This window comes from Microbacterium sp. Z11_20, assembly GCF_057197605.1.
In genome coordinates this window covers 226,654-339,934 of sequence record NZ_JBXVOQ010000005.1, presented here as the reverse complement: position 1 = coordinate 339,934, position 113,281 = coordinate 226,654, and the positions used below count along the sequence as shown (strand labels likewise).

Sequence of the window (113,281 nt, the reverse complement as noted above, 5' to 3'; positions counted from 1 at the left end):
ACGCCCGAGTGCGCAGACCACGATTCGGCGGAGGGTGTGGGATTCGAACCCACGGGACATTGCTGCCCACTGGTTTTCAAGACCAGGTCCATCGGCCGCTCGGACAACCCTCCCGACGACGCCTCGCGGCATCCGTCGACCGCGCCGAGTCTAGCCGAGGGGGCGCGCCACTTCCGCCCGTGACAGCCTCCAGCGCCGACGCGCTCGCGCAGCATCGCGCGGTCGAGCGCATCCTCCGCGTCAGAGTTCCCGCAGGATCGCCGCGACGCCGCCCTCGGTGACGGTGAGACCGACCTCGCCGGCTGCGGAGAGCACCTCCTGCGGTCCTTGCCCCATCGCGATGGCGCGGCCACCGTTGCGCAGCGCCCAATCGAACATCTCGAGATCGTTGCGCCCGTCGCCCATCACCAGCACGTTCGCCGGGTCGATGCCGAGCCATCCGCGCACCAGCTCCAGACCGGTCGACTTGTTCACGCCCTGCGGCGCGATGTCGAGCCACGCCGTCCAGCCGATGGCATACGACACCTGGGTGAGCCCGATCTTCGAGACGAGCTCGAGGAAGTCGGTGTCGGACTGGCCGGGCGAGACGACGACCACACGGCAGACGGGCTGGTGCGACAGCTCCTCGAACGACACGAGGTCAGCCCCGCGCAGGTTCCAGTCCTCCAGGTACTCGGTGTACAGCCGCGTGCCGTCGGGCAGCTCGACCAGATAGCGCGCATCCAAGAGGTGCTCGCGCAGGAGGGTGAGCACGTCGTGCGGATCGAAGGTCTCCACGTGCACGCGCTCGTACGCCGCGGCGGTGACCTTCGTCTCGGGGGGCGACGCGTCCTCGATGGCGCCCCGCCGAAGGTCACGGCGGCCCATCACGATGGCGCCGTTGGAGCACACCGCGTACTCGGGCCGTATCTCCAGCAGCTCCATGATGCGGTGCGTGCTGTCCCAGCTGCGACCGGTCGCGAGCATGACCTCGTGGCCGCGTTCCTGCGCGTGCGCGACGGCCTCCACCACGCCCGGACTGGGGCTCTCGTCCTCGAGGATGAGGGTGCCGTCCACGTCGAGCGCGATCAGAAGCCGCCCGGCCGACCCGTCATCGGCGACCTCCTCGACGACGGCCGCGGCATCCTCCGACGAAGCGACCTCGACGTGTCCGGCGTCCGGCAGCGGCGTCTCGCCGCGGGTCACGCGGCGGGCTCCATGACTTCCAGCCCGCCCAGGTACGGGCGCAGCACCTCGGGAACCAGCACCGAGCCGTCCGCCCGCTGGTGCGTCTCGAGCAGCGCCACGATCCAGCGCGTGGTGGCCAGCGTGCCGTTCAGGGTCGCGACGGGCTGCGTCTTGCCGCCCTCGGACCGGCTCCGGATGTTCAGCCGCCGGGCCTGGTAGGTCGTGCAGTTGGAGGTGCTCGTGAGCTCGCGGTACGACTGCTGCGTGGGCACCCAGGCCTCCACGTCGTACTTGCGCGCGGCGCTGGATCCCAGATCTCCGGCGGCGACGTCGATGACGCGGTAGGCCAGGCCCAGATCTTGCAGCATCCCTTCCTGCAGCTCGACGAGGCGGAGGTGCTCGGTCTCGGCAGCGTCGGGCTCGGTGTAGACGAACATCTCCAGCTTGTTGAACTGGTGCACACGGATGATGCCGCGCGTGTCCTTGCCGTAGGACCCGGCCTCGCGCCGATAGCACGTGGACCAGCCGGCGTAGCGCTTGGGGCCGCGGTCGAAGTCGAGGATCTCGTCCATGTGGTAGCCGGCGAGGGGAACCTCGCTCGTGCCGACCAGATAGAGGTCGTCCTCGGCCAGGTGGTAGACCTCGTCGGCGTGCTCGCCGAGGAACCCGGTGCCGCGCATCACCTCTGGCCGCACGAGCGTCGGAGGGATGATGGGGGTGAACCCCGCGGCCATCGCCCGGTCGAGCCCCAGGCTCATGAGCGCCAGCTCGAGGCGGGCGCCGATGCCGGTGAGGAAGTAGAAGCGGCTGCCGGAGACCTTCGTGCCCCGCTCCATGTCGATCGCGCCGAGCTTCTCGCCGAGGGCGAGGTGGTCGAGCGGCTCGAAGTCGAAGGCGGGGACGTCGCCGTGCGTGCGGAGCGTGACGAAATTCTCCTCGCCGCCGGCGGGAACCCCGTCCACGACGATGTTCTCGATGCGGGCGAGGGCGCCATCGGCCGCCGCCTCCGCGTCGGTCACGGCGTGCTGGGCAGCCTTGACGCGCTCGCTGAGGTCTTTCGCCGCGGCGACCAGGGCCGCCTTCTCGTCCTTCGGCGCCTGCGCCACGCGCTTGCCGTGGGCGTTCTGCTCCGCGCGCAGCTCTTCGAACGCGGTGATCGCGGCGCGGCGGTCGCGATCGGCGGCGAGCGCCGCATCCACGGTGTCCGGCGCCACGCCCCGGGCGATCTGCGAGGCCTTGACCCGATCGGGATCTTCTCGCAGCAGGGTCAGATCGATCACCGTTCAATCTTAGGCCCGGGCTTTTCCGTCCTCGCCCGGATAGGAGGCCTTGCACAGGTGACAGCGGCCCTAGGGTGGGAGCATGGCGGCCGAATCGGAAACGCGCGAGAGCGACGGCACGGCCGGCGCGTCACCGGAGCCTGACGAGGCGCAGCACGACGACGGGGAGAACGCCCCCGCCGGACCTCAGCCCGGCGACGCGTCGGGCGACGACGCGTCGTCCGACGGCGAGGCGGCCGGCGACGCGGCATCCGAAGACGCGGCGCCCGACGACCTGACCCCCGACAGCGAGGCGCCCGGAAGCGAGGGCTTGCCCGGCGCGGCCGAGCGCGCCGAGTTCCACGCCGACTCGCTGCGTGACGAGGCCGACCGCGAAGACAATGCGGGCGATCCAGGCGCCGCGCCCGGTGGAGCTGAGGATGCTCCCGGTCCGCGGGGCGCGAACACCGATGCGCCGCCCGCGCACGAAGCGGCAGCACCGGATCACGTCATCCGCGAACCCGACGACGTGGAGCCGGACACGACCGACGGCGAGGTCGGCGAGGCCGTGCAGGTCACCGCCGACGGCGAGCGGACCACGATGGACGCTCCGCCCACCGACCGTAAGCGGGCCGCCCTCGTCTACAACCCGACCAAGGTCGACCCCGATCAGTTGCGCACGCTCGTGTCACGCCTGGCGGAAGAAGCCGAGTGGGCGGAGCCCCTGTTCTTCGAGACCACGGTGGACGACCTCGGCGACGACGCGGCGCGGGCAGCACTCGAGGAAGGTGCCGACGCGATCCTCGTGGCCGGCGGCGACGGCACCGTGCGCGCGGTCTCCGAGGCGCTCACCGACACCGGCGTGCCGCTGACGATCGTTCCGAGCGGCACCGGCAACCTGCTCGCCCGGAACCTCAATCTTCCCCTGACCGATCCCGACGCCATGGTGCGCGCCACCTTCGAGGGCGATGTCATCGCCATCGACGCGGGCGTGGCGCGGCTCCGCCGCGAAGACGGCTCGACGGAGGAGCACGGATTCGTCGTCATGGCCGGGATGGGGCTGGATGCGGCGATGATCGCCAACACCAACCCGCAGCTGAAGAAGACGGTCGGGTGGGTCGCGTACGTCGACGGGGCGGCACGCTCCCTCGTGACCGCCAAGCCGTTCCGCATCGTGTACCAGCTGGATGACCAGCGCCTGCACTCCGCCCGGGTGCAGAGCATCCTCTTCGCCAACTGCGGGTCTCTGCCGGCCGGCATCGCCCTGATTCCCGAGGCCTCGATCGCCGACGGGCTGCTCGATGTTGCGGTCATCCAGCCCGCCGGCGCGTTCGGGTGGCTCGGGGTGTGGCGCAAGATCTGGTGGGACAATTCCTTCCTCCGCCGCTTCCGCGCGGGCCGTCGGGTGCTGGAGCGACGAGGTCGCGGTACGTCGGTGCACTTCCGCCGCGGCCACGGGATCGAGACGGCAACGAACCCCGCGCAGCCGGTGGAGCTGGACGGCGACGAGTTCGGCGAGGCGACGCGGATCTTCTGCCGCATCGTGCCGGGCGGCCTGCAGATCGCCGTCCCGCGCGGGCACGACACCTCTTCTCTGTAACCACCTCTCGGTAACCGCCGCGGCGGCCACCCGCGCTCCGCGCGCGCCGGACGGGTCGGTGACCGGGGCGTCAACCCCGGGCGCCCGCGCGCGGTGCTGCGTACCGTGGCGGGATGCCGAGCCCGTCGATCGTGTGGTTCCGCGACGATCTGCGGCTGGCCGACAACCCCGCGCTCTCCGCGGCCATCGAGCGTGGAGAGAGCGTGATCGGGCTGTATGTGCTCGAGGAGTCGGACGGTATCCGCCCGCTCGGGGGCGCGGCCCGCTGGTGGCTGCACGGATCACTGGCCTCCCTCGCCGAGAGCCTCGGCGAGCGCGGATCCCGCCTCGTCCTCCGCCGCGGCGATGCCGCCGAGGCCGTCTCCGCGCTCGTGGGCGAGACCGGCGCCGGCGCCGTGTTCTGGAATCGCCGCTACGGGGGTGCCGAGCGCGATATCGACGCGCGGATCAAGACCGCGCTCCGCGACGCCGGCATCGAGGCGGCATCCTTCTCCGGCTCGCTGCTGTTCGAACCGTGGACCGTTCGCACCGGGTCGGGCACCCCGTACGCCGTGTTCACCCCGTTCTGGCGCGCGTGCCGGAACCTGCCGGCCCCGCGGCTGCCGATTCCGGAGCCCGGGAGGATCCCCGCCTCGGCGACCACCGCGCCCTCCGACGACCTGGACTCCTGGGCGCTCCTCCCGACAGACCCCGACTGGGCGGGGGGCCTGCGAGAGCGGTGGCGACCGGGCGAGCCCACGGCCCACGCACGGCTCCGCGACTTCCTCGCGCACGACCTCGGCGACTACGACCGCGCACGTGACGAGCCGGCCCGCGACGCGACCTCTCTCCTGTCGCCGAGGCTGCGGTGGGGGGAGGTGAGCCCGCACCAGGTGTGGCACGCGACCGTGCAGCACCGCGAGGCCGGCGCTCACCCCGATGCCGCGTCCCGCTTCCTCTCCGAACTCGGATGGCGCGAATTCGCGTGGCACACGCTCTCCCACTTCCCCGAACTGGCGATGAAGAACTGGCGCGCCGAGTTCGACGCCTTCCCGTGGCCGCCGCTGGAGCGCGCCCACCGGTCGGCGTGGCAGCGGGGGCGCACCGGCGTCGCGCTCGTGGACGCCGGGATGCGGGAGCTGTGGCACACCGGACACATGCACAACCGCGTGCGCATGGTGACAGCATCCTTCCTCGTGAAGAACCTCCTCATCGACTGGCGGCGGGGCGAGGAGTGGTTCTGGGACACGCTCGTAGACGCGGATGCGGCCGCCAACGCCTTCAACTGGCAGTGGATCGCCGGTTCTGGAGCCGACGCCGCCCCGTACTTCCGCATCTTCAATCCCGAACGGCAGCGCGAGAAGTTCGACCCGCACGGCGAGTATGTGCGCCGGTGGGCGCCCGAGCATCTGGGGGACGACCCGCCGCAGCCGATCGTCGACCTCGCCGTCACCCGCCGACGGGCCCTCGACGCGTACGACACCGTCAGCCGTTCTCCCTAACCCCCCCCCCCCACCCCCGCCAGTCGACTCGCCACATAACGCGCGGTTCGGGTGCGAAACACGACATGTTGTGGCGAGTCGACGGGAATCGGGGTAGCCCCCTGTCGATGCCGAGCCCCGGTCCGTACGCTCGGACACACACGGCCACCGGAGGAGAACGCCATGTCGCAGCCGCAGTACCCCGCCCCCCAGCCCTACGGCGTCGTCCCCGCGGGGTTGAGCCCGAAGTCGTGGCTGGCGACCCTCCTCCTGTCGATCTTCCTCGGCGAGCTCGGAATCGACCGGTTCTACCTCGGCAAGATCGGCACCGGCATCCTCAAGCTCATCACCGTCGGCGGCTTCGGCATCTGGTGGCTCATCGACCTCATCCTCGTCATCGCGGGAGCGATGAAGGACAAGCAGGGGCTTCCCGTCAAGTACGTGCCCGGCCGCTGATCCCCCGCGCGACCGTCATTCCGCGACCGGGATCGCCTGCGCCTTCAGCGCAGCGATCGTCGCCTTCTGGGCGGAGCTGAGCGCCTCGAGCAAGGTGCCCCGTCCCGTGACAGCCCTCTGGAATCCGTCCGACACATCGGCGTAGGTCTGCGTCATGGTCGGTCCCCACAAGAAGTCGGGGTTCACCTGCCCCGCGGCGGCGGCGAACACGTCGTAGATCTTCTGGCCGCCGTAGAACTCCACGCCCTCTTGCAGGGAGGGCAGGCTCAGCCCGGCCGTCGTCGCCGGGTAGATGTTCGCCGACTGGTTCAGCGCGGTGAGCGCCTCTTCCGACGTGTTCAGCCAGAGCGCGAATTTCGTGGCTTCGTAAAGGTGCTCGCTTCCCTTGAACACGGCGACGGAGGAACCGCCCCAGTTACCCGCGCTCTGGCCGCCGGCCTCCCACTGCGGCGACGGGGCGACCGACCACAGACCGGCTGTGTCGGGCGCGCCGCTCGCAATGGAGTTGGCGCCCCACACGGCCGCGGTCCAGCTCCACACCTGGCCGGAGTTATACGCGTTGTTCCACTCCTCGGTCCACGCGGGATACGTGGCCACGAGATCCTCGTCGAGCAGCTCCTGCCAGTAATCCGCGACCTTGGTCGACTCCTCGCCGGTCAGATCGACCCGCCACTCATCCCCCTCGTCAGCGAACCAGCTTCCGTTGGCCTGCCACACGAATCCCGCGAACTGGTTGATGTCGGCGGTGGAGAAGTTCGTGATGTAGCCACCGGCTTCGCGGATCTGAACGGCGGCTTCCTTGTACTCCGCCCACGTCGTGGGGACCTCGATGCCATGCTCCGCGAAGAGGTCGGAACGGTAGAAGAGCGCCATAGGCCCGGAGTCCTGCGGGACGCCGTACACCCCGTCGGTGGAACCGAGCGTGACCTGTCCCCATGTCCACGGGATGAAATCCGACTCCGCATCCACGACGTCTTCACACAGCGCAAGGTTCTCCAGGCCGTCCTGCACCCGGAAGCTCGACAGTGCGTCGTACTCGATCTGACCGAGGTCGGGAGTGTTTCCCGCCGCAATCTGACTGAAGAAGCTCTGGTAGGTGCCGGAGTTGCCGTTCGGCCCGGTCTGGACGTCGACCTGGATCTCCGGGTTCTGTTCGTTCCAGATCTCGACGACGTCTTTCACGCCGGGGATCCACGACGTGAAGTCGAGCGTGACATTCCCCTCGGAGGGGGTGCAGGATGCGGCGGCCCCTCCCTCGGCTCCACCCCCGCATCCGGCGAGTCCGATCGCGGCGAGCACTACGACTCCGGTGGCGACCGCCCTCTTCGTGTATTGCATGATCTTCCTCACTGGATGGCGCGGGTGACCGCGGGAGCATGGGTCATTTCACGGAGCCGGTGCCCAGACCGTTGCGCCAGAAGCGCTGGAGCAGGAGGAACGCGATGATGAGGGGCACGATCGACAGGAACGAACCGACGAGGACATAGGTGCGCAGCTCGGGGATCTGGTTGAGCTGCGTATTCCAGGAGTAGAGGCCGAACGTCACGGGGAACAGTTCCTCGCTGCGGAGCATGACCAGCGGCAGGAAGAAGTTGTTCCAGATCGAGACGAACTGGAAGAGGAACACCGTCACCAGCGCGGGCATCATCAGGCGCGACGACACGGTGAAGAACGCGCGGACTTCCCCCGCGCCGTCGATCCGGGCAGCTTCGATGAGCTCATAGGGCACCGACGAGGCGGCGTAGATGCGACTGAGGTACACCCCGAACGGGCTCACGATGCTCGGCAGCAGCACCGCCCAGTAGGTGTTCGTCAGGTTGACCTGGCTGAACAGCAGGAAAAGGGGCAGGGCGAGAGCCGTCGCGGGCACCAGGACACCGCCGAGGACGATGTTGAAGAAGGCTTCGCGGCCCCGGAAGCGGTACTTCGCCAGGCCGTAACCGCACATCCCCGCGATGATCGTCGCCAAGAGGGCCCCGAGGCCTGCGTAGCCGAGGCTGTTGACGAGCCAGCGCAGGTAGACGCCGTCGCCGTAGGAGACGAGGTCACGGACGTTCTCGAAGAAGTTCCAGTCCGCGAACCACAGCGCCGGAGTGGTGAGCAGATCGCTGCGGTCCTTGGTGGAGGCGATGAAGAGCCACCAGATCGGCACCAGGAAGTACAGGGTGAAGACGGCCATGACGATCAGCGCCGCCGAGCGGGAGAGGATGCTCTCCCGGGGGCCGCGCGTGGGGGTCGGTTCGTCCGCGGTGGCGCCGCGGGTCCGGGCGAGGAGGCTCATGGGTTCGCCTTCCGCTGGGTGCCCCTGAGGAACGCGAACGAGAGCGCGAACGTCGCCAGGGCGAGCACCACCGAAAACGCCGCGGCGAGGTTGGTGTTGGGAATCGCGCTCGTGGCGTAGATCGTCATGTTCGGCGTGAAGGTCGACGACACGGCGGCGGTGAAGGATCGGAACACCTGCGGCTCGGCCAGCAGCTGAAGGGTGCCGATGATCGAGAACACGGCGGTGAGGATGATCGCGGGGGCGACCATCGGGATCTTCATCGACCACGCGATGCGAATCTGTCCGGCACCGTCCAGGCGTGCCGCTTCGTAGATCTCCGTGGGGATCGACAGCAGCGCGGAGTAGATGATGAGCATGTTGTAGCCGACGAAGACCCATGTCACGACGTTGGCGATCGACCACAGCACCAGCTCGGGAGAGAGGAAATCGATCACGCCCGTCACGTCGGTGAAGGGCGAGAGGTTGGGAGAATAGAGAAAGCCCCACATGATCGCCGCGATGACCCCGGGCACGGCGTACGGCGCGAAGAAGGCGAGCCGGAAGAACTTCTTACCCTTCAGCGCCGGCGAGTCCAGAAGCAAGGCGAACAGGAGCGCCAGTCCCAGCATCACGGGCACCTGGACCATGCCGAAGAGCAGCACCCGGCCGATGGACTCCCAGAACGGCCCGTTCTGGAACACCTGAACGTACTGGGCGAGGCCACCGAACACCTGCTGGGGAGCTCCGAATGTGCCCTCACGGTGCACGACGAAGAGGGACTGCCAGACCGCGTAGCCGATCGGGATCAGGTAGAAGAGCAGGAAGAGGATGCCGAAGGGTCCCGTGAAGATGGCGATCGCGCCCTTGTGCGGCGTCTTGCGGGAGCGCGGGGCGGGCGGTGGCTGGGAGCGCGTGCTGCTTCTCCTCGTGCGCTCCTGTGTGGCGGTCATCGGGCCGTCCCCTCTCTGATGCTTCGCGCGGAGCACCGCGCATGTCCACGTTCTGTGGACGTTTACAGACCCGGGCCCGATGTCAGCCGCATGCCTGCGAACGGCTGCACAGTACGAACGGGTCTGGTGGGTTGTCAACACCGGTGCGCAGGGGTCTGCTCTGTGCTGGGGCCCGCGAGCACGGGCCGCGTGAGGGGTCGTCGACGGGTCTTCGTGCACCCGCGTAGGGTGCCTGCGCTCCCACGAAAATCGAGGGGATCCCGCCGATCGAGGACCGGCTGCTGCATCCCGCTCCTCGATCTCCGGGATGTCCTCCAAAACCGCAGTGCCGCGCCGGGGCGGGCGGGGGGCGCGTGAGGCTTCCGCGCGCCACTCGAGGGGAATAGGAAGGGGACGGCGCCGGTTTGCAATCAGTAATGATCGCTCCCGTTCCCGCACTCTCCGTCCTCGACCTCGTCCCCGTCCAACACGGGCAGACGAGCGCGCAGGCCATCGCATCCTCCCTCGACACCGCCGCGCACGCCGACCGCCTCGGCTATCGCCGCTACTGGTTCGCCGAGCACCACAACATGCCCGCCGTCGCCTCAACGACCCCACCTGTGCTGATCGCTGCGGCGGCCGCGCGCACCGAGCGCATCCGCGTCGGGTCGGGAGGGGTGATGCTGCCCAACCACTCGCCGCTGATCGTGGCGGAGCAGTTCGCCGCGCTCGAGGCGATCGCGCCCGGGCGTATCGACCTCGGCCTGGGACGCGCTCCCGGCTCCGACCCGGTCATTACGCGGCTGCTCCACCGCTCGGGCACCACCAGCGACGTGGATCGGTTCCCTGAGAACATCGCCGACATCATCGCGCTGACCTCCCCCGAGGGCGCGACCGTGCGCTTCACCTCCGGAGGCGAGTACACGGTGCATGCCACCCCCGCCTCGACCGATGCCCCCGAGGTGTGGCTCCTGGGCTCGAGCGACTACTCCGCGCAGTTGGCCGCACGGTTGGGGCTCCCCTACGTCTTCGCGAACCACTTCTCCGGTGAGGGGCTCGAGCGGGCGCTCGACCTGTACCGCACGGGGTACCAGCCCAGCGCGCAGCAGCCCGAGCCGCGCACCTTCCTCACCGCCAACGCCGTCGTCGCGCCCACGGTCGACGAGGCCGAAGACCGCGCGCTGCCGCAGCTGCGCATGATGGCGCGGCTGCGCACCAACCGCCCCCTGGTGCCGCTGGAGACCGTGGAGCAGGCCAAGGCCGACCCGTGGGACGGCCTGGCACGGTCGTTCATGGATGCCGCGCGCGCGAAGTGGTTCGTCGGAACCGGCGAGCAGGTCACCGCCGAGCTGTCGGCCTTCGCCGACCGCCACGGCGTGGACGAGATCATGATCTCCCCCGTCGCCGGCGCCTACGACGGTGAGCCGAAGAACATCGCACCCGGCCGCATCCAGACCCTCGAGCTCCTCGCCGTCCCGGCCCGCGTCGGCTGATTCCCTCGGCTGCGCTGCGCCACAGCGCCTCGCCGCCACGATTTTCGAGGGAATCACGGAAATCGAGGAGCCCCTCCCCTTTCTCGACCCTCCATCTGCGAGATCTCCTCGATTTCCGCGCCGCCGAAGCGCTCAACTTCGGAGGAAGTCGCCGCGCGCAAACCTGGGCATCGGGGACGGCGGTGGCGTAATCTTCCTCGCGTGAGCGAAGCGACTGAGCCGGCAACGACCGTGTCTTCTTCTGCGGCGGGACCCACGCGCGCCCCTGTCAGCACCGCGCGCGCTGTCCTGAACACGATCAAAGGTTCCGCCGGGAATCTCGTCGAGTGGTACGACGTCTACGTCTACACCGTGTTCGCGACCTACTTCGAGGCGCAGTTCTTCGCCGAGGATGACCGGAACTCGACGTTCTACATCTACGCGATCTTCGCCGTCACGTTCATCATGCGTCCGATCGGATCGTGGTTCTTCGGCCGTTTCGCAGACCGCCGGGGCCGCAAGGCCGCACTCACCGTCAGCATCACGGTGATGTCGGCGTGCTCCTTCTTCGTCTCGGTGATGCCGACGAGGGAGGCCATCGGGGCATGGGCGGCCATCATCCTCATCGTCGCCCGGCTGATCCAGGGCTTCGCGACCGGCGGCGAGTACGGCACGTCCGCCACGTACATGTCGGAGGCGGCCACCGCCCGCCGGCGCGGGTTCTTCTCCTCGTTCCAGTACGTGACGCTCGTCGGCGGTCACGTCCTGGCCCAGCTGACCCTGCTCATCGTGCTCTCGGTCATGCCGGTCGAGGCGGTCGAAGACTGGGGCTGGCGGATCGGATTCTTCGTCGGCGGGATCGCAGCCTTGGTGGTGCTGTGGATGCGGCGGACGATGGACGAGTCGCTGAGCCAGGAGCACCTCGAGGCCGTACGCGCCGGCGCCGACCGCGACGCGGGTTCACTGAAGACCCTCCTCACGACGTACTGGCGGCCGCTGGTCTGGGTGTTCCTCGTCACCGCGGGAGGCACCATCGCGTTCTACACGTACAGCGTCAACGCTCCCGCCATGGTCAAGACGGCGTTCGGGGAAGACGGCGCGATGGCGGCGACCTGGACGAACCTGTTCGGCCTGATCTTCCTCATGCTGCTGCAGCCCCTCGGCGGGATGCTCAGCGACCGGGTCGGGCGGAAGCCGCTGCTGGTCTTCTTCGGCATCGGCGGTGTGCTCTACACGTGGGTGCTCATCACCTTCCTGCCGCAGACGCAGTCGCCGCTGGCCGCCTTCGCCCTCACGGCGGTCGGCTACATCATCCTCACCGGCTATACGTCCGTGAACGCGATCGTGAAGGCCGAGGTCTTCCCCGCGCAGGTGCGCGCACTGGGCGTCGGCCTCGGCTATGCGCTCGCCAACTCCGTCTTCGGCGGCACGGCCCCGGCGATCTACCAGGCGTTCCTCGCCGGCGGGAACGTGACCTGGTTCATCGTCTACGTCACGGCGGTGATCGCGGTGAGCCTCACGGTGTACATCTTCTTCATGCGCAACCGGGCGCCGACGGCGCTCGACCGCGAGCAGGGCAGCGCGTGGGCGGCCCCCGAGGCTGCCGCCCGGCGCTGACCTGTCCGCGCTCCCCCCGGCGCTGAGGTGTCCGCACGCCCCGGGGCTGACGCATCCGGGCGGCCCCGGCGTGACGCATCCGCACGCCCCCGGCGTGACGCATCCGGGCGCCCCCGGCGTGACGCATCCGGGATCGAGGAGATCCACCGGATCGAGGACTGAAGTGCCGTGCCGGCTCCTCGATACGCGAGACGTCCTCGATTTCCGCGGCAGAAGGTTCGGGTTAGAGGGTCTCCTCGGCCTCGCGGAGGAAAGTCTCCAGGTCGGTGAGCAGGGCGAGGAGTTGCTGCTGCTGGGACTCGTTCAGCGACCGGGCCGTCAGCGCCTCCAGCTCCGTCCACGCGGCTCCGACGTCTGCGCGCAGCGCCACGCTGGCATCCGTCGCCTCGACGAGGGTGACCCGCCGATCGGTGGGAGAGAGACCCCGCCGCACGAGGCCCGCCTTCTCCAGCCGCGCGATGCTGCGCGTCATCGACGGGGCGTCGGTGCCGAGCGTCTGCACGAGATCGGTCATGCGCTGAGGGCCGTGCTCCCACAGCGTCATGAGGACCAGCTCCTGCCCCGGCCGCAGTCCGCTCGGGCGGAGGAGCTTGGCCGCGAGGGACTTGTGGACACGGGCGACCCGGAAGATCGCCGAGCTCAGGGGACCGGTGGACAGCCGCATCGGCTCAGGCATCCCCACAGCGTAGATCACGCGCGAGGAGAGGGTCGGACAAGCCCGCGAGCGACCGCAGGGCCTCGGATCAGAGCTCGGGCTCGGGCTCGCCGCTGAGGAGGCCGCGCAACCAGTCTCGGGCTTCGACGAAGACATCGTCGGAGTAGCGCTGCGGGTAGCGGATGATCGCGCGGTCGGCGCGGGCGTAGGAGCCGAGGTAGATCACCTTCGGGCTGAAACGCCGGAGCCCCAGGAGCGCGTCGGCCATCCGCTCGTCTTCGATATGCCCGTCGGCGTCGATGACGAACCGGTACCGCCCGAGGGCGTCTCCGATGGGGCGCGAGGCGAGGAGGGAGAGGTTGATGCCCCGGGTGGCGAACTGCTCGAGCAGCTCGAGCAGGGCACCGGGGTGGTCTTCGGGCAGCTCGACGATGAGCGAGGTCTTGTCCGCCCCGGTCGGCGGCGCCGGCGCGACCGTGCGGCTGACCAGGACGAAGCGGGTGACGGCGTTGGGGTTGTCGCCGATCTCCTCGGCCAGCACCTCGAGGTCGTGGTGGGCGACGACCCCGGGCGCGGCGACCGCGGCGTCGGCATCCGAGGTGCCCTCGAGCACCCCCAGGGCACTGGCGATGTTGCTGGCGGCGGGGATGTGCGCGTGGGCGGGCAGCGTCCTGGTCAGCCACTGCAGGCACTGGGCGTAGGCGACGGGGTGAGCCGCGACGAGCGACACGTCCTCCAGGCGCATACCGGGCCGGCCGACCAGCACGAAGTTCACCGGCACGAGGTACTCCCCGACGATGCGCAGGCCCGGCATGGTGGCCAGAGCATCCTGCGCGGTGGAGACGCCGCCGTCGACGGAATTCTCGATCGCGATCATCGCCGCATCCGAGCGCCCCTCCACGACATCGGCGAGCGCTTCCCCCACGTTGCGCACCGAGCGCCAGACCTGGTCGCGGGCCTCGGGAACCTGCGCGAGCGCGGCCTCGGTGAAGGTGCCGGCGGGCCCGAGATAGCTGTACGTTCGGCGGGCGGGCGGATTCTCGTGCTCGGGCGTCACGGCGATCAGCCTAACCCCGCCCGCCCGTCCCACCCGCGCTCGTCCCACCTCCGCCCGCCGAGAAACGACGATCCGGACGGGAAACAGCGCGGCGCGGCATGTCTCGTCCGGATCGCCGTTTCTCGCTCAGCGTGTGCCGCGGCTGGCAGAACCGCGCGGATCGTGTCAAACCCGGTATCCCCGGTGCCGCGCGCGGGGCAGACTGGTTCCATGAGCAGTCGAGCAGGACTCCCCGCCGAAGCATCCGATCTCATCGACATCGACGAGCTGATCGCGGCGTACTACGACCGCAAGCCGGATGCGTCGGTGCCCGAGCAGCGTGTCGCCTTCGGCACGAGCGGGCACCGCGGCTCGTCCCTGTCCGCGAGCTTCAACGAAGACCACATCCTCGCCACCACTCAGGCGATCGTCGACTACCGCACGGCCCAGGGCATCAGCGGCCCGCTGTTCCTGGGCCGCGACACGCACGGCCTGTCGCTCCCGGCCGAGCGCACCGCCATCGAGGTGCTCGTGGCCAACGGCATCGACGTGCGCGTGGACGCGCGCGACTCGTGGGTGCCGACCCCGGCCCTCAGCCACGCGATCCTCACCTACAACCGCGGCCGTGCGCTGGATGACCCCGGCCGCTCGGACGGTATCGTCGTGACCCCGAGCCACAACCCGCCCCGGGACGGCGGGTTCAAGTACAACCCCCCGCACGGCGGACCCGCCGACACCGACGCCACGAGCTGGATCGCCGATCGCGCGAACCAGCTCATCACCGCCGGGCTGGAAGGGGTGCACCGCACGCGGTATGCCGACCTCGACGCCGGAACCCTCGCGGAGTACGACTTCCGCGACGCGTACGTCCGCGACCTGGCGACCATCATCGACATCGACGCCATCACGCGCGCCGGCGTGCGGATCGGCGCCGACCCGCTGGGCGGAGCATCCGTGGAGTACTGGGCGCTCATCGCCGAGGTGTACGGGCTCGACCTCACCGTCGTGAACCCCGATGTCGACCCCACGTGGCGCTTCATGACGTTGGACTGGGACGAGAAGATCCGCATGGACCCGTCGTCGCCGTCGGCGATGGCGGCCCTCGTCGCCCGCCGCGACGAGTACGACATCCTCACGGGCAACGACGCCGATGCCGACCGGCACGGGATCGTCACCCCCGACGCGGGGCTCATGAACCCCAACCACTACCTCGCGGTCGCGATCGACTACCTCTTCGCGCACCGGCCCGGCTGGCCGGCGGATGCTGCGGTGGGGAAGACCCTCGTGTCGTCGATGATCATCGACAAGGTCGCCGCCTCCCTGAACCGCCGCCTGCTCGAGGTGCCGGTCGGGTTCAAGTGGTTCGTGCCGGGGCTCCTCGACGGATCGGTCGCGTTCGGCGGCGAGGAGTCAGCCGGAGCGTCGTTCCTGCGCACCGACGGGTCGGTGTGGACGACGGACAAGGACGGAATCCTCCTGTGCCTGCTGGCGGCGGAGATCCTGGCCGTCACCGGCAAGACCCCGTCGCAGCGTTATGCCGAGCTGGAGGCCGAGTTCGGGTCATCCGCCTACCAGCGCGTGGACGCCCCGGCCACCCCGGCGCAGAAGGCGCTGCTGGGGAAGCTCTCGCCGGATGCGGTGACAGCGACCGAGCTGGCCGGCGAGCCCATCACCGCCAAGCTCTCGCACGCACCGGGCAACGGCGCCGCCATCGGCGGCCTCAAGGTGCAGACGGCGGACGCGTGGTTCGCCGCGCGCCCCTCCGGCACCGAGGACGTCTACAAGCTCTACGCCGAGAGCCTCCGCGGCGAGGAGCACCTCCGCGAGGTGCAGGCCGAGGCGCGCGCCGTGGTGTCCGCCGCTCTCGGCGACGCGTAACCGCCCCGAACGGCTTCGCGCCGAACGCACGGCCTTCCCACGCGGATAGGCCGTGCGTTCGGGCGTATCCCGTGCGCTCGGGGACGCGAGCGACCGTCAGGGCGCGAGCGCAGACGCGAGGCGGGCGCCGGCATCGCGCAGCCACCGGAGCGGATCGGTCATCGCGGCGGCGGATGATCCAGCCAGCTCCGTGAGCGAGACCGACGCGGCGAACGCCGAGGTATCGGTCGCGATCCGCCCGGCGGCAAGACCCACGCGCGCGTGCGGGGCGAGGCCCGCGACGAACGCCGGCACCTTGCCCACGGCCGACTGCTCGTCGTAGGAGCCTTCACCCGTCACGACCACGTCGGCGGATGCGGCGGCGGCGGGCAGTCCGATGAGTGCCGCGACCTCCCGGGCGCCGGGCACCAGGCGTGCACCCCACGCCGCGAGGGCCCAGCCCGCCCCGCCGGCCGCGCCCGCACCCGCAAGCGCCGGGTCGATCGACGGCACGAGGGCGGCGAGCCGCGCGAGGCCCGCGTCGGCGCGCGCGACACCGGCCGGGTCGAGACCCTTCTGCGGACCGAACACGGCAGCGGCGCCCCTCTCGCCCAGGAGCGGGTTCGTCACGTCGGTGAGCACGACCACACCCGCGGGGGGCAGGGGGCGGAGGCCCGACAGGTCGGCGGCGGCCACAACGTCCAGACCTGCGAGCCCGAGCGGGATCGGATCGCCCGCCGCATCCGCGAACCGCGCTCCCAGGGCAACGAGCAGCCCCACGCCGCCGTCGGTGGAGGCGCTCGAGCCGATGCCGAGCACGAGGCGCGACACCCCCGCGTCCAGGGCTGCGGCCACGGCCTGCCCGAAGCCGAGGGTCGACGCCGATTCGGGGAGGCGCCGCGCGCCCAGCAGCTCGATCCCCGAGGTGGAAGCCAATTCGACGACGCCCGTTCCCCCCGGCGCGTCGCGCGTGGGTGGGAGGAGGAGCCAGGAGGCGACGACCGCCGATCCGTCGGGACCGGTGACGGTCAGCGGGATGCGCTCGGCACCGCGGACCGCGGTGGCGATCGCGTCGAGCGTGCCCTCTCCCCCATCGGCCATCGGGCGCAGCACGAGGTCGTCGTCGGGACGGACGCGCCGCCACCCCTCGGCCAGAGTCCGCGCGGCCGTCGCCGCCGGCACGGTGCCCTTGAAGCTGTCCGGTGCCAGGACGACGCGAGTCACGCGCTCGATGCTACCGGCGTCGTGCGACGCTTCCCCGGCCCGGCGCCGGGCCGGAACTGGCCCGGGCGATCAGGTCGGTGGGAACCAGCATCCGGGTCTCCTCCGGCCCTTCCCCGTCGATCTCTGCGAGGAGGGCACGGATCGCTCCCTCACCCACGCGATCGAAGTGCTGGCGCACCGTGGTCAACGGCGGCCAGTAATTCGCCGCCTCGGGCATGTCGTCGTAGCCGACCACGCTGACCTCTGCCGGAACGCCCCGACCGGCCTCATGGAGGGCGCGCACCACACCGAGGGCCATCTGGTCGTTCGCGGCGAAGACGGCGGTGACAGCGGGGTCCTCGACGAGGCTCCGGCCGATGCGGTGGCCCGAGTCGGCGGTCCAGTCCCCGACGGCCACGTCGGGCACGGGGCATTCGCGGGCCTCGAGAGTGTCGCGCCAGGCCTCGCGGCGACGCTCCGCCGCGAAGGATTCGAGCGGACCCGACACGTGCCACACCGTCGCGTGCCCGAGATCGAGGAGGTGTTCCGTGGCCAGCCGCGCGCCCTGAGCCTGGTCGTTGTCCACCACGGGGTAGGGGTAGGCGGCACTGGAGTCGACGACCACGACCGGAAGCCCGGTGGGTAGCGCCAGCTCCGTCTCGCCGAGCCGGTGCCGTTCGATGAGGATGACGACGCCGTCCACGGCATGTTCGCGCAGCCGGAGGAAAGCGCCCGACACATCGGACTGGGTGGCCGTGTCCACGGTGATCAGGGTGATCGAGTAACCGGCCGCGGCGGCCATCGAGGCGACGGCATCGAGGGTCCGGCTGTTGCCGTACGACGACAGCGAGAACATGATCACCCCGATGCTGCGGAACCGACCCGACCGCAGCGCGCGGGCGGCGCTGTTCGGGCGATACCCCAGCCGCGCCATCGCCTCGAGCACGCGGACGCGCGTCGCGGGATCGACGTTGGTGCGCTCGTTGGCGACCCGGGAGACGGTCTGGCCCGAGACTCCGGCGGCGGCGGCCACGTCGGCCATCGATACCTCGCGGCGCCGACGGACGCCGCTGGCGGACATGGATGCAGCGGTGTCGCTCACGCGGTCCCCCCGGGATGTTGACGTTGACATGCTATCGGGCGACGACGTATGTTGACGTAAACATCTCCTTCCCGCCCGCGCGGATCACTCACAGAAGAGGCCGGACGATGACGACCACTGCGGCACCTCCACCGGTGATGCGCGCCCCCACCGCGAGCACGGCTCCCCGTCGCCGTAGTCGCGTGCGCGTGGACGACCGCGGCTGGATCTTCGTGGCCCCGTTCGCGATCGTGTTCGCTCTCGTGTTCCTCGCGCCGCTGGTCTATGCGCTGTATCTCAGCTTCTTCCGCGACCAGCTGATCGGCGGCAACGCCTTCGTCGGCTTCGACAACTACATCGCCGCGTTCTCGGATCCGAAGTTCTGGGACGGGTTCCTGCGCGTGGTCGGGTTCCTCATCATCCAGGTGCCCGTCATGCTCGCCCTCGCTCTCGCCGCGGCGCTCGCGATCGACAGCGCACGGCTGCACGCGTCCGGGTTCTACCGCATCGTGATCTTCCTGCCGTACGCGGTGCCGGCCGTGGTGGCGGTGCTCATGTGGGGGTACATCTACGGCGACCAGTTCGGTCTGACCGCCAACGTCAACCAGCTCCTCGGCGGAGACGTCCTGCGCCCCCTGTCCTCGTCGTGGATCCTCGTCTCGATCGGCAACATCGTCACGTGGCAGTTCGTGGGCTACAACATGCTCATCTTCTACTCGTCTTTGAAGACCATTCCGACCGAGCTGTACGAGGCCGCCGCGATCGACGGGGCGGGGGCATGGCGCACGATCTTCTCCATCAAGATCCCGGCGCTTCGCGGAGCGATCGTCATCGCGACGATCTTCTCCATCATCGGCAGCTTCCAGCTCTTCAACGAGCCGAACATCCTCAAGCCCCTCGCCCCGAACGCGATCTCGACGTTCTTCACGCCGAACATGTACGCGTACAACCTGTCCTTCGCCGGCCAGCAGTACAACTACGCGGCCACGATCGCGATCATCATGGGCGTCATCACCGCGGTCATCGCCTACGTGGTGCAGCTGCGCGGCTCCCGCCAGGAGGTGCGATGACCGCCCCGACCCTCGCTCGCACGTCGCCTGTGCGCGGGCGCCGTTCGACCGTCCTCACCCTGGTGATGGCGCTGTACCTCCTGTACACCCTCGTGCCGCTCGTGTGGCTCGTCATCAACGCGACCAAGACGCAGAGCGATCTGTTCAGCACCTTCGGGCTGTGGTTCGGGAACGGCTTCGCGCTCTGGGACAACATCGGACAGACCCTCACCTACCGTGACGGGATCTTCGTCCGGTGGCTGGGGAACACCCTCCTCTACGTCGTGGTGGGCGCCGGCGGCGCGACGATCCTCGCGACCATGGCGGGCTACGGGATGGCGAAGTACAACTTCCGCGGCCGCAAGGCGGTGTTCGCCGTGATCCTCGGCGCCATCGCCGTTCCAGGGACCGCGCTCGCCGTGCCGACCTTCCTGATGTTCAGCCAGCTGGGGCTGACGAACACCGCCTGGGCCATCATCATCCCGTCGTTGATCAGCCCGTTCGGCCTGTACCTCATCTGGGTGTTCGCGAGCGACGCGATCCCGACCGAGTTGCTGGAGGCGGCCCGCGTCGACGGCGCCGGCGAGCTTCGGACGTTCTTCGCCATCTCGCTCCGACTGCTCGCACCGGGGATCGTGACCGTGCTGCTGTTCGCGGTCGTGGCGACGTGGAACAACTACTTCCTGCCGCTCATCATGCTCAGCGACCCGGCGTGGTACCCCCTCACCGTCGGGCTCAACCAGTGGAACGCACAGGCCACGGGCGTGGCCGCGCAGCCCATCTACAACCTGGTGATCACCGGTTCTCTCCTCTCGATCATCCCGATCGTCGTCGCGTTCCTCCTTCTGCAGCGGTTCTGGCAGTCGGGGCTGAGCGCGGGAAGCGTCAAGCAGTGACGAGGGGGCTGCTGGGCGCCCCCTTCCCCTCGACCCCGGAGCGACCTGCCCCGGACCCACAACAAGCGAAGGACATCCCATGACATCCATGCGCAGGAACCCGGCGCTGCGGCGCGCCGCGTTCGTGGTGGCGGCGACCGCCATCGTCGGCGGCTCCTTGGCCGCGTGCTCGTCGGGCGGCTCTGCCTCCGGCGGAGGCAGCGGGAGCGCGGACGACCTCGAGGCGGCCTTGGAGGAGGGCGGCGAGATCACGTACTGGTCGTGGACACCGTCGGCCGAAGCGCAGGTGGCGGCGTTCGAGGAGGCCTACCCCAACGTCACCGTCAACCTGGTGAACGCCGGCACCAACACCGAGGAGTACACCAGGCTGCAGAACGCGATCATGGCAGGCTCGGGCGCCCCCGACGTCGTCCAGATCGAGTACTACGCCTTTCCGCAGTTCGCGCTGACCGATGCCCTGCTCGACCTGTCGCCCTACGGCTTCGGCGACCTCGAGGACGACTACACGCCATCCACGTGGGGCTCCATCGAATTCGACGGAGCCGTCTACGGCCTGCCGCAGGACTCTGGCCCGATGGCGATGTTCTACAACCAGGCGGTGTTCGACCAGTTCGGCCTCACCGTTCCCACGACCTGGGACGAGTACATCGCCACTGCTCAGCAGCTGACCGCAGCCGATCCGACCAAGCACATCACGTCTGACACCGGCGATGCCGGCTTCACCACGAGCATGATCTGGCAGGCCGGCGGGCAGCCGTTCGAGGTCGACGGCACCGACGTGACCATCGACCTCGCCGACGAGGGCTCGCAGCTGTGGGCCGACACGTGGAACCAGCTTGTGCAGGACGGCCTGCTCTCGGAGACAGCGGGCTGGACCGACGAGTGGTACCAGGGCCTGGGCGACGGCTCGATCGCGACACTGATCACCGGCGCGTGGATGCCGGGCGTCTTGGAGTCCTCGGTGCCGCAGGCCGCGGGCAATTGGCGTGTCGCGCCCATCCCGACCTACGACGGCACGGCGGTCACGGCCGAGAACGGCGGGGGCGGCCAGGCCGTGACGCAGCAGAGCGAGAACCCGGCACTGGCCGCGGCGTTCCTGGAGTGGCTGAACAACGACGAGGAGAGCCTGGAGATCTTCGCCGAGAGCGGCGGATTCCCCGCCACCGTCGCGCAGCTGGAATCCGAGGAGTTCCTCAACGTGGAGTCGGAGTACTTCGGGGGGCAGAGGATCAACGAGGTGCTCACCGCCGCCGCCGGCGAGGTGCGTGAGGGCTGGAGCTATCTGCCCTACCAGGTCTACGCGAACAGCGTCTACGGCGACACGGTCGGGCAGTCCTACGCCACCGGGGGCGACCTCAACGAGGGCATGTCCGCGTGGCAGGAGCAGCTCATCCAGTACGGCAACGACCAGGGATTCACCGTCGAGTGACCCCCGGTGCGGGGCGGCCCGGCAGCGGCCGGCCGTCCCGTACCCTGACCGAAGGACATCGTGAGCACCCTCACCCTCGGCCCGGACGAGTTCCTCCTCGACGGGTCCCCGCACCGCATCCTCTCCGGAGCGCTCCACTACTTCCGCATCCACCCTGACGCGTGGGCCGACCGCATCCACAAGGCGCGGCTGATGGGGCTCAACACCATCGAGACGTACGTGGCGTGGAACGCGCACGAGCCCGTACGCGGCCAATGGGACGCGACCGGCTGGAACGACCTCGGCCGCTTCCTCGATCTCGTCGCCGAGGAGGGGATGCACGCGATCGTGCGCCCCGGCCCATACATCTGCGCCGAGTGGCACAACGGCGGACTGCCCGTGTGGCTGACCGGCATGCCCGGCATCGGCCTGCGCCGCTCGGAACCGCGTTACCTCGACGAAGTTACGACGTACCTCCGGCGGGTGTACGACATCGTCGTGCCGCGGCAGATCGACCGGGGCGGCCCGGTGGCGCTCGTCCAGATCGAGAACGAGTACGGCGCGTACGGTAGCGACAAGGCGTACCTTCGAGCGCTCACCGATCTCACCCGCGCCAGCGGCATCACCGTGCCTTTGACGACGGTGGATCAGCCCGAACCCGGGATGCTCCGCGACGGAAGCCTGCCGGAGCTTCTGGTCACGGGATCGTTCGGCTCTCGCGCGCTCGAGCGTCTGGCCGCGCTGCGGGCGCACCAGCACACAGGGCCGCTCATGTGCTCGGAGTTCTGGGACGGCTGGTTCGACTGGTGGGGCGGGGTGCATCACACCACGGATGCGGCGGCGTCGGCCGCCGAACTCGACGCGCTACTGGAGGCCGGGGCCTCCGTGAACGTGTATATGGTGCACGGGGGCACGAACTTCGGTACCACCAACGGCGCGAACGACAAGGGCCGCTACGCGCCGACGGTCACCTCCTACGATTACGACGCCCCGTTCGATGAGGCGGGATATCCGACGGAGAAGTTCTTCGCGTTCCGCGAGGTGATCGCGAAGTACGCGCCGGTTCCCGACGAGCTGCCGCCGTCGCGCCCGGCGGCGCCCGTTCTGGCGGTGGCGCTGGAAGGCTCCGGCGACTGGGTGCCCGCGGCGTCCGCGGCGCCCGCGCATGACGTCCCGGCCTCCTTCGAGAGCCTCGGACAGCTCGGCCCCGTCGTCCGCTACGACGTCACTCTGCCCGACGGGGCGTTCGCCGGAGACCGCGCGACCCTCGCCATCGGCGAGGTGCGCGACCTGGCATGGGTCGCCGTGGACGGAGTGCCCGTCGGGCGGCTTTCTCGCGCCCTGCAGGAGCGGACGCTCGTCATCCCGCGCGGCCGGGAGCTCACCGTCGTCGTGGAAGACCAGGGCCGGGTGAACTACGGCCCGCGGCTCGGCGAGGGGAAGGGTCTCCACGGGGCGGTGACGCTCGACGGCATGCCGGTGGCGGGCTGGCGTTCCGCCCCGGTGGATCTCGCCGCCGCGGTGGAGCAGGTCGTGCACGCCGCACCCGGCGGAGGGATGGGTCGAGCGGGATGGCGCGGCACATTCAGCCTGGACGCATCCGCCGACCTGTTTCTCGACCCGGCGGCGTGGGGCAAGGGCTTCGCGTTCGTCAACGGGTTCTTCCTCGGCCGGTACTGGCGAAGCGGCCCGCAGCAGACCTTGTACGTCCCCGCCGCGGTCACGAACGCCGGTACCAACGAGATCGTCGTGCTGGAGCTGGAGGGCGTCGCTGAACCGGTGGCGCGCTTCGTCGCCGAGCCCCACCTGGGTCACCGCGAGGAGTAGGCCCGCGTCAGCGGGATTCGGAGCTCGCGCGCACGACCAGCCGCCCGGGCACCACCTGCGTGGTGGGCTCTGCGCCGTCCTCGATCATCGCGAGGAGCGCGGCGACGGCGCGCGCTCCGAGGGCGTCGAAGTCCTGGCGCACCGTCGACAGGGGCGGGCGGTACTGCGCCGCATCCACGACGTCGTCGAAGCCCACCACCGCGACGTCCTCCGGGATGCGGCGACCTGCGTCGGCGAAGGCGCGCAGCGCTCCGAGGGCCATCTGGTCGTTCGCCACGAACACGGCCGTCGCCTCGAGAAGCCCGGCTGCGGCGGCGTACCCCGACTGCGACGTCCAGTCACCGCGGACCACCGGCGGCACGCTCGCCCCGGCGGTCTCCAACGCCGCGCGCCATCCGCGCTCACGCTCGGCGGCCGCGAAGGATGCGGCGGGGCCGCCGAGGTGATGCACGGTCGCGTGACCCCCGGCGAGGAGGTGGTCCACCGCGGCCTCGGCGCCGCCGGCGTGATCGGTCTGGACGATCGCGAACCGGTCGTCGGGCGGAGAGTCGACGACGACCAGGGAGAGGCCGGCCGCGGGGTCGGATTCCCGGAGCAGCGTGGTGGCCTCGTTGAGCACGATCGCCCCGTCCGCCCCTTGATCGCGCAGCTGTGCGAACGCGTCGGCGACGCTGCGCGCGCCGGCGAGCGTCACGACGGTCAGGGCGTAGTCGCGCTGTGCCGCGACGTCGGCGATGGATTCCAGCATCCGCGAGTTGCCCACCGCGGCGAGGGATGCGGCGACGAGTCCGATCGTCCGGGTGCGACCGGTTCGCAGGGCGCGCGCCGCCCGGTGCATCCGGTACCCCAGTGTCGCCATCGAGGCCTCGACGCGGGCGCGGGTGGCGGGATCGACGCGCGGGCTGTCGTTGACGACCCGCGACACGGTCTGGGCCGACACTCCCGCGTGCGCGGCCACATCGGCCATGGAGATCGGCATCGCACCCCCTGTCACCTATCGACGATGGTGTGTTGACGATAACACGCGCGGCGGCTACCGTGTTATCGTGAACACACCACCCCCGGTGGAGGCCGTGCTCGGCGCCGGCGTCGTCAAGCGCCCCACCCGCGTGGCCGACGGCCGCGAGCTGATCTACTACGACGACCCCGGTACCGCCCTCCCGCCGGAGCGGTCGGTGGATGCGCGCACGCTCGACCCGCGCCCGGCCACCGCGACGATGCGCCAGGACGTACTGACCGGAGACTGGATCTCCATCGCCTCCGCGCGCCAGAACCGCGCTTTCCTCCCCCCGGCGAACCTCGATCCGCTCGCCCCGCAGACGCCGACGAATCCCTCCGAGATCCCCGACCGGTACGACGTCGCGGTCTTCGAGAACAAGTCCCCGTCCTTCGGGCCCGCCCTGGCGCACGCGACCGACGACGCGCCCGCAGGCGACGACGCCCCCGCCGGGCTCGACGACCTCGCGGCGCTGGGCCTCGGGCGCTCGCGCACCTCCGTCGGGCGGTGCGAGGTCGTGTGCTTCAGCCCGGAGCGCTCCGGCTCGTTCGGCACCCTGACCCGCACCCGCGCCCGCACGGTGATCGAGGCGTGGGCCGACCGCACGACCGCACTGTCCGCGCTTCCCGGGGTCGAGCAGGTCTTCCCGTTCGAGAACCGCGGCGAGGCGATCGGCGTCACGCTGCCGCATCCGCACGGCCAGATCTACGCGTACCCGTACATCACCCCGCGGACGCAGCGGATGCTGGATGCCGCGGCCCGCACGTCGACCGACCTGTTCGCCCGCATCCTCGAATCCGAACGCGACTCCGAGCGCGTCGTTCTGTCGGGCGAGCACTGGACCGCCTTCGTGCCGTTCGCCGCACGCTGGCCGATCGAGGTGCACCTCCTCCCCCACCGGCACGTGCCGGACTTCGCCGAGACGACCGAGGCCGAGCGCGACGAGCTCGCGCCCCTCTATCTGCGGCTGCTGCGCGGAATCGATGCGCTCTACGACTCCCCCACCCCGTACATCGCCGCGTGGCATCAAGCCCCGGTGCACACCGGCCGGGATGCGCTCCGCCTCCACCTGCAGCTGACCTCGCCGCGCCGCGCCGCGGACCGGCTCAAGTTCCTCGCCGGCTCGGAGTCGGCCATGGGCGCCTGGATCGCCGACGTGACCCCCGAGTCCCAGGCCGCGCGCCTGCGCGACGCGCTCGCCACCGTCCCGGAGAACATCGAATGACCGCCGCATCCGACCTGCTCGCCTCGATCACCGAACGCCCCCCGATCGGTGAGTGGTCAGCCCCCGGACGCGCCAATCTCATCGGCGAGCACACCGACTACAACGAGGGCTTCGTGCTGCCCTTCGCGATCGAGCACCGCACCTCCGCCGCCGTCGCCCTCCGCGACGACGACGTCGTGCGGGTGGTCAGCACATTCGCCGACGGTGCCGTGGCGGTGTCGCTGGCCGAGCTTGACCGGACGATCGCCGACGGAGGCCTGGACTGGGCCGCGTACCCGCTCGGAGTGGCATGGGCGCTGCGCGCCGCGGCACCCGATGCCGCGCCACGCGGTGTCGACATCGCGATCGCCTCCGACGTTCCCGTCGGCGCGGGGCTGTCGTCATCCGCCGCCATCGAGGGCGCCGTGGCCGGAGCGCTCAACGACGTGTGGGGCGCGGGGCTGGATCGGGTGGCCCTGGCGCGCGTGGGCCGCACCGCCGAGAACGACGCCGTGGGGGCGCCGACAGGGATCATGGACCAGATCGCCTCGATGCTGGGCCACGCCGACGCCGCGACGTTCCTGGACTGCCGGAGCCTGGAGACGCGCTCGGTCGACCTGGGGTTCGCCCGGGCGGGGCTGGAGATTCTCGTGATCGACACGCTCGTCACCCACGCGCACTCCTCGGGCGGTTACCGCGAGCGCCGCGAGTCGTGCGAAGCCGGCGCGCGCCTCATGGGCGTTCCCGCCCTCCGCGACGTGACGGTGGCCGACCTTCCCCACGCGCAGGAGCTCATGGACGACGTCACCTTCCGCCGGGTGCGGCACATCGTGACCGAGAACCAGCGGGTGCTCGACACGGTCGCGACCCTGGATGCTGACGGCCCTCGCGCGATCGGCGACCTGCTCACCGCATCCCACGCCTCGATGCGCGACGACTTCGAGATCTCGGTCCCCGAACTCGATCTCGCCGTGGAGACGGCTCTGGCCGCCGGGGCCCTGGGCGCGCGCATGACCGGGGGCGGTTTCGGCGGCGCCGCGATCGCACTGCTCGAGTCCGCCCGCGTGGGCCCCGCCGCATCCGCCGTGTCCGACGCCTTCGCCACCGCCGGCTTCGCGTCTCCCCGCACCTTCACGGTGCGCCCCTCCGAGGGCGCGCGCCGCGACGCCTGAGTCGAGAAACGACGATCCGGACGAGACGGCACGCCCCGCGCCCTTTCTCGTCCGGATCGTCGTTTCTCGCAGAGGGGCCACGCGCGGGATTGTCGGACGGGCATACTGGACGGCATGGATTACGTACGGCTGGGACGCAGCGGCCTGGAAGTGTCACCCCTCGCGGTCGGGTCGATGAGCTTCGGCGAGCCCGGTCGTGGGACGCACCCGTGGACGCTTCCGGAGGAACGCAGCCGGGAACTCATCGCGTACGCGCTCGAGCTCGGTCTGACCTTCTTCGACACCGCGAACGTGTACTCCGACGGCTCGGGCGAGGAGATCCTCGGGCGTGCCCTGCGCGACATGGCGAACCGCGACGAGATCGTGCTGGCGACGAAGGTGCACGGGGTGATGGGCACAGGCCCCAACCGCCGGGGGCTCTCGCGGAAGGCCATCGTGCAGGAGGTCGACGCGAGCCTGCGACGCCTCGGCACCGACCGGGTCGACCTGCTGCAGATCCACCGTTTCGATCCGGACGTGCCGCTGGAGGAGACGCTCGTCGCGCTGGATGACATCGTCCGTGCGGGCAAGGCGCTGTACCTGGGCGCGTCGTCGATGCGCGCGTGGCAGTTCGTCGAGGCCCGCGAGCGGCAGCGCGAGCTCGGCCTCGCGCCGTTCATCTCGATGCAGAACCAGTACAGCCTGATCTACCGCGAGGATGAGCGCGACCTGCTCCACTACTGCGCACACGCCGGCGTCGGGGTCGTGCCGTGGAGCCCTCTCGGCCGCGGCACCCTGACGCGGCCCTGGGGCACCGAGACCCGGCGAACCGAGACCGATCTCGTTGCGCAGAAGAACTACCGGCAGGCGGTGGATTCCGACCACGCCGTCGTCGACGTGGTGCAGGAGATCGCCGCCGAACGCGAGGTTCCGATGGCGCACGTGGCGCTCGCCTGGTTGCGCCAGCAGCCGGCGGTCACGGCACCGATCGTGGGGGCCACCGACGAGCGGCACCTTCGCGACGCCGTCGCTGCGCTGGAACTCACCCTCGACGACAGCGAGATCGCGCGCCTGTCCGCGCCGTACCGCCCGCGGCTTCCCGAGCAGTTCTGAGGCCGGCTGCGCCGCGCCCTACGCCGTGACGATCGGCGTGAGCTCTCGCCGGTCTCGGGACGCGGCGAGGGTGCCGGCCATCTCGCTGAGGGGGCGGATGCCGCCCACCAGCGCCTGGGGGTCGACGAGGCCGCCCGCCATCCACGGCAGGAAGCGGGCCATGTCGCGCGCCATGTCGAGCCGTCCGCTCTGCGAACTGCGCACGTCACGACCGCGGAGAGCCAGGTCGAACAGCGGGAACTCGACGGACGTGTCGCGCGTGACGTACGACGTCAACGTCACCACGCCTCCCAGCCGCGAGAGGGCGAACGCGTCGCGCACCGACTCGACCGTGCCGCCCGCGTCGAGCCCGTGGTCGGCGCCGCGCCCGCCGGTCGCGTCGCGCACCCGCTCGACGACGTCCCCGTCTGCAGGATCGAGAACGACGGTCGCCCCCAGCTGCGCGGCCAGCGCGCGCCGCTCGGCGAGGGGGTCGACCGCGATGATCTCCCCCGCCCCCGCGGCGTGCGCGGCCTGCACCATCCATAGGCCGACCTGACCGCATCCGACCACGACCACCGACTCGCCCGGTGCGACGCGCGCGACGTTGATCACGGCCCCCATGCCCGACACGACGCCGCACCCGAACATCGCCAGCCACGCGTCGGGCAGGTCGCTGTCGGTCGGAAACACCTGGATGTCACGGATCACGGTGCGCTCGGCGTAGGTGGCGGATGCTCCCGGGCCGCGGACCGCGCGGCCGTCGGCGAGCGTACCGATCGTGGGCGCGGGTGCGAAGAGTTCGGCGCACTGGTCGATGCGCCCCTGCGTGCACCAGAAGCACCGGCCGCACTCCGGCGTGGCGGTGATCAGCACGCGCGTCCCGGGTGTGGCCCGAGCATCCCGCCCCGCATCCACGACCGTTCCGACCGCGGCGTGCCCGAGGACGGCAGGGTAGAGGCCGCCCTCGCCCAGGCCCGTGTCACCCCGCAGGGCGATCCAGTCGCTGTAGCAGAAGGCGCTCGCCGCGATCTCGACGACGACATCCGCGGGGCCGGGGTCGCGCAGGTTCACCGTCTCCACGGTGAACTCCGTCGCACCCTCGTGCGCCACAGCGGCGATGGTGGAAATCGGCATGTCGGGCCTCCTTCGCGTCGGGCGGTCAGGGCAGGGGGTCGGGGGCGGGCGCCCGGAGCTGCGGGGCATCGGACCCCCGGGAACGGCGCGAGAGCGACCCCATCCCCGCCATCCCCACCGCGGCGACGGCGAGGGCCGCAGCGATCACGGATGCCGGGGTGAGTCCCACAGCATCCACGGGGGCGATCAGGTCCACGACGATCGATCCGATGGCCTGTCCCGCGGCGATGCAGAGCATGAGGCTGAGCACCCCGATCGCGCGGACGGCGAGCGCGGAGACCACGCCGATGACGGCGCCCAAGCCTCCGCCGAGCGGCGCCCACCACGGAATCGCGCCGAAATCGAGCGGCTCGAACGTCATCGAGACGAGCAGCGCCGCGCCGACGAACAGAGCCGAGACACCGAAGTTGATGACGGACATGACGGAGAATTCGCCCGTCGCGACGATGAGCCACGCGTTGGCCGCCTGCTGGATGGCGATGATCGCACCGGCGAGAACGACCACGACGATGACGAGGAGGTTGCCGACCTCGAACCGCCCGAACGCCCCGACCATCACCGCGACCACCGCGACGCCGATCCCGGCGAGACGGAAGACGCCCAGGGAGCGTTTCCCGCCGGGGCCGAGGCTCCACGAGTCCGCCGCGACCGATCCGGCGAGCTGGCCGAGCGTCACCGCGACGCCCACCGCCACGACGCCGACATCGGGAGTGACCGCGATGATCGCCAGGACCGCGCCGAAGCCCATCACGCCCCCGAAGAACCACCACCACCGCAGCCGCGTGCGCCCCGCGCGGAGGTTGCGGACGGCCCGCGGGAAAGCGCCCAGGGCGAGCGCGACGATCAGCGCGAGCGCGAGGCCGCTGCCGTGGTTCACCGCGGTGGCCAGTACGGGCGAGCCCACGAGGACGCTGGTGTGCCCGTTGATCGAGGTCTGGACCGACACCGCGGCGCCGGCTCCGACTGCCGCCGCGGTGGCGAGGAGCGCCCCGCGGCGGGTCACTGTGCTGCGCCGAGCATCTCCGCGAGCAGGCTCGGATCCGGCTGCAGTCCCTCGCGCTCGATGCGGTGCGCCAGGCGCACGACCGCGTCGTTGACGGGTGTCGCGATGCCCAGCCGCGCCCCCTCGGCAGCGACGTGGCCGTTGAGGTCGTCGACCTCCGAGTGGCGGCCCTTGGTCCAGTCCTGGAGGACCGTGGTGGTGGCACCGGGTACGACGAAGCCCGCGAAGAGCTTGTCGGTCATGATGTCGACGACCGTGGCGGGGTCGGCCACCTCGTCGGGAGTGAGCCCGAAGATGGGAAGAATCGGATGCCCGAGGGCCCGGCCCACGGCGAGGGCCTCGTTGCCGGCGGCGACCATCACGTCGCGATAGCCCGGGGTGTGGAGCGCGTCGAGCATCGGCAGGCCGAGGATGGCGGAGGTCACCAGAAGGGTCGAGTTGCTGACCAGCTTCATCCACTTGGCCGCCTCGATGTCCTCGACCATCGCCACCGTGCCGGCCGAGCGCAGCAGATCGGCGATCTCGCCGGCGCGGTCGGCGGGCCCGCCGGGGAGCGCACCGACGGCGAACCACGAACGCGAGACGGGGGTGTGGCGATGAACGATGCCGGGTTCGTTCATCGTCGCGGAGCACTCGATGACCGCACCCATCGTGCGATCGGCCCCGACCGCGTCTTCGACCGTGTGCGCCGTCATCCCGTTCTGCACACCCACCATCAGCCCGTCTTCGGCGAGGTAGGGCGCGAGCAGGCGTGCCGCCCACGGCGAGTCGTACGCCTTCACCAGCATCAGGACGACGTCGAACGGCTGGGTCAGCTCGGCCACCTCGCACAGGTGGATCACGTGAGGCCGGACGTGCAGGTCTCCGTCCGGAGACAGGACGTGCACGCCATCGGACCGCATGGCTTCGACGTGTGCGGGCCACTGTTCGACGAGGGTCACGTCGTGCCCGGCGGTGATCAGATCCGCCCCGACCGACGCGCCATTGGCGCCGGCCCCGAGCACGGCGATCCGTGGACGACTCATGCCGACTCCTTCCGACGCTGGACAGCGCCACTTTACAGCAGCCGCGCAGACGATTCCCCGCTACGCTGGATTCTGCTCCCCGATGTGCCCGCGAATGTACATCGGCGCTGAACACCTCGACGAGGAGAAGGGACAGGACGCCATGATCCTGCACATCGCCGCCTTCCGGTGGAAAGAAGAAGTCACCGAGGCCGACGTGTCGGCGCTCACGGAGGCCCTGAGCGCGATGGCGGCGGGGATCCCCCAGCTCCGCTCCTACGTCGCAGAGCCGAACCTGCACCTGCGCCCCGCGGGGTCCGACTACGGCGTCGCCGCGATCCTGGACGACCAGGAAGGTCTCGACGCCTACCTCGATCACCCCGATCACCTCGCCGTGTACGACAAGTTCATCGGGTGGATGATGGCCGAGCGGGCCGCCGTGCAGCTCCCGATCTCCGAGGGCTCATTCCGATGACCGACATGCAGGCTGCGGTCCTCCACGGGGTCGGCGACCTGCGGGTCGAGTCCAAGCCAATCCCCGCACCGGGGCCCGGCGAGGTGCTCGTGCGCATCAGCGCGTGCGGGGTGTGCGGGAGCGACGCGACCGAGTTCGGCCGCCACCTCGTCCTGGCCGAGCCGCCGGTCGCACTCGGACACGAGTTCGTCGGCACGGTCGAGACGCTCGGCGAGGGGGTCGGCTCCCTCACCATCGGTGCCACCGTGGTGTGCGGCGCGGGTATCGCGTGCGGCGAGTGCAAGCCGTGCCGCGCCGGGCGGACCAACCTCTGCCGCTCCTACAAGACGCTCGGTTTCGCCTATGACGGCGGCCTCGCCGGCTACGTGGTCGCGCCCGCGGGCATCCTCCTCGACGTCAGCGACACCGGTCTCAGCACCGACACCCTCGCACTGGCCCAGCCGCTCGCCATCGCCGTGCACGCGGTGCGCCGCAGTGGACTCCGCGCCGGGCAGGATGCCGTCATCGTCGGGGCAGGCGGCATCGGCACGTTCATCACGGTCGCCGCGGCGGCCACCGGTGCACGCGTGCTGGTGGTCGACCTGAACCAGGAGCGCCTGGACCTCGCGCAGCGCCTCGGCGCGACGGCGGGGCTTCTGTCGGGATCGATGAGCCTTGACGACAAGCTCGACGAGCTCGGCATGGACGTGGACGTCTTCTTCGAGGTGAGCGGCTCGGCCCCCGGTCTCGCCTCGGTCCTCGAGACGGCCAAGCCCGGCTCGACCATCGTCCCCGTCGGCATTCAGCGGGGCGAGCCCGCCCTGCCGCTGGGATCGTGGACCCTGCGCGAGTACACGATCATCGGCACCGTCGCGCACGTGTTCGCCGACGACTTCCCCGAGGCGGTGCGCCTGCTCGGCACGCGCGAGGACTGGTCTGACATCGCCGGCGAGGTCATCCCCCTCTCCGACGTCGCCGACCAGGCCCTGACGCCGCTGCTGGAGGGTCGGTCGACGCAGATCAAGTCGCTCGTGGACCCGTGGGCCACCGAGGCCCGTCCCGCCCGCCACGGACGGCGCTGACTCAGGTCAGTTCGTCCATCGCCCGCAGTACGTCGACCGCCGACGCCGGAGTACCCGGCTCGGCGGTCGCGTCTGTCGTACGCCCCGGAGCATCCGGCAGCGACCGGTTCTGCTGACGGCGGCCGACGACGAACCACACCCCGCGGGCCACGGCGCCGGAGCGGTTGGTGTACAGGTGCGGACGCACCGAGTCGAACTGCAGCGAGTCTCCCGCCCGCAGGACGTACGTCTCGAAGTCCAGGTGCAGCGTCAGCTCGCCGTCGAGCAGGTACGCGTATTCGATCCCCGCGTGGCGCATGAGCTTGCCTTCGACGGAGCTGCTCGCGCCCGGCTCGTAGGTCACCAGGAGCGCATCGGCCGGCCCGCCCGCGCCGGCGGCCAGCCGTTCCCACCGCACGCCGTTCTCCATCTCGATGACGGGGTTGTCCGCGGCCCGCTGCACATCGGGCAGCGGCGGACCGTCGTGCCCGAACATCTGCTGCGCCGGCGGCCGTGTCGACGGGATGCCGAGGAGGTCGTCGAGGGAGACCCCGAGGTGGCTCGCCAGCGCGTACAGCGTCGAGACGGATGGCTGCGTCTTCCCGATCTCCACCTGCGAGATGAGGCTGGCGGAGACGCCGAGCGACTGCGCCACGCTGCGCAGGCTCAACCCGCGTTCGGTGCGGGCCGCACGGATGCGTTGACCCAGGCTCTCCGGCATGGTGCCGCCTTCCGTCGTCGCGCGTCGCGCGCTGCCGACATTGTAGAGGCGCTCCTCCCGTCGCCCGTGTGAAGTGACAGCCGATGACCGGCGCCAGTGCATCAGGCCACCGGCAGCGACACCATCCCTGGGCGCGAGGAGGGGCCGGTGTTAAGCTGGACTTCACGCGCGTACAGCGCCACCGCGATCATCCGCGACGAAGGAGCAACTCGATGAAGAGCACGGGGACCACCGGAACCAACGGCGTCGACTGGGAGCAGCGGGTCGATTTCGACCGCCTCCGGGATGAGCGTCTGGCACGCCTGAAGGCGCAGCTGGATGCGTCCTCCCTCGGCGCGGTGCTGGCCTTCGACTTCTCCAACATCCGCTACATGAGCGCCACCCACATCGGCACATGGGCGATGGACAAGCTCATCCGCTTCTCGCTCCTCACGCGCAACACCGACCCCATCGTGTGGGACTTCGGTTCGGCCGCCAAGCACCACAAGCTCTACAACCCGTGGCTCGACACCACCACCGCCGAGATGGACGCGAACCCCAGCGCCCCGCACGAGGGCGCGAAGCGCCCGCGCATGGAGTCGGGAGCGCGCGCCGGCATCTCGACCCTCCGCGGCGCCTTCCCGCCCGACGCGGGGATCGCCGAGGGCGTGGCGAAGAAGATCAAGCGCGAGCTGGAGAAGTTCGGCCTCGCCGACCAGCCCCTGGGCGTCGACGTGATCGAGCTCCCGATCCTGTTCGCCCTCCAGAAGGAGGGCATCCAGGTCGTGGACGGCCAGCAGATCTTCATGGAGGCCCGCCGCGTCAAGACGCACGACGAGATCCGCCTCCTCACGCAGGCCGCGTCCATGGTGGATGCCGCCTACGAGGAGCTGTACCGGTTCCTCCGCCCGGGCGTCCGCGAGAACGAGGCGGTCGGGCTCGTCGCCAAGACGCTCTACGACCTCGGCTCCGAGTATGTCGAGGGCGTCAACGCGATCTCCGGTGAGCGCTGCTCCCCGCATCCGCATGTCTTCTCCGACCGCCTCATCCGCCCCGGCGACCCGGCGTTCTTCGACATCCTGCACAGCTGGAACGGCTACCGCACGTGCTACTACCGCACGTTCGCGGTGGGTTCGGCAAGCTCCGCCCAGCGCGACGCGTACACCCGCGCGCGGGAGTACATGGACCGCGCGATCGCGCTGGTGAAGCCCGGTGCCACCACGGCCGACATCGTCAAGGTGTGGCCCACGGCGCAGGAGTTCGGCTTCGCCGACGAGGAAGCCGCCTTCGCCCTGCAGTACGGCCACGGCGTCGGACTGTCGATCTGGGAGAAGCCGATCTTCTCGCGCCTCACCTCCCTCGACCACCCCGAGGTGCTGCAGGAGGGCAACGTGTTCGCGCTGGAGACGTACTGGCCGTCCGCCGACGGCTGGGGTGCCGCGCGCATCGAGGAAGAGGTCGTCGTGACCGCCGACGGGTGCGAGGTCATCACCAAGTTCCCGGCCGAGGAGCTCATCGTCGCCGGTCGCCGGTACTACACGATCGACGGTCCGCTGAACCTCGAGCGCGACGCGCAGTCGCACAAGAACACGGTGTGGGGGCGCGGAGAAGCGTGAGCACCGTCGGATTCCTCGGCCTCGGGTCGATGGGGCGCGGCATGGCCGCGCGGCTGGTGAACGCCGGGCATGACGTCGGCGTGTGGAACCGGTCCGAAGGCCCCGTCTCCGCCCTCGTCGAGCAGGGGGCTTCGGCAGCGAGCGTGGAGGAGGCTCTCGCCGCCGACGTGTCGTTCTCGATGCTCGCCAACGACGCGGCGGTGGAGAGCGTGCTGCATCCGGAAGCGCTGGCGGCAGCATCCGGCCGCACCCACGTCGTCATGGCCTCGATCTCGCCGTCGCTCGCCGACCGGCTCGAGCGCACCTTCGCCGACGCCGGCGTGGGCTACGTCGCAGCGCCCGTCCTCGGCCGCCCGGAGGTGGCCGCTGCCGGACAGCTCAACGTCCTGGCAGCCGGCGCTTCCGACGTGGTCGACTCGGTGATCCCGTACCTCGAGATCATGGGCAAGCGCGTGTGGCGGCTGGGTGAAACCCCCTCGGCGGCCAACGCCGTCAAGGCGGCGGTGAACTACAACATCATCCACGCGCTGCAGGCCATCGGCGAGACCGTCGCGATGACCGAGCGCGTGGGCGTGCCGCCCGAGGTCTTCACCGAGCTGCTGTCGAACACGCTGTTCGGCGGCATCGTCTACACCGGCTACGGCAAGATGATCGCGGACGAGAAGTACCACCCCGCCGGTTTCTCGATGAGCCTCGGCCGCAAGGACCTCGGACTCGCCGCGGAGGTGGCCGCGGCCGGCGGGGTAACGCCCGCGACCCTGCCCGCCCTCATCCAGGTGTTCGAGGCGGCCCTCGCCGATCCCGAGCTGAAGGATGCGGACTGGAGCGCCATCGCGGAGGTCTCCCGCCGCGACCTGCTCTGACCCTTTGCTGCACAGAAGCCCCTCGCCGTCCGCGGCGGGGGGCTTCTGCGTTGCGGCGCCGGAGCGTCAGGGTGCCGTGCCGCGCCCGCTCCACCCCGATGCGTTCAAAACTCAGGAGACACGCCGTGCGACCGCTGCCCGGTGGGCGCCGGAGGCCGGAATCTCCTGAGTTTTGAACGGAGAGAGGTGGCAGCCGCACGTCGCCCGCGGAAACGAGGACGCCCCCGCCGAAGCGGGGGCGTCCGGGGGATGCGGCGTCAGGCCCCGCGCTTGCGGAACGGCAGCGCGCGGCGGATGGCGCTGCCACGCTTGGCCGTGCGCTCCCAGCGCGAGAGACCGACGGCGGCGAGCAGCGCGACACCGTTGAACAGGTCGCTGACCCAGTTCTGCGCGCCCAGGAGCTGCAGCCCCTTGATGCCGACGGCGAGCACGTACACCGAGATGACCGTTCCCCACACGTTGAAACGGCCGCCCTTGAACTGCGTCGACCCGAGGAACACCGCGGTCAGCGCGGGCAGCAGCAGGCCGGGACCGACCGTGGGGTCACCGGCGTTGATCCGGGATGTCAGGAGCACACCGGCGAAGGCCGCGATGACGCCACCGGCGACGAGCGAGAGGATCTGCAGGCGCGACACGTTCACGCCCGACAGGCGCGCGCCGTCCGGGTTGTAACCGGCGGCGTACATGCGCCGACCGAAGGGCGTGCGCTCCAGGGCGTACCAGACGATCAGCGCGATGATCAGCATGATGAACACCGGGTTGGTGATCTTCAGGCTCGGGTTGTCGGGCGAGAGCGGCAGGCCGCCGGTGGCGAAGGCGCGGAAGCCCTCCTCCAGCCCGATGATCTGACGGCTCTCCGACATGAACGCCAGCCCCGCCAGGAGGATCGAGCTCATACCCAGGGTGGCGATGAAGCTGTCGATCTTGCCCTTGGTGATGATGAGGCCGGAGATCAGTCCGATGAGCGCTCCGGCGGCGATCGTCAGCGGGATCGCCATCCCCCACGGCACGCCGAACTTCACCTGGAGGACCGCGACGAGGATGACCGCGAAGCCGACCTCAGCGCCGATGGCCAGGTTGAAGACGCCGTTGACCAGCGGGATGAGTACGGCGATGGCCGCGAGCACCGTGATCGACTGCGCGTCCAGGAGTACGAGCCACGTGCCGGGAGTGAGGAACGTCCGCGGGGTGATGATCGCGAAGATCGCGAACAGCACGATGAAGATGTACAGCGCGCTGATGTTGCGGAAGGAGAGCATCCGCCACCAGCCTCCGCGCGTGACGGTGGCGTTCGACCCGGTGGCCTCGGCCACGGGAATCGTCTCGGTCTTGTTCACTTCTCTCCCTTGCCCACGAGCCCGTAGCCCTCCATGATCAGCGCCGTCTCGGTCAGCTGATCACCTGCCAATTCCGCCGCGACCTTGCCGCCGCGCAGCACCAGCACGCGGTTGCACAGCCGGACGAGCTCCTTGGCCTCGGAGGAGCAGACCAGAACGGCCGCTCCGCCCTCAGCCGCGGCGTCGATGGCGTCGTAGATCGCCTGCTTCGCGCCGATGTCCACGCCCTGCGTCGGCTCCTCCAGGAGCAGCACGACCGGGTTGTTGCGGAGCCATTTGGCGAACACGATCTTCTGCTGATTTCCGCCGCTGAACTGCGCAAAGATCTGCTCGCCGCGCGGCGGCTTCACGTCGTACTTCGCCATGAGCTCGGTCGTGTGTGCCCGCTCGCGGGCGCCGCTGATCGCTCCGAGCGGACCGGTGAGCGATTTGAGTTCGGGGAGCGTCACGTTCTCCCGCGCGGTCATGGGGCGCACCGACCCGAAGCGCGCCCGGTCGCCCGGCACGAAGCCCATCCCCCGCCGGATGCTCTCCTGCGGGTTGCGGTGCGGGTAGTTCTTGCCCTGCACGGCGAAGGTCTCGGCATCCGAGTCGATCGAACCGAACAGCATGGCCGGGAGCGCTTCGCGGCCGGAGCCGAGCACGCCGGCGACGCCGACGACCTCGCCGGCGTGGATCGTGATGTCGACCCCGTCCAGCGCCGCGCCGGTGAGGCCCCTCACGTCCAGCGCAACAGCGCCCAGGTCGCCACGGAACGGCTCACCCGTCTCGGCCTCGCCCACCGGCACGCCGGTGACGAAGGAGACGAGCCGGTCGTGGTCCATCGTGACCCGCGACTCATCGGCGACCTTCACCCCGTCGCGCAGGATGACCACGCGATCGGCGATCTCCAGCACCTCGTCGAGGCGGTGGGAGATGAAGATGACCCCGGCGCCGGCGGCAGCCAGCGACTTCACGGCCTCGAAGAGCACCTTCACTTCGCTCGCGTGCAGGGCCTCGGTGGGCTCGTCGAGGATGAGGATGTTGCGGGGGTGGGTCCAGCCGTCGAGCGCGCGAGCGATCCCGATGATCGAGCGCTGCGCCGGAGCGAGGCTGCCGATGGGCACATCGAGGTCGAACGGCTCACCGAAGCGGCCGATCAGCTCGCGGGCGTGCGCACGTTCGCGTTTGCTGTGGAATGGAGCGAGCGCCGAAATGCCCTTGTCCTTGGTGATCCCCAGGTTCTCCAGCCCCGTCAGTTCCTTCGCGAGACCGAGGTCCTGGTGGATGACGTAGAGGTTGGTCTGCTGTCCGTCCACCTCGGCCAGCTCGACGGTGCCGCCGTCGGAGGTGTACACGCCGTCGAGGATCTTCACGAGGGTCGATTTGCCCGACCCGTTGTGACCGACGACGGCGACGATCTCGCCGCTGGCGACATCGAGTGAGACCTCATCCAGCGCCCGGTTGCCCGGGAAGTCCTTGATGATGCCGTCGATACGGAGGAGCCGCGGGGCGGCCGAAGCCGCCCCGCGTCCGGATGAAACATCGGTCATCGAATTACTTTCCCCACAGGGTTTTGAACTCGTCCTCCATACCCGGGTACGCCACGTACCCGGTGCCGAGGGAGTCCTCGGCGTTGCGAATGGTCACGAAGTGGGAGAGCGTCTGGGCGGTGTTCACCCAGTCGCCGAGGTAGGGCACATCCATGCCCTGCATCCGGCGCAGGCCCTCATCGACCTGCAGCCACATGAACAGGCCGAAGTCCACCGCGTAGCCGGCGACCTGCTGGCCGTCGGCGATCTGCTGGAAGTTCGGCGGCAGCGACGACTGGCCGAGTCCGTAGGCGTTCTCGATGCCGGCGAGGGCCGCCTTATCCTGCAGCCCGATCTGGAACTGGTCGCCCATGCTGATGAAGAACTGCGTCTCGGGGTGCGCCTGCAGGTCCGACACGATCTTGTCGGCCGGGCTCGGGTCGGCGATGGAGATGTCGACGATACGCAGGGTGCACTCGGCGCAGAGCTCCTCGAGCTTCTCCGCGATGCGCACGTTCTGCAGCGCCGAGGAGGGGAGCTCCGGGATGCTGTAGGCCACGAACTCGGTCGCAGTGCCGCAGGTGAGCGTGACGGCTCCGGCCGCGAGCACGTCGCTGTTCACCGTGACACTGCCCAGCCCGCCCAGAGAATCGACGAGCCCGAACTCCTCGGCGTTGAGCTGACCGCCGTAAACCACCACGGCGCCCTGATCCTGCAGCTGCTTCAGCTGGTCCTGGAAGAAGATTGCGTCGACCGACTGATCGAAGACGATGTCCGGCTGCATCTCCACGACCGAGTTCATGGCCGAGTTGATGCTCTGAGCGTCCGAGCCGGTGTCGACGTTGACGAACGTGATCCCGGCCGCCGCGGACGCAGCCGCAAGGCTTTCCTGGAAGATCGCCGCCACCGGCGTGCCGTTGTTGAGGTAGACGGCCGTCGTGTCGGGTGACACCGGCTCCTCAAGCGGCTCGGTCGCGAGGATCGACGTCGCGGGCTCCTCGAACGGCGCGATGAATTCCTGCGCTGACTCGAAGTCGATGCCCTCGATGGGGTCGGTCGCGCAGGTTCCGTCGTCGGCCATGTAGGTGAGTTCGACCTCGGACTCGCCTCCTCCGCCGCCGCCCCCGGCGTCGCCGCCACCCCCGGAGCAGCCGGCGGCGAGAAGCGCCACCGTCACCAGGCTCGTGAATCCCAGGACGTTCTTGATGCGTCTTTGCATGGTGTTCGCTTTCTCTCCCCGACGGCCGCGTCTGCGCGGCTCGTTTTCAACGACCTCATCGTCCGAAGAAGGATTGTCCGACAATGAGCCAAGCATACAGAAAAGTTGCAAGATGTATATCTATATCAGGCAGGCTCACGCCGACTTCCGCTCGCTTCTTGCGGTGATTGCCCGGAAAAGGCGGTTTGACCACCACCCGCGCACGTGCGTACGGTCTGGCGACGGCGGCCCGATGGAGATCGCCGGAGAGTCCCGAGGAGCGCACGCCATGACATCCACCCGCCCGCCCGGCCCCGCCGCAGACGTCCGGTTCGCGATCGACGACCTCTACGTGGACTACCTGTGGGCACTCGACACGCAGGACCTCGAGCGTTATCTGGGCACGTTCTGGGATGACGCCGTTCTCGAGGAGACGCAGCTGGACGGGTCCATCGATGCGCGGCGCGGGGTCGGCTCGATCCGGGAGTTCGCCGCCAGCCATTTCGGGGGATACGCCGGGCACCAGCACCGCGAATCCAACCGGATGTATCTCCCCGACCCGGCGGGGTCACCCGACCGGTGGATCCTGCGCTCGTACTGGTTCACGAGCCACCGCGCGAACGGCGAGGTGTCGTTCCACTCCACCGGCCACTCGAAAGACATCGTGGAGCGGCGCGACGGGGAGTGGCGGTTCGTCTACCGGTGGCTGCAGCGGTGGCCCGGAGCGGTCACGCATCCCCTTTCCGAGCGCTGAGCGCGCCGTCGAACGCCTGCTCGATCGCCCGGTGCCGCGACGTGACGATGTCGCGCCACTCGAAATGGGTGAGCGCATAGAGGCTGTTCGCCTCGATCGCACGGATGGCGACCTCGGCGACCTCGTCGGGGTCCAGCCAGGGCAGGGTCCCACCCTCCTCGACGGTGAGGTCCTTGTCCCGAAGCGCGCCCCGGGAGTCGGCGGGGCGATTGCGGGAGCTCGAGCCCAGCCGGGTGCGCACCGGCCCCGGTGCCAGGAGCGTGACCCCCACGCCGTCGTCGGCGAGCTCGCGTGCCAGTACCTCGGTGTAGGCGGTCAGCGCCGACTTGGTCACGCCGTAACCGCCGGATCCCGTGTCTGCAGCCAGACCGGCCATCGATCCGGTGTTCAGCACGTGCCCCCGTTCGGCGCGGAGATCGGGCAGGAACGCCGCCACGCCGTGGATCGGGCCGAGGAGGTTCACTCCCAGCATCCACGCCCAGTCGGCGTCGGTCATCTCCGCCAACGGCGCGGTCGATGCCACACCGGCGTTGTTCACGAGGATGCCGGCGGTACCGAGATCCCGTCGGACATCCGCCGCCAGAGCGGCCACGCTGCCGGGGTCGCTCACGTCCACGGCATACCCCCTGCCACCGATCTCGCCCGCCACGCGCTCCGCCTGCTCCGCGTCGATGTCGGCCACCGCCACGGCGGCGCCACCCGCGGCGAGGCGATGCGCGATCGACCGCCCGATGCCGGAACCCGCCCCCGTCACGACGGCGACCCTTCCCTGGATACGCGTCATCTGTGCCCTCCTCCGGCGGATCCGCTGTCGAGCCGCCGTCACCACGTCATCACATGCCCGCGGCGAATACCATGCATCAGACCACCGATAAAGCGAGGAAGCACGACGGCTGCGCCGCGATGTGCCCCGCGGACCGACCGGGAGCATCGTGCCCAGCAACATCACGCTCAGACAGCTCGAGTACTTCCTCGCGATCGCCGATTCCCGCTCGATGTCGGAGGCTGCCGCGCTGCTGCACGCCTCACCCTCGGCCGTGGCGGGCGCGCTGACGACGCTGGAGCGCTCCCTCGGCGTGCGGCTGTGCGTGCGGCGCCGGGCGTACGGCGTCTCCCTCACCACGAGCGGCCGTGAGCTGCGTGACCGTGCCCGCGCCCTCGTGGCCGAGGCGGCGCTGCTCGAGCAGGACTTCACCGGCTCTGCGGCTCCCGTCTCCGGCGCCGTGCTGATCGGGGGGTCGGACGAGATGGCACCGACGATCCTGCCGCCCATCATCGATGCTCTCTCCCGGAAGCACCCCGGTCTCGTCCTCACCGCGGAGCTCGGGCTCGAGGAGTCGTTCTGGCCGCGCGTGAGCTCCGGGGAGGTCGACGTGGCCATCGCCCTCGACCATCGGCTGCCAGTCGACCTGGACTTCATCCGACTGCGCCCCATGCCCGTTCAGGTGGTACTTCCCGCCGGTCATCCCCTCGCCGAGCGCGAGCGGGTCGAGCTGGCCGACCTGGTCGATGAGAGCTGGATCATGCTGGATACCGAGCCGGGGGCCACTCACGCGGCATCGATGTTCCACACCGCCGGCCTGTCGCCGAAAGTGGCGTTCCGCTCCCCGAGCTCCGAGCTGGCGCGCTCGCTCGTCGGCCGCGGGCTCGGTTACACCATCCACATCCACCGCCCGTACGGAGACGTCAGCCACGAGGGCCGCGCCCTCGCCGTGCGCCCGCTGGAGACCGGACTCCCCGTCGAGCACGTGGCGCTGGCGTGGTCACGTCGGATGCGGCCGTCTCCGGCCACACGCGCCGTGATCGCCGCGGCCCGCGAGGTGTGGAAGACCGCGGATCAGCAGCAGACGGCGCCCGAGAGCGGGTGAGTCGTCCCGTCGCGCCAGATGGTCACGTGATGGTGCCGGATCACCCAGTTGCCCGCCTCCTCTTCGAGGCGGTCGCAGATCCACCCGCTGGCGGCGAGATCCACCTCGCCCGTCTGCGGCGAGCGCACGCTGGTGGACCAGTACGACCACACGGTGCAGGACCCATCGGCTCCCGGCACGAACAGGCTGTTCGTCACCCGGTGCTGCGAGCCGCCCGCGGACGAGGCGAGACGGGCGCGGAAGTCGGCGACCATCCCGTCTCGTCCTTCGATCCGGTGACGATCGTCGTCCGACTCGACCACGAAGTCGGCGTCCGGGGAGAAGACGCCCGCGAAGCGCTCGACGTCGCCGGTGTCCAGCGCCCAGTTGAGGTCGATGAGAAGATCCTGCACCGCGTGACGGGCCTCCACAGAGAGCGTTCCGGCCATCGTCATCGTCCTTCTGTCCCGGTCGGAACCTTCGGCAGGTCGAAGGCCGACTCCTGCACACCGAGGACGGTGGCACCGATCCCCTGCATCCACGCGCCGTACTGCGCGGCCGCGTGCGTGCGGTACATCTGCACGTCCCGCGAGTAGCGCTCCATCCGGCGACCCGGACGCGCCTCGGAAGACCCCGCCGACTGGACGAGCATCTCGGCCGCCTCAGCCGCCAGTCGCCCGGCCTCCAGACTCAGCCCGTTCAGGCGTGTGTCCATGCCGCGCGTGAGCGGCGCGGTACCTGCGGCGAAGTCTGCCGACCAGCGCTCGATCGTCTCCGCCACCTGGAGGAGCATCGCTTCGGCCGCATCCGCCTTGACCGTGGCTTCGCCGAGGATCCGCTGACTCGCCGGGTCGTGATCGCGGGGGACGAACGGCGGGAGGGGACTCATCCGCGTGCGGGACAGCTCCGTCCACTCGTCGATCGCGGCACGGGCGGTGCCCACCATGACGGCGGCAAGCTCGGCGCCGAGGAACGTCTGCACGCTGCCGATGTACATCGGGTTGCCGTGCACGCCGGCTCCGGTCTCCTCCGGCGGGGTCTGACCCGCCCACGTGGGCGGCACCATCCGGTCGGCGGGAACGAACACGTCGTCGAACGCGACGGAGTTCGACCCGCTCGCCCGCATCCCCAGGACTCGGCCGCCACCCCAATCGTCGAGCAGCCGGAACTGCTCCGCCGGGATGATGGCCTGCAGGGCCTGCGGAGCCACCTCTGCCCCCTCGGATGCCGGGTCCGCCACCCGCACCAGCACGATCGCATGTGTCGAGTACGGGGAGCCGGACTGGTACCGGGAGACACCCGTGAGCCGGTACCCGCCCTCGACGGGGACGGCGACGCCGGCCGGCGCGAGACTGTGGGACGCACGGAAGTAGCCCGCCGCGGTGCCGAAGAGGTCATCCTGGACGCGCTGGCCGAAGAGGGATGCGGCCTGGATGTTGTGCGAGTGCCCGAGGCAATAGCACCACCCGGTGCCCGGGTCTCCGGACGAGATCTCCACGACCGTGCGCAGCCAGGTCTTCAGCGACACCTCATATCCGCCATAACGCCGCGGAGTCAGCAGGTGGTAGAGACCGAGCTCGATCATGCGCTCGTGGACCGCTTCGGTGTAGTGGCCGCGCTCCTCCGCTGCATCCTGCTGATCGCGGATGAGTTCCTTCAGCGATCGCGCCCGCGCGACGACCTCGTCCGCGCTCAGAACCGCTTCGCGTGTCGTCGTCGACATCGTTCTCCTTTTCTGCTGCTTCTCACGTCACCACATCGCGGTCTCGCACCGCCACGTCCGCCACCACGCATTACCCGCGGAACCTCAGTGGGTCGCACGTCCTTGACCGCCGCCGCGCATCGTCAGCACACCGGTCAGGTGGGCGGGGAGGGCGAGCAGGTCGTAGACCTCGGCGGCGTCCTCCAGGCTGCGCTCGGCCGTGAGGATCGACCGGGCATCGAGGATCCCGTCCTCGAGCATCCGCTCCAGCCTCGGCACGAGGGACAATACGTCGCCGCCCCCGCACTGCGCGCCGGTGATGGTGCGCGAGCCGAGGGAGTACTGCAGGTTGTTGAGACTCACCCGGGCGACCTCGCTCTCGAGGCCCGTGGGCACCACGCGTCCGCCGTATCGGGTCATCTCGAACGACTGCTCCATCGCTGCGGTGGTGCCGGCCGCCTCGAGTCCGACGTCCACGCCACGGCCTTCCGTCAGGGCCCGCACGTGCTGCACCACGGCGTCACCGGGGTCGAGCACGTGAGTTGCTCCCATCCCGAGGGCGATGTCGCGGCGCGCGGGATCGGGGTCGATGGCGATGATGGTGCCGGCTCCGGCGGCTCGGGCCGCCTGGATCATCCACAGGCCGACGTGCCCGCATCCGGAGACCGCCACGGATTCTCCGGAGCGCACCTTCGCGACCTCGCTCACGGCACCCGCGCCCGAGGGGATGCCGCAGCCCAGCATCGCGAGGTGGCGCGGGTCGGCACCGCCGCGGATGGGCACCACGTTGGATTCGGGGAAGACCATGCGCTCGGCATGCGTGCCGATCCCGCCGTCGGAGAAGATCTCCTCCCCGTCCGCAGCGGTGCCGATCTCGCGGGTCATGTACTGGAAGATCTCGTCGCACGCCCCCGGTGCGCCATGGGTGCAGAAGAAGCATCGACCGCACTGGCGCGTGCCGGTGACGATCACGGGCTGTCCCGGACGCACCCGCTCCACGTCGCCGCCGACCGCGGACACGACGCCCACGGCAGCGTGCCCGAGGATCGTGGGCGGGCCGGGGGCTGCGTCCGGATCGGCACTCCGGCGATCGATCGTGAGCAGCTCGGTGCGGCATACCGCCGCGGCGATGATCTCGACCAGCACCTCCAGCTCCCCGGGCTCTTGCAGGTCGACGTCGGTCACGCGCGGACGGGATCCGTCGCCCCGGGCGACGAGGGCCCGCGTGCGGATCACGGGCGGGCCGCCGGGCCGCTGCGGGGCCAGATGCCCTGCTTGCCCGGCGCGAGGATGCCGCGAGGGTCCACGGCATCCTTCAGCGTCCGGGTGAACTCCCGCAGCGCGCTGTCGTTCCACGAGAACTGGTCGGCGACGAGGTCCATGAACTCCAGATGCGCGCGGTACTCGCCGTAGCCGTGCTCTGCGAGCATCGGGACGAGTTCGGCGAAGGCCTGCGCCACCTTTCGCGACTCCTCGACGTCGGCGGCGTCGAAGAAGATCATGAGCACGTTGACGGCATGGCGCTCGGTGGCAAGCCATCCGCCGATGTAGTCGAATCCGGCGGCCTCGATGTGCTGGCGCATGATGCGGGAGACCGCGGCCACGTGCGCTCCTGTCAGCGGCGACACGGGGCAGAGCCCGATGTGCGCGCCGGTGGGGCCGTTCGCCCGCCACCGGACTCCGTCGGCCAGGATCATGCCGGGGATGCCGGCGGCGAAGTGATCCAGCGGCGGGATGTCAGCGGCGGGGGTGTCACCCGCGTAGCGGTTCACCACGACGCTGCCGCCGGGAATGTCCTCGATGGCGGCACGCATCCGCGCCAACTTGAGATCGAGCATCGCCGCGGTCCCGTACACGGCGCACTTGATGTTCCAGCGGCCGAGCCCGAGGTCGCCCGCGATTACGTCCACGACGTCGTCGGGGACGATCCCGTCGCCGTCGTACCACCGCTCGCGCGGAGCCATCCCGGCGGCCACCCCGACCGCGTTGGCGGCATTGACGACGCCGTCGATGGTTCCGTCGAGCTTGAGCTCGCGGATGACATCCACGAGCTGCGGAAGCTGCTCCTCGCGCTCGATCGCGAGCCGGCACGCGGCGAACTCCTCCGGGCGCGGCATCAGCCACACGCCCATCTTCGTCACGATTCCGAGGTTGGACTGCAGGAACAGGCCCTCCAGGCCCGGGCCGAAGCCTCCGCGGTACAGCGCCCATGCCTCGGACCCCGGGAGGGCCCCCATACCCGTGCGGATGACCTCGCCGGTCGGCAGCACGACCTCCATGCCGCAGATGAACTGCTGGTGGTCACCGTGCGCCGTGTAGCCGTAGCCGCGCTCCAGGGCGTTGCCCACGACGCTCCCCCACCCGAGGTCGGGAACCGAGGCCCACAGCCGCGAGCCGCGTTCGCGGAGTGCGTCGTAGAGGTCGAAGAACCGCACACCGGGTTCGACGATCGCGTACGCGGTCTCGTCATCGACGTGCAGCACACGGTTCATGCGGGAGAGGTCGACCGTGACGCTGCCGGAGACGCGCGGCGCGGGCCCGCCGTACCCGAAGTTCTTGCCGCGGCCGAACGGCCAGAGCGCGACGCCGAGGTCATTCGCCTCGCGGACGATCGCCTGCACGTCCTCGGTGCTGGCGGGGCGCACCGCCCCCGCCGGCGCGAACTTCCCGGGGTCTCCCAGGGCATAGGTGTCCAGGTAGTCGTCCAGGTCGTCGCCGCGCGAGACGTGCTCGTTTCCGAGCAGCTGCGCCGCGAAGTCCAGGAGCGTTCCTGCTGGCATGTCCGGCATGCTCATGCCTTTCTCACAAATGAGCGAGGGGGCGCCGCGGGATCCGCGACGCCCCCTCGGATCGGGTTACTTGGTCACGCCCCACAGGGTCGTGAATTCCTCTTCCATACCCGGGAAGGCGACAAAGCCCTGCAGGTACTCCTCCGCGTTCGCCGGGGTGATCACGCGCGAGACGGAGCGGCCGACGGCCTCCCAGTCCTCGTACTCGGTGAACACGCCCTGCATCTTGCGGAAGCCTTCATCCAGCAGCATCCACATGAAGATGTTCAGGTCAACGCCGAACCCGGCGGTCTGCAGCCCGTCCGCGATCTGCTGCATGTTCGGCGGCAGCGAAGACTGTCCGATGCCATACGCGTTCTCCAGGCCCGCGAGCCCGGCCTTCTCCGCGAGCCCGACCTGGAACTGGTCGGCGGGCGTGACGAAGAACTGCGTCTCCGGGTGCGTCTGCAGGTCGCTGACGATCTTGTCCGCCGGGCTCGGGTCGGCGATCGAGATGTCGACGACGCGCAGGTTGCAGTCGGGGCAGATCGTCGCGAGTTCTTCCTGGGCCGCCTCGAGCTGGATCTGGGAGAAGCCCAGCTCGGGGATGTTGTAGAAGACGAACTCACTGCCCGTGCCGCATGTGAAGGCGACCGCCGCGTCGGCGAGAACCTTGCCGTTGACCAGGGAGACGTTGTAACCGCCGAGGCTGTCGTTCAGACCGAACTCCTCCGCGTTCGGCTGCGAGGCGTAGACGATGGCGACGTCGTTGTCCATCAGGGCCTGGAGCTGGTCCTGCCAGAAGACGGCGTCGTTGGCGACGGCGATGACGACGTCGGGGTTCATCTCCACGACGGAGTTGAGGGCGGAGTTGATGCTCTGCGCGTCGGTGCCGGTGCTGACGTTGATGAGCTCGACACCCGCACCCGCGGCCGCCTGCTCCATGAACGAGTACATGATTCCGGCGACGGCGGTGTCATTGTTGAGGAACGCGACCGTGGTGTCGGGGCTCACCGGCTCGGGCAGCGGTTCGGTGAAGAGCAGCTCTTCCACCGGCTCGCCGAACGACGCGATGTACTCCTGAGCGGCCTCGAACTCGACGCCGTCCGCGGGGCCGGCGGCACAGTTCCCTTCCTCGTCCATGTAGGTGAGCTCGACGTCGCCGGATCCCTCGGAAACGCCCGGCTCGGTCTCTCCGCCGCCACCCGCGCACCCTGCGAGCGCGACGATGGATAAGACCGTGCCGATTCCCAGAGCGCTCTTGATTCCTCTGCGCATGTGACTGTCTCCCTGACTTCGTTGTCATGGTCCGACCGCATTGTCGGACAGTGGGGCAATCTTACACAGGAGGTTTCAACGGGTATATATAAATTCCATCACGATCGGGTTGCTGCCCGCATGCGCGCCCGGAGGGCGGCCGTGGCCGGCTCGTCGACCGCGACGCCCTCGGGATCCTCGGCCGGGTCTCCCGTCACCACGACGCCGTAGAGGCGCGCAGCACCCTCGATGGTGACGTACTCGTCGCGGACGTCGACGCGCACCCGGTCGGGGTCGCGCTCGAGCGGGTCGCCCCACCCACCGGCGCCATTGGTGATGTAGCGGAGCACCGAGTTCGGGGTGCTGACGTTCGCCGACGAGAACGGGTAGTGATATCGGCCGTCGCGTGATGGCGCGTGCGTGTCCGGGTCCAGCACACCCGCCCACGGCGTGCCGTTGCGGAAGGAGTCGGGCCCGGTGGCCGGAGCGTCGCGCGCCCCGTCGCTCGTCGGCGGATAGATCCACACCCCACCGTTCACCCCGCTGCCGCCGCCGTAGACCCCGAAGCCCGTGACCGACTTGTGCCGCAGTTCGATGATGGAGTGCGCCGCATCGGTCAGCCACAGCGTGTCGCGGAGCATCGCGTTGCCGCCCCGGTGGAACCCCGGCCCCGCGGTGTCGGGGACGGGCTCGTGACGGAGCATCACGACCGGACTGTCCTTCTCCACGGCTTCGACCGACGGGGCCACGCCGTTGGCCAGGTACGACATGCACTGCGTGTCGGCGTCGCCGTGGCGGTTCGCGCCGAACGGTCCGATCTCGCCGCCGCACTGCATGGCCGACACCCACGGGGTGCCGTTCGGCCACGCACCGAACGCCGTGTGCAGGTTCGTGCCGGCGCGGTCACCGGCGATCGCCCGGTCGCCCATCGCCTTCTCCAGCGCCATGAGCGCGGTCGCAAGAATGACCTGGCTCTGCTCGAAGTAGAGGAACACCGCCCCATCCGGCGGCAGCGCCGAGACGACGCTGCCCTCCGGGATAACGATGTCGATGTTGCGGAACAGGCCGGAGTTGAAGCGGCCGCGCGGGTCGAAGTTGTACTTCAGGGCGACCCCGATGGCGGTCTTGACCTCCCACACGGTGGCGTTGATCGACGTGCGCGCCTGGCGGTGCGTGCCCGACAGGTCGACCTCGATGCGGTCGCCGCGCTTGCGGATGGCCACGTGCACGGGGTACGACTCGGTGTCGTCGATGCCATCGCAGTCCACCCCGTGCTCGGCCTCCCAGTCGCCGTCGGGAAGCTCCGCCATCCCCACGGCCATCCGCTCGGCGGCGACGTCGGTCGCGTACCGCATGGCGCCGTGGAACGCCGGCAGTCCGTAGCGGTCGATGGACTCGTTCACGAGCGTCTCGCCGAGCTCCAGGCTCGAGCACACCGTCAGCATGTCGGGGTAGAGCACCTCGGCCATGCGCACGTTGTCGAAGATGACGCTCCAGTTCTCGGGCACGTTGACGCCCTCGCTCACCAGCAGCCGAGGCGACAGGACGAGACCGTTCTCGAAGACGTTCTGTTTGGTCGCGCTGAACCCGCCGGGGACGGTGCCGCCCATGTCGAGCTGGTGCGCATTGAGCGTCACGAACGCGACGATGCGGCCCTCGCGGAACACGGGGCGGGTGAACACGAGGTCGTTGTTGTGGTTACCCGTGCGGTACGGGTCGTTGGCGATGAGCACGTCGCCCGGCCGCAGCCGGCCGACACCGAACTCTCCGACCATGTTCGGCACGGCGTCGATCGTCGTGCCGGCCATCAGCACGATGCCGTTGCTGGCGGCGGGGACCGGATAGTCGAGCTCGGGCGGGCCGGCGATCGTGCACGCGAGGTCGTAGAAGTCGCGCAGCACCGGCGAGAAGGCGCCGGTCAGCAGGCGCGCACTCATGTGCTCCACGAGGTAGTCGAAGCGGTTGCCGAGCACCGTCGCGGTGTAGCGGTCGCAGTCGTAGCGGTCGCGGAACGCCGCGACGTCGAGGTCGCGGAGGAGCGTGCGCCTCTGCGGTGCGGTGTCGATGGTGCTCACGCGGTCCTCCCCGAGGTGATGACGATTTCTCCGCAGCGGCCGATGACAGCCGTCTGGCCCGGCATGAGGAACGTGGTGCTGAGCTCCTCTCGGATGACGGCGGGTCCGGTGACGGTCGCCCCCACCTCGAGAGCTTCGCGTCGGTACCACTCGGCCTGGATGGGCTGCTCGGTGAGGTACTCGAGGGTCACCGTGCCCTCGGGTGTCGCCGGGAACGACTCGCGTGCGGCAGCGGGCGTGTACTCGACCTTCTCGGCCGGCACGACGATCTCCACGCGGTAGGTCACCCCCTCCACGGGGAATCCGTCGAAGCGGTTGCCGTTGCGGGATTCGTACGTGTCGTGGAAGCCGGCGACCACGTCGAGGATCGACTCCGCGCTGATGGGCCCGTCGGGGATGCCCACGAACGGGGTCTCCCAGCTCTGCCCGACCAGGCGCCCGTCGAAGCTCCGGCGCACGGGCAGACCCTCGGCCGCGTCGCCGAGGCGGCCGCGCAGCCGGGCCTCCATCGCGTCGTACACGGCGGCGATCTGATCGGCCGAGTCGGGCGAGAAGACGACGTACGCGCTCTCGGATTCGTGGAACACCTGGTCGGTGGAGAGGAGCCCGAGGGCGGAGAACAGCCCCGGATGCGGCGGAATCACGATTTCGCGGAGCGGAAGGAGGTCCAGCGCCGCGGGCAGCAGCATCCCACCGGCGGCGCCGTACGCCATGAGCGAGAAGTCGCGCACGTCCACGCCGTGGCGGACCGCGACGTTGAGGATCTCCTCGGCCATGTGTGCCACGGCGAGCCGGTAGGCCGTGCTGACGCGCTCGGCGAAGGGGATCGGGGTGTCCAGCGCATCGAAAGCGCGGCGGGCGGCGGCGAAGTCGAGTGTGAGCTCGCCCCCCGCGAACCCGTCGGGGTCGAGGATGCCGATGAGCAACGCGGCGTCCGTCACCGTCGGTTGCGCGCCGCCGCGGCCGTAGCAGGCGGGCCCGGGCTCGGCGCCCGCACTGCCCGGACCGACAAGGATGCCGCCGGCCGACGACACGGTGACCAGGCTTCCCCCGCCCGCGCCGACGCTGGAGACCTCGGTCGACAGCGCGTTGATGATGAGGTCATGCTCGATCTCGAAGGTGTTCTGCACGAACGGCTTGTCGTCGATGATGATCGACACGTCGGTGGACGTGCCGCCGACGTCGGCGCACAGGATGTTCGAGCGGCCGATCGCCCGGCCGAGATGCCCGCTGGAGACCGTGCCCGCTGCCGGGCCGGCGAAGAGGATGCGGAAGGGCCGCTGCAGCGCCTCCTCCCACGGCAGGAGGTTGGCCGCGCAGTCGGCGAAGTTCAGCTGGCCACCGAATCCGAGGCCGGAGAGGTCGTCGTTCAGTCGCGTGGCGTAGTCGCCGAACAGCAGCTTCATGATGACGTCCACCACGGTGGTGGAGGATCGCTCGTACTCCTTGGCGAGCGGCGAGGTGGCCGAGGAGATCGACACCTCGATGTCGTCGCCGAGCACCTCGCGGGTGAGTTCGCGCAGTCGCTGCTCGTGCGCGGGGTTCACGTACGCGTTGATCAGGCAGATCGCGACGCCCTCGACGTGGCATTTCGCGAGGATCTCCAGCTCGTGCCGGGCCTGCGCCTCGTCGAGCTCGAAGAGCACCTCACCCTGCGCGGTCATCCGCTCGCGCACACCACGGCGGAGGTAGCGCGGGATGAGCGGCCGCGCCGCGTCACCGAACGTGCGGCGCCACGACGGGTCGGTCTGCGCATCCAGCGGCCGGTGCACGGAGCCGCGGTCGAGGAGGTCCCGGAAGCCGTCGGTCGTCAGGAGCCCCACCTTCGGCAGGCGGCGCTCGAGCACCGCGTTCAGGCCCATCGTGCTGGCGTGGTTGAACACCGCGCTCCGATCGACCCCCAGTCGCCGGGCGCCTTCGATGACCGATCCGGCCGGGTCGGTACGTCCGCTCGGAACCTTGGTCACCTCCACCCGGCCGTCGCGGATGGACACCACGTCGGTGAAGGTGCCGCCGACGTCGACCCCGATCATCGGGTTCCTCCCGACAGGCCCTCGACGGTCGTCCCCAGCGGCACGAAGCTGCCGAGCGCCGGCGCCTTGGTGCGCTCGACGGAGTGGAGGCAGTCCTGGCACTTCACCGCATCCCACCAGCCGCCCTCGCTCAGCACCCGGTAGCGGCGCAGATCGCCGCTCCCGCACGCGGGGCATTCACCGGCTATGGCGACGCGCTCGACGGAAAGCGTCGCCGTCTGAGGACGGCGGAAAGTGTGCATTCGAATTCTCCCTCGAAGTCGAACGGAGCGCCCGCGCTCGGGATTTCGGCCGGGTGCGCTCACCAAGTGGGATTATCGTACGACAATCAGACATCGACGCAAGGGGGAGTTCGAGGATGAACGACGAGACGGTCGCAGACCGCGCGGAATGGCCGGGCGCGCGACGATTCGAGGGGCGTGTGGCCGCCGTCACGGGCGCGGCTCAGGGCATCGGGCACGCCGTCGCTGATCGCCTGCGCGCCGAGGGCGCGGTGGTGTACGCCCTGGATCGCTCGGCCGACACCCTCGAACGTGCCTGGGGCGGGGCATCCGGAGTCATCCCCCTCGCCACGGACGTCGGCGACAGCGGGGCGGTGAATGCCGCCTTCGCCCGCATCGAGGCCGACCACGGGCGGCTCGACGCGCTCGTGACCGCCGCCGGCATCGCGGATGCCCCGTGGCGGCTGACGGAGCGCGGCGGCGACCCCGATCCGTCCACGATCGACGACGAGGCGTGGGACCTCGTCATCCGCGTCAATCTCACCGGCACGTTCTACTGCGTGCGCGCGGCACTGCCGCTGATCCGCCGGGCCGGGGAGCGGGGCGGTGCGATCGTCACGATCTCCAGCGTCGGCGCGCTCGCGCCCTACCCCCTCCAGGCCGCGTACCCGGCGTCGAAGGCAGGGGTGCTGGGGATGACGCGGGCCATCGCCGCGCTCGTGGGACGCGAGAACATCCGCGTCAACGCGGTGGCCCCCGCAGCCACCCGCACCGCGATGCTGCCGCAGGACGAAGAGCTGCTGGACTCGCTCGTACAGCTGCAGCCCATCCCGCGGGTCGTGCCCCCGTCGGAGATGGCAGCCACCATCGTCTACCTGTGCTCGGACGAGGCGCAGTTCATCACGGGTCAGACCATCAACGTCAACGGCGGCATGGTGATGTGACGTACGCCGCCGCGCGGGCGGCCGGACACGTCAGGATGCGGCGGCGGCGCGGCTGCGGTTGCGGTTTACACCCTGGTGCACCTTCGTGCGTGCTAGCGTTTCTCGCCCGGAGGCCCTCCGGTACCCCCCCCCCCCCCCCCGGGTCTGTGAGGTTCTTCGTGTCTGAATCTGTATCTCTTCCTGTCACCGACGGCCGCCTAGGGAGCCGCAGCGTTGCCCGCATCGGGTACGGCAGCATGCGACTGGAAGCTTTCCGCGGCCGCCCGGCCGCAGGTGCTGCCGTTCTCCGGCGGGTGCTCGAGCTCGGGGTCGATCACATCGACACGGCTTACTTCTATGGTGAGGGGTTCGTCAACAACCTGATCCGCGAGGAAGTGGTGCCGCAAGAGCGGGCCGTGATCGCGACGAAGGTCGGAGCTGTACCCGACCCTCAGGCGGCGCCGATCCCGTTGCGTCCGGCACAGAAGCCAGCCGAACTGCGCCAGGGCGTTGAGGACAATCTTCGGAGCCTGGGAGTGGATCGGCTGGACCTCGTCAACCTCCGCCGGCTCGACGTCGCACCCGGTATCACCGCAGCGGGAGACCAGGTGGTGGACCTGGACGACCAGCTGGCCGTACTGACAGAGATGAGAGACGAGGGGAAGATCGATGGCATCGGGCTCAGCGGGGTGACCGCGGAAACGGTCCGGCGCGCTTTGCCCGTCGGGATCGCCTGCGTCCAGAACTCCTACAGCGTCGTCAATCGTCAGTTCGAAGACGTCCTTCAGGTCTGCCTCGAGAACGAAATCGCGTGGGTGCCGTTCTTCCCTCTTGGCGGCGGCTTGCCGGGAGCCGGAAACGTGGTGCACCACCCGGCCGTCCTCGCCGCCGCTGAGCACCTTGGCGCCACCCCCGGTCAGGTTGGCCTGGCATGGCTGCTGCACCATGCGCCGAACACGCTCCTCATCCCCGGCACGACCACAGTCGGTCACCTGGAAGAGAACGTCGCCGCCGGCGACCTCATCATCCCGCCGGCGACCATGGTTGAACTCGACGCCATCTGACGGGGCAGCTGCAGCGCGCTGCCCCCTCAGCCCAGCCGCGGCCGGATTCAGGAAGATGCCCGGATCAGGCGGGATTCTGCTGGAACGGGCCTGATCCGGGCACTTGTCCTGACGTCAGCGCGGGCGCTGCGCCAGGACGCGCGGGGGCTGCGTCAGGATGCGGCGGCCGCGCGGCTCTCCTGCGGGCGGCGGGCGTGGGTGGCAAGGGTCTCGAGGACCTTCGCGACATCGCCGGACTCGTAGCCCGCCACGATCGCCGAGTGGTCATCGAGAAGCTTGGACGTGGCCTTCGTCGACTGGCGGATGGTGCGCAGCTCGAGCGACGGGAGGCGAAGGCCCTTGTAGGTCTCGGTCAGGATGACGCTGCCGGCGAGCGTCACGATGTACTCGTGGAAGGCCGCGTTGGAGCGGATCCAGCCTTCGGGGTCGGTGAACTCGTCGTCGTTCACGTACTCGAGCGTGGCCTCCATGAGACGGCGCAGCTCCGCGAGTTGGTCCTCCGCGAGCCGCCCGACCGTCTGCGAGGCGGCGCCGACCTCGATCGCCAGCTTGGCGGCGTAGTAGTCGAAGATCACCTGGTCGGGCACGGGCTCGACCTCGAAGCTCGCTCCCGAGCGGCGGACGAGGCCCTCGTCCACGAGGGCGACCAGCGCGCGGAACGCCCGCCCGATCTCGATCTCGAGCGTCTCGGCGATGACCTCAGCATCCAGCGGGACCGACTCGTCGGTGACGGTGTTGACCACGTAGTCGCGCACGGCGCGCAGCGCCGCGGAGTCGGGCGCGGTCTCCATCGTCCCGAATGACCCGCGGAAGTATGCCAACGGGTTGCCGGGGTGGGACGTGACGCGCACGACACGGGCGAGGAAGACCAGGTGCGTTCCGCCTCGGACGGAGTCCTCGACGACGCACTCGAACTGCGCGATCGAGCCCGCCAGCAGCGGGGCGCCGCCGTGACCGCGCTCGAAGGCCACCGACTGGAACTTGTCGTCGCCCTTGCTCGCGAACCTCTGCGCGATGGGGGCGGAGTCTTCGGCGAGGACGTTCACGGCGAAGGTTCCCGTGCGGGTGATGGCCTGGGCGGTGGAGGAGGTGACGTTCAGGCAGATGAGGATCATCGGCGGTTCGTCGGAGAGGGAGCTGACGGCGCTGGCGGCGGCACCGAAATCGACGTCGTCCTCGCGCGTGGTGATGACCGTCACGCCACTGGCGAACCGGCCCATGACGTCGCGGAACTCCCACTTCGACGGCGGCTCGATCAGGGTGTCGGGGGTGTTCATCGTCACGCTCCTTCGCGTCTTCGATCGCGACCGCATGGCCACGTTAGCGATGATAGCTATTGGTTACACCACATACAACTATCTTGCCCTGACGGTATAGTACTGTCTGACAATTTGGACGAAGAGGTTCGAAGAAAGGGCACTCCGATGCGACTCATCCCCGGCAGATCAGGATCGGCCTCCGGCCGCGCGAGCGGCACATTCACCGGCGAGGTGTGGATGGACGGCGTCATCACCGACCAGCCCGAGGTGAAGATCAACAACGTGATCTTCACTCCCTGCGCGCGCACCTACTGGCACCACCACTCGCAGGGCCAGATCCTGCAGGTGTTCCGCGGCAAGGGCCTCGTGTGCGGAGCCGACGGCCAGCCGCGCGTGATCACCGAGGGCGACACCGTGTGGATAGAGCCCGGCGAACGCCACTGGCACGGCGGCACGGCCGACTCCCTCATGGGGCACACCGCCATCACGCTCGGCGACACCGTGTGGCTCGAAGAAGTGTCCGAGGCCGACTACGACGCGGCACAGCAGGTGGAAGGAACGCGATGACGGATCGGTTCGCGCCCGCCGCCCCGGAGCTTTCCGGCGAGGCGCGGGACGAACTCATCGCGGTCGTCGGAGCGGAGAATACCCTCTTCACCGAGGAGGAGCGCGACACCTACCGCGACCCGTACTGGTTCCAGGAGGACCGCACGTACGACTCGTGCGGCGCGGTCTTCCCCGCGAACGTCGACGAGCTGCAGGAGATCGTCCGCATCGCCGGGCGCCACGGCATCCCGGTGTGGACGTCGTCCCAGGGCCGCAACAACGGCTACGGCGGCCCGTCGCCCCGGGTGAGCGGGTCGCTCCTCATCGGGCTGCGCCGGATGAACCGCATCCTGCATATCGACACGGAGCTGGCGTACGCCGTCGTGGAGCCGGGCGTCCGCTGGCTCGACCTGCACGCGGCGCTGCACGAGCTCGGCGACGAGCTCATGCTCTCCGTGCCGGATATCGGGTGGGGGTCGATCATCGGCAACTCGCTCGACAACGGCATGACCTACCTGCCGCTCGGGAGCGACTACCAGGCGCCCACCGGCATGGAGGTCGTGCTCGCCGACGGGTCGCTGATGCGCACCGGGATGGGCGCGATCCCCGACAGCAAGTCGTGGCACCTGTTCAAGCGCGGCCTCGGCCCGACGCTGGACCCGCTGTTCACCCAGTCGAACTACGGCATCGTCACGCGCATGGGCGTGTGGCTGCAGCGGCGCCCGCGGTACTACATGCCGCTGTACCTGTCGGTGCCGCGCGATGCGCAGCTCGGCCAGGTGGTCGACATCATCCGCGAACTGCGCCTGGACGGCGTCATCCGCGGTGTGCCGAACCTGCAGAACCTCATCACGATGGGTACGCAGTTCCCCGAGCACATGGGCATGTTCCCCGGTGCCGATCCGACCTGGTCCGAGGAGCGCCTGGACGACCTCGCGGATGCCACCGGCATCGGCCGCTGGGGCGTGCGCACCGCGCTGTGGGGCGACGAGCCGGTGGTCGAGCACCACCTCTCCCGCATCCGCGAGGCCTGGTCGGCCGTCGAGGGCGCGCGGGTCGACGTGCTCGGCCGGTTCACTCCGGAGAACTGGGGCGAGATCTCCACGTTCATGCAGCGGATCTCCGCCGGCATCCCGTCGATGGACATGATGGAGCAGATGCCCGACTGGGTCGGTCACGTCGGTTTCTCGCCCGTCGTGCCGCTGCAGGGCGACGAGGTCGTGCGTGTGATCGACCGGATCAAGGAGCGCGTCGTGGCGCGGACGGGCGCGAACTTCGTGTGCGCGATCTTCCCCACCAACGACCGCAGCGCCATGATCGTCAGCGCCATGAGCTTCGATCGCCGGGATGAAGCGCAGGTGCGGGCGACCTTCGACACCGTGCGCGAGCTCATCGCCGAAATCGGCGAGATGGGCTACGGGGAGTACCGCGCGCATCTGGACTTCATGGACGCCGCCAGCGAGCAGTACTCGTTCGGCGACCACGCCTACCGCCGGTTCGCCGAGGCGATCAAGGACGCCGTCGACCCCCAGGGGATCCTCTCCCCCGGCCGGCACGGCATCTGGCCCGCTCAGTATCGCGCCTGACCCGGAGGCGCGTCGGCCGTCGGCTCGCCGGCGTCGGCCGCTGGCGCCGTTCAAAACTCAGGAGATTCGGCACTCCCGGCGCCGCAGAGCGCCCTCCGCCCGGCGTGTCTCCTGAGTTTTGAACGGCAGAAGCGGGTCAGTGGTCGAAGACGATGACTCCGCAGACGTCCTCGAGCGACCCGGAGCGGTCGCGCGCCGAGTCGAGCTCGGACAGCGGGTAGGTGCGGGTGAGGATGGGCGCGGGGTCCAGCCGCCCGCGCTCGAGGAGGCCGGCGTAGCGCTGCAGGTCGCTGCGCATGTGCAGCTGCCCGTTCTGCGAACTCAGGATGCGGCGGCTCTGCAGCGCGGTCTCCACCTGCGGGAGGGTGAGCTGCGCGCCGCCGAGCTCGAATCCGGTGAGCACGGTGCGTCCACCCCGGCGGGTCGCCTCGACGGCGAGACGCTGGGATGCGGTCGGCCCGGCCGCCTCGAGTCCCACATCAACACCCCGGCCGCCCGTGAGATCGCGGATAGCGGCCACGGCGTCGACGTCCAACGGGTCGATGACGTGGTCGGCGCCCATGTCGGCCGCGAGCAGACGCCGACCCTCATGCGGCTCGACGACGACGACCGTTCCGGCTCCGGCGAGGCGTGCAGCCTGCAGCATCCAAAGGCCCAGGTGCCCGGCGCCGACGATCGCGACGGACTCGCCGGGGGCCAGCTGCGCCACGTTCTCGACCGAGCCGACGCCCGTGCTGACGCCGCATCCGAGGAGCGAGAGAACCTCGGAGGACAGGTCGGACTCGACGGGGAAGACCTGGTTGCCGGAGATCGACATGTACTCGGCGTAGCCGCCGACGCATCCCGCGCAGGAGATGAGCGCGCCGTCGGCGCCGCGGGCGATGTCGGGGTAGATGCCGCCGAGGTCGAAGAGTTCGGAGCACTGCCACGGCTCCCCGATGGAGCAGTAGTAGCAGCGGCCGCACTCCGGGGTGCCCGGCACGACGACGCGCTGGCCGACGGAGGCACCGCGCACGTCGGCGCCGACCTCCACGACCTCGCCGATGGAGGCGTGACCGAGGATGGTCGGCGGGATCTTGTAGAGCTGGCCCTTCCAGTTCTTGACATCCGTCGAGCAGAACGGGCTCGCGTGGGTCTTCACCAGGACGCGGTTGGCGTCCAGCGGCAGCATCTCGACCTGTTCGATCGAGAACGGCTCGCCGATCTGCCGCAGGACTCCGGCCGCACCGAAAACGCTCATCACTCCTCCACGGGGTACTTCTCGAACGCCGCACGGATCGCCTGCTGGCGTCCGTCGACGATGTGCCACCAGTCGGGGTGGGTCACGGCGTACAGGTCGTCGTTGCGGATGGCGCGGGTCACGATCCGACCGGCATCGATCGGGTCGATCCACCGCAGGTCGCCGGCCGGCCCCTCGGAGATGTCGACGTCGGCGAGTGCGCCGCCCTGCCCGCCGGGGCGGTTGCGCAGGCTCGCCTTGATGTTGGTGCGCACCGTGCCGGGCGCGAGAAGCGTGACGTGCACGTTCGCGTCGTCCTCGGCGAGCTCGAGGGCGAGAGCCTCGGTGAGCGCGGCGACCCCGTACTTGGTCACGGCGTAGGCGCCGGCCCGCGACATCGGGGAGAACGACGCCATCGATCCCGTGTTGACGATGTGCCCGCCATCCGGATTCGCCAGCAGCCGCGGCAGGAACGTCGAGACGCCGTGGATGACACCCCACAGGTTCACGTCGACGAGGAAACGCCAGTCGTCCAGCGTCATCTCGGCCATGCGCGCGAGGGGTCCGACGCCGGCGTTGTTCACGACGATCCCCACCGAACCGAACCGCTCGACCACCTCGTCGGCCAGTGCCTCCACGCTGGCGGGGTCGCTGACGTCGACGCGGATGCCGGTGGCCCCGATCTCCGCTGCCGTCGTCTCCAGCGCCCCGCGCTCGACGTCGGCGATCACCACCGTCGCGCCTTCGGCGATCAACTGCTCGGCGATGCCCCGACCGATGCCCGAGGCGCCGCCGGTGACGACGGCGACGCGACCCTGGATGCTGGTCATCTCAGTTCCCGTGTTCGAAGATGCCGACCGGGTCGTGCTCGCGGCGGATGTCGCGCAGCCGCAGGGCGTTCTCCTTCGACCACAACCGGTTCTGGAAGATCTCGGCGGTGGGATGCCCCGCCCAGTTGTAGTTCACTTCGGCGCCGCTGTACGTGGTCAGGCGGTCGCGGATGGCGTAGCCGGCGGCCTCGACGACCTCCCACGGTGCGATGCCGTCGATGGGCACGCCCAGGACGAGCAGCGTGAACGGCTCCTTGCGGCCGCCGATGGCGCTCGGATACTCGGGGTCACGCGCGAGTGCGCCACCGTGGTAGCGCACCTCGACCGTGGCCAGCGGGGAGGCGACGCCGCCGCCGGCGTTCTCCACGAGCACGTCGATCAGCGCGTGGTCGACGGTTCCGAGGAAGTCGCCCCACTCCCACAGCGGAAGCGGGTCGGTGGGCTCGGAGTGGATCTCGGCGATCCGGTCGCTGGGGAGGATGCCCACGGTGTCGACGACGCCGGGTCCCGCGATCTCCCGCCACGACGCGAAGATCGCCTCGCCCCGCTCGGCGAGCTCGTCGTTCGTAGCGCCCACCTCGACGTAGGCGAAACGAACGTGGAAGACCGTCGCGCCGCCCAGCGGTGCGGGCAGGGTCGGCGGAAGCCGCAGGATCGCGAACGACGTGTTGGCCGAGTCCGGGAGACCCGGCACCCAGTCCAGCCACGCGTGGGCGAGGCGCTCGATGTCCTCCTCGGCGTAGAAGATCCCGCCGCCGTACACGAACGGCATCCGCGGGGCTTCGACGGTCATCTCGGTGACGACGCCGAGTCCGACCTTGCCGCCGCGGAGCGCCCAGAACAGGTCGTCGTTCTCGGTGGGGGTGGCCACGAGCACGTCGCCGTTGCCGTCGACTACGCGGAAGCCGCGCACCCAGTCGCCCGCCATGCCCAGCGTCCGCCCGAGCGGGCCGATGCCGCCTCCGAGAACAAGGCCGACGGCGCCGACGGTCTTGGCCGACCCCGTCACCGCGCCGAGGCCTGCGGCGTGAAGGTGCGGCACGATGTCCTGCCACGTCAGACCGGCACCGAGGGCGAATCGTGCATTCTCGGCGTCGACGACGAGGCTGTCCAGGCGGCTGGTCTTCAGCATCACCCCGGAGTCGAGCTGGCGGTACGCGCCGTGCCCCGTGGCCTGAGGATGAACGGTCGTCCCCTGCGCGCGCGCCCACCGCACGACGGTCTGGACCTCTGCCTCGTCGGCGGGGGTCACCACCAGGTCGGGGTTGTTGGGTGAGAGCAGGTTGAATCCGCCGATCTCGACGGCGAATCCCTCTTCGCCGCGGAGGTAGACCGTGCCGGAGATCGCGGCGCGGAGTTCGTCGACGGCGCTGTCGAGTGGGGCTCCCATGTCAGTCCTTTCGTCTGTTCGCCGGCCAGATGCCGTGCCGGCCCGGTGAGAGGATGCCGCGCGGGTCGACGGCGTCCTTGATGCGCTCCACGAACCGTCGGTACGCGAAGTCGTTGAATGAGTACTGCTCGGCGGCGAGGTCCATGAAGTCCAGGTGCGCGCGGTACTCGCCGTAGCCGAGCTTCCCGGCCTCCCGCACCATGGTCTTCACCGTCGAGTAGGCGGTGCGGGACTGCTCTTCATCGGATGCGTCGAAGGCCAGGCCGCTCACCACGATCGCGCTACGCTCGCTGGACACGCAGATGCCGACGACGAAGTTCACGCCCGCCTCGCGCACGACGATGTCTTCGAGGAGATCGACGACCTTGCGGATGGCGGCGCCCTGCAGCGGTACGGCCGGGGAGAACCCCACGTGCCCGACGTTGTCGGGCATCGCCTCGAGCATGTCCAGGCTCGGGATGCCGCCCTGCACCTTGTCGACGAAGTGCTCGATCTGGTCCCACTCGTCGTGGCCGTAGGTGCGGGCGTGGTCCACCCGCGAGCCTTCGATCGCGGACCACGCCTGTTCGATCATCTCGACATGGCGGGCCACGACCGCCGCATCCCCCCACACCGCCGTGCGCATGCCCCACCGGCCGACCCCGGTGAGATCGGCGATCTCATCGAGCTTGTCGGAGCTGAGGGTCTTGTCCGCGCCCTGCATCTTGCCCAGGAGCTCGGGGAAGTGCGAGGCGAGGGTCACGGTGTTCTGCATGACCGGAACGCCCCGGATGACCCCGGCCAGCCGCAGCTCGCGGAGGATGTCGATGGCCTGCTCCAGCTGCGAATCCCGCGGCACGGTCAGGAAGAGGGGCGCGTACGCGTCGGGCTTGCGCATGAGCCAGTAGCCCATGCGGGTGACGATGCCGAAGTTGGACTGCACGAACAGGGGGTCCAGCACCGGGCCGAGCCCCCGCTTGTACACGTGCCACGCCGGGGAGTCGGGGATGGCGCCCATGCCGGTGCGCAGGAGCGACCCGTCGGCGAGCACCACCTCCATGCCGGTGGGCGCCTGCCAGTCCATGCCGAGCGGCAGGTAGGTGACGCCGCTGTCCATCGTGTTGCCGATGACCGATCCCCACCCGAGATCGGGCACGGAGACGAGCAGGTCGTACCCGGCCTCCTCGATGGCGGCGTGCAGCTCGATCCACGTCACGCCGGGCTCGACCACCGCGTAGGCGAGTTCGTCGTTGATCTCCAGCACCCGGTTCATCCGGCGAAGGCTCACCAGAACGGAGCCCTTCACCCGTGGCGAGGGCCCGCCGTAGCCGTTGTTGCGCCCCTGCGACGACGTCCACAGCGGCACGCCGAGGTCGTTCGCGATGCGGACGACGGCCTGCACCTCCTCCGTGGAGGACGGATACAGCACAGCGGAGGAGTCGTACGTGCGATCTTCGGCCAGCCAGTACGGATCGCGGTACTCGTCGCGGCCCGCTTCATCGACCACGACGGCGTCGTCGCCGAGCGCGTCGCGGAAACACTGCTCGGCTTCGGCGCTCAGGGTGTAGCCGTCTTCGCGGGCCGCGATGCTCATCGCCCGGCTTCCTCGGCGAGGATGGGGGCGGCCTCCAGCACGCCGTGGATGCCGAGGGTCGCGGCGATCTCCATGACCTCGATGAGCTCCTGTGCGGTCGCGCCATAGCCCACCGCGTTCTGCAGGTGGAGCTTCAGCCCCGACGTGTACAGGTGCGTCGCGGCGGTGTCGAAGGCGATGTAGATGAACTCCTTGACCTTCGGCTCGAGCGGGCCACTCACCCACGGCACGGAGGAGAACTCGGTGTACGCGTCGAAGAACTCCGGCGCGAGCTCGAGGATCTCGTTCCAGAAGTCGTGCCAGTAGCCGCGCTTCTCGGTGAAGTCGGCCTTGAGCTTCTCCTGGTACTCCGTCAGCGGGGCCGAGTCGGTACGGATGCCGGCCTCCTCGAGCACCTCGACGAGGATGGGCACGCCGATGTTCATGGCGTGGATGCCCAGCGTCGCGCAGCACTCGAGCACCTCCATGATCTCGGCCGGCGTCGCGCCGGCCTCGAGCGCGCGGCGGATGTGGCCGCGCACCGGCGGGAGGTAGAGGTGGGTGGAGTTGGCCGCGACGGCCAGGCGGATGAAGTGACGCACCTTCTCGGGGAGCGCCCCGGTGCGGTCGGGGACCCCCGCGAGCCGCCCGTAGGCGGCGAGGAACTCCGCGTCGAGGTCGAGCACGGCCTGCAGCCGTCCGTCCCATCCGCCGAGGGTCTCTTCGACCTCGCTGCGGATCTGCTGGCGGCGTTCGGCGTCGGTCATTCCTGGACTCCTTCGTCCGTCGGGGAGGCCTTCGCGGCGCGCAGCCAGCGGGCGACCTCGGTGTGGTCGGCACGGGGGCCGAGATCTTCGGATGCGGTGGCCCAGCGCGCCACGGCGGCATCGCTCAGTTCGTGCGGCACGCCCAGACGCTCGGCGAGCCCCGTGGCGATCTTCATGTCTTTGAGCATCAGGCTGAGACCGAACCCGGAGTTGTAGCCCTCCCCCACGATGAAGTTCGGCCACTTGTGCTCGGTGGACCCGCTCCGCCCGCTCGAGCGGTTGATCGCCTCGAGCATGACGTTCGGGTCGAGGCCGAACGCCATTCCCGTGAGCATCGCCTCGCTCGTCACCCACAGGTGGGCGGCGGACATGAGGTTGTTGATGGCCTTGAGCGCGTGACCCGCGCCGATGGCGCCGACGTGCGCGGGCCGGCCGAGCACGTCGAACACGGGCGTGGCCTCGGCGACGTCGGTGGCGTCCCCGCCGACCATGATCGTGAGCGTGCCCTTCTCGGCGCCGCCGACACCCCCCGAGACGGGGGCGTCGATGAGACGGGCACCGCCGGCGGCCACGGCCTCGGCGAGGGCGCGCGTGCGCAGCGGCTCCGACGAACTCATGTCGACGAAGAGGGTGCCGGCGGGGGCGGCGGCGAGGAGTCCGTCCGGGCCGAGCACCGCGGCATCCACGATGTCGGAATTGGGCAGCATCAGGATGACGATCTGGGCGTCGCGGACGACGTCGGTCGCCTGCTCCACGGCCTCGCCGCCCGCGGCGGAGAAGCGTTCGCGTGCTGACTCGGCGATGTCGAAGCCGACCACGCGGTGCCCGGCCTCGACCAGCCGACGGGCCATGGGCGTTCCCATGTTCCCAAGGCCGACGAAACCGACCGTGGAGGCGCTCACAGTTCGCCCGCCGCCTTCATCTCCTCGAGCTTCGCCTCCGCGATGCGGAAGGACTCCAGCGACGCCGGCACGCCGACGTAGATGGCGACCTGCATGAGCGCTTCCTGGATCTCCTCGGGGGTGACGCCGTTGCGGATCGCGCCGCGGACGTGCACGCCGAGCTCGTGACCCCGGTTGAGCGCCGACAGCATCGCGAGGTTCAGCAGGCTCCGCGTTCGGCGGTCCAGCCCCGGGCGGGTCCACACCGCGCCCCAGCAGTACTCGGTGACGAGCTCCTGGATGGGGCGGGAGAACTCCGTGACCTGACCCAGCGAACGGTCCACGTGCGCGGTGCCGAGCACCTCGCGACGCACCTGGAGGCCCGCCTCGTAGGTCTCGCGTCGGGTGGGGTCTTCGTTATCGGTCATGTCGCTGATATTTCCTGTTCTGGAGGGAGTCGAGGTGGGGAGCGGGAGCTCTCACGCGGGGTCGGTCAGGCGGACGCGTCCCGAGACGTCGCCGATCGCGTCGACGACGCGGTTGCTGATCTCGTCGGCGTAGCCCAGCGCGTTGGCCAGGCCGAAGGCGGCGAGAGGGGCGGCGGAGTTGAGCGAAGCAACGCCGAGCTCGTGGAGGTGATCCACGTACAGCACCACGTCCTTGGTCATGAGCGCGTTGGTGAGCCCGCCCTTGAGGTAGTCGCCGTGGATGATCTTGGGGAAGCGGTTGAGGGTGGCGAAGTTCACTCCCGAGCTGGAGTTGAGCACTTCGAGCACGGTCTCCAGGTCCAGCCCGGCCTTCTTGGCGGCGACCATGACCTCGGCCGTGGCCGACAGGCTGATCGCGTTGAGGAAGTTGTTCAGCAGCTTCATGCTGTGACCGGTTCCCGACGCGCCCATGTGGTGGATGCCGGTGGCGAAGTGCGCCAGGACGGGACGTGCCCGTTCGAGCGCCTCGGCCGACCCGCCGACCATCAGGGTGAGCGTGCCCTTCTCCGCGGCGGCGGCACCGCCGGAGATCCCCGCATCGACGTAGGCGACGCCACGCTCCTCCAGCTGCTCGGAGATGCGGATGGTGGAGCTCGGGGCGGCGGTGCTGAGGTCGACGACCACGGTGCCCTCGCGAAGGGCCGGGATGAACGACTCGTCACCCAGGATGACCCGCTCGACGACCTTGCTGTCGGGGAGGGACAGGAAGACGATGTCGGATGCGGCGGCGACCTCGACCGCGCTTCCGGCCGGTTCGGCACCGGCCGCGGTCACGGCGTCGCGCACCATATCGAAGCCGAGAACGGGGACACCGCCGTCCACGATCCGGCGCGTCATACGGCCTCCCATGTTGCCCAGGCCGATGAATCCGACGCGATCGGTCATGCTGTTCCCTTTCGTGATCCGGCGCTGCCGATGGTCGCTGCGACCCCGGCGAGCGGTCCCGACTCCACCGTGCGGAATCGGTTCAGTGTGTCGGGGTCGTGACCCGACACGAGGTGCTGAACGCCGTCACTCATCAGCGAGCGCACCCGGTCGAAACCGGCGTACATCCGTGGCAGGTCGGCGACGAAGGCGAACGGCAGGTCGTCCTCGTACTCCTCGTAGTAGTGGACGGCGTCCGACGCGAGCAGCGCGTCACCCTCCGACGTGCGCACCCGCACGGCGGACTGGCCGGGAGTGTGCCCCCCGAGCTCGAGCAGTTCCACGCCGGGGGCGATTTCCAGTCGGTCGCGGAACGTGCGCACGCGACCATCCGCGTGGGCAGCGCGCAGCGCGTCGATCTCGGCGTCCTCCGTCGAGTAGCGGAACTGGGTGCGGCGACCCATGGCGCCCGTCCAGAAGTCGTACTCCGACTCCGCGATGACGATCTGGGCACGGGGGAACAGGCCGAGGTTGCCGATGTGGTCGTAGTGGGCGTGGGTGACCACGATCGTCTGCTCGGCCTCGGTGTCGATCCCGAGCGCCGCGTAGATCTCCGGCAGTTCGCGGACGAAGGTGCGGTTGCGGTTGCGCCCGCCCTCCTCGGAGAATCCCGTGTCGACCAGGATGGTGCGCTCCTCGTTGCGCAGCACCCACACGAAGTAGTCCATGCCGATCGGGCCGTCGTCCTGACCGTAGATGTGGTAGTTCAGGAAGACCTCGGATCGGTGCCCGCGTCGCGTGCCGTACTGGACGATGACGACCTCGTACTCGTCGCTCATCCGGACACCCCCTGAGGTGCCGTCGGCCAGCTCGACCGGCGCTCGATCATGAGGTCGCGGAGGTTCCTCGGCGTGCGGCCCGTGAAGCGCTCGACGACGTCGGTGACCTTCGCCATGCTGCCCATGCGCACCATCTGCCCGAACGACACCATGCCGTCGCTGCACCACGGCACGGGAGAGTTCGAGAAGTCGCCGGTGGCCTCGCGCGGGACGCCGAGCGCATCCCACATGGCGTACATCTCGTCGTCGGTGAGGTCGACGATGCGGATGTCGGCACCGCTGAGTTCGGTGATCATCTCGCCGACCTCGCGGTACGTGAACATCTCGGGGCCGGTGACGTCGTACCCCGTGTTCGGCTCGCCGGCGCCCTTGAGGACCTCGGCGGCCACGGCGGCGACATCGTCGCGGGCCACGAAGGCGACCTGGCCGTCGGCGGTGTTGCCGATGCTCTGGCCGCTGGTGATGGCGATGACGGCCTGGTTCTCGGCCATGGCGTCGGCGTACTGGTTGTTGCGCAGCATGTTCCAGGTCATGCCGCTGTCCCTGATGAGCTTCTCGGTGAATTTGTGATCGGCCACCTCGTGCGACATCACATCCGGGCGCTCGGTGCCGATGAACGACGTGTAGACGATGTGCTGGATGCCTGCGGCCTGCGCCGCCTCGACGGCGTTACGGTGCTGGCGCTGACGGTTGGGGCCGGCCTCCATCGCCGAGACCATGAACAGGCGCTCACCCCCGGCGAAGGCCTCGCGCAGGGCGTCGGCGTCTTCGTAGTCGGCCCGGCGCGCGGACACACCACGCTCGGCCCAGCTCGCGAGCACCTCCGGATTGCGGCTCGTCACGATGACCTGGTCCGGGGGCACGGTCGCGAGGAGGTTCTCCGCGACGGCGTTGCCCACGTACCCGCTGACCCCGGTGATCACGTACATGGCGGCTTCTCCCTTGAAACAGCGCGGATGAGTCGTCCCTCATCCTGTCCAACACTTTGTCTGATGTAAATACCGTATGACAATCTACGGGCGGTCGCCGAAAAGGGCGTGCAGGTCCGCGTCGACCGGCGCGGTGTCCCACAGCCCGGCGCCGCCCCCGTAGCGGTTGGTGTTCTGCACGCTCGCGCCGCCGTCCACGGACAGGACCGCGCCGGTGATGTAGGAGCTGTCCTCGCTGAGGAGGAAGGCCACCGCGGCAGCCACCTCGTCGGGCGTGCCGGCGCGACGCAGGGGCGAGGTGGCCGCGCGGCGGTTCATGTCCTCGATGCCGGCCGCGCCGAAGATCGGCGTCGGGACGATGCCCGGCGCCACGGCGTTGATGCGCACGCCGGCCGGACCGGCGTAGACCGCGGCGCCGTGCACGAGCCCGATGACGCCGTGCTTGGAGGTCGTGTAAGCGAGGAGGTCGGCGGCACCGCGCAGGCTCGCGATCGACGCGGTGACGACGATCGACCCGGTGGTGCCGGTGGTGGCGTAGTGGCGGAGAGCCTCGCGGATGCCGAGGTAGGGGCCGCGCAGGTTCACACCCATCACCGCATCCCACTCCGACACGGTGGTGTCGGGCACCTGGAGCCCCGGCGTCCCGGCGATGCCCGCGTTGAGGTGGTGGAGGTCGGCGGAGCCGAACTCGTCCAGTGCCGCCTGCAGGTACGTGCGCACGCCCTCCTCGGTCGACACGTCGGCACCCACGCCGATCGCCTCACCCTCGACCGCGTCGGCGGCCGCCTTCGCGCGCTGGGCGTCGATGTCGACGACGACGAGCCTGGCGCCCGCCTCGGACAGGCGCGTCACAACCGCAGCGCCGATGCCGCCTGCGCCTCCGGTGACGATGGCCACCTTTCCCTGCAGACCCGCGTACGTCATCGTCCCGCCTCTCCGCGCCGCCGTCGGCGCCTGCCATCCCCCGGGCGATCCCAGCGGATTGTCTGACGATAATATAGGGCACGACTGCCGCCCGCTTTGCATGATGGACGGACGATGCGCACCCCCCGGCGGTATGATCGGCCTCACCGCCCGCGAGTGAGGATCACCCCCATGTCGACAACCAACACCGTCCCCGCGTGGTCGGGATCGCCTGTCGACCGGGTCGCCGCGCCGCTTCGCGAACAGGTCATCTCGGCCTTGCGCGCAGCCATCCTGGACTTCCAGCTGCGGCCGGGGCAGCGCCTCGTCGAACGCGAACTCATCGAGCAGCTCGGGGTCTCGCGCACCACCGTACGCGAGGCGCTTCGTGAACTCACCAGCGAAGGCCTCGTCACCGTGGTGCCCCAGCGCGGCGCCGTCGTGAGCGCCCCCTCCCTGGCCGAGGCCGAGGACATGTACGACATCCGCGCCGTGCTGGAATCGGTCCTCGTGGAGCGCTTCGTCGAACGCGCCACGGACGCCCAGCTGGACCGGCTGGATCAGAGCGTCGAAGACTTCGCCCGCCACACGGCGGGAACCGACGACATCCGCATCGTGCTGGATGCGAAGGACAAGATCTACGAGGTGCTGGTCGAGGGCGCCGGCAGCGCGTCGCTGCAGAGCATCATCGAAGGGCTTCAGGCGCGCGTGCGACTGCTGCGCGCCACGTCGATGAGCGAACCCGGCCGCGCCGAGGTAGCCGCGGAGGAGCTGCGCGCGGTGGTGGTGGCCGCCCGCAAGCGCGACGCCAAGGGGGCGGCGGAGCTGTGCGCGACCCACGTGCGCAACGCCGCGAAGACGGCCCTCAAGCACCTGCGCGCCACCGAGAACGCCGACCAGTAGCGCGACCACCCCCGTGGCGTATCCTCGACAAGCCCGGTTGGTTATAACTGTTATATTGACCTGACGCGCTAGTCGCAATATTGTCAGACAAAAGGCGGCGTGCCAGAGTGCGCCGTTTCTCAATGGAGAGGAATCGCATGTCTTCCACGCGCACACAGCGCCGATCCCGGCTGTTGACGGCCACCGGCGTCCTGCTTGCGGGCGTGCTCGCCCTCACAGCCTGCACCTCCGACTCGGGCACCACGGGCTCCGCCCCCGATGTCACCGGTGACCCGACGACGCCCGAGGTCACCGATGTGACGCTCACCGGCATCCGCGGACCCGGCACCATCCCGCTGCAGCTCGCCGCCGACGAGCACGGCACCGAGTACGGCCTGACCATCACCCCGTCGTTCGTCGACAACAGCGGCATCGCCGTCACCTCGGTCATCTCCGGAGACGCCGCCTCTGCCAACACGAGCTACTTCGGCGTGATCGACGCGATCAACCAGGGCCTGCCGCTCGTGGTCATCGCCGAAGGCTGGGCCAGCACGCCCGACACCGGCTCGCTGGAGACGCTTCCGGATTCGGGCATCGAAGGCCTCGAAGACCTCGCCGGCAAGACCGTCAACGTCATCTCCCTCACCAGCAGCCACGCCATCAAGCTCCGCGACGCGATGCTCCAGGCCGACCTCGACCCCGACGAGGTCAACTGGGTCGAGCTGCCCTATGGCGAAGTCGCCGCGGCCCTCGAGCAGGGCACGGTCGATGCATCCAGCGCCGTCGGCCCGACCCTCGCAGCGGTACGCGGCATGGGAAGCGTCACGGTGTTCGACTACGGCGCGGGCGAGTACGAGGGCATGGCCGAGTCGGGCTGGGTCGCCTCCCGCGAGTTCGTCGAGGAGAACCCCAACACCGTCGCCGCGATCCAGTGCGCGATCTTCCAGGCGCAGGGCGCACTGGTGGATGACCGCGCGCTCTTCGAGGAGCAGTTCTCCGCCTTCCTGGGCGCACCCGCCGAGGTCGCTGCCAACGAGGTGATGCTCACCTACCAGACGGAGAACCGTCTCGAGGAGATCCAGCGCAACGCGGACATCTACTTCGCCAGCGGTCGCCTCACCGAGGAGTTCGACTTCTCCTCGCACGTCCTCCCGGCCCCGTCCAACTGCTGACCGACCGTGCGGCGGAGCGGCACGTCCCGCTCCGCCGCACGACCCCGACAGAAGGAAACGCTCCGTGACCAGTCCGACCACCACGGCGGCACCCCCCGGTGTCGCCCGCTCCGCGGGCGCGCGCGCGGCCTCGCGCCGGCGCACGATCGCCATCCTGCGGGGGGTCGCGGGCGTGGCGGGCCTCGCCGTGCTGCTGGAGATCATCTCCCGTTCGGGATTGGTCAGCACGACTTATCTGCCGCCCTTCTCCCAGGTCGTCGTCGAAGCGATCACCCTGTGGGGTGACCCCGTCTTCCGGGCCGATGTCGGCTCCACTCTCCTCACCTACGTCCTCGGGATGCTGATCGCCTGCGTGATCGCGATCCCGGTGGGCGTCGCCTTCGGCATCTACCAGCCCGCCTACCGTGGCGCGCGCGCCATCGTCGAGCTCATGCGACCCATTCCGCCGGTCGCGCTGGTGCCCCTGGCACTCCTCGTCCTGGGCGCGGGGCTGGAGATGAAGCTGTTCATCGTGGTCTTCGCCGCCATCTGGCCCATCATCTTCAACACCCTCTACGGGGTGCACGACGTCGACCCGTATGCCAAGGACATGGCACGCACCTTCGGCATCGGCCGCTGGGGAATCGTCCGGCGCATCGTCGTCCCCTCCGCAGCTCCCTTCGTGATGACCGGCATCCGCATCGCGTCCTCCATCGCACTGATCGTCGTGATCACCGTGGAGCTCATCGCGGGCGGCGCCGAGGGCATCGGAGCCTTCATCTCCCGCGAGCGTGCCTATGGCGACGCCGGCGCGTACCTCGCCGTTCTCGCCGCGACGGTGACCGCCGGCGTGCTCGGCCTCATCATCAACCTCGCGATCGGCTGGGTGGAACGCCGCTTCTTCGGCTGGGAAGCAACGACCCGGGCGGAGGGGCGATGACCCAGATCCAGGCAGCGCCGCATTCGCTGCTCACCCACGGCATCCCCACGACGCGCCGGCCCCGCCGCGGTCGCCGGTTCCTCGTGGGCCTCGCCTACTTCCTCGTGCCGCTGATCGCGGTCGTCGCCGTGTGGCAGCTGGCGACCACCCTCGCCCCGTCACCGTTCTTCCCGCCTCCCCTGGCCATCGCCGCGAACCTGTGGAAGCTGCTGTTCGGGGGCCCGGCGGTGTTCACACCGGTCTTCTTCGGCGACTTCCTCACCACCGTCGGGCGCATGCTGGTCGGGTTCGCCATCGGCGCGGTCTGGGGCATCGTCGTCGGCACGGCGATGGGTCTCAACCGGGCGGCGCGGGAGACGGTCACCCCGATCGTGGAGTTCCTGCGCTCGATCCCGGCCACCGCGACGCTTCCGCTCTTCATCATCCTGCTCGGCGGCGGCGACGACATGCGCATCGCGTTCATCGCCTACGGCGTCTCGTGGTTCGTCCTGATCAACACCGCCTCCGGGGTCGGATCGATCGCCAGCACGATGCTCGACATGGGCCGGGTCTTCAAGATCTCTCCCGCGCGGCGCCTGTTCTCGATCATCCTCCCCGGCGCGATGCCCAAGATCTTCGCGGGCCTGCGCATCGCCAGCACGGCTGCGCTGCTGCTGGCCATCGTGTCGGAGTTCATGCTCGCCACCAACGGCGTGGGCTTCCTCCTCATCCAGGCCCAGGGGCGGTTCCAGCTCCTGGACATGTGGTCGTGGATGCTGGCCCTGGCCATCCTCGGACTGATCATCAACTCCCTGCTCGACGCCGTGGAGCGCCGCACCCTCGCGTGGCACCGGCTCTCCCGCTCGCGAACCTGAAAGACGACAGCCATGACTGACACCACCCCCCGCACCTCCGGTTCCTCTCCCGCCGAATCCGACGCGATGGTCGTGGTCGACTCCGTGTCGCACGTCTACGGCGCGGGCCCGACCGCCCACCACGCCATCCAGGGCCTCGCCTTCTCGGTGCGCCCCCGCGAGTTCGTCTCGATCGTGGGACCCTCCGGAGCAGGCAAGACCACACTCCTGCGGACCCTCGCGGGGCTGCTGACTCCCACCGAAGGCGCGGTGTGGGTGGGGGGCAAGAAGAACACGGGCGTCCCCGCCGGCATGGCGATGGTCTTCCAGGACTACAGCCGCTCGCTCCTGCCCTGGCTCACGATCGAGAAGAACGTCGCATTCCCCCTGCACGGGTCGGCCATGTCCAAGACCGAGCGCGCGGCACTGGTCACCGATTCGCTGGATGCGGTGGGCCTGACGGGGATGTCCAAGCGATACCCGTGGCAGCTGTCGGGAGGCATGCAGCAGCGCGTCGCGATCGCGCGGGCCCTGGCATACCGGCCGAAGCTCCTGCTCATGGACGAGCCGTTCGCGTCGGTGGACGCGCAGACCCGTGAGGGCCTGGAAGACCTCGTGCTGCAGATCCGCGACCGGTACGACATGACGATCCTCTTCGTCACGCACGACATCGACGAGAGCGTGTACCTCGCCAACCGCGTGCTGGTGCTCTCCCGCCCGCCGGCGCACATCGTCGAGGACATCCGGGTCGACCTCCCGGAACCGCGCAATCAGATCACCACGCGCGAGAACCCCGACTTCATCCACCTCCGCGGACACGTCGCCCGCCTCATCCACGGCGACGACCGCGCGCACTGACATGCGTGCCCGCGCAGCCGTGCTGACGGCGTTCGCCTCGCCGTTCGAGGTCCGCTCGATCGAGCTGCGCGAACCGGGCCCGCAGCAGGTCGTCGTCCGCACCACGGCCGCCCCGTTCTGCTCGACCGACTGGATGGGGTGGCGGGCGATGCGCCGCAAGCAGCCCCCCGTCATCCTCGGTCACACCGCGGTCGGTGTCGTCGAGACGGTGGGTTCCGAGGTCGCCGACCTGCGGAGAGGCCAGCGCGTGATCGTGGCCGCCACGCCGCACTGCGGCGTGTGCTTCTACTGCGTGGCGGGCCGCCCCGATCAGTGCTCGGTGCTGATGGACGGTTCCGACCCCGTGGTCGCCGACCTCCCCGACGGGCGCGAGGTGCGTGCCGCCGGCCGCGTAGGCGCGTATGCCGAGCTCGTGCGCGCCGACCGCATCCAGGTGCATCCGCTCTCGGACGCCCTCCCGGACGAGGTGGCCTGCCTGCTGGGATGCGGGGTCAGCACGGCGCTGGGCTCCGTGTTCACGATCGCGCAGGTGCAGCCCGGTCAGTCCGTCGCGGTCGTGGGCCTCGGACACGTCGGGCTGTGGGCCGTACAGGGAGCACGAGCAGCCGGCGCCGAACGGATCATCGCCCTCGATCCCGACCCGCGCCGCCGTGCGGTGGCCCGGCGGTTGGGCGCGACGGACGAGGTCGATTCCGCGAGCACCGACCCGGTGGCCGCTGTTCGGGCCCTCACCGAGGGACGGGGCGCCGACGCCGTCATCGAGGCCGCCGGTCCTGCCCGTGCCACGCGCCAGGCCGTGCTGATGGCCCGCCGCGCGGGCACGGTCGTCCTCACCGGGGTCGACCACGCCGATACGGACGTCGTGCTGCCGCAACTGGATCTGACGGTCTACGGCAAGAAGGTGATCGGCTGTCAGAACGGCCAGATCGTTCCCGGGACGGACCTCGCGCGCTGGGCCGGGATGCTGGAACGGGGAGAGCTCGACGCCGGGCCGATCGTGACGCGCACCTACGGACTCGAGGACATGGACCTCGTGGTGCGCAACTCCCTGACGGCGGACGACATCACCGGCGTGCTGGTCGGATTCTGAGCGCTCTCAGCGCTCGGACGGACGTCGCCCACGGCGCTCGAGACCGTCGGCGATCTCGGCGATGACCTCTGCCGCCACCGCCAGGCGCTCGTCGTCCTCGGGGGCGACCGGCTCGAGGTGCTCGGCCCAGACGGAGCGGTACTTCAGGAGGTTCTCGCGCGCGAGGTCGGTTGCGAAGACGCGGACCTCTCGCCCGTCCGCCTCCGCCGACGCCTTCCGGGCCAGCCCTTTCTCCACGAGAGCGGCCACCCGCGTGCTCGTGTTGCTCTTGTGCTGGCCGAAGGCGCGCGCGATCTCGGTCACCGTCGTCCCCGGGGACTCCATGAGGATGCGCATGATGTCGGCTTCGGAGCGGGTCACGTGGATGAGACCCTCGCGGGGCACGGTCACCTGGCCTTGCAGGGCCCGGAAGACCTCGATGATGCGGTCGCCCAACTCGCCGAGCAGCTCGTCGCGCGTAGGGGGTTGCGGCATGCCCCGAGTTTATCGACCGCGGGGCGAATCCCTTGCGTCCCCCTCCGCACCTCGGTATTGTTATAGTGCTTATACACATTGCGCACCGCTGCGCAATGGAGCGAACGGAGATCCCACATGACGATGGTCGAGGAACGCGACGCGACCGAGCAGCCGACGGCGGACGAACTCATCGCCCGCGCCCGCGCGCTGCGCGAACGCCTGCGCGAGCTGCAGCCGGAGCACGCGCAGCTCGGGACCTACTCGCCGGAGATCCACGAGGCCTTCCGCGACGCCCGGCTGTACGACCTGCTCCGTCCGCGACGCTACGGCGGCTTCGAGACCGACCTCGAGACGTTCTTCCGCGTCGCGATCGAGATCTCGCGCGGCGACCCCGGCGTGGGCTGGTCGTGGGAGCTCGGCGCCAGCCACGCCTACCAGTTCGCCTCCCACTTCCCCGCGCAGTCTCAGGACGAGGTGTTCGGATCGGCGCATCCCTTCATCTCCCCCTCCCGTGCCTTCCCGCAGCGCGCCGTGGTCACCGCCGTGGACGGCGGCTATCGCCTCACCGGCCGATGGGATTACAACTCGGGATGCACGTACGGCACGCACTTCATGCCGGTCGCGCCGATCACGCAGGAGGACGGCAGCAAGGCGCTGTACATGTTCATCCTGCCGCGCGAGGACTTCACCATCCTGGACGACTGGGGCTTCGGGAAGACCATCGGACTTCACGCGTCCAGCTCCAACTCGATCGAGATCGACGACGCGTTCGTCCCCTCCTACAACGTCGTGCCGTTCAACTTCAAAGACATCGTGTGGGGCGAGAAAGGCACGCCCGGCTACCAGCTGCACGGGAACCCGCTGTACCTGGGTCGCACGTCGGCGTTCTTCATCGCCGGCCTCACCCAGACCCAGGTGGGCGCGGCGCTGGCCTGCATGGACGAATACGAGACTCTGATGCAGCGCGGCTCGAGCTTCCCGCCCCGCGTCCCGCGCTCGCAGTCGCCGGAGTACCAGCTCTGGTACGGCAAGGTCACCTCCCTCGCGGAGGCCTCGCAGACGCTGCTGCTGGGCGCCATCCGCGAGTTCGAGCAGCTCAATCGCGCGTGGAGCGAAGGCGGTGCGGAGTTCACCACCGCCGACGACGTCCGCATCCGCGGCCAGATCGTGCAGGCGGCGCGCCTCGCACAGGAGGCCATCGAGGTCGCCTTCACCACCGCCGGCAGCACGTCGGCGGGGCTCGCGGGCACCCGGATGGGCAAGTACTACCAGGATGCGGCGATGTACCGCACCCACATCGGCGCGCAGCACGACGTGCTGCTCGCCTCACAAGGCCGCGTGATGCTGGGTCAGCCTCTCACGATGTAACAGGGCGCATGAATGAGGGGGTGGGGCGCTCGTGCGCCCCACCCCCTCCTCTTATACAGAGGTGTCAGTCGATGCGGGCGATCCAGTCCAGGATCGGGCCGATGGAGGCGTCGGAGTTGGCCTCGAGCATCATGGCGTGGCCGTTTCCGGGAACGCCGGCTTCGCCGAGGTTCAGGAACTCGGCGTCGGAGCCGGCTGCCCGCAGGAACTCGACGACCTGCGGCTCCCAGTCGGTGAACGGCGAGGTCTCTCCCACCACCACGACGACGGGGATGCCGTCGAGGAACGGCAGACGGTACGTTCCCGGTTCCGCAGCCTCGAGCTCTGCGGGATCGCTCACCGCCGGTTCCCATGACACCGGCGACGCGGTGAGGCCCCAGTCCAGGCGGGAGCCCGGACCGAACTCGAAGAACGGCGGGCCCATCGGCTCGATGGCCACGATCGCCCGCACGGCGTCCGGACGCGCGTCGGCGGCGAGCCATCCGCTCGGTCCGCCCGCGGAGTGCGTCACGACGATCGCCGGCCCGGTGCGATCCAGCAGCCGCGCGATGCGGTCCTGGTCCATGCGGTGCGACTCGGCCAGATCGGCCGGCAGGAACCCCATCCCGGCGATCAGCTGGTCCAGCATCGGGTCGCCGATGCCTCCGCTCCACGTCGACTGGTCGTGCCCGGGGATCGGGGTGTCGAACAGCCCCATCGCCATCTCGTAGCTGAACTGCGCCCCCGGCTCGCCGAGCACATCGGGGTGCGCCCACGAGCGACCATGACCGGGACGATCCACGCGGTACACGAGGTACCCCGCATCCACGAACAGGTCCGACCAGCCCGGCCGCCCGTCGGGGGTCCCCGTCCAGTCGGTGATCTGTCCGCCGCCGCCGTGCACGAGGATCAGCGGGTACGGCCGCGTGATCTCCGCCGGCGCCTCCCACTCGACGAACATCGGGGCGCGCTGAACGGTGCCGCGCTCGCTCTGGACCCGCTCGCCGGGAATCCAGAAGTGCCCGCGGCGGACGGTTCGCAGGGGGTACTCGGCGAACGCCTCGGGAAGCTGCGCGGGCACGTCAGGCCCCCTTCAGAGCGTCGAGGGCGACCATCTTGAACGCGACGTCGCGCAGCTGCGGGTTGCGGTGGCCGGCTGCCTGCGCCATGTCGCGGAAGATCTGCTCGAACCGCTCGCCCTTCTTCGAGGCGGAGGCACCGATGGTGCGGTACATGTCCTTCTCCACGACCTCCCACGCCTGCAGCATCACCTCGCGGCCGATGCCGCCCAGGAGGTTGTCGAGGCTCCCGGTGAACTGCTCGACCCCGGCGACGTTGTCGCTGGCGGCCTTCTCCCACCGCTCGAGGGCGTGGAAGACCGCCGCCTCTGCGGTGGCCAGCTTGATGATCGCGCCACCGTAGTAGCGCTGGAAGTCCTGGTCCTCGGCGCGCAGGTGGAAGGGCGGAATCGTGATCTTGCGCGAGGTCATCAGCGCGGCATACTCGTCCAGCGCTCCCAGGGCGCCTCCCACGCACAGCACGCCCAGCGCGAGGGCGAACGAGCTGCCGTGACGCGCCGAGTACATGCTGTTGCCGTAGGCCGCCGAGCCCGGGCTGTCGCCGTTGAAGGCGTAGTCCATGAGGTCGGCGTCCTCGACCATGAAGCGGGCGGGCAGGAAGGCCTTGTCGAAGCGGATGCTGTTGGAGCCCGACGAGTTCAGGCCCATCATGTTGCCCCAGTCATCCAGGATCTCGTAGGAGCCGGCCGGGGCGATGTACAGACCCACGCGCGGCGTGCCGTCCTCACCCTTGGGGAGCCGCGCCTGGCCGAGGAAGAACGTGCTCCACGGGATGCCCGAGCAGTAATTGACGACGCCGTCGATCTCGTAGCCGCCGTCGACCGGTGTGGCCGTCACGGTCGGGGCGTACATCGATGCGGCGCGGAAGTTGCCACCGTCGTAGACCTCCGCGTGGATCTGCTCCGGGAACCAGTTGGCGAGCATCAGCGCGTGGTTGGACGAGAGGCAGAAGCACCACGCGATCCCCATATCCGCGCGGGCGATCTCCATCACGACCCGGAAGAACGTCGTGGGCGTCACCTCGAGGCCGCCGTGCGCCTTCGGGATGTACATGCGGTAGAAGCCCACCTCCTCGAAGCGGCGGTGCAGCCCCTCGGGGATGTGAGTGGCGCCCTGGGCCTCGGCGGAGTAGGAGATGATCTCCTCTCGCATCGCGCGGGCCGCCTGCACGAGCGCCTCCTCCGGATCCAGCGCGGCATCGACCTCGGAGATAGCGTTCACGGAGATGTCGGTCATCGACGATTCCTTTCATCATTGGAAGGCGCGACCGGTGCCGGGTGACAATCCTGTGCGTCTAGCGTCGGTTCATCATACAATCTGGTTATAGACTCCACAACGAGTCTCTGACCGGGTAGCCACCCCACCAAGTGACACTGGACAACCCTGTTCAGCAGTGCTTAATTTGACTCAAGTCGACCCGCACGACGCAAGTCAAGCGACGGCGCGCCGTCGCGCCGCCCGGGCGGGGCCACCCGACGGCAATCAAGGAGGATGAACGTCTATGACCGGTACCCCGGCACCGCAACCCGGCCAGCCCATCGTGATCCGCAACGCCATCGTGCTCACGATGGATGATGCACACACCGTGATCCCCGAAGGCGACGTCCTCGTCGTCGACGGCAAGATCGCCGAGGTCGGCGTCGACCTCGCCGCCCCCGAAGGCGCTTTCGAGATCGACGGCAAGGGCGGCATCCTGCTCCCCGGCATGATCGACACCCACCGCCACATGTGGCAGACGGCCATGCGCGCGTACGGCGGCGACTGGACGCTGACGCAGTACTTCGTCTGGTACTACCTCGAGCACGGCATGAAGTTCCGCCCGCAGGACATCGCCTCCGGCAACCTGCTGTCGGCGCTCGACGCGGTCGAGTCCGGCGTGACGACGAGCGTGGACTGGTCGCACGGCCTGCGCACGCCCGATCACGGCGAGGCCGCGCTCGAAGCCCTCGCCTCCTCTCCCGGTCGCTACGTCCTCGCCTATGGCAACATCCACGCCGCTCCGTGGGAGTGGGCGCAGGATCCGGCGGTTCGCCGCGTGATCGAGCGCGCCCGCGACGACTCGCGCATGTTCGGCGCCCAGATGGCCTTCGACGTTCCCGGCGACGAGAACTTCCCCGAGGCGGCAGCATTCAAGGCCGCTCGTGACCTCGGCGTCTCCATCACGACCCACGCGGGCGTGTGGGGTGCGACCAACGACAACGGCATCCGCCTCATGTACGAAAACAACGTCATGCTGCCGGGCCAGGTGTACGTGCACGCGGCCACGCTCAGCGACGACTCGTACATGAAGATCGCCGCCACCGGCGGCACCGTGTCGCTGTCGACCGAGAGCGAGCAGACGTGCGGTCAGGGCTACCCGCCCGCCCACGCCCTGCGTCGTCACGGCATCGAAGCGTCGCTGTCGGTCGACACGAGCGTGTGGTTCAGCGCCGACATGTTCTCCGCCATGCGCACGACGATCGGCGCCGACCGTTCGCTCGAGCACTACATCGCCCACCAGACCGACCAGACCATCACGCACGCGACCATCCGCGTCGAGGAGGTCGTGGACTGGGCCACCCGCGGTGGCGCCAAGGCCCTGGGCAAGTGGGACCAGGTCGGAAGCCTCGAGGCCGGCAAGCTCGCCGACATCGTGCTGATCAAGAACGACAACTCGCCCACGATGTTCCCGATCCTCAACCCCTACTCGCACGTGGTGTACCAGGCGCAGCGCGGCGACGTGCACACCGTGCTGGTGGGCGGCGAGCCGGTCAAGTTCGACGGCAAGCTCGTCTCCGGCGACCTGCAGGGTGTCCGCGCGAAGATCGAGGACACCGTGGAGTACCTGCGGTCGGAGCTCGGTGAGGACACCTGGAAGTCGGGGATGAACCCGGAGATCCCCGAGAAGGAGATCCTCTCCAACCCGTACCAGTACCGTCGTGAGACCGAGTCGTCGCACTGACGCCTGCTCCCACGAAACGGCCCGTCCCTCCGGGGGCGGGCCGTTTCGCGTATCCGACGGTCAGGGCGCGAAGGCGCGGGCCCGCCCCCTCCGTCGACTCGCCACAAAACGTCCGGATTCGGCCGAAAATCGAACGGATCGTGGCGACTCGACGGGAGGGGCGGAGGGCCTGGGAGAATGCGGGGATGACCGCCGCCGAAGGTCCCGTCGTCCGCACCCGCAAGGGGTCGGTGCGCGGCCTCGCGCGCGAGGGGTCGGCGGCGTTCCTCGGCATCCCGTTCGCCCAGGCGCCGGTGGGCGCGCTGCGGTTCGCCGCCCCCGTGCCGCCGGAGCCGTGGGAGGGGATCCGCGATGCCACCGCCTATGGCCCCACACCCCAACGCGGAGACACCGGGGTCACGCTCATCCCCGAGCCGAGCATCCCGGGCGAGGCGACACTGAACGTCAACGTCTTCACGCCGCGGCCGGGGGATGAGGATGCGGCGCTCCCCGTGCTCGTCTACATCCACGGCGGCGCCTACGTCTCGGGGTCGCCGGCGAGCCCGTGGTACGACGGCGCGGCGTTCGCGCGCGACGGCGTCGTGACCGTGACACTCTCGTACCGCCTGGGCTTCGACGGGTTCGGCGTCATCGACGGGGCGCCCGCCAACCGCGCCGTGCGGGACTGGCTGGCCGCGCTCGCATGGGTGCAGGACGAGATCCGCGTCTTCGGGGGCGATCCGGCGAAGGTCACGCTGATGGGGCAGAGCGCCGGGGGCGGAGCGGTCCTCACCCTGGTCTCCCTGCCGGCGGCGCGCGGGCTCTTCCGCTCGGCCCTCGCGATCTCCCCCACGCTCAGCGATATCGACCGCGAGCGCGCCGGCGCCGCGGCCGGGCGCCTCGCCGCCGCAGCCGGGGTGCCCGCGACGCGGGCGGGTTTCGCGAGCCTCCCCGAGGAACGGCTACGAGAGTTGCAGGACAAGGCCGGAGAACCTGAGACCCGCAATCGCCTCGACGTGCTCACCTCGCTCCTGTCCGAAGGCCTGCCGTGGGGGCCGGTGGTCGACGGTGACCTGATACCCGCGCCCGTCGTGGAGGCGCTCGCCCGCGGCGAGGGCAGCGGCATCCCGCTCGTCCTCGGCTCGACCGATGATGAGTTCACCATGGCGACCCACGGGGCCCGTCGGCTGCTGAGGCTCCTCCCCCTCGGACTCGTGCTGGCACGGCTCGGCCTCCGCGGGGCCGCCCAGCGCGCGTACCTGCGGGCCAACCGCGCCCAGCGGCGGAAGGGCAGCGCGGCACTCCTCGGGCGTTACGCCACCGACCGGGTCTTCCGCGCCGACATCCCCCGCGTCGCGTCGGCCCGCGGGGACGCCCCGACGTGGGTGTACCGGTTCGCGTGGCCCTCTCCGGTGATCGGATGGGCGTGCCACTGCCTGGACGTGCCGTTCTGGTTCGACTGCCTGGATGCCCCGGGGGTGGCCGACATCGCCGGCGACGCACCGCCGCGCGGCCTGGCGGATGCGCTGCACTCCAGCGCCGTCGCATTCGTCCGAGAGGGGATGCCGGGATGGGGCGCGTGGTCGGCCGACCAGGGGACGACGCGTGTCTTCGGCGGGCCGGCATCCGCACCCGCGGTGGTGCGCGACGGTTATGCCTCGGTGACCGCGCTGCGCTGAGGTTCTCGGCGCGCGCCCCGGCGCGCGTCCGCCTGCGCGCTTTTCGGGCGCTGCCGGGTCGGCCGACGCACCGCGCGCCCGCGTCAAGGCCCCTCCCAGCAGGCGCGCCTCAGGCGAGGATCGAAATCGCCGACGCCAATCCGGGCGCACCAATCGGAAGGCAGGACACGCACATGACGGAAGCATTCGACGGCAAGGTGGCTCTCATCACCGGAGCCGCCTCGGGGATCGGCCGGGCCGTCGCGCTCGACCTCGCCGGCCTCGGCGCGAAGGTCGTCGCGGTCGACCTCCAGGAGGATGGGGCGCAGAAGGTGGTCGACGAGATCGTCGCCGCCGGCGGCGAGGCGCGCCCGGTGGCCGCCGACGTCTCCGACCCCCGGCAGGTGAAGGCGGCGGTGGACAGCGCGGTGGAGGCCTTCGGCGGCCTGCACCTCGCGTTCAACAACGCCGGCATCGGCGGACCGCAGGGCCTCCTCGGCGACTACGACGACAGCGACGACTTCGCGGCATACCAGCGACTCATCGACATCAACCTCAACTCCGTGTTCTACGGCATGCGGTACGAGATCCCGGCGATGATCGCCGCAGGCGGCGGCGCGATCGTCAACACGTCCTCCATCCTCGGTCTGGTCGGCGCGGAGACGGCCGCGCCGTATTCGGCGGCGAAGCACGCCGTGGCGGGCATGACCAAGTCGGCCGGTGCCGCCTATGCCGCCCAGGGGGTGCGCATCAACTCGGTGCATCCGGGGTACATCGCCACCCCCCTGATCGACGGGTTGCCACCGGAGGCCTACGACGCCCTCGTGCAGAAGCACCCGATCGGACGCCTCGGCACCGCCGAGGAGGTGTCGCACCTCGTCGTCTTCCTCCTCAGCGACCGCGCCTCGTTCATCAACGGCTCCCAGCACGCGGTCGACGGCGGCTACACGGCCATCTGAGCGGGCGGGCGATGTCGGGAGCCGGCGGTATCGTCCTCGCATGAACGACGACGAGGTCATCGCGTGGCTGCGCGGCGCCGACCCCAGTCTCCGCTGGCAGGTCGAGCGCGACCTGGACCACGCCCCCGACGCGGTGTGGCAGCGGACCCGGGAGCGGGTCATGACGGAGGGTCACGGCGCGGCGCTGCTGACGAAGCAGGCGGATGACGGCCTGTGGGCGGGGGGCGCGTACTTCCCCACCGACGCGAGTCGCGATGAGCCGGGGCAGCCGTGGACGGCCACGACCTGGTCGCTCAACTCCCTGCGGGAGTGGGGCGTCCCCCCGGACGCGCTGCGCCCCGACACCGCGGGCCTGCTCGCACGCAACGCCCGGTGGGAGTACGACGACCTTCCGTACTGGGGAGGCGAAGTCGACGCGTGCATCAACGGCTATACGCTCGCCAACGGCGCGTGGCTCGGCGCCGACGTGACCTCAATCGCGACGTGGTTCGTCCAGCACCGTATGAGCGACGGCGGCTGGAACTGCGACTGGGTCGACGGCGCCACCCGCTCGTCGTTCCACTCGACGCTGAACGCCCTCATCGGAATCCTCGAGTACGAACAACGGGCCGGCGGTACGCCGGAGCTGGCGGCGGCACGCCGGGCGGCGGCGGAGTACCTCCTCGAACGCGGCCTCATGCGGCGACTGTCCACCGGCGAGGTCCACGCCCCGTGGGCGACGCACTTCGCCTATCCGTATCGGTGGACCTACAGCGTGCTGAAGGCCGTCGACTACTTCCGCGCGGCGTCGCTCCACGACGGCACGCCCCCCGACGAGCGGATGTCCGACGCGATCGCGCTCGTGCGCCACGCCCGCGGTGCCGACGGAACGTGGCATCAGCAGCTCCGCCACGAGGGACGAACCTGGTTCGACGTGGACGCCCCGCCGGGCGAACCCTCGCGCTGGCTCACGTTCCACGCCCTACGCGTTCTCGACTGGTGGGATGCGGCGCACCGGCCCGTTTCCGTCGCCTGACGTGCAACCCTGGATCATGCGCATCGCACTGACCGGCTCGTCCGGAAAACTAGGCACCGTCGTCGAACGCGAGCTCCGGGCCGCCGGGCACGACGTGATCGCACTGGATGCGGTGGGCACGCGCCGGCAGGGGTTCGTGCAGATCGACCTCACCGACTACGGCCAGGTGATCGACGCCCTCGGCGGTGCGGGCGATGACCGGGGCGAACTCGACGCCGTCGTGCACCTCGCGGCGATCCCCGCACCGGGGCTGCGGGCGGACGTGGCGACGTTCCACAACAACATGACCGCGACGTTCAACGTGTTCTGGGCCGCCGTCCGCTCGGGCGTGCGACGCATCGTGTACGCCTCGAGCGAGACCGTTCTCGGTCTGCCGTTCGACGTGCCGCCGCCCTACATCCCCGTCGATGAGGAGTATGCGGCCCGCCCCGAGTCGGTGTACTCACTCGTCAAGCACCTCGAGGAGCAGCTCGCGATCGAGCTCGTGCGGTGGCATCCCGACCTGTCGATCACGGCGCTGCGATTCTCCAACGTCATGGTGCCTGAGGACTACTCCGAGTTCCCCTCCTTCGACGCGGACGCCCGCGCACGCAAATGGAACCTGTGGGGCTACATCGATGCGCGTGACGGCGCCCAGGCCATACAGCGCGCGCTGGAGGTGGCCCCCGCGGGGTTCGACCGCTTCATCATCGCCGCCGCCGACACCGTCATGACCCGCCCCAACGCCGAGCTGGTGGCCGAGGTCTTCCCCGGCGTCCCCGTGCACGGCGACCTCGGCGAGCACGACACCCTCCTGTCGATCGACAAGGCGCGGCGCCTGCTCGGGTACGACCCGCAGCACTCCTGGCGCGACTCCTGATCCGGTGAGTGTCCATGCCGTGCGGGCAGCGACGCCGCCGCATCCGCGCGTCGTGGACACCCACGGAGGGCCGGCAGCGACGCCGCCGCATCCGCGCGTCGTGGACACCCGCGGAGGGCCGCGCCGGGGTCAGCCGAGCTGAGGAACCACCTCGCGCTCGAACAGCTCGATGCCCGAGCGGTCGTACGCCGCCTCGGGGAAATAGTGGATGGCGTAACCGAGACCGCGGGCCGCGCGCTCGGCGAGACGCTCCGCGATCTGCTCCGGCGTTCCCACCCCGGGAGAAGCCCGGTACTCGCGCTCGATGACGTCGGCGCGCTCCGGTCCGACGAAGGGGGCCAGGCGAGCGATGACAGCGGTCAGTCGCTCTTCGACCTCTGCCTCGCTGGAGGCGATAATCGTGTTGAAGTTCGACGAGCGCGTGATCGCACCGAAGTCGCGCCCGAGGGCGTCGCAGTGGCCTCGGAGCACGTCCGACTTGTGGTCGAACTCCTCGATCGAGCCGGCGAAGTTCGTGTACGAGGCGTACTGCGCGGCGATCTTGAGCGTCACCTTCTCGCCGCCGCCGGCGATCCACAGCGGGATACCCCCGTCTTGCAACGGCAACGGCCGGACGATGGCGCCGTCGACCGTGTAGTACGTGCCGTCGAGCGTCGCCGACCCGGTCGTCCAGGCCTGGTGCATGATCTCGACGCCCTCGCGCAGGCGCCCGAGGCGCTCGCCGACGGGCGGGAAACCATAGCCGTACGCGCGCCACTCGTGCTCGTACCATCCGCCGCCGATGCCCATCTCGGTGCGTCCACCGGACACGATGTCGACGGTCGCGGCCACCTTCGCCAGGTACGCGGGGTTGCGGTAGCTCATGCACGTACACATCTGCCCGAGGCGGATGCGGTCGGTGGAGGCGGCGAACGCCGACATCAGCGTCCACGCCTCGTGGGTCGCCTCCTCGCTGGCGACCGGCGTGGTGTGGAAGTGGTCGTAGACCCACAGCGACTCCCACGGCCCGGCATCGGCACTCTGGGCGAGGTCACGCATGGTGGCCCAGTGAAGGGCCGGGTCGATGCCGACGAGGTCGAAGCGCCAGCCTTGGGGAATGAAGAGTCCGAATCTCATGCCCTCACCCTAGAGATTCCTGACAATCTGGCCGCTGGGCTGGACATGACGCAGATGATGTCTTACTTCTGCAGCTTCTGGGGCTCGGAAACCGGCAGAAGTGGGACATCACGAGGGGGGATGAGCGTGGCGTGCGGCATGCGCGCCCGCATCACCGCGACGGCCTCCGGATTGTCGTCCACCAGCACCGCGTCGCGTCCGAGGGCGCTCGCCACTGCGCCGGTCGTCCCGCTGCCGGCGAAGAGGTCGAGCACCCGGTCGCCGGGGCGGCTGGAGGCCTGGATGATGCGGCGGAGGATACCCTCGGGCTTCTGCGTCGGGTAGCCGGTCTTCTCCCGCCCCGACGTCGGCACGATCGTGTGCCACCACACGTCGGTGGGAAGCTTCCCCCGCGCGGCCTTCTCCGGTGTGACGAGACCCGGGGCCATGTACGGCTCGCGGTCCACCGCATCCGAATCGAACCAGTACCGTTGCGGATCCTTGACGTACACGAGGATCGTGTCGTGCTTCGTGGGCCAGCGGCGACGCGACTTGGCCCCGTAGTCGTATGCCCACACGATCTCGTTGAGGAACTTCTCGCGGCCGAACAGGGCGTCCAGCAGCACCTTGGCGTAATGGGCCTCGCGATAGTCGAGGTGCAGGTAGAGCGTGCCGTCGGGGGCGAGGAGCCGCCACGCTTCGAGGAGGCGCGGCTCGAGGAATCCCCAGTAGTCGTCGAACCGGTCGTCATACGCGCGGAGGTCGCCGCGAAGCTTCTCGTACTCGTTTCCGCGGAATCCGAACCTCGCCCCCATCGGGGTCAATGCCTCCGCGTGCACCGAGGCCGTGCTCGGGCCGGACGCCGCCGCCTCGACCTCGGCCTCCGCCTCCGCCTCGGGCAACGCCTCCGCCTCGCGCAACGCCTCCGCCTCCGCCTCGGGCAACGCCGCCGCCTCGGGCCGAACCGTACTCAGTCTGGATGCTGTTCCCTCGGCCTCGATCCCGCGTGTTTCTGCGGAGGCGGCAGACCCAGGGGCGGTCTCAGACTGAGTACGGTCCAGGGGGAGCATCGTCTCGACCGCACGGGCCCGCGACCGGCCGGTGTTGAACGGCGGATCGAGGTAGATCAGCGTGAAGCTCGCATCGGGCCACGCGCGGGCGGCGGAGAGGTTGTCGCACGCGTGGATGCGGACCGACCCGGCGGGCGCGTCCGGCCGGCCGGGGACCGGGCTCATGGAACCCGCTGCAGCCACGCGTCGGTGGCGAACTTCGACGCCACGAGCGCCTCCGCCTCGGCGTATTCCTCTTCGGTGATATGCCCCGGAACGGCGCCGTACAACTGGGTGAACGTGCTGATGAACCGCTCGATGATCGCCTCGCGGGAGAGTCCCGTCTGGCTCCGGAGCGGGTCGACCCGTTTCGCGGCCGACACCGTGCCCTTGTCGCTGAGCTTCTCCCGCCCAATGCGCAGCACGTCGGTGAGTACCTGGCCGTCCATGTCGTAGCTGAGCGTGGCGTGGTGCAGCACACCGCCGTTGGCGAGGCGCTTCTGCGCGGCCCCGCCGATCTTGCCGTGAGGGCCGGCGATGTCGTTCAGCGGCTGGTACGTCGCGTCGATGCCGATGGAGCGCAGCGCCTGCAGCACCCAGTCGTCGAGGAAGGCGTACGAGTCGGCGAAGGTCATGCCTGCGACGAGGGATGCGGGCACGTAGAGGGAGTACGTGACGATCGAGTTCGCTGCCATCAGCATTGCGCCGCCGCCGGAGATTCGGCGCACGACGTCGAATCCGTGCCGCTCGGCGGCCTCGGGGTCGACCTCGTTGCGCACCGACTGGAACGAGCCGATGACGACGGCGTTCTCGTTCCACTCCCACAGCCGGAGAGTCGGGTTGCGACGACCATCGCCGACCCGCGTGGTGAGCACTTCGTCCAGCGCGAGGTTCATCTGCGGCGAGACCGGACCGTCATGGACGACCTCCCACGAGAAGTCGCGCCATCCCGGTGCCTTGATGAGCGCACGGCGCACGGCCGTGCCCACCGACTCAGGCGTGAAGCCCAGGAGTTGAGCACCCGCGGGCAGGGCGGCGCGGATGGCCGCCGCGATCGTGGCGACGTCGGATTCGACGGGCAGGCCGTTGACGGCCGCGTCGATGTCGCCGAGCGCCGAGTCGGGCTCGAGGAAGAAGTCTCCGGCCAGGTGGAAGCCGTCGATGCGGCCGTCGCGGTCTTCCAGGTCGACGACCACGAGCTTGCCCCCGGGCACTTTGTATTCGCCGTGCATGCCCTCAGCCTACGGCGGCGGGCGCCGCACCCCGCGAGAAACGACGATCCGGACGAGACGGCACGCGGCGCGCTGTGTTTCGTCCGGATCGTTGTTTCTCGGCGCAGGTCGCGGCGAGACGCGGCGCGTCGCGGCGCTCAGGCGCGGGAGGGGAAGCGGGGGGCGAGCCAGGCGAGCAGGTCGGCGCGGACGTCGGCCTGGATGACCTCGTTGAAGATCTCGTGGCGCGCGCCGGGGTAGGTCAGCGTCGTGACGTCGGTGAACGTCGAGCGGGTGCGGTACGCGTCGGCCAGCCGGGCGACGCTGCGCGGTCCGCCGACCGTGTCGTCCTGCCCGACCATCAGCAGCACCGGGGTGTCGCGTCCGGGGTCGCGCCGCGGTCGGCCGAACAGCCGCGCCGCGTCCGCCGGACCGAACAGGCGCAGGAGCGGCACGGACGTGGTGAGCGGGTCGTCGACGAACGCGGCTCCGACCGAGTCGTCGGAGGACAGCCACTGCATCCCGTGGCCTTTCGCGCCCTTCCACGGCCTGTTGAGGTCGCCGGCGTTGAGCCAGCCGGGCATGCGCAGCGCCGATCCGCTCAGTACGAGCGCGTCGTAGGCGTCGGGATGCCGGTCGAGGAGGATCTGCGCGAGGAACGAGCCCCAGGAGTGCCCGAGCAGGATGAGAGGCAGATCGGGATGCTGCGCCCTGATGCGCTGCGTCAGCATCCACACCGCCGCCACGGCCGCGCGATGCCCCCCAGGACCCAGCCGCCCGAGCCGTCGGGCGTCGCCGCCGTGCTGACGCATGCCCGTACGGCCGTGCCCGCGGTGATCGTCGGCGTAGACCGTGTAACCGGCCTCGGTGAGCGCGGCGATGAGTGCGCCGTACCGGCCGGCGTGCTCCCCCACCCCGTGCAGGAGCTGCACGACGGCGCGCGGGTGCGCGGCCTCGGCGACGTCGTAGACGATCGCGACCCCGTGCGCATCGACGAACTCGGGCATGCGCCGAGTCTAGGTGTCGGCGCCGGGTCGCCCGGACGGTGGCTCGGATTTTACTTAGCAAGACTAATGAGCTAGGCTAAGCATCGGTATGACCGAGTCGATTTCACCCCCCACCGACCTCAGCGCTGCAGCATCCGACGTGCGGATGGCGATCTTCCGGCTCGCCCGCCGCCTTCGCGCCGAACGTGCCATCGACTCCATGAGCGATGGGCAGTTCGCGGTGCTCGCCGCCCTGAAGGTCTACGGTCCGCACACCCTCGGCGAGCTCGCCGAGCGCGAGCGCGTGACTGCTCCCTCGATGAACCGCACGGTCAACGGCCTGCAGGAGGCGGGCTACGTGACCCGCACGCCGGTGGACGAGGACCGCCGCAAGGTGCTCGTTGACCTCACGGAGCCCGGGCGCGACGTCGTCGAGGAGACCGTGCGGCGACGGGATGCGTGGCTGGAGTCGGCGCTGGACGAGCTCAGCGACGCCGACCGGGCACTCCTGGCCGGGGCGGCCGAGATCCTGCGGAAGCTGGCCGAGCGATGACCACGACACCTTCACGCACCGCCCGCTCCTCGCGGCGGCGAGCCCCCGAGCGCGGAACTTCCCCGATGTTCCGCTCGTTCGCGGTCTTCAATTACCGCGTGTGGTTCATCGGCGCCCTGGTGTCGAACATCGGCGCGTGGATGCAGTCCACCGCGCAGAGCTGGGTCGTCCTCACCGAGCTGACCAACAACGACGCCGGCGCCATGGGCATCACGATGGCGCTGCAGTTCGCCCCGCCGCTCCTGCTCGTGAGCGTCACCGGGTGGGTGGCCGACCGGTTCGACCGGCGAAAGCTGATCATGCTCACCCAGACGCTGATGCTGCTGCTGGCCATCGCGCTCGGCGTGCTCGTCCTCACGGGCGTCATGACGCTGCCGCTGATGTACTGCTTCGCTTTCGCGCTCGGCATCATCACGGCGTTCGACAATCCCGCCCGCCAGGCCTTCGTGTCCGATCTCGTCGCGCGCGAGAAGGCCTCCAACGCCGTCGCCCTCAACGCCGCGTCCTTCAACACCGCCCGCCTTATCGGCCCCGCCGCGGCCGGCATCATGATCGTCCTGATCGGCAGCGGATGGGTGTTCCTCGTCAACGCCACGACCTTCACCGCGATGATCATCGCCCTCGCGCTCATCCGCGTGCACGAGCTCATCCCGCGGGCCACCGGGACCGGCCGCTCGCGCCTCGCCGACGGGTTCCGCTACGTCGGAAAGCGCCCCGACCTCCTCGTCATCTTCTCGATGGTGTTCCTCCTCGGGGCCTTCGGCATGAACTTCCCGATCTTCGCCTCCACGATGGCGCTCGAGTTCGGCCAGGGCGCCGACGGCTTCGGCCTCCTGAGTTCGATCCTCGCGATCGGCTCTCTCGCCGGAGCCCTGCTGGCCGCGCGGCGCGACAAGGCTCGGATGCGGGTGGTCATCATGGCCGCCGGCGGATTCGGGCTGGCGATGATCGCGTCGTCCTTCGCGCCGACCTATCTGACCTACGCGATCACGCTGGTGTTCACCGGCTTCGCGGTGGTCACGATGCTCACCACCGCGAACGGCTACGTGCAGACCACCACCGATCCCGTGCTCCGCGGGCGCGTGCTGGCGCTGTACATGGCAATCCTCCTGGGCGGAACGCCCATCGGCGCCCCGATCGTCGGATGGATGGTCGACCAGTACGGCACGCGCGTGGCGATCTTCGTCGCCGCGATCATGGCCCTGATCGCGTGCGGGATCGGGGTGGCGTGGACCCTCGCGTCCGGTCGCGTCCACCGCCACGAGAACCGCCGCTTCCGCCTGACCGTGGATGAGACCCGACCGATCGGCACCATCCCCGCCACCGTCCCGGAGGACTTCAGCGACGAGGTGGCCGGCACGACCCCGATCCCGCTTTCCCACCCCGGGGGATCACCGCGCAATGCCCGCGGGGCGACCGTCACCACTCGGCGCCGCCGGTAGCCGGGCCGGCTCAGCGCCCCAGCGCAGCCGATCCGATGGCCGCCTACGCCGCATCCGGATACCAGGAGCGCATCGAAGCCGAACGCGTCGCGGAACCCAGGCAGGCTGGGGGGCGTGAAGGACCGCTTCTCCCCCTCACCTCTGACCCGAAGGATTTCCGAATGACGAACCCGACCGCCGCCGAGCTCATCGCGCGGAGCAACCGCCTGGGCGCCGACCCGAAGAACACCAACTACGCGGGAGGAAACACCTCCGCCAAGGGCACCGAGACCGATCCGGTCACCGGTGAGCCCGTCGAGCTGCTGTGGGTGAAAGGCTCGGGCGGTGACCTCGGGACGCTCACGGAGAAGGGCCTCGCGGTGCTGCGCCTGGACCGCATGCGCGCGCTCGTCGACGTCTACCCCGGCATCGAACGCGAGGACGAGATGGTCGCCGCGTTCGACTACTGCCTCCACGGCAAGGGCGGAGCGGCGCCCTCGATCGACACCGCGATGCACGGCCTGGTGGATGCGGCGCACGTCGACCACCTGCATCCTGATTCGGGCATCGCGATCGCGACCGCGGCCGACGGCGAGGCGCTCACCGCGACCATCTTCGGCGAGAAGGTCGTGTGGGTGCCGTGGCGCCGGCCCGGGTTCCAGCTCGGCCTGGACATCGCCGAGATCAAGCGGCAGAACCCGCAGGCGATCGGCTGCATCCTCGGCGGCCACGGCATCACCGCGTGGGGCGACACGTCGGATGAGGCGGAGGCGAACTCGCTGTGGATCATTCGGACGGCGGAGGCCTACATCACCGAGCACGGCCGGCCCGATCCGTTCGGCGAGGTGCGCGCCGGCTTCGAGGCGCTCCCCGAGGCCGAACGTCGCGCGAAGGCTGCGGCCCTGGCCCCGACCATCCGCGGCCTGGCGTCGACCGACAAGCCGATGGTCGGGCACTTCACCGACTCCGCCGACGTACTGGACTTTCTCGCCGCGGAGAAGGCGCCCGCTCTCGCCGAGCTGGGCACGAGCTGCCCCGACCATTTCCTCCGCACCAAGGTCAAGCCGATGCTGCTCGACCTCCCCGCCGACGCGTCCGTCGAGGACTCCATCGCGCGCCTGAAGGAGCTGCACGAGCAGTACCGCGCCGATTACCAGGCGTACTACGACGCGCACGCGGAGCCTTCGACCGGCTCGGGCACCGGCAGCCCGGCCATGCGCGGAGCCGACCCGCTCATCGTCCTGATCCCCGGTGTCGGGATGTTCTCGTACGGCGCGAACAAGCAGACCGCACGTGTGGCGGGCGAGTTCTACGTCAACGCCATCCACGTGATGCGCGGCGCCGAGGCGCTGTCGACCTACACGCCGATCTCGGACGCGGAGAAGTTCCGCATCGAGTACTGGGCGCTGGAGGAGGCGAAACTGCAGCGGATGCCGAAACCGAAGTCGCACCAGGGCCGCATCGCGTTCGTCACCGGCGCCGCATCCGGAATCGGCAAGGCCATCGCCACCCGCCTGGCGGCCGAAGGCGCGTGCGTCGTCGTCGCCGACCTGGACCTCGAGAAGGCACAGGCCACCGCGGCCGAACTCGGGAACGCGGATGTCGCGATCGGCATTGCGGCGAACGTGGCCGATGCCGGCGCCGTGCAGGCGGCGATCGACGCGACGCTGCTGGCGTTCGGCGGCATCGACCTCGTCGTGAACAACGCGGGACTCTCGCTGTCCAAGCCGCTGATGGAGACGACCGAGAAGGACTGGGACCTCCAGCACGACGTCATGGCCAAGGGCTCGTTCTTCGTGTCGAAGGCCGCGGCGAAGGCGCTCATCGAGCAGGCCATGGGCGGTGACATCATCTACATCTCCTCGAAGAACTCCGTCTTCGCCGGCCCCAACAACATCGCGTACTCCGCGACGAAGGCCGACCAGGCTCACCAGGTGCGTCTGCTGGCGGTCGAGCTCGGGGAGTACGGCGTGCGCGTGAACGGCATCAACCCCGACGGCGTGGTGCGCGGCTCGGGCATCTTCGCCTCCGGCTGGGGCGCCAACCGCGCCGCGACGTACGGCGTCAAGGAAGAAGACCTCGGCCAGTACTACGCGAACCGCACGATCCTCAAGCGCGAGGTCGTGCCCGAGAACGTCGCCGACGCCGTTTACGTGCTCACCGGCCCGGAGCTGTCGCGCACCACGGGCCTCCACGTGCCGGTCGACTCCGGCGTCGCGGCGGCCTTCCTCCGATGAGCACCCCCGGCCCGGGAGCGCCCCCTGACGCAGAGGCAGTCCCTGACGCAGGGGGCGGTCCCTGACACAGGAGCGGTCCCTGAGCCTGTCGAAGGGCCGCGGGCGCCCGCCCAAGCTCCGCGACCGGCACGGGGACGCGGCCCGGCACGGGGTGGCCGCGTGGTCGGGGCATCCGGCGGCGCCGTCGCGGCGGTCACCCTCGGGCCACGAGCGGGCGCGTCATGATCGGGCGCGCGCCCCGGAGTGTTGTCCCTCGAGCCCCAGGCGCGGTGACCGGCTTCATTCGGGCCTTCGAGCGTCGCGCAAATCGCGGAGATCTCGCGGATCGAGGAGCGCAATATCCGGCGGCGTCCTCGATCCGCGAGATCTCCTCTGTTCGCTGAGCTCCGCCCGCCAGGGCGGGGTCTCGGACCGGCACTTTCGGCTCGCGCCCCACCGAGCGCCTGGCCACCGTGCGCGAGCACCGGCGGGCGTCAGATCGGAACGCGGCAGGAATCGCGTTCGACGAGCGTGACCTCCACCATCGCCGGGGACGGCGCGGACCCGGGCGAGGACAGCCGCTGCAGGACGCGCTCGGCGGCGAGCCGCCCCATCCGCTCGGGACTCTGGTCGATCACGGTGATCGCCGGGCGAAGCAGATCGGCGAGCGGGAAATCACCGAACCCGACCAGCGGCATCGGGTCGTCCCGGAGGGCGCGGGCCAGCGCCATCGTCGTGCGCGCATTCGACGAGAAGATCGCCGTCGCCGGGTCGGTGCCCGTCCGCGTGCGGGCGACGGCACGCTCGGCCGCGGCCGCGGTGGACACGTCCGCGTGGATGAGGTCGTCGTCCACGGCGGCACCCGCCTCACGGAGCGCTCGCTGCCACCCCGCGAGCCGGGCACGCTCGGTGGAGCGGTCGAGTTCGTCACCCAGGTAGGCGATCCGGCGGTGCCCGTGCTCGAGAAGATGCTCGGTCGCGGCGTACGCGCCCCCCTCGTCGTCGGCGGTGAACGTGTCGGTCTTCAGGCCGGTGGCGCCGCGGTCCACGCACACGATCGGCGTGGATTCCTGCCACCGCTCGAGGTACCCCTGGTCCTCGCCGATGGGCGCGATGATCAGACCGGAGAGCTTGCGTCCGAGAAGCGACTCCAGCGTCTCCTGCTCATCTGCGGGGTCTTCCCCCAGGCTCGTCACCAGCGTGGACATCCCCGCCCCGCGGGCCACCGCATCCACCGCCCGGGCGATCGCGGCGAAGAACGGGTCGACGATGTCGGGGACCGCGACGCCGATCACCGACGAGCGACCGGCACGGAAGGTCGTCGCCAGGACGTTGGGGACGTAGTTGAGCTCGCGCATCACCTGCTGCACGCGCTCGCGCGTGTGAGGCAGCACGTGCGGGTCGTCGTTGAAAACCCGCGACACGGTCTTGGCGCTGACACCGGCCCGCGCGGCCACGTCTCGCATCGTCGTCACGTCGCCATCCTTCCACCCGCGCGCCACGCCTCGCGCCGCGGCGACGGGGACTGTGGAGTCAGCGGTCGTCGACGGCGCCTGTGAGTTCGCGCAGGCGCACCAGCGCGCGGGTGGTGAGAAGCTCTTCCCGGGTCTCCCCGGCGAACGACAGGCTGTCCTTCCACAGGGATCGACCGGCCATCGCGCCGGCGGCGCCGCCGGCCATCGCCGTACGGACCTGCCCGATGAAGGTCTCGTGGTCCACCCCCGCCGAGAGCACCGCCCACGGCACGCCCTGGGCCGCCGCGGTGACTGCAGCGCAGGCCTCAGGGCTTCCGGGGTACTGCAGCTTCAGCACCTTCGCGCCGCACGCGACGGCGAGGGCCGCACCATCGGCGACAAGCGTCGCGAAGGCCGCGGCGTACTCCTCGTCGCTCTCGCCCTCGAGCGGGTAGGTGAGGAGCTCCACGATCAGCAGCAGCCCCTCGGCTTCGCACGCGGCCACGAGGTCGCGGATCTCCTGCGCCACGCGGGAATCGATGTCCTGCCGGTCGGGGCGGATGTACCAGAGCATCTTGGCGACGTCGCCGCCGAGGGCGTGCACGGTCGCAGGCGTCACACCGCCGACGTAGTTCGTGAAGCGGAGGCCGTCGACCACGTCGAAGCCGGATGCGTCCAGGCCGACCACCAGCGCGGTGTCGCGGGAGAGCACGCCATCGTCCACGATCGAGGGAAGGGCGACCTCGGGGTCGAGGAGGATTGCGGGGGCGTGGTTGGCGAGGTGACGGACGAGGTCGGCCTTGACCTCGGCCAGCTCCGCCTTCGTGATCGCCGACGAGCCGTTGGGGGCATCCGGGATCGCCGCCTTCATCCCGTTGCGCTGGTCGGCTGCGACGATCAGCATGTTCCCGCGGGGCGTGGAGATGCGCTGCATGCCGCGTCGTTCGGGTGTGGTCAGCGGGTTCATGAGTGCGTCCTCTTCGATTCGCTTGAGGGGAGAAACCCCGGAAATTCAACCATGACACCGGTGACTTGCTCCCCCTCCATGGTGCCCTCTGGATGGCCGGGTGTCAATGCCGGGCGCGGGGGCGACGACACGGGGCGAGCCGCACACGCGTGATCGGGTGGCCGAGACCGACCACCCGATCGCGCCCAGGCGCCCAGGCGCCCAGGCGCCCAGGCGCTCAGGCGCTTAGGCGCTCAGGGCGACCGAGGGCGCGGTCCTCGCTGCCCGGACCGCGGGGTAGAGTCCGGCGACCGCTCCGATCGAGATCGTGGCAACGAGCCCCCCGAACAGGACCCACACCGGTACGACGGGGATCCAGCCGTTGGCCGTGGCGATGACAGCGGTCACCGCGCTGCCGATCCCCGCCCCCGCCAGCCCTCCGAGCGCTGACAGCAGGACGGCCTCGGTGAGGAACTGCACGCGGATATGTCGGCGCGTGGCACCGATCGCGCGGCGGAGCCCGATCTCCCTGCGTCGTTCGAGAACCGAGATGATCATCGTGTTGGCCACTCCGATACCGCCGACGACCAGCGCGATCGAACCGAGGGCCAAGAGAAGACCGGTGAACGCCTGGTCCACCGCGCTGGTGGCTGCGAGCGCGTCCGAGGGCCGCGAGACGGCGACGTCTCCCGGGGACTGCGGTTGGAGCGACGGCGCGATGAGCGCGCGCGTGGAGATGACCGCGTCATCCGCCGATCGCTCGTACAGCCGCGTCGGTGCCCCGGAGTGCTCATACTGTGCGAGGGCCATCGGGATGCCGACGAGCGCTGCGAGATCGAGCTCGGGGGCGAGGGGCACCGGGTCGAGCACGCCGATCACCGTCGCGCTCTGACCATCGATCCACACCTCGGAGCCCGGGCCGTCCACGCCCAATCGCGCGGCCGCCGTCGCGCCCAGCACGGTGGTGGGGAGGGTCGCGGTCGCCGCGTTGAACCATCGCCCCGTGCCGACCCGCGCTCCCACGACGTCCAGCAGATCGACTTCGGCCGCTGTGACCGTCAGCCCGCCCGACCGGTTCGGGTCAACGAGCCTGTTGCGGTACACCTTCACGTCGAGATCGGCGGCGGTCGTCGCATTCCCGACTCCCGCCAGCCGTTCCACGCGAGCCGCAGCGTCCGCCGGAAGGGGGAGCGGCGCGACGGGTCCGCGCGCCTCGGCCACCGTCGCCGTGAGCAGATTGGTCCCCAACGACGACAGCTGCTCGTCCAGGCGCGCGCGGCTGGAGGCGGAGCTGCCGACGACGGCCACCATCGCCGCGATCCCGATCGCGATCCCCAGCGCCGACAGCACCGCCCGCAACGGGCGGGCGCGCAGGCCGGACGAGCCGACGTACACCAGGTCGCTCGGCCGCAGTCTCGACCGCGGGAATCGCTCCTCCTCCCCCGGCCCTGGCCGGTCCCGGCCGGTCGGTGAGGTCTGCGCAGACGTATCCGTCACTCGGTGCTCCCTTTCCTGGGGCCGGCCGCCTCCGCCGTGACGCCGGCACGCGCCGTACGTTCGGGGGCGGGGCCACTGTCGAAGATCACGGCACCGTCGGAGATTGCGACGCGACGGGGCAGCCGCTCGGCGAGGGCGGAATCGTGCGTGATGACCACGACGGTCGTGCCCTCGTCGTTGAGGTCGTGGAGCAGCTGCACGATCCCTCTGCCCGACTCGGAGTCGAGGTTGCCCGTCGGCTCGTCGGCCAGGATCAGCGGAGGCTCTCCTGCGACGGCTCGCGCGATCGCGACCCGCTGGCGTTCGCCACCCGAGAGCTGCCCGGGCAGGTGATCCATCCGATGACCGAGCCCCACGCGCTCCAGGGCGCGATGGGCCAGCACCCGTCGCCGCCGCCGGGGCATCCCCGTATACAGCAGGCCGTCCGCGACGTTGTCGAGCGCGTCCACTCCTTCGCGGAGGTGGAACTGCTGGAACACGAAGCCGATCCGGTGGGCCCGTAGGGCCGACAGTGCCGCATCGTTCATCGTGCCGATGTCATGACCGTCGATGAACGCCGCGCCGGATGTCGGGCGGTCGAGGGTTCCGATCACGTTCAGGAGGGTCGATTTCCCCGAGCCGCTCGGGCCGACGATCGCGACGAACTCCCCTGCCCGCACGGTGAGGGTGACGCCGGCCAGAGCCCGCACCGGCGGCGATCCGTACGTACGGGTGACCTGCTCGAGGCGGATGAAGGAACTCATGAGGACGGCACCACGACGGGGGTCCCGTCCTCGATCCCCGGACCGGACACCGCGACCCGGCCGGAGGAGAACGCGCCCAGGGTCACCGGCACCCGCTCGGTGGCGCTCTCCGAGGCATCGGTGAGCACCTCGAGGGCGAAGGAGTCGGCGTCGATGGCGACCAGCGCCTCCACCGGGGCGGTCAGCACATCCGCGCCCAGGGTGGTGGAGAACCGCGCCGTGACGCTCGCCCGGGCGAACTGCGCGGCAGCCTCCGGAGCATCGAGGGTGATCGACACGGGCACGACGAACGTCGACGTGGCCTCCCCCGGGCCGCCGGCCTCTTGCACCTGCTCGGTCGGCTGACCGACGGCCGCGATCACGCCCGGCGTCTCAGAGCCGTCGGGCAGCGCGATGGCGATCGGGGCACCCACCACCGCGAGCTGCTGGTCGGCCAGTCGCAGCGCGAGATCGACCACCTTCACCGTCGACGTCACCTGGTACAGCTCGGCCCCCGGGCCCACGTCCGCTCCGAGAGTCGCGGTGAGCTGGGCGACCCGGATGTCTCCGGGGGCGAAATGCACGGCCGAACGATCCAGACGGCCGGTCTGCTCGACCCCCGCGGCCTTCTGCCACGCCTTCACGGATGCGGCGGTCTCCCGGGTGAACCTCCCGTCCGGCGCGGAGGGGAACAGCCCGAACGCGGCGAGGTTCTGTTCGAGTTGACGCACGTCATCGCCGTCGGTCATCCCGCTCTCGAACGAGCGCCAGGCGGGGAGGTCGCCGCGCAGCAGCAGGACGGGCGCGTTGTTCACCCGGTAGAGCTGACCGCCCGGCGCGATCACCGTCCCGGGCGCCGGAAGCATGGTCAGCACGCCGGCCGGGCCCGCGAACAGGCGCCCGTCCGCCGCGTAATGGAGCGTGCCCTGCACGTTCGTCGTCGCGATCAGGTCGCCCGAGGTGACCGGTGTGGTCGTCGGCGGCTCGGCCGTGCCGGATGCCGCAGACGATGCGGGGATCGATTCCCGCCCGATCAGCACGCCGGCGAGGATCGCGCCGACGATGAGGACGACACCGGTGGCTGCGAGCAGCAGCTTTCCTCGTGGACGCGGGCTGTGCACGTCCACCTCGTCCTCCGCGGCGCGGTCATCCGACGCCGTGTCCCGTCGATTCGTCATGTCTGTTCTCCGAACGTGAGCGGCGGGAGGGGTCAGTCGGTCCGGCAGGCTTCGAAGTCCTCGTCGGTCACTTCCGCCGGGACGAAGCCGGGATCCTCCAGGGTGGGTTCGACGATGTCGTAGCCCTTCTCCCGGAGGCACTCGGCGCGCTCGAGGTTCTGTTCCAGGGCTTCGACACGCTCGTCCTGGCTGACCTCCTGGACGGGCGGGTCACCGATCTCGGCAGCGCACGTGGCGAAGGCGGCCTGGAGGTCGGGCCTGCTCGTGTCGAGGAACCCGTCGGCCGGCGGGTCGGCGACGTCGAGGCCCTGATCGCGGAAACACTGCGCGAGTTGCAGTTCGTACTCGTGGTACGCCGCCGTGTACGCGTCTCCCGTGAGCCCGGAAGAGGTCGACGACGCCGACGGAGCGGGATTCGCCGCGGGCGCGGTGCAGGCGGTGAGAGCCGACAGCAGGGTGGTCGCCCCCAGCAGGAGGGCGAGCGTGGTGCGGCGGGAACGGAGTGAGGTGGGCATCGCGGATCCTTCGGCCTGGCGGAAGCGCCGCAGCGGATGCTGCAACGATGACTCCCACTCCACCCGGAACCCCGTTACGGAGGCGTCTGCGCGTTTGGATACGGTCCCCATACGCCGACCACGCCGACGCACGGGAGACTCGCGCGTCGCGCGGCGCCGTCAGCGCGTGGCGGCGGGCTCGGACAGGCGCGTCGCCGGATCGGGCGCCACGGTCACGACCGGCTCGGGGGCGCCGTCCAGGCTCGGCAGGATCGTGCTGTCCTGCGCGACCGCGTGCGCCCCCCAGGAGGCAGCGCTCCCCGCGGCGGAGGCCAGCGCGTCGGGGCCCCCTTCTCCCAGGCCGACGAGGAACCCGGCCAGGGAGGCATCCCCCGCGCCGGCGGTGTTGCCCAGGCGCACGGCGCGCGCGTGCGCGTGCACGACCCGGTCCGCCGAGACGGCCAGTGCGCCGTCGGCGCCCATGCTGACGTAGGCCAGCTTCAGACCGCGCGCCAGCAGGTCCCGCACGGCGGCGGTGACGTCGCCGATGGTCGACAGCGCCCGGCCGGTGAGTTCGGCGAGCTCGGCGGTGTTGGGCTTGATGAGGTCGAGGTCGGGCGTGCGCTCAAGCAGGCGGGCAAGGCCGGCACCGCTCGTGTCCACGGCCACCCGGATGCCGCGCCGGCGGGCGTCGGCGAACAGCGAGGCCGGATCGACCGGCCGATCCGATCCGGCGAGGGGCGGCAGCGTTCCGCACAGGACGAGCCAGTCGCCCTCCCGCGTCTCCGCGAGTGCCGTCGCGACGGCGCGGTCCCACACGTCGGCCGGGAGGGGCGGAGCGGGGGCGTTCACCTTCGTCGTGGCCCCCGAGGAGTCGAGGATCGCGGTGTTCACCCGCGTGGACCCGGAGACCGCGACGATCCGCAGGAGCCCGGCCTGCGGCGAGCGCTCGGCGAAGGTGTGGTCCTCTTCGCCGAGCACCACCACGGCGGCGGTGGCGACGCCTGCGAGGTCGATCGCGGCAGACAGGTTGACGCCCTTTCCGCTCACCTCGCGCGTGTAGGCGGAGGCGCGGATGAGGCCGCCCCGCTCGAGGTCGGCCACCACGTAGGTCGCATCGATGGCGCCGGCCGGGGTGAGCGTCACCACGCGCGATGCGGTCACGGCTGCTCGCCGCCCGGGAGGTCGCCCTCGACGATGAGCCGCAGCATCCGGGCGACCTCACCGCCGACGGCCTCGCGGGCGGGGCGCACGTAGGCGCGCGGATCGACGACGGCCGCGTCGGCCTCCAGCGCGCGGCGCACGGCGGTGGTGAAGACCACGTTGAGATGTGTGCCGATGTTGATCTTGCGCATACCCGCGCGGACGGCACCGTCGATCCCGATGTCGGGCACGCCGCTCGAGCCGTGCAGCACGAGAGGGACGGCCACCCGCTCTGCCAGCCGGCGGATGAGGTCCTCGTCCAGCAATGCCGCACGCTCGGTCATGGCGTGGGTGCTCCCCACCGCCACCGCGAGCGCGTCGACCCCGGTGGCGGCGACGAAGGCGCGGGCGTCGTCGACGTCTGTGCGCACGCCCGGCGTGTGCGCGCCGCCCTTACCGCCGATCTCGCCGAGCTCGGCCTCCACCCACGCCCCGGCGGCGTGCGCACGTTCGGCGACGGCGCGCGTGCGCGCGAGGTTCTCGTCGTCGGGGAGGTGCGCGCCGTCGAACATCACCGAGCGCACGCCCGCGGCCAGCGCCGCATCCACGAGGGCCTCGTCGGTGGCGTGGTCCAGATGCACCAGCACGGGGACGCGCGCCGACTCCGCCAGGCGCAGGGCCGCGGATGCGGCGGGCTCCAGTGCCCCGTGGAACCGCACCGCGTTCTCGGAGAGCTGCAGCACGACGCCCGTCCCTGCTTGCTCGGCGCCGGCGACGATGGCCTCCGCCATCTCCAGCTGCACGAAATTGAAAGCGCCCACGGCGCGATGGCTCCCCAGGAGCGTGGACATGTGCGTCAGCGTCATGCGCGGACGTCCTTCCGGTAGTCGACCGCGAAGACGCGGTCGGCGCGATGCGCGGTGGTCTGGACGAGGTCGGCGTTGCGCTGGTCGGTGCCCAGCGCCCACGCGCGCGCGGCGTCGGGGGCGCGCCCATAGGCCTCGTGGCGGGCGATGAGCCACCGCTGCCGCTCCGCCTCGTCGGGCTGCACGAACCACACCTCGTCCAGGCACCCGCGCACCCGCTCCCACCCGCCGTGGTCGAGGAGGAGATAGTTGCCCTCGGTGAGGACGACCGGAACGTCGGGGTCGACGCGCACCGATCCGGCGACCGCCGCCTCGAGCCCCCGGTCGAAGACGGGCGCGTAGACAGCGCGGTCGCGCGCCCGGATGCGCTCCAGGGTCGCGATGTACCCGTCGACGTCGAACGTGTCGGGCGCCCCTTTCCGCTCGCCGCGGCCGAGCCGGGCCAGCTCCGCGTCGGCGAGGTGGAACGCATCCATGCCGACGAGGACGGCGTCGGCCCCGAGCTCTGCGAGAAGAGCGTCGGACAGCGCGCTCTTCCCCGCACCGGGCGCACCGGCGATGCCGAGCAGCACACGGTCGCCGGCCGACGCCAGCTCGCGGACGCGGGCGACGAGGTCATCCACGTGCACGGTGGAAACGCTCATGCCGCCGCCCCGATCCGCCCCGCGACGCCGTCGGGGATGAGGGATGCGGCGGCGTCGAGGTCGAGCACGATCTTAGGGCGCGTCGTGCGGCCGCCGGCGAGGAGGTCGAGGGCCTCCCCCGCCCGGGCGGCCGGGAGCACCGCGTCGATGATGGTGTCGGGGCGCACGACGCCGTCGGCGAGGAGGCGTACGGCGCGGGCGAGGAACGGGATCCCGCCGAGCACACCGGTGAGCTCGAGCCCTTTGACCACCACCGGCATGGCGTCCAGGGTCTCCGCCGTCCCGGGTACGCCCACGAGCGCCACGCGCCCCGCTGGGCGGGCGAGCCGCACCGCCAGGCCGAGCGACCCGTCTCCCCCGGATGCCTCGATCACGGCGTCGTGGCGGTCAGCCTCCGCGTTCGCCACCGGCACGAAGGCGGCGTCGCAGGCCCCGGCGCGCTCGGACCGGTCGCCGCGGGCGTACATCGTCACCTCGGCCCCGGCGGCGCGCGCGACCTGGGCTGCCAGCATCCCGAGGGTGCCCGCGCCGATCACACCCAGCGATTCACCGGCCTGCAGCCGCAGTACCGAGAGCGCGTGCAGCACGGTGACCAGCGGCTCGGCCAGCACCGCGGCGGCCGGGTCCAGGTCCGGTGGGACGACGGCGACGTTCTCCGCGGGAGCGGCGAGGTACTGGGCCGCAGCTCCCGGCGCGTCGCCGCGGACACCGATCTCGTCCCGCGTCGGGCACTGGTCGCGGCGGCCGGCGCGGCACAGGGCGCACCGCCCGCAGCTGAGGAACGGTTCTCCGACGACGCGGTCGCCGGTGGAGACAGCGGTCACGTCCTCGGCGACGGCCACGACGGTGCCGCACCACTCGTGACCCGGGCGCAGCGGGTACCGGGTGTGACCCGACTGGAGATAGCCCATCGTCCCGTCCAGCAGAGCCAGGTCGGTGCCGCAGATTCCGGCGCGCTCGACCCGGACCAGCACGTGACCGGGCTGCCGGGCGGGAACGGGGACGTCCTGCCACTGGGCGATCCCCGGCCCGGGGAAGACGAGCGCCGCCATGCGGCCGGTGGGCCACGCCATCAGATGTCCTGACCCGTCGGGAGCAGCACGAGGTCGCGCACGACGACGTGCGCGGGCCGGGTGAGCATGAACACGATCGCCTCGGCGACGTCGGATGACCGGATCCCGGTTCCCGCGGCGATGCGCTCGGCCTCCTCGGGCGAGCCGTGCGTGAAACCCCACAGCGGATTGAGCACGACGCCGGGGGCGATGGCACCGATCCGCACGCCGGTGCGGGCGGTCTGCCGGCGCACCGTGTGCACGAACGACTGCACCGCGTGCTTGCTGGCGGAGTACACCGGTTCCCACTCGATGTCCTGGTGACCCGACACCGAACTGGTCACCACGATGTCGCCGCTGCCCTGTGCGATCAGGGGCGGGAGCGCCGCGCGCACGAGCGTCATCACACCCGTGACGTTGGTGGCCACGAGCGCCGCGATGTCGTCCTGCGCGGTGTCGACCAGATCGCCGCCGACGTAGATCCCGGCGTTGGGCAGGACGATGTCGAGCCGCCCGTGACGCTGGAGGGTGGCGGCGACCACACGGTCGGCGGTCGCGGGGTCGGCCACGTCCGCGACGACCGTCATCACGCCGTCGCCGAGGTCGGCGGCGAGCTGGGCCAGTTTTTCTTCGGAGCGGGCCACGGCGACCACGTGCGCACCTTCGGCGACGAGCGCGTGCGCGGTGGCCAGGCCGATGCCCGAGCTCGCGCCGGTGAGGATCGCGACCTTGCCCTGCAGGGTCATCGTGGCTCCTTTCCCGCGAGGAGCGCTCGCCGGTATATCTCGTCGGGTCGGGTGTCGATGCGGGCGACCTCCTCGGGCGGCATGAACTGCACGCCGCCGACCGCGCCCGCCCCCAGGATCACCCGTGCGCACTTCTGCGCCATCGCGGTGATGCCGAGAACCTCCGCGCTGCTGGCCCCGAGCGCGAACATCCCGTGGTTGCGGAGGTAGATCACCGCGGGCGCCGCACCGTGCACGTCCCGGTGGCGGCGGAGGAGAATCCGCACTTCGCGCGCGAGCCGCACCCCGGGGTCGATGTACGGCACGAGGAGGGGCGTGGCACCGAGGACGACGATCTGGTCGGGGAACAGCGCGCCCGACACGAGGAGATCGGCCGAAGCGGAGCACAGCAGCGCATTGACGCTGGTCGGGTGGGTGTGGGCCACGACGCTCGCGTCGGAGGCCTCGTATGCCACGACGTGCAGAAGCGCCTCGACCGAGGGCCGCCGCCCCTCGCGTGCCGCGATGGCCGTGAAGAGGGCCTCGACCTCGTCATCGCCGGCCCGGTCGTCCTCGATCAGCGCGAGCGCCTCGGCGAAGGCCACCGGCACGAAGTCGGCCGGCTCGGCGGTGCCCAGATTGGCCCCGCTGGCCTTGACGAGCATCCCGTCGCCCACGCGCACCGAGGTGTTGCCCTCACCGAGGAGCGCCGCGTCGAACGCGCGGTCACCGAGTCTGCGCGACAGATCGACGAGGGTCTCGCGGGCGGTGTCGGTCATACTGCTCCTCGGATGTGCGGTGCGGGTCGAGCCCGATGGTCGTTCGGGGCGGGGAACACGCGGGGCGGCGGCTCGCCGTCATCCACGTCGACGACTCGGGCGGCTGCGAGGTCGGGGAGGTCGCCGGCGGCCACGGCGAGCTGCAGGATGACGCCGTGCACCGACGCTTCGGCCGGCCCGGCCGTCACGGGGCGGGAGGCGGCCTGGGCGGTGAGGGCGCACAGCAGGTCGCCCCGCGCGCCGCCGCCGACCAGGCGGATGTCGTCAACCCGCCGGCCGGTGAGGTCTTCGACGTCCGCCACGGTCCGGGCGTACGCGTCGGCGAGGCTCGACAGGATGGCGCGGACGAGGTCGGCGCGAGAGTGCGGTGGAGTCCCCGCGTCCGCCGTGCACCGAACGATCAGGCGGTCCACGAGCGCGCCCGGCGCCTGCAGGGCGGGGTCGGCCGGGTCGAACCGTCCGGCGTACACGGATGCCTCCGCCGCATCCAGCAGTTCCGGGAGGGTCGCCGCCGGCTCGTCGTCCCGGCCGTCCGCAGCGGCCCACTCGCGCGTGGCCTGCTGCAGCAACCACATACCGCTGAGATTCTTCACCAGCAGCGTCGCCCCGTCGGCGCCGACCTCCTGGGTGAAACCGCGGCGACGGCCCGCGTCGCCGAGCACGGGTGCCGGCAGGGCGACTCCCGCGACAGCCCAGCTCCCGCACGCCACCACGGCGGTGAGGCGCTCTCGCTCGTCGACCCCCACGACCGCGGAGAAGGCCGCGGCGGTGTCGTGGGCGGTCACGAACCACACCGGCAGCGGGGCGGGGGCGCCGATGCGCGCGGTGACGTCAGGGGTCGTGTGCCCGGCGAGTCCACCGGGGTTCACGAGCGGCGGAAAGACTCCCCGCATCCCGGCGGTGAGCGCGGGCGACCAGTCCTCCCGCGCCCGATCCACCAGCGCCGTCGTGGACGCCAGCGATCGTTCGGCCGCGACCCGGCCGGTGAGGAGGAAGACGAAGGCGTCGGCGATCAGGAGGATCGTGTCTTCCGGGGCACCGATGCCGTCACGGACGTCCTGGCGGAGTTGGTGCGCGGTGTTGATCGCCTGATCCAGGACCCCCGTGGCGGCGTAGTCCGCGGCCAGGTCGCGCCCTGCCGACACCGTCGCGGCGAAGGCGGCGTCGACGTCCCGATGATGCCGCGCGAACGGACGGAGTGCGCCGTCCTGTCGGCGGGCGTAGTCCACGCCCCACGAGTCGATGCCGATTCCCCGGACGCTCGCGCCGAGGGACACGGCGGCGGCGCATCCGTCGGCGAGTCCGTCGAGAACCGCCTCCCGAAGCGCGTCGAGATCCCATCCGAGTCCTTCGGGCTGGACCGTAGGACGGTTGGCGAATCGTGCGACCTCGCGCACGGCGACCCGGGCCTGTCCGGCGTCCAGGATGCCGAGCATCACCCGGCCGCTGGAGGACCCGAGGTCCACGGCGAGGAAAGCGGAAACCGACGCGGCGGGCATGCTCAGATCGCGGTGTAGCCGCCGTCGATCACCAGCGTCTGCCCGGTGAGATACGACGAGGCCGACGAAGCCAGCAGCAGCACGAGGCCGTCCAGGTCGGAGGGGTCGCCCATCCGGCCGGCCGGGATCGCGGAGACCCACTGGGCCGCGAGGTCGGGGTTGGCCTCGGTGAACTGGCGCGTCATGTCCGACAGGATGTAGCCCGGCGCGATCGCGTTGACACGCAGCGCCGGCGCCCACTCGACGGCGAGCGAACGGGTCAGCTGGTCGACGGCGGCCTTGGACGCGTTGTAGGACGCCTGCCGCTGGGGGATGTTGACGACCCGCCCCGACATCGAGGAGATGAGGATGGCGGAGCCCTCACGACCCTCGGCCAGTAGCGGCCGGGCGAAGGCTTGCGTGCTGTAGAAGGTGCCGCTGAGGTTGACGTCGATCACCTTGCGCCAGGTGGCCGGTTCGACCTCGGCGGAGTCGCCCCAGATGGTGATGCCGGCGGCCGTGATGAGGATGTCGGCGACCCCCAGGGCCTGACGGGCGTGGGCGAATGCCGCGTCGACGGAGGCGGCATCGGTGACGTCGACCAGGGCCGAGGCGGTTCGGACGCCGTGCTCCTGCGCCAGGCGGTCGGCCGACTCGGCGACCTCGGGGAGGAGATCGAGCAGCGCGATATCGACGTTCTGTCGTGCCAGCGCGGCAGCCAGCGAATAGCCGATGCCGCGGGCGCCGCCGGTGATGACGGCCGTGCGTCCGGCCAGGTCGGGAAAGTTCATGGTGCTCCGTAGGTGGTGCTGCCGCAGAAAGATGCCGTGGCGGCCGGAGCGTTGTGCCCCGGCCGCCACGAGCGGATCAGCAGGAAGACACGTAGGCGGCTTCGCCGCCCTCGCCGTCGATGTTGTCCTCGGTGATGATGGTGAAGCCCGTCTGGATCATCTCCTCGGTCTCCTCACCCTCCAGCGCCGCAATCGCCTGCTCGACGCCGTCGGCGCCGATGGTGGCCGGCTCCTGGGCGACGAGCGCCTGGACGACGCCGTTGCGCAGCTGCTCGACCTGGGCGGGACCGGCGTCGAAGCCGACGATGGTGACGTCACCGGTCTTGCCGGCCTGCTGCACACCGGTGGCCGTGCCCTCGGCGGCGAACAGGTTGGCGGCGAAGATGCCGACGATGTCGGGGTCCTTCTGCAGCGCTGCCGTCACGATCTCGGCCGCGGTGGCCGGCTCGTTGTGGCTGTACTGGATGCCGAGGAACTCGAAGTTCTCGTCCTCCGCGACCGCCTGCTCGAAGCCCTCGGCGCGGGCGTCGGAGGTCGAGATGCCCGGGTCGATCGAGACGACCAGAACCTTGCCGCCGTCGGGGTGGGCCTCCTTGATGGCGTCGAACGCGGCAGCGCCGCCGCCGACATTGTCGCTGGAGATCTGCGAGACCGCCATCGACGGGTCCTCGAGGGTGGTGTCGACGAGGACGACCTGGATGCCGGCGTCGGCGGCGGCCTGGATGGGCGCTGCCATCGCCGTCACGTCCGTGGGAGCCACGAGGAGGGCGTCGGGCCGGGAGGCCACGACGGAGTCCACGAGCGGCTTCTGCAGGGTCGGGTCGAACTTCTCCGGGCCCTGCACGGTAACGGTGGCACCGGCGGCCTCGGCCGCCTCCTTGATGCCGCACTCCATCGAGATGTAGAACTCGTCGCCGGCGACGCCCTGGACGAAGGCGATGGTGTAGCCCTCGTCCGAGTCACCCCCGCCCGAGCCGGCGTTTCCGCCTCCTGACGAACATCCGGCGAGCATGAGCGCGGCGGATGCGCCGAAGACAGCGATGCCGAGACCTTTCTTACTCCACGTCATTGTGATCAACCGTTTCTCTTGTGTGGTGGGTTGGTGCAGTCGCCACGGTCACCCGCGTCGACTTCCGCTGACGAACCTGCGCCAGAGGCTTTGGGTGTTGCCCCGCATCGCGGCGGAGCGACGGGCCTGATCGACGTACACGGCGGCGACGAGCACCGCGCCGACGGCGACCTGCTGCCAGAACGGCTGGACGCCGGTGATGACGAACCCGTTCTGCAGCACGGCGGGGATGAACAGACCCACGACCGTGCCGAAGATGGTGCCGATGCCGCCGAACAGCGACGTTCCACCGATCACGACGGCCGCGATGACGTTGAGGTTCGTCTGCGACTGGCCCGCGATGGCCGTGGTGCTGAACTGCGACAGCGAGAGGATGCCGGCGAACCCGGCAAGGCCGCCGGAGATCGTGTAGATGCTGATGAGCTGCCGGTCGACCTTCACGCCCACGCGCCGCGCCGCGACCTCGCTCGAGCCGACCGCGAAGGTGTGGAGGCCGAAGCGGGTGTAGTGCAGCACGATCGCGCCGATGATGACGAGGACGAGCGCGATGACGGAGATCGTGGGGATGGTGCCGAACACGTTGCCGTAGCCGATCGTGGTCGTCAGCACCGTGGGGACCGCCCGGACGTCGACGCCACCGGTGATGATCTGCGCGAAGCCGAGGGCCATTCCGAGCGACCCCAGCGTGACGATCAGCGGCGGGATCTTGCCCTTGGCGATGAGGAAGCCGTTGAACAGCCCCCACGCGACGCCGGAGGCGATCGCGACGAGGATGCCGACGATGGCCACGCCCCACCCCTGGCCGCCCATCTCGCGCATGACCATCGCCGACACCACGCCGGAGAAGACCAGGACGGAGCCGATCGAGAGGTCGATGCCGGACGTGATGATGACGAAGGTCATCCCGATGCCCAGCACCGCGAGGATGGAGGCGTTCTGGATGATGAGGCGGAAGTTCGACCACTGCGCGAACGTGTCGGGCGCGAGGGCGCTGAAGATCGCCACGATCACCAGGAGCACCAGGAGGATCTGGAACGCCTGCGCCTTCAGGAGGTGCTTGAGGAAGCTCTCCTTCGGTTCGGCGGTGCCGATGGCCATGGTCTCGGTCGGCGGGCTGGAAGTGCTCACGGGTTCCCCTCCTTCGTGATCGCGCCGGTCATGAGACCGACGAGCTCCTCCATGGATGTGCTCTTGGCGTCCAGGACCGCGGCGCGGGTGCCCAGTCGCAGCACCTGGATGCGGTCGGCGACCTCCATGACGTGCGGCATCGAGTGGCTGATCAGCACGACGGCGATGCCCTTGTCGCGGACACGACGGATGGTGTCGAGCACGTTCTGGGTCTGGCGCACGCCGAGAGCTGCGGTCGGCTCGTCGAGGAACACCAGGCGGTTGGCCCAGTGCACCGCGCGAGCGATGGCGATCGCCTGACGCTGCCCGCCCGACATCTCGCCGACGGGCGAGGTGAGCGAGCGCACGGTCGCACCGAGATCGGCGAAGGCCGCCCGGGACTGATCGCGCATCTCTTTGGTCTTCATGAAGCCGAAGGCGCCGCCGATGCCCGACGCCGGCAGCTCGCGGCCCAGGTACATGTTCTGGACGGGGTCGAGGTGGGGGGCGAGGGCGAGGTCCTGGTACACCGTCTCGATCCCCAGCGCGCTGGCCTGGGACGGGGAGGTGAGTTCGATCGGTTCGCCGTCGAACTTGATCGTGCCGCTGTCCACGGCGAGGTTGCCGGAGAGCGCCTTGACGAGAGTGGACTTTCCGGCGCCGTTGTCGCCGATGAGGGCGGTGACTTCGCCGGGGTACACCTCGAAGTCGGCCTCGTTGAGCGCACGGACGTGTCCGAACTGGCGGGACAGTCCCCGCGCCTCGAGTACTGGGGTGGGCATGTCAGCTCCTTTCTGTGCAGATGCGGATGTGCAGGTGGTTCACGGTGGCTCCGTTCATTCGATCCGCCCCGCCGGTACGGCGACGGAGGCGGCGTCGGCGGGCGTGGAGTGCGCGGCCAGGAACGACGCGGCGAACTCCGGGAAGTCCTTCGTGGCCGCCGAAGCGGCGTAGGCGGCGAACAGCGCAGCCCCGTACGCGGTGCCCTCGTCGTGCGCGGAGAGGGAGACGGCGGGGAGGATGAGCTCGCGGGCACGCACGACGCTGGCCATCTTGGACCAGCCGCCGGTGAGCAACGTCGCCGTGGGCGCCGGAACCTCGCGGTCCATGACCTCCATGACTTCGGCGCACATGTCGTTGCCGTGGAGGAGCGCGGCGATGAACAGCTCCTCGGGCGACAGGCCGTCGCTGTTGGCCGCGATCTGGAGGACGCCGTCGTCGTTACGCGCACCGCTGACCTGCAGACCGCCGTCGGCGAGCCCGCCGCGGGTGGGCAGCGCCATGACCCGCTCGTCGAGGGCGCGACGGCCTTCCGCGTCGGCGACCCCCAGAAGCTGGAGGACCCGTCGCATGAGGAGGCCCGACTTCGTGCCGGCCAGAAGAACGTACTTGCCCGGAAGCACGTGCCGCACGGTGTTGATGCCGGCCAGCGCGAGACGCTCGCGGGCGTCGAACGGCAGCACGGCGTCGAGCACCCGCACGAGCGCCTCGGCCGTCCCCATGGAGTCGTAGAGCTCGTCGCTCGCGGTCGCACCGGCCGCCACCGCCGAGACGAGGTGGTCGTGGCCGGCGACGGTGAGCACCGCGCCGGCGAAGGGACGCGGCATCCGGTCGTCGGTGAGAACGCCCACCGGCGTTCCGGCACCGACACGTTCGGCCAGCAGGTCGTCGCCCGCGCCGAGGACCTCCAGGGCCGCATCCCACGGACGGCTGTCGTCCTGGTCGATGATGCCGGTGCGCGAGACGAGGGAGTACTCGGCCACGCGGGGGCCTCCGAGGGAGCGGATCACGTACTCGGGCACGTTCAGGAAGGTGCGCCCCTTCAGGTCGATCCCCTGGTCGCGCAGGTACAGGAGCTTCGAGATCGTGGCGAGCGGCCCGACCGGCAAGCCGGTGCGGCCGAGGAACTCGGCGCGGAAATCACGGGGCGTCTGCAGGATCTGCTCGCCGCCGCGCGGATCGAACCACGCCATGATCGGGGCCGCCGGCACGTCGGCGCCGTCGAGCAGCACTCCCGCTTCGGCCATCCCCGAGACGCCCACCGCGCGCACCCGGTACGCGCCCTCGCGCGACAGCGTCGCGTCGGCCTCCCGGGCCAGCTCGTGCACGACATCGACGACGCGCTCGGCCGGCATCTCGGCCTGGCCGTGGTCGAGGTTGAGCCACGGCGACCGGCGGCTGACCACGAGCACCTCGCGCCCGCCGAGGGTGGCCACGAGCATCTTGATGCTCGTGGACCCGATGTCGATGCCGACGACGTATTCGCTCACTGCAGCTCCCCTGCCGCGAGCGTGGCGGGCCATCCGGCGCCCGGACGCGCGATCAGCACCTCGGCCTCGCCTTCGACGCGCCACGCACCGAAGTCGTGCGGCACGGCGACGGCCTGGCCCCGCTCGAGCGACACCGCGTCGGCGTCCGAAACGAGCGAGCCTGCACCCGCGGTGACGAGCACCACGGCGAAGCCGGCGTCGACCGGCTCGGAGGCGGAACCGGCGCCGGTGGCCACGGCGAGGCGGAAGTACGGATCGGCAGAGGCGGGCAGCACGCTGCGGATGTCGCGACCCGGCCGCGTCTCACCGGCGGTCGTGACGAGCGCGGCCAGGGCGTCGGGGGCGAGGGCGGCGGTGGAGACGGCGGGCATGACCGTGTCGAACCCGAGGTCCAGGTGCGACTCCTCCCGCGTGGAGGTCGTCACCGACCACTCCAGCAGGATCGAGAAGTCGGTGGGCTCCTGCACCTCGGCCACGAAGATGCCCCCGTCGATGGCGTGGGCGGTGCCGGCGGGGACGAGGACCCCCATCCCCTCGTGCACCTCGACGCGGTTGAGGTGATCCAGCATCCATTCGCTGTCCTGCGCATCTCGGCGGCGGTCGAGCTCGTCGCGATCGACCGCTTCCCTCCAGCCGACGTGCACGGCGGAGCCGGGTTCGGCATCGAGCACGTACCAGGCCTCGGTCTTGCCGTACGGGCAGTCCAGGTGAGCGGCGGCGAATCCGCGCTGCGGGTGGACGTGGACGGGGAGGCGCTGGCGCGCGTCGAGGAGCTTCACGAGGATGCCGACGTCGGAGGCGTCACGGCCGCTGCCCGCGCCGATCCAGGCGGCGGGGTCACCGGCGACGAGGTCGCGCAGCAGCGCGCCGTCTCCGGTGACGGCAAGACCGGTGACGGGGTCGCCGAACCGCGACACGGTGGCGCCCAGCCACTCCTCCGGCTGCCGGTCGCTCTCGGGCACGATCCCTCGCAGGGCGGCGATGCGGTCGCCGCCGAGGTAGAAGTGCTGCACGGGGTTGGGCGGAAGCAGGACGGGCTTCATGATGCGGCTCCGAGTGAGGAGGTGGCCACGGCGGCGCGCGGGGGCAGTTCGCCCGAGCCGCGCGCGACGAGGGAGGTGGGCAGGACGATCCGTTGCGGTTCGGATGCGGGGTCGTCGAAGAGTTCGAGCAGGCGCTGGAAGGCGGCCGTGGCGATCGGGCGGGGCGTGTGATTCACGCAGGTGATCGCCGGGGTGAACAGGTCGGCGAGCTCGAAGTCGCCGAACGAGATCAAGGCGAGGCCCTCGATGCCGGCGGCGCGGATGGCGTCCATCGTCGCGATGGACGCCCGCGAGGTCGCGCACAGCACCGCCGTCGGTGCATCCGTCCGGGCGAGAAGGGCCGCCGAGGTCGAGGCCATCGCCGCCCGGCTGCGGGCATGGCCGACGATGAGCGACTCGTCGACGGGGATGTCGGCCTCGGCCAGGGCCGCCCGAAAACCGTCGAGTCGGGCGCTGTTGGTCGGATACGCAGGATCGTCGCCGATGAACCCGATGCGGCGGTGGCCGTTGTCCACGAGGCGGCGGGTGGCGTCCCGGGCGGCGCCGAAGTCGTCGACGATCACGGAGTCGATCCCGTCGCGGGCGCGGTCGACGCTGACGATGGGGAACCGCCGGCGGAGCATCTGCAGCTCCTCGGCGCTCACGCCGACCGGCGCGATGATGAGTCCGCGCAGCTGGTGCCCGGCGAGGCGCTGGAGATGTTCGCGCTCCCGCTCGGCATCGAAGCCGGTGCTGGCGAACAGCAGGCTCATCCCACGCTCGATCGCGAGTTCCTCCAGAACGCTCACCAGGTCGGCGAAGAAGGGGTCGGCGATCGCGTCGATCATGACGCCGATCGCGTCCTGTCCGCCGGTCTTGAGCGAACGGGCGGTGGAGTTGGGGAAGAACCCCAACTCGGAGATGGCCGCGAGGACGCGCTCGCGGGTGGCTTCGCGGACGCCGGGCTCGTCGTTGACCACGCGCGAGACGGTCTTGATGCTCACCCGCGCGCGGTCGGCGACGTCGGTGATGCGCGCTCGGCGCGGCGCGCCGGCGCGTTCGCCCGCTGCGGCGGCTTCCGCGTCGTCCTGTGCCATGTCCTGCTCCGACATCGTTGTCATTGTGGATTCTCGTGAAGCCCGACTTCACCCGTCGATATAGTGAGCCTCACACGACAACGTTGTCAAGTCCCTCGAAAGTCGGTGC

Annotated in this window: 103 protein-coding genes and 1 tRNA gene; 38 read left to right on the top strand and 66 right to left on the bottom strand. The window is 70.2% G+C overall.

Annotation, left to right across the window (positions count from 1 at the left end; genetic code table 11):
- Positions 1-28: 28 nt before the first annotated feature.
- From AC2DFQ_RS14005 to serS, 3 genes are all read right to left on the bottom strand, one after another.
- A tRNA-Ser gene (locus tag AC2DFQ_RS14005) sits at positions 29-113 on the bottom strand.
- A 127-nt stretch (positions 114-240) separates the two neighbouring features.
- The gene (locus AC2DFQ_RS14000; RefSeq protein ID WP_484534315.1) at positions 241-1,185 is read right to left on the bottom strand and encodes an HAD family hydrolase; all 945 of its coding nucleotides are present in this window, start codon (positions 1,183-1,185) and stop codon (positions 241-243) included.
- On the bottom strand, positions 1,182-2,447 hold the full coding sequence (gene serS, locus AC2DFQ_RS13995; RefSeq protein ID WP_484534314.1) for a serine--tRNA ligase: 1,266 nt from the start codon (positions 2,445-2,447) through the stop codon (positions 1,182-1,184). Before serS ends, AC2DFQ_RS14000 begins: the two co-directional genes overlap by 4 nt.
- 82 nt (positions 2,448-2,529) lie before the next feature.
- Here serS and AC2DFQ_RS13990 point away from each other — a divergent pair, with 82 nt between their 5' ends.
- The 3 genes from AC2DFQ_RS13990 (at position 2,530) to AC2DFQ_RS13980 (ending at position 5,942) form a co-directional block, all read left to right on the top strand.
- Positions 2,530-4,026: a diacylglycerol kinase family protein gene (locus tag AC2DFQ_RS13990; RefSeq protein ID WP_484534313.1), complete on the top strand. Its 1,497-nt coding sequence runs from the start codon at positions 2,530-2,532 to the stop codon at positions 4,024-4,026.
- Between the two features lie 113 nt (positions 4,027-4,139).
- Positions 4,140-5,507, top strand: coding sequence for a cryptochrome/photolyase family protein (locus AC2DFQ_RS13985; protein ID WP_484534312.1), 1,368 nt, complete (start codon positions 4,140-4,142; stop codon positions 5,505-5,507).
- A 162-nt stretch (positions 5,508-5,669) separates the two neighbouring features.
- A complete protein-coding gene (locus tag AC2DFQ_RS13980) occupies positions 5,670-5,942 on the top strand; it encodes a TM2 domain-containing protein (RefSeq protein WP_484534311.1) in 273 nt (90 codons plus the stop codon).
- Between the two features lie 15 nt (positions 5,943-5,957).
- Here the strand turns inward: AC2DFQ_RS13980 and AC2DFQ_RS13975 are convergent, their stop codons facing one another.
- From AC2DFQ_RS13975 to AC2DFQ_RS13965, 3 genes are read right to left on the bottom strand one after another with little or no spacing between them, the layout of a single operon-like run.
- A complete protein-coding gene (locus AC2DFQ_RS13975) occupies positions 5,958-7,280 on the bottom strand; it encodes a type 2 periplasmic-binding domain-containing protein (RefSeq protein ID WP_484534310.1) in 1,323 nt (440 codons plus the stop codon).
- A 43-nt stretch (positions 7,281-7,323) separates the two neighbouring features.
- Positions 7,324-8,223: a carbohydrate ABC transporter permease gene (locus AC2DFQ_RS13970; RefSeq protein WP_484534309.1), complete on the bottom strand. Its 900-nt coding sequence runs from the start codon at positions 8,221-8,223 to the stop codon at positions 7,324-7,326.
- Positions 8,220-9,155, bottom strand: coding sequence for a carbohydrate ABC transporter permease (locus tag AC2DFQ_RS13965; protein WP_484534308.1), 936 nt, complete (start codon positions 9,153-9,155; stop codon positions 8,220-8,222). The genes AC2DFQ_RS13970 and AC2DFQ_RS13965 overlap by 4 nt, the downstream gene beginning before the upstream one ends.
- 416 nt (positions 9,156-9,571) lie before the next feature.
- On the opposite strand from AC2DFQ_RS13965, the gene AC2DFQ_RS13960 reads away from it, so the two are divergent.
- Both AC2DFQ_RS13960 and AC2DFQ_RS13955 read left to right on the top strand, forming a co-directional pair.
- Positions 9,572-10,627 carry an LLM class flavin-dependent oxidoreductase gene (locus tag AC2DFQ_RS13960; protein ID WP_484534307.1) on the top strand — a complete coding sequence of 352 codons (1,056 nt, stop codon included), beginning with the start codon at positions 9,572-9,574 and terminating at the stop codon, positions 10,625-10,627.
- A 201-nt stretch (positions 10,628-10,828) separates the two neighbouring features.
- Positions 10,829-12,223: an MFS transporter gene (locus AC2DFQ_RS13955; RefSeq protein WP_484507958.1), complete on the top strand. Its 1,395-nt coding sequence runs from the start codon at positions 10,829-10,831 to the stop codon at positions 12,221-12,223.
- 223 nt (positions 12,224-12,446) lie between these two features.
- Here the strand turns inward: AC2DFQ_RS13955 and AC2DFQ_RS13950 are convergent, their stop codons facing one another.
- Positions 12,447-12,899 carry a MarR family winged helix-turn-helix transcriptional regulator gene (locus AC2DFQ_RS13950; protein ID WP_484534306.1) on the bottom strand — a complete coding sequence of 151 codons (453 nt, stop codon included), beginning with the start codon at positions 12,897-12,899 and terminating at the stop codon, positions 12,447-12,449.
- A gap of 67 nt (positions 12,900-12,966) precedes the next feature.
- Positions 12,967-13,935 (bottom strand): prephenate dehydratase, encoded by a 969-nt coding sequence (gene pheA / locus AC2DFQ_RS13945; protein ID WP_484534305.1) that lies wholly within the window; start codon positions 13,933-13,935, stop codon positions 12,967-12,969.
- 210 nt (positions 13,936-14,145) lie between these two features.
- Here pheA and pgm point away from each other — a divergent pair, with 210 nt between their 5' ends.
- Entirely contained in the window at positions 14,146-15,792 is a 1,647-nt protein-coding gene (gene pgm / locus AC2DFQ_RS13940) for a phosphoglucomutase (alpha-D-glucose-1,6-bisphosphate-dependent) (RefSeq protein WP_484507955.1), read from the top strand.
- Between the two features lie 96 nt (positions 15,793-15,888).
- Here pgm and AC2DFQ_RS13935 read toward each other — a convergent pair whose 3' ends face one another.
- Both AC2DFQ_RS13935 and AC2DFQ_RS13930 read right to left on the bottom strand, forming a co-directional pair.
- Complete coding sequence (locus AC2DFQ_RS13935) at positions 15,889-16,995, bottom strand: glycerate kinase (protein WP_484534304.1); 1,107 nt, start codon at positions 16,993-16,995, stop codon at positions 15,889-15,891.
- Positions 16,996-17,005: 10 nt separating this feature from the next.
- A complete protein-coding gene (locus AC2DFQ_RS13930; protein ID WP_484509961.1) occupies positions 17,006-18,016 on the bottom strand; it encodes a LacI family DNA-binding transcriptional regulator in 1,011 nt (336 codons plus the stop codon).
- 167 nt (positions 18,017-18,183) lie between these two features.
- Here AC2DFQ_RS13930 and AC2DFQ_RS13925 point away from each other — a divergent pair, with 167 nt between their 5' ends.
- The 4 genes from AC2DFQ_RS13925 (at position 18,184) to AC2DFQ_RS13910 (ending at position 23,235) form a co-directional block, all read left to right on the top strand.
- On the top strand, positions 18,184-19,125 hold the full coding sequence (locus AC2DFQ_RS13925; protein WP_484534303.1) for a carbohydrate ABC transporter permease: 942 nt from the start codon (positions 18,184-18,186) through the stop codon (positions 19,123-19,125).
- Entirely contained in the window at positions 19,122-20,000 is an 879-nt protein-coding gene (locus AC2DFQ_RS13920; protein WP_484534302.1) for a carbohydrate ABC transporter permease, read from the top strand. Before AC2DFQ_RS13925 ends, AC2DFQ_RS13920 begins: the two co-directional genes overlap by 4 nt.
- 88 nt (positions 20,001-20,088) lie before the next feature.
- Positions 20,089-21,429 carry an ABC transporter substrate-binding protein gene (locus tag AC2DFQ_RS13915; RefSeq protein WP_484534352.1) on the top strand — a complete coding sequence of 447 codons (1,341 nt, stop codon included), beginning with the start codon at positions 20,089-20,091 and terminating at the stop codon, positions 21,427-21,429.
- 60 nt (positions 21,430-21,489) lie between these two features.
- A complete protein-coding gene (locus AC2DFQ_RS13910; protein WP_484534301.1) occupies positions 21,490-23,235 on the top strand; it encodes a glycoside hydrolase family 35 protein in 1,746 nt (581 codons plus the stop codon).
- 7 nt (positions 23,236-23,242) lie between these two features.
- Here the strand turns inward: AC2DFQ_RS13910 and AC2DFQ_RS13905 are convergent, their stop codons facing one another.
- Positions 23,243-24,214 carry a LacI family DNA-binding transcriptional regulator gene (locus AC2DFQ_RS13905; RefSeq protein WP_484534300.1) on the bottom strand — a complete coding sequence of 324 codons (972 nt, stop codon included), beginning with the start codon at positions 24,212-24,214 and terminating at the stop codon, positions 23,243-23,245.
- A gap of 67 nt (positions 24,215-24,281) precedes the next feature.
- On the opposite strand from AC2DFQ_RS13905, the gene galT reads away from it, so the two are divergent.
- The 3 genes from galT (at position 24,282) to AC2DFQ_RS13890 (ending at position 27,700) form a co-directional block, all read left to right on the top strand.
- Positions 24,282-25,457, top strand: coding sequence for a galactose-1-phosphate uridylyltransferase (galT, locus tag AC2DFQ_RS13900; RefSeq protein ID WP_484534299.1), 1,176 nt, complete (start codon positions 24,282-24,284; stop codon positions 25,455-25,457).
- Positions 25,454-26,608 carry a galactokinase gene (gene galK / locus AC2DFQ_RS13895; RefSeq protein ID WP_484534298.1) on the top strand — a complete coding sequence of 385 codons (1,155 nt, stop codon included), beginning with the start codon at positions 25,454-25,456 and terminating at the stop codon, positions 26,606-26,608. Before galT ends, galK begins: the two co-directional genes overlap by 4 nt.
- 114 nt (positions 26,609-26,722) lie before the next feature.
- The gene (locus AC2DFQ_RS13890) at positions 26,723-27,700 is read left to right on the top strand and encodes an aldo/keto reductase (protein WP_484534297.1); all 978 of its coding nucleotides are present in this window, start codon (positions 26,723-26,725) and stop codon (positions 27,698-27,700) included.
- Positions 27,701-27,718: 18 nt separating this feature from the next.
- Here the strand turns inward: AC2DFQ_RS13890 and AC2DFQ_RS13885 are convergent, their stop codons facing one another.
- From AC2DFQ_RS13885 to AC2DFQ_RS13875, 3 genes are read right to left on the bottom strand one after another with little or no spacing between them, the layout of a single operon-like run.
- Positions 27,719-28,816: a zinc-binding dehydrogenase gene (locus AC2DFQ_RS13885; protein ID WP_484507945.1), complete on the bottom strand. Its 1,098-nt coding sequence runs from the start codon at positions 28,814-28,816 to the stop codon at positions 27,719-27,721.
- Positions 28,817-28,841: 25 nt separating this feature from the next.
- Positions 28,842-29,819, bottom strand: a complete 978-nt coding sequence (locus tag AC2DFQ_RS13880) for a DMT family transporter (RefSeq protein WP_484507944.1) — start codon at positions 29,817-29,819, stop codon at positions 28,842-28,844.
- Positions 29,816-30,844 carry a ketopantoate reductase family protein gene (locus AC2DFQ_RS13875; RefSeq protein WP_484534296.1) on the bottom strand — a complete coding sequence of 343 codons (1,029 nt, stop codon included), beginning with the start codon at positions 30,842-30,844 and terminating at the stop codon, positions 29,816-29,818. Before AC2DFQ_RS13875 ends, AC2DFQ_RS13880 begins: the two co-directional genes overlap by 4 nt.
- A 94-nt stretch (positions 30,845-30,938) precedes the next feature.
- Between AC2DFQ_RS13875 and AC2DFQ_RS13870 the strand changes: the two genes are divergently transcribed.
- Both AC2DFQ_RS13870 and AC2DFQ_RS13865 read left to right on the top strand, forming a co-directional pair.
- Positions 30,939-31,298, top strand: coding sequence for a Dabb family protein (locus AC2DFQ_RS13870; RefSeq protein WP_484507942.1), 360 nt, complete (start codon positions 30,939-30,941; stop codon positions 31,296-31,298).
- A complete protein-coding gene (locus AC2DFQ_RS13865) occupies positions 31,295-32,359 on the top strand; it encodes a zinc-dependent alcohol dehydrogenase (protein WP_484507941.1) in 1,065 nt (354 codons plus the stop codon). Before AC2DFQ_RS13870 ends, AC2DFQ_RS13865 begins: the two co-directional genes overlap by 4 nt.
- A 1-nt stretch (position 32,360) precedes the next feature.
- Here the strand turns inward: AC2DFQ_RS13865 and AC2DFQ_RS13860 are convergent, their stop codons facing one another.
- Entirely contained in the window at positions 32,361-33,059 is a 699-nt protein-coding gene (locus AC2DFQ_RS13860; RefSeq protein WP_484507940.1) for a helix-turn-helix domain-containing protein, read from the bottom strand.
- Positions 33,060-33,271: 212 nt separating this feature from the next.
- Between AC2DFQ_RS13860 and AC2DFQ_RS13855 the strand changes: the two genes are divergently transcribed.
- Entirely contained in the window at positions 33,272-34,654 is a 1,383-nt protein-coding gene (locus AC2DFQ_RS13855) for a M24 family metallopeptidase (RefSeq protein ID WP_484507939.1), read from the top strand.
- Complete coding sequence (locus tag AC2DFQ_RS13850; protein ID WP_484534295.1) at positions 34,651-35,517, top strand: NAD(P)-dependent oxidoreductase; 867 nt, start codon at positions 34,651-34,653, stop codon at positions 35,515-35,517. The genes AC2DFQ_RS13855 and AC2DFQ_RS13850 overlap by 4 nt, the downstream gene beginning before the upstream one ends.
- Before the next feature lie 257 nt (positions 35,518-35,774).
- Here AC2DFQ_RS13850 and AC2DFQ_RS13845 read toward each other — a convergent pair whose 3' ends face one another.
- The 3 genes from AC2DFQ_RS13845 to AC2DFQ_RS13835 are packed head-to-tail and all read right to left on the bottom strand — an operon-like array spanning position 35,775 to position 39,584.
- Positions 35,775-36,854: an ABC transporter permease gene (locus AC2DFQ_RS13845; protein WP_484507937.1), complete on the bottom strand. Its 1,080-nt coding sequence runs from the start codon at positions 36,852-36,854 to the stop codon at positions 35,775-35,777.
- Positions 36,851-38,386, bottom strand: coding sequence for a sugar ABC transporter ATP-binding protein (locus AC2DFQ_RS13840; protein WP_484534294.1), 1,536 nt, complete (start codon positions 38,384-38,386; stop codon positions 36,851-36,853). The genes AC2DFQ_RS13845 and AC2DFQ_RS13840 overlap by 4 nt, the downstream gene beginning before the upstream one ends.
- 4 nt (positions 38,387-38,390) lie before the next feature.
- Positions 38,391-39,584, bottom strand: a complete 1,194-nt coding sequence (locus AC2DFQ_RS13835) for a hypothetical protein (RefSeq protein WP_484507935.1) — start codon at positions 39,582-39,584, stop codon at positions 38,391-38,393.
- A gap of 268 nt (positions 39,585-39,852) precedes the next feature.
- Between AC2DFQ_RS13835 and AC2DFQ_RS13830 the strand changes: the two genes are divergently transcribed.
- Positions 39,853-40,317, top strand: coding sequence for a nuclear transport factor 2 family protein (locus AC2DFQ_RS13830; RefSeq protein WP_484534293.1), 465 nt, complete (start codon positions 39,853-39,855; stop codon positions 40,315-40,317).
- Here AC2DFQ_RS13830 and AC2DFQ_RS13825 read toward each other — a convergent pair.
- Entirely contained in the window at positions 40,292-41,101 is an 810-nt protein-coding gene (locus tag AC2DFQ_RS13825) for an SDR family oxidoreductase (protein ID WP_484534292.1), read from the bottom strand. The two genes, AC2DFQ_RS13830 and AC2DFQ_RS13825, sit on opposite strands and share 26 nt — an antisense overlap.
- A 148-nt stretch (positions 41,102-41,249) precedes the next feature.
- On the opposite strand from AC2DFQ_RS13825, the gene AC2DFQ_RS13820 reads away from it, so the two are divergent.
- Positions 41,250-42,185 carry a LysR substrate-binding domain-containing protein gene (locus AC2DFQ_RS13820; protein WP_484534291.1) on the top strand — a complete coding sequence of 312 codons (936 nt, stop codon included), beginning with the start codon at positions 41,250-41,252 and terminating at the stop codon, positions 42,183-42,185.
- Here AC2DFQ_RS13820 and AC2DFQ_RS13815 read toward each other — a convergent pair.
- The 8 genes from AC2DFQ_RS13815 to AC2DFQ_RS13780 all read right to left on the bottom strand — a co-directional run bounded on the left by AC2DFQ_RS13815 (position 42,155) and on the right by AC2DFQ_RS13780 (position 52,241).
- Positions 42,155-42,613, bottom strand: coding sequence for a nuclear transport factor 2 family protein (locus tag AC2DFQ_RS13815; protein ID WP_484534290.1), 459 nt, complete (start codon positions 42,611-42,613; stop codon positions 42,155-42,157). The two genes, AC2DFQ_RS13820 and AC2DFQ_RS13815, sit on opposite strands and share 31 nt — an antisense overlap.
- A 2-nt stretch (positions 42,614-42,615) precedes the next feature.
- Entirely contained in the window at positions 42,616-43,887 is a 1,272-nt protein-coding gene (locus AC2DFQ_RS13810; protein WP_484534289.1) for an acyl-CoA dehydrogenase family protein, read from the bottom strand.
- Between the two features lie 84 nt (positions 43,888-43,971).
- Positions 43,972-45,051 (bottom strand): zinc-binding dehydrogenase, encoded by a 1,080-nt coding sequence (locus tag AC2DFQ_RS13805; protein ID WP_484534288.1) that lies wholly within the window; start codon positions 45,049-45,051, stop codon positions 43,972-43,974.
- A 47-nt stretch (positions 45,052-45,098) separates the two neighbouring features.
- Complete coding sequence (locus tag AC2DFQ_RS13800) at positions 45,099-46,646, bottom strand: FAD-binding oxidoreductase (protein ID WP_484534287.1); 1,548 nt, start codon at positions 46,644-46,646, stop codon at positions 45,099-45,101.
- Between the two features lie 75 nt (positions 46,647-46,721).
- On the bottom strand, positions 46,722-47,912 hold the full coding sequence (locus tag AC2DFQ_RS13795) for a sugar ABC transporter substrate-binding protein (RefSeq protein WP_484534286.1): 1,191 nt from the start codon (positions 47,910-47,912) through the stop codon (positions 46,722-46,724).
- A 98-nt stretch (positions 47,913-48,010) separates the two neighbouring features.
- Positions 48,011-49,966 carry a hydantoinase B/oxoprolinase family protein gene (locus AC2DFQ_RS13790; RefSeq protein ID WP_484534285.1) on the bottom strand — a complete coding sequence of 652 codons (1,956 nt, stop codon included), beginning with the start codon at positions 49,964-49,966 and terminating at the stop codon, positions 48,011-48,013.
- Positions 49,963-51,999: a hydantoinase/oxoprolinase family protein gene (locus AC2DFQ_RS13785; protein WP_484534284.1), complete on the bottom strand. Its 2,037-nt coding sequence runs from the start codon at positions 51,997-51,999 to the stop codon at positions 49,963-49,965. Before AC2DFQ_RS13785 ends, AC2DFQ_RS13790 begins: the two co-directional genes overlap by 4 nt.
- The gene (locus tag AC2DFQ_RS13780) at positions 51,996-52,241 is read right to left on the bottom strand and encodes a hypothetical protein (protein WP_484507924.1); all 246 of its coding nucleotides are present in this window, start codon (positions 52,239-52,241) and stop codon (positions 51,996-51,998) included. The genes AC2DFQ_RS13785 and AC2DFQ_RS13780 overlap by 4 nt, the downstream gene beginning before the upstream one ends.
- 116 nt (positions 52,242-52,357) lie before the next feature.
- Between AC2DFQ_RS13780 and AC2DFQ_RS13775 the strand changes: the two genes are divergently transcribed.
- Positions 52,358-53,164, top strand: a complete 807-nt coding sequence (locus AC2DFQ_RS13775; protein ID WP_484507923.1) for an SDR family NAD(P)-dependent oxidoreductase — start codon at positions 52,358-52,360, stop codon at positions 53,162-53,164.
- Between the two features lie 146 nt (positions 53,165-53,310).
- Positions 53,311-54,207, top strand: coding sequence for an aldo/keto reductase (locus tag AC2DFQ_RS13770; RefSeq protein ID WP_484507922.1), 897 nt, complete (start codon positions 53,311-53,313; stop codon positions 54,205-54,207).
- 152 nt (positions 54,208-54,359) lie between these two features.
- Here the strand turns inward: AC2DFQ_RS13770 and AC2DFQ_RS13765 are convergent, their stop codons facing one another.
- On the bottom strand, positions 54,360-55,484 hold the full coding sequence (locus tag AC2DFQ_RS13765) for a flavin reductase (RefSeq protein ID WP_484534283.1): 1,125 nt from the start codon (positions 55,482-55,484) through the stop codon (positions 54,360-54,362).
- A 147-nt stretch (positions 55,485-55,631) separates the two neighbouring features.
- Between AC2DFQ_RS13765 and AC2DFQ_RS13760 the strand changes: the two genes are divergently transcribed.
- Positions 55,632-56,033 carry a cupin domain-containing protein gene (locus AC2DFQ_RS13760; protein ID WP_484507920.1) on the top strand — a complete coding sequence of 134 codons (402 nt, stop codon included), beginning with the start codon at positions 55,632-55,634 and terminating at the stop codon, positions 56,031-56,033.
- Complete coding sequence (locus tag AC2DFQ_RS13755) at positions 56,030-57,598, top strand: FAD-binding oxidoreductase (protein ID WP_484534282.1); 1,569 nt, start codon at positions 56,030-56,032, stop codon at positions 57,596-57,598. The genes AC2DFQ_RS13760 and AC2DFQ_RS13755 overlap by 4 nt, the downstream gene beginning before the upstream one ends.
- Positions 57,599-57,734: 136 nt before the next feature.
- Here the strand turns inward: AC2DFQ_RS13755 and AC2DFQ_RS13750 are convergent, their stop codons facing one another.
- The 11 genes from AC2DFQ_RS13750 to AC2DFQ_RS13700 form a co-directional block, all read right to left on the bottom strand.
- Positions 57,735-58,838 carry a zinc-binding dehydrogenase gene (locus AC2DFQ_RS13750; protein ID WP_484534281.1) on the bottom strand — a complete coding sequence of 368 codons (1,104 nt, stop codon included), beginning with the start codon at positions 58,836-58,838 and terminating at the stop codon, positions 57,735-57,737.
- Complete coding sequence (locus AC2DFQ_RS13745; RefSeq protein ID WP_484534280.1) at positions 58,838-59,647, bottom strand: SDR family NAD(P)-dependent oxidoreductase; 810 nt, start codon at positions 59,645-59,647, stop codon at positions 58,838-58,840. The genes AC2DFQ_RS13750 and AC2DFQ_RS13745 overlap by 1 nt, the downstream gene beginning before the upstream one ends.
- A 1-nt stretch (position 59,648) precedes the next feature.
- On the bottom strand, positions 59,649-61,037 hold the full coding sequence (locus tag AC2DFQ_RS13740; RefSeq protein ID WP_484534279.1) for an FAD-binding oxidoreductase: 1,389 nt from the start codon (positions 61,035-61,037) through the stop codon (positions 59,649-59,651).
- Between the two features lies 1 nt (position 61,038).
- Positions 61,039-62,610, bottom strand: a complete 1,572-nt coding sequence (locus AC2DFQ_RS13735) for an FAD-binding oxidoreductase (protein WP_484534278.1) — start codon at positions 62,608-62,610, stop codon at positions 61,039-61,041.
- Positions 62,607-63,356, bottom strand: a complete 750-nt coding sequence (locus AC2DFQ_RS13730) for a carboxymuconolactone decarboxylase family protein (RefSeq protein ID WP_484534277.1) — start codon at positions 63,354-63,356, stop codon at positions 62,607-62,609. Before AC2DFQ_RS13730 ends, AC2DFQ_RS13735 begins: the two co-directional genes overlap by 4 nt.
- Entirely contained in the window at positions 63,353-64,258 is a 906-nt protein-coding gene (locus AC2DFQ_RS13725; RefSeq protein WP_484534276.1) for an NAD(P)-dependent oxidoreductase, read from the bottom strand. The genes AC2DFQ_RS13730 and AC2DFQ_RS13725 overlap by 4 nt, the downstream gene beginning before the upstream one ends.
- Positions 64,255-64,665: a 4-carboxymuconolactone decarboxylase gene (gene pcaC / locus AC2DFQ_RS13720; RefSeq protein ID WP_484507912.1), complete on the bottom strand. Its 411-nt coding sequence runs from the start codon at positions 64,663-64,665 to the stop codon at positions 64,255-64,257. Before pcaC ends, AC2DFQ_RS13725 begins: the two co-directional genes overlap by 4 nt.
- A 51-nt stretch (positions 64,666-64,716) precedes the next feature.
- Positions 64,717-65,610 (bottom strand): NAD(P)-dependent oxidoreductase, encoded by an 894-nt coding sequence (locus AC2DFQ_RS13715; protein ID WP_484507911.1) that lies wholly within the window; start codon positions 65,608-65,610, stop codon positions 64,717-64,719.
- On the bottom strand, positions 65,607-66,428 hold the full coding sequence (locus tag AC2DFQ_RS13710) for an N-acyl homoserine lactonase family protein (RefSeq protein ID WP_484507910.1): 822 nt from the start codon (positions 66,426-66,428) through the stop codon (positions 65,607-65,609). The genes AC2DFQ_RS13715 and AC2DFQ_RS13710 overlap by 4 nt, the downstream gene beginning before the upstream one ends.
- Positions 66,425-67,357, bottom strand: a complete 933-nt coding sequence (locus tag AC2DFQ_RS13705) for an NAD(P)H-binding protein (RefSeq protein WP_484507909.1) — start codon at positions 67,355-67,357, stop codon at positions 66,425-66,427. Before AC2DFQ_RS13705 ends, AC2DFQ_RS13710 begins: the two co-directional genes overlap by 4 nt.
- Positions 67,358-67,441: 84 nt before the next feature.
- Positions 67,442-68,281 carry an SDR family NAD(P)-dependent oxidoreductase gene (locus AC2DFQ_RS13700; RefSeq protein ID WP_484507908.1) on the bottom strand — a complete coding sequence of 280 codons (840 nt, stop codon included), beginning with the start codon at positions 68,279-68,281 and terminating at the stop codon, positions 67,442-67,444.
- A 171-nt stretch (positions 68,282-68,452) separates the two neighbouring features.
- Between AC2DFQ_RS13700 and AC2DFQ_RS13695 the strand changes: the two genes are divergently transcribed.
- The 6 genes from AC2DFQ_RS13695 (at position 68,453) to AC2DFQ_RS13670 (ending at position 74,014) form a co-directional block, all read left to right on the top strand.
- Positions 68,453-69,163 carry a GntR family transcriptional regulator gene (locus AC2DFQ_RS13695; RefSeq protein WP_484507907.1) on the top strand — a complete coding sequence of 237 codons (711 nt, stop codon included), beginning with the start codon at positions 68,453-68,455 and terminating at the stop codon, positions 69,161-69,163.
- Between the two features lie 137 nt (positions 69,164-69,300).
- Positions 69,301-70,314: an ABC transporter substrate-binding protein gene (locus tag AC2DFQ_RS13690; RefSeq protein WP_484534275.1), complete on the top strand. Its 1,014-nt coding sequence runs from the start codon at positions 69,301-69,303 to the stop codon at positions 70,312-70,314.
- Positions 70,315-70,378: 64 nt separating this feature from the next.
- On the top strand, positions 70,379-71,233 hold the full coding sequence (locus AC2DFQ_RS13685; RefSeq protein ID WP_484534274.1) for an ABC transporter permease: 855 nt from the start codon (positions 70,379-70,381) through the stop codon (positions 71,231-71,233).
- Positions 71,230-72,087 (top strand): ABC transporter permease, encoded by an 858-nt coding sequence (locus AC2DFQ_RS13680; protein ID WP_484534273.1) that lies wholly within the window; start codon positions 71,230-71,232, stop codon positions 72,085-72,087. The genes AC2DFQ_RS13685 and AC2DFQ_RS13680 overlap by 4 nt, the downstream gene beginning before the upstream one ends.
- Before the next feature lie 12 nt (positions 72,088-72,099).
- Entirely contained in the window at positions 72,100-72,924 is an 825-nt protein-coding gene (locus AC2DFQ_RS13675; protein ID WP_484534272.1) for an ABC transporter ATP-binding protein, read from the top strand.
- A gap of 1 nt (position 72,925) precedes the next feature.
- The gene (locus AC2DFQ_RS13670) at positions 72,926-74,014 is read left to right on the top strand and encodes a zinc-binding dehydrogenase (RefSeq protein WP_484534271.1); all 1,089 of its coding nucleotides are present in this window, start codon (positions 72,926-72,928) and stop codon (positions 74,012-74,014) included.
- A 6-nt stretch (positions 74,015-74,020) separates the two neighbouring features.
- On the opposite strand, the gene AC2DFQ_RS13665 is transcribed toward AC2DFQ_RS13670, so the two are convergent.
- Positions 74,021-74,488 (bottom strand): MarR family winged helix-turn-helix transcriptional regulator, encoded by a 468-nt coding sequence (locus AC2DFQ_RS13665; RefSeq protein WP_484507901.1) that lies wholly within the window; start codon positions 74,486-74,488, stop codon positions 74,021-74,023.
- 117 nt (positions 74,489-74,605) lie between these two features.
- Between AC2DFQ_RS13665 and AC2DFQ_RS13660 the strand changes: the two genes are divergently transcribed.
- A complete protein-coding gene (locus tag AC2DFQ_RS13660) occupies positions 74,606-75,838 on the top strand; it encodes an acyl-CoA dehydrogenase family protein (protein ID WP_484507900.1) in 1,233 nt (410 codons plus the stop codon).
- A 64-nt stretch (positions 75,839-75,902) separates the two neighbouring features.
- On the opposite strand, the gene AC2DFQ_RS13655 is transcribed toward AC2DFQ_RS13660, so the two are convergent.
- On the bottom strand, positions 75,903-76,898 hold the full coding sequence (locus AC2DFQ_RS13655) for an alpha/beta fold hydrolase (RefSeq protein ID WP_484534270.1): 996 nt from the start codon (positions 76,896-76,898) through the stop codon (positions 75,903-75,905).
- Position 76,899: 1 nt separating this feature from the next.
- Positions 76,900-78,132: an acyl-CoA dehydrogenase family protein gene (locus tag AC2DFQ_RS13650; RefSeq protein WP_484534269.1), complete on the bottom strand. Its 1,233-nt coding sequence runs from the start codon at positions 78,130-78,132 to the stop codon at positions 76,900-76,902.
- Positions 78,133-78,397: 265 nt separating this feature from the next.
- Here AC2DFQ_RS13650 and AC2DFQ_RS13645 point away from each other — a divergent pair, with 265 nt between their 5' ends.
- The 5 genes from AC2DFQ_RS13645 (at position 78,398) to AC2DFQ_RS13625 (ending at position 84,307) form a co-directional block, all read left to right on the top strand.
- Entirely contained in the window at positions 78,398-79,837 is a 1,440-nt protein-coding gene (locus tag AC2DFQ_RS13645) for an amidohydrolase family protein (RefSeq protein ID WP_484534268.1), read from the top strand.
- A 185-nt stretch (positions 79,838-80,022) separates the two neighbouring features.
- A complete protein-coding gene (locus AC2DFQ_RS13640) occupies positions 80,023-81,495 on the top strand; it encodes a carboxylesterase/lipase family protein (protein ID WP_484534267.1) in 1,473 nt (490 codons plus the stop codon).
- Positions 81,496-81,668: 173 nt separating this feature from the next.
- A complete protein-coding gene (locus AC2DFQ_RS13635) occupies positions 81,669-82,433 on the top strand; it encodes an SDR family NAD(P)-dependent oxidoreductase (protein ID WP_484534266.1) in 765 nt (254 codons plus the stop codon).
- Positions 82,434-82,473: 40 nt separating this feature from the next.
- Complete coding sequence (locus tag AC2DFQ_RS13630) at positions 82,474-83,448, top strand: squalene cyclase (RefSeq protein ID WP_484534265.1); 975 nt, start codon at positions 82,474-82,476, stop codon at positions 83,446-83,448.
- A 16-nt stretch (positions 83,449-83,464) separates the two neighbouring features.
- Entirely contained in the window at positions 83,465-84,307 is an 843-nt protein-coding gene (locus AC2DFQ_RS13625; RefSeq protein ID WP_484534264.1) for an NAD-dependent epimerase/dehydratase family protein, read from the top strand.
- 129 nt (positions 84,308-84,436) lie between these two features.
- On the opposite strand, the gene AC2DFQ_RS13620 is transcribed toward AC2DFQ_RS13625, so the two are convergent.
- From AC2DFQ_RS13620 to AC2DFQ_RS13605, 4 genes are all read right to left on the bottom strand, one after another.
- Positions 84,437-85,423: an LLM class F420-dependent oxidoreductase gene (locus AC2DFQ_RS13620; protein ID WP_484534263.1), complete on the bottom strand. Its 987-nt coding sequence runs from the start codon at positions 85,421-85,423 to the stop codon at positions 84,437-84,439.
- A gap of 62 nt (positions 85,424-85,485) precedes the next feature.
- Entirely contained in the window at positions 85,486-86,637 is a 1,152-nt protein-coding gene (locus AC2DFQ_RS13615; RefSeq protein WP_484534262.1) for a DNA-methyltransferase, read from the bottom strand.
- Positions 86,634-87,683 carry a lipoate-protein ligase LplAB gene (gene lplAB / locus AC2DFQ_RS13610; protein WP_484534261.1) on the bottom strand — a complete coding sequence of 350 codons (1,050 nt, stop codon included), beginning with the start codon at positions 87,681-87,683 and terminating at the stop codon, positions 86,634-86,636. Before lplAB ends, AC2DFQ_RS13615 begins: the two co-directional genes overlap by 4 nt.
- Positions 87,684-87,820: 137 nt before the next feature.
- Entirely contained in the window at positions 87,821-88,669 is an 849-nt protein-coding gene (locus AC2DFQ_RS13605) for an alpha/beta fold hydrolase (protein WP_484534260.1), read from the bottom strand.
- Positions 88,670-88,757: 88 nt separating this feature from the next.
- Here AC2DFQ_RS13605 and AC2DFQ_RS13600 point away from each other — a divergent pair, with 88 nt between their 5' ends.
- The 3 genes from AC2DFQ_RS13600 (at position 88,758) to AC2DFQ_RS13590 (ending at position 92,859) form a co-directional block, all read left to right on the top strand.
- Positions 88,758-89,201 (top strand): MarR family winged helix-turn-helix transcriptional regulator, encoded by a 444-nt coding sequence (locus AC2DFQ_RS13600; protein WP_484507888.1) that lies wholly within the window; start codon positions 88,758-88,760, stop codon positions 89,199-89,201.
- 65 nt (positions 89,202-89,266) lie between these two features.
- Positions 89,267-90,643 carry an MFS transporter gene (locus tag AC2DFQ_RS13595; protein ID WP_484507887.1) on the top strand — a complete coding sequence of 459 codons (1,377 nt, stop codon included), beginning with the start codon at positions 89,267-89,269 and terminating at the stop codon, positions 90,641-90,643.
- Positions 90,644-90,804: 161 nt separating this feature from the next.
- On the top strand, positions 90,805-92,859 hold the full coding sequence (locus AC2DFQ_RS13590; RefSeq protein ID WP_484534259.1) for a bifunctional aldolase/short-chain dehydrogenase: 2,055 nt from the start codon (positions 90,805-90,807) through the stop codon (positions 92,857-92,859).
- Between the two features lie 473 nt (positions 92,860-93,332).
- Here AC2DFQ_RS13590 and AC2DFQ_RS13585 read toward each other — a convergent pair whose 3' ends face one another.
- The 20 genes from AC2DFQ_RS13585 to AC2DFQ_RS13490 form a co-directional block, all read right to left on the bottom strand.
- On the bottom strand, positions 93,333-94,304 hold the full coding sequence (locus AC2DFQ_RS13585) for a LacI family DNA-binding transcriptional regulator (protein WP_484534351.1): 972 nt from the start codon (positions 94,302-94,304) through the stop codon (positions 93,333-93,335).
- Positions 94,305-94,371: 67 nt separating this feature from the next.
- Complete coding sequence (locus AC2DFQ_RS13580) at positions 94,372-95,259, bottom strand: hypothetical protein (RefSeq protein WP_484507886.1); 888 nt, start codon at positions 95,257-95,259, stop codon at positions 94,372-94,374.
- Positions 95,260-95,484: 225 nt separating this feature from the next.
- On the bottom strand, positions 95,485-96,735 hold the full coding sequence (locus AC2DFQ_RS13575) for an ABC transporter permease (RefSeq protein ID WP_484507885.1): 1,251 nt from the start codon (positions 96,733-96,735) through the stop codon (positions 95,485-95,487).
- Positions 96,732-97,478 (bottom strand): ABC transporter ATP-binding protein, encoded by a 747-nt coding sequence (locus AC2DFQ_RS13570; RefSeq protein ID WP_484507884.1) that lies wholly within the window; start codon positions 97,476-97,478, stop codon positions 96,732-96,734. The genes AC2DFQ_RS13575 and AC2DFQ_RS13570 overlap by 4 nt, the downstream gene beginning before the upstream one ends.
- Complete coding sequence (locus AC2DFQ_RS13565) at positions 97,475-98,635, bottom strand: peptidoglycan-binding protein (RefSeq protein ID WP_484507883.1); 1,161 nt, start codon at positions 98,633-98,635, stop codon at positions 97,475-97,477. The genes AC2DFQ_RS13570 and AC2DFQ_RS13565 overlap by 4 nt, the downstream gene beginning before the upstream one ends.
- A gap of 32 nt (positions 98,636-98,667) precedes the next feature.
- Positions 98,668-99,150 (bottom strand): hypothetical protein, encoded by a 483-nt coding sequence (locus AC2DFQ_RS13560; protein ID WP_484507882.1) that lies wholly within the window; start codon positions 99,148-99,150, stop codon positions 98,668-98,670.
- A gap of 159 nt (positions 99,151-99,309) precedes the next feature.
- Positions 99,310-100,293: a 1-phosphofructokinase family hexose kinase gene (locus tag AC2DFQ_RS13555; protein ID WP_484507881.1), complete on the bottom strand. Its 984-nt coding sequence runs from the start codon at positions 100,291-100,293 to the stop codon at positions 99,310-99,312.
- Entirely contained in the window at positions 100,290-101,138 is an 849-nt protein-coding gene (locus AC2DFQ_RS13550) for a class II fructose-bisphosphate aldolase (RefSeq protein ID WP_484507880.1), read from the bottom strand. Before AC2DFQ_RS13550 ends, AC2DFQ_RS13555 begins: the two co-directional genes overlap by 4 nt.
- A complete protein-coding gene (locus AC2DFQ_RS13545) occupies positions 101,135-101,782 on the bottom strand; it encodes a nucleoside/nucleotide kinase family protein (RefSeq protein WP_484507879.1) in 648 nt (215 codons plus the stop codon). Before AC2DFQ_RS13545 ends, AC2DFQ_RS13550 begins: the two co-directional genes overlap by 4 nt.
- Positions 101,779-102,855, bottom strand: a complete 1,077-nt coding sequence (locus AC2DFQ_RS13540) for a zinc-dependent alcohol dehydrogenase (protein ID WP_484534258.1) — start codon at positions 102,853-102,855, stop codon at positions 101,779-101,781. The genes AC2DFQ_RS13545 and AC2DFQ_RS13540 overlap by 4 nt, the downstream gene beginning before the upstream one ends.
- Entirely contained in the window at positions 102,855-103,580 is a 726-nt protein-coding gene (locus tag AC2DFQ_RS13535) for an SDR family oxidoreductase (RefSeq protein WP_484534257.1), read from the bottom strand. Before AC2DFQ_RS13535 ends, AC2DFQ_RS13540 begins: the two co-directional genes overlap by 1 nt.
- Positions 103,577-104,338 (bottom strand): class II aldolase/adducin family protein, encoded by a 762-nt coding sequence (locus tag AC2DFQ_RS13530; RefSeq protein ID WP_484534256.1) that lies wholly within the window; start codon positions 104,336-104,338, stop codon positions 103,577-103,579. Before AC2DFQ_RS13530 ends, AC2DFQ_RS13535 begins: the two co-directional genes overlap by 4 nt.
- Positions 104,335-105,837, bottom strand: a complete 1,503-nt coding sequence (locus AC2DFQ_RS13525; RefSeq protein WP_484534255.1) for a rhamnulokinase — start codon at positions 105,835-105,837, stop codon at positions 104,335-104,337. The genes AC2DFQ_RS13530 and AC2DFQ_RS13525 overlap by 4 nt, the downstream gene beginning before the upstream one ends.
- A 2-nt stretch (positions 105,838-105,839) precedes the next feature.
- Positions 105,840-106,607 (bottom strand): SDR family oxidoreductase, encoded by a 768-nt coding sequence (locus AC2DFQ_RS13520; RefSeq protein WP_484534254.1) that lies wholly within the window; start codon positions 106,605-106,607, stop codon positions 105,840-105,842.
- A 76-nt stretch (positions 106,608-106,683) separates the two neighbouring features.
- Positions 106,684-107,676 (bottom strand): ABC transporter substrate-binding protein, encoded by a 993-nt coding sequence (locus AC2DFQ_RS13515; protein WP_484507873.1) that lies wholly within the window; start codon positions 107,674-107,676, stop codon positions 106,684-106,686.
- 48 nt (positions 107,677-107,724) lie between these two features.
- A complete protein-coding gene (locus AC2DFQ_RS13510; RefSeq protein ID WP_484507872.1) occupies positions 107,725-108,804 on the bottom strand; it encodes an ABC transporter permease in 1,080 nt (359 codons plus the stop codon).
- Positions 108,801-109,565, bottom strand: coding sequence for an ATP-binding cassette domain-containing protein (locus AC2DFQ_RS13505; RefSeq protein WP_484534253.1), 765 nt, complete (start codon positions 109,563-109,565; stop codon positions 108,801-108,803). The genes AC2DFQ_RS13510 and AC2DFQ_RS13505 overlap by 4 nt, the downstream gene beginning before the upstream one ends.
- A 54-nt stretch (positions 109,566-109,619) precedes the next feature.
- A complete protein-coding gene (locus AC2DFQ_RS13500; RefSeq protein ID WP_484534252.1) occupies positions 109,620-111,053 on the bottom strand; it encodes an FGGY-family carbohydrate kinase in 1,434 nt (477 codons plus the stop codon).
- Positions 111,050-112,096, bottom strand: a complete 1,047-nt coding sequence (locus AC2DFQ_RS13495; RefSeq protein ID WP_484534251.1) for a class I mannose-6-phosphate isomerase — start codon at positions 112,094-112,096, stop codon at positions 111,050-111,052. The genes AC2DFQ_RS13500 and AC2DFQ_RS13495 overlap by 4 nt, the downstream gene beginning before the upstream one ends.
- Positions 112,093-113,196: a LacI family DNA-binding transcriptional regulator gene (locus tag AC2DFQ_RS13490; RefSeq protein WP_484534250.1), complete on the bottom strand. Its 1,104-nt coding sequence runs from the start codon at positions 113,194-113,196 to the stop codon at positions 112,093-112,095. The genes AC2DFQ_RS13495 and AC2DFQ_RS13490 overlap by 4 nt, the downstream gene beginning before the upstream one ends.
- Positions 113,197-113,281: the final 85 nt, after the last annotated feature.

Bases quoted from the DNA above. Each gene is read 5' to 3' on its own strand.
- AC2DFQ_RS13990 (WP_484534313.1), top strand. From the start codon at position 2,530: ATGGCGGCCGAATCGGAAACGCGCGAGAGCGACGGCACGGCCGGCGCG.
- AC2DFQ_RS13985 (WP_484534312.1), top strand. From the start codon at position 4,140: ATGCCGAGCCCGTCGATCGTGTGGTTCCGCGACGATCTGCGGCTGGCC.
- AC2DFQ_RS13980 (WP_484534311.1), top strand. From the start codon at position 5,670: ATGTCGCAGCCGCAGTACCCCGCCCCCCAGCCCTACGGCGTCGTCCCC.
- AC2DFQ_RS13975 (WP_484534310.1), bottom strand. From the start codon at position 7,280: ATGCAATACACGAAGAGGGCGGTCGCCACCGGAGTCGTAGTGCTCGCC.
- AC2DFQ_RS13970 (WP_484534309.1), bottom strand. From the start codon at position 8,223: ATGAGCCTCCTCGCCCGGACCCGCGGCGCCACCGCGGACGAACCGACC.
- AC2DFQ_RS13965 (WP_484534308.1), bottom strand. From the start codon at position 9,155: ATGACCGCCACACAGGAGCGCACGAGGAGAAGCAGCACGCGCTCCCAG.
- AC2DFQ_RS13960 (WP_484534307.1), top strand. From the start codon at position 9,572: ATGATCGCTCCCGTTCCCGCACTCTCCGTCCTCGACCTCGTCCCCGTC.
- AC2DFQ_RS13950 (WP_484534306.1), bottom strand. From the start codon at position 12,899: ATGCCTGAGCCGATGCGGCTGTCCACCGGTCCCCTGAGCTCGGCGATC.
- pgm (WP_484507955.1), top strand. From the start codon at position 14,146: ATGAGCAGTCGAGCAGGACTCCCCGCCGAAGCATCCGATCTCATCGAC.
- AC2DFQ_RS13930 (WP_484509961.1), bottom strand. From the start codon at position 18,016: ATGGCCGACGTGGCCGCCGCCGCCGGAGTCTCGGGCCAGACCGTCTCC.
- AC2DFQ_RS13925 (WP_484534303.1), top strand. From the start codon at position 18,184: ATGACGACCACTGCGGCACCTCCACCGGTGATGCGCGCCCCCACCGCG.
- AC2DFQ_RS13920 (WP_484534302.1), top strand. From the start codon at position 19,122: ATGACCGCCCCGACCCTCGCTCGCACGTCGCCTGTGCGCGGGCGCCGT.
- AC2DFQ_RS13915 (WP_484534352.1), top strand. From the start codon at position 20,089: ATGCGCAGGAACCCGGCGCTGCGGCGCGCCGCGTTCGTGGTGGCGGCG.
- AC2DFQ_RS13905 (WP_484534300.1), bottom strand. From the start codon at position 24,214: ATGCCGATCTCCATGGCCGATGTGGCCGCGCACGCGGGAGTGTCGGCC.
- galK (WP_484534298.1), top strand. From the start codon at position 25,454: ATGACCGCCGCATCCGACCTGCTCGCCTCGATCACCGAACGCCCCCCG.
- AC2DFQ_RS13890 (WP_484534297.1), top strand. From the start codon at position 26,723: ATGGATTACGTACGGCTGGGACGCAGCGGCCTGGAAGTGTCACCCCTC.
- AC2DFQ_RS13885 (WP_484507945.1), bottom strand. From the start codon at position 28,816: ATGCCGATTTCCACCATCGCCGCTGTGGCGCACGAGGGTGCGACGGAG.
- AC2DFQ_RS13875 (WP_484534296.1), bottom strand. From the start codon at position 30,844: ATGAGTCGTCCACGGATCGCCGTGCTCGGGGCCGGCGCCAATGGCGCG.
- AC2DFQ_RS13870 (WP_484507942.1), top strand. From the start codon at position 30,939: ATGTACATCGGCGCTGAACACCTCGACGAGGAGAAGGGACAGGACGCC.
- AC2DFQ_RS13865 (WP_484507941.1), top strand. From the start codon at position 31,295: ATGACCGACATGCAGGCTGCGGTCCTCCACGGGGTCGGCGACCTGCGG.
- AC2DFQ_RS13860 (WP_484507940.1), bottom strand. From the start codon at position 33,059: ATGCCGGAGAGCCTGGGTCAACGCATCCGTGCGGCCCGCACCGAACGC.
- AC2DFQ_RS13855 (WP_484507939.1), top strand. From the start codon at position 33,272: ATGAAGAGCACGGGGACCACCGGAACCAACGGCGTCGACTGGGAGCAG.
- AC2DFQ_RS13840 (WP_484534294.1), bottom strand. From the start codon at position 38,386: ATGACCGATGTTTCATCCGGACGCGGGGCGGCTTCGGCCGCCCCGCGG.
- AC2DFQ_RS13835 (WP_484507935.1), bottom strand. From the start codon at position 39,584: ATGCAAAGACGCATCAAGAACGTCCTGGGATTCACGAGCCTGGTGACG.
- AC2DFQ_RS13830 (WP_484534293.1), top strand. From the start codon at position 39,853: ATGACATCCACCCGCCCGCCCGGCCCCGCCGCAGACGTCCGGTTCGCG.
- AC2DFQ_RS13825 (WP_484534292.1), bottom strand. From the start codon at position 41,101: ATGACGCGTATCCAGGGAAGGGTCGCCGTCGTGACGGGGGCGGGTTCC.
- AC2DFQ_RS13815 (WP_484534290.1), bottom strand. From the start codon at position 42,613: ATGGCCGGAACGCTCTCTGTGGAGGCCCGTCACGCGGTGCAGGATCTT.
- AC2DFQ_RS13810 (WP_484534289.1), bottom strand. From the start codon at position 43,887: ATGTCGACGACGACACGCGAAGCGGTTCTGAGCGCGGACGAGGTCGTC.
- AC2DFQ_RS13800 (WP_484534287.1), bottom strand. From the start codon at position 46,646: ATGCCAGCAGGAACGCTCCTGGACTTCGCGGCGCAGCTGCTCGGAAAC.
- AC2DFQ_RS13795 (WP_484534286.1), bottom strand. From the start codon at position 47,912: ATGCGCAGAGGAATCAAGAGCGCTCTGGGAATCGGCACGGTCTTATCC.
- AC2DFQ_RS13785 (WP_484534284.1), bottom strand. From the start codon at position 51,999: ATGATCGGGGTCGACGTCGGCGGCACCTTCACCGACGTGGTGTCCATC.
- AC2DFQ_RS13780 (WP_484507924.1), bottom strand. From the start codon at position 52,241: ATGCACACTTTCCGCCGTCCTCAGACGGCGACGCTTTCCGTCGAGCGC.
- AC2DFQ_RS13775 (WP_484507923.1), top strand. From the start codon at position 52,358: ATGAACGACGAGACGGTCGCAGACCGCGCGGAATGGCCGGGCGCGCGA.
- AC2DFQ_RS13765 (WP_484534283.1), bottom strand. From the start codon at position 55,484: ATGAACACCCCCGACACCCTGATCGAGCCGCCGTCGAAGTGGGAGTTC.
- AC2DFQ_RS13760 (WP_484507920.1), top strand. From the start codon at position 55,632: ATGCGACTCATCCCCGGCAGATCAGGATCGGCCTCCGGCCGCGCGAGC.
- AC2DFQ_RS13755 (WP_484534282.1), top strand. From the start codon at position 56,030: ATGACGGATCGGTTCGCGCCCGCCGCCCCGGAGCTTTCCGGCGAGGCG.
- AC2DFQ_RS13750 (WP_484534281.1), bottom strand. From the start codon at position 58,838: ATGAGCGTTTTCGGTGCGGCCGGAGTCCTGCGGCAGATCGGCGAGCCG.
- AC2DFQ_RS13745 (WP_484534280.1), bottom strand. From the start codon at position 59,647: ATGACCAGCATCCAGGGTCGCGTCGCCGTCGTCACCGGCGGCGCCTCG.
- AC2DFQ_RS13740 (WP_484534279.1), bottom strand. From the start codon at position 61,037: ATGGGAGCCCCACTCGACAGCGCCGTCGACGAACTCCGCGCCGCGATC.
- AC2DFQ_RS13735 (WP_484534278.1), bottom strand. From the start codon at position 62,610: ATGAGCATCGCGGCCCGCGAAGACGGCTACACCCTGAGCGCCGAAGCC.
- AC2DFQ_RS13730 (WP_484534277.1), bottom strand. From the start codon at position 63,356: ATGACCGACGCCGAACGCCGCCAGCAGATCCGCAGCGAGGTCGAAGAG.
- pcaC (WP_484507912.1), bottom strand. From the start codon at position 64,665: ATGACCGATAACGAAGACCCCACCCGACGCGAGACCTACGAGGCGGGC.
- AC2DFQ_RS13715 (WP_484507911.1), bottom strand. From the start codon at position 65,610: ATGACCGATCGCGTCGGATTCATCGGCCTGGGCAACATGGGAGGCCGT.
- AC2DFQ_RS13710 (WP_484507910.1), bottom strand. From the start codon at position 66,428: ATGAGCGACGAGTACGAGGTCGTCATCGTCCAGTACGGCACGCGACGC.
- AC2DFQ_RS13705 (WP_484507909.1), bottom strand. From the start codon at position 67,357: ATGTACGTGATCACCGGGGTCAGCGGGTACGTGGGCAACGCCGTCGCG.
- AC2DFQ_RS13700 (WP_484507908.1), bottom strand. From the start codon at position 68,281: ATGACGTACGCGGGTCTGCAGGGAAAGGTGGCCATCGTCACCGGAGGC.
- AC2DFQ_RS13695 (WP_484507907.1), top strand. From the start codon at position 68,453: ATGTCGACAACCAACACCGTCCCCGCGTGGTCGGGATCGCCTGTCGAC.
- AC2DFQ_RS13690 (WP_484534275.1), top strand. From the start codon at position 69,301: ATGTCTTCCACGCGCACACAGCGCCGATCCCGGCTGTTGACGGCCACC.
- AC2DFQ_RS13680 (WP_484534273.1), top strand. From the start codon at position 71,230: ATGACCCAGATCCAGGCAGCGCCGCATTCGCTGCTCACCCACGGCATC.
- AC2DFQ_RS13675 (WP_484534272.1), top strand. From the start codon at position 72,100: ATGACTGACACCACCCCCCGCACCTCCGGTTCCTCTCCCGCCGAATCC.
- AC2DFQ_RS13670 (WP_484534271.1), top strand. From the start codon at position 72,926: ATGCGTGCCCGCGCAGCCGTGCTGACGGCGTTCGCCTCGCCGTTCGAG.
- AC2DFQ_RS13665 (WP_484507901.1), bottom strand. From the start codon at position 74,488: ATGCCGCAACCCCCTACGCGCGACGAGCTGCTCGGCGAGTTGGGCGAC.
- AC2DFQ_RS13660 (WP_484507900.1), top strand. From the start codon at position 74,606: ATGACGATGGTCGAGGAACGCGACGCGACCGAGCAGCCGACGGCGGAC.
- AC2DFQ_RS13650 (WP_484534269.1), bottom strand. From the start codon at position 78,132: ATGACCGACATCTCCGTGAACGCTATCTCCGAGGTCGATGCCGCGCTG.
- AC2DFQ_RS13645 (WP_484534268.1), top strand. From the start codon at position 78,398: ATGACCGGTACCCCGGCACCGCAACCCGGCCAGCCCATCGTGATCCGC.
- AC2DFQ_RS13640 (WP_484534267.1), top strand. From the start codon at position 80,023: ATGACCGCCGCCGAAGGTCCCGTCGTCCGCACCCGCAAGGGGTCGGTG.
- AC2DFQ_RS13635 (WP_484534266.1), top strand. From the start codon at position 81,669: ATGACGGAAGCATTCGACGGCAAGGTGGCTCTCATCACCGGAGCCGCC.
- AC2DFQ_RS13630 (WP_484534265.1), top strand. From the start codon at position 82,474: ATGAACGACGACGAGGTCATCGCGTGGCTGCGCGGCGCCGACCCCAGT.
- AC2DFQ_RS13625 (WP_484534264.1), top strand. From the start codon at position 83,465: ATGCGCATCGCACTGACCGGCTCGTCCGGAAAACTAGGCACCGTCGTC.
- AC2DFQ_RS13620 (WP_484534263.1), bottom strand. From the start codon at position 85,423: ATGAGATTCGGACTCTTCATTCCCCAAGGCTGGCGCTTCGACCTCGTC.
- AC2DFQ_RS13615 (WP_484534262.1), bottom strand. From the start codon at position 86,637: ATGAGCCCGGTCCCCGGCCGGCCGGACGCGCCCGCCGGGTCGGTCCGC.
- lplAB (WP_484534261.1), bottom strand. From the start codon at position 87,683: ATGCACGGCGAATACAAAGTGCCCGGGGGCAAGCTCGTGGTCGTCGAC.
- AC2DFQ_RS13605 (WP_484534260.1), bottom strand. From the start codon at position 88,669: ATGCCCGAGTTCGTCGATGCGCACGGGGTCGCGATCGTCTACGACGTC.
- AC2DFQ_RS13600 (WP_484507888.1), top strand. From the start codon at position 88,758: ATGACCGAGTCGATTTCACCCCCCACCGACCTCAGCGCTGCAGCATCC.
- AC2DFQ_RS13595 (WP_484507887.1), top strand. From the start codon at position 89,267: ATGTTCCGCTCGTTCGCGGTCTTCAATTACCGCGTGTGGTTCATCGGC.
- AC2DFQ_RS13590 (WP_484534259.1), top strand. From the start codon at position 90,805: ATGACGAACCCGACCGCCGCCGAGCTCATCGCGCGGAGCAACCGCCTG.
- AC2DFQ_RS13585 (WP_484534351.1), bottom strand. From the start codon at position 94,304: ATGCGAGACGTGGCCGCGCGGGCCGGTGTCAGCGCCAAGACCGTGTCG.
- AC2DFQ_RS13580 (WP_484507886.1), bottom strand. From the start codon at position 95,259: ATGAACCCGCTGACCACACCCGAACGACGCGGCATGCAGCGCATCTCC.
- AC2DFQ_RS13570 (WP_484507884.1), bottom strand. From the start codon at position 97,478: ATGAGTTCCTTCATCCGCCTCGAGCAGGTCACCCGTACGTACGGATCG.
- AC2DFQ_RS13565 (WP_484507883.1), bottom strand. From the start codon at position 98,635: ATGACGAATCGACGGGACACGGCGTCGGATGACCGCGCCGCGGAGGAC.
- AC2DFQ_RS13560 (WP_484507882.1), bottom strand. From the start codon at position 99,150: ATGCCCACCTCACTCCGTTCCCGCCGCACCACGCTCGCCCTCCTGCTG.
- AC2DFQ_RS13550 (WP_484507880.1), bottom strand. From the start codon at position 101,138: ATGACGCTGACGCACATGTCCACGCTCCTGGGGAGCCATCGCGCCGTG.
- AC2DFQ_RS13545 (WP_484507879.1), bottom strand. From the start codon at position 101,782: ATGAGCGTTTCCACCGTGCACGTGGATGACCTCGTCGCCCGCGTCCGC.
- AC2DFQ_RS13540 (WP_484534258.1), bottom strand. From the start codon at position 102,855: ATGGCGTGGCCCACCGGCCGCATGGCGGCGCTCGTCTTCCCCGGGCCG.
- AC2DFQ_RS13535 (WP_484534257.1), bottom strand. From the start codon at position 103,580: ATGACCCTGCAGGGCAAGGTCGCGATCCTCACCGGCGCGAGCTCGGGC.
- AC2DFQ_RS13530 (WP_484534256.1), bottom strand. From the start codon at position 104,338: ATGACCGACACCGCCCGCGAGACCCTCGTCGATCTGTCGCGCAGACTC.
- AC2DFQ_RS13525 (WP_484534255.1), bottom strand. From the start codon at position 105,837: ATGCCCGCCGCGTCGGTTTCCGCTTTCCTCGCCGTGGACCTCGGGTCC.
- AC2DFQ_RS13520 (WP_484534254.1), bottom strand. From the start codon at position 106,607: ATGAACTTTCCCGACCTGGCCGGACGCACGGCCGTCATCACCGGCGGC.
- AC2DFQ_RS13515 (WP_484507873.1), bottom strand. From the start codon at position 107,676: ATGACGTGGAGTAAGAAAGGTCTCGGCATCGCTGTCTTCGGCGCATCC.
- AC2DFQ_RS13505 (WP_484534253.1), bottom strand. From the start codon at position 109,565: ATGCCCACCCCAGTACTCGAGGCGCGGGGACTGTCCCGCCAGTTCGGA.
- AC2DFQ_RS13495 (WP_484534251.1), bottom strand. From the start codon at position 112,096: ATGAAGCCCGTCCTGCTTCCGCCCAACCCCGTGCAGCACTTCTACCTC.
- AC2DFQ_RS13490 (WP_484534250.1), bottom strand. From the start codon at position 113,196: ATGACAACGATGTCGGAGCAGGACATGGCACAGGACGACGCGGAAGCC.